The sequence below is a fragment of the Bacillus sp. EU55 genome (assembly GCF_038005925.1).
Taxonomy (GTDB): domain Bacteria; phylum Bacillota; class Bacilli; order Bacillales; family Bacillaceae; genus Bacillus; species Bacillus velezensis.
Window position 1 is genome coordinate 1770633 of sequence record NZ_JBBOUE010000001.1, and the last position, 115343, is coordinate 1885975.

Consider the following 115343-nt stretch of genomic DNA (forward strand, 5'->3'; position numbering starts at 1 on the left):
GGACTATGATTCTTTTGAAAAGCTCTTCGTCTCATTGGGTGCGGCTTTATGAGCCGTGCGGAAGCCGCAGTCGTTAAAGTGGGGATTGCGGATGTTCAAGTCGCGCGTTACCCGGATAAAATCCGGACCTCGGGACTCGGTTCATGCGTGGGGATGGTTTTATACGATAAAGACAAACAAACGGCAGGACTCGTTCACGTCATGCTGCCGGACTCCGGTTTATCAAAAACGGCGGAGCTCAACCGTGCAAAATACGCGGACACCGCCGTTAAGATGACGATTGATATGCTTTTGAAAGCCGGCTGCCGCAAGTTTGCCCTGAAGGCAAAACTCGCCGGGGGAGCGGAGATGTTTAAGTTTAAAATGACGAACGACCTGATGAAAATCGGTCCGAGGAATGTAGCGGCCATCAAAGAGCAGCTTTCATTGTATAACATTCCGGTCATCAGTGAAGATACGGGCGGCTCAAGCGGCCGGACGATTGAATTTGAGCCAAAGTCCTGCATGCTGCACATTCGAACTGTTAAACAAGGTGAAACAACGATTTAATAAAGGTATGAGGTAGGGGGATAACAATGCAATCCTTGAATTATGAAGATCAGGTGCTTTGGTCGCGCTGGAAAGAGTGGAAAGATCCTAAAGCCGGTGATGATTTAATGCGCCGTTACATGCCGCTGGTCACATATCATGTCGGCAGAATTTCCGTCGGACTGCCGAAATCGGTGCATAAAGACGATCTAATGAGCCTTGGTATGCTTGGTTTATATGATGCCCTAGAAAAATTTGACCCCGGCCGGGATTTAAAATTTGATACCTATGCCTCGTTTAGAATTCGCGGTGCAATCATCGACGGGCTGCGTAAAGAAGATTGGCTGCCCAGAACTTCACGGGAGAAGACAAAAAAAGTCGAAGCGGCGATCGAAAAACTTGAACAGCGCTACCTTCGGAATGTGACGCCTTCAGAGATCGCAGAAGAGCTGGGGATGACGGAGCAGGACGTAGTATCAACGATGAATGAAGGGTTTTTTGCCAATCTCTTATCCATTGATGAAAAGCTTCACGACCAGGATGACGGTGAGAATATTCAAGTGATGATCAGAGATGACAAAAATGTGCCGCCGGAAGAAAAAATCATGAAGGACGAGCTGATCGCTCAGCTTGCGGGCAAAATTCACGAGCTTTCTGAAAAAGAGCAGCTTGTCGTCAGTTTATTCTATAAAGAAGAACTGACTTTGACCGAAATCGGACAAGTCCTGAACCTTTCGACGTCGCGGATTTCACAGATTCATTCAAAGGCGCTGTTCAAATTAAAGCACCTGCTTGAAAAAGTAATTCAATAATGAACTCATGGTTAGCGAGTGAAAAACATGTCAACACTATTATGGCTTTTAAGCTTTGTGCTTCACGGCGTACTGCTTTATGCCGTCATTATTCTGTACACGAGGTTTTCAGCCCTCAAGGAGACGGAGCGCCAGCAGAAGAAGATTCTTGAAGAGACGGAAAACACCCTTGCAGCGTTTCTGCTTGAGCTGAAAGAAGAAAATGAAAGACTCGAAGACGCAAAAAGCCGTCAAGCGCCGGACGCAGAAGACGCCGAACCCCGGCCGGAACCGAAAGAAGAGCCTGATATTCCGGACCACATGGAAAAGCTCATCAGTGCAACGGAACGGGCTGAAAGTGACGAAAACAGCGGCGCGCATTCGTTTGAAGAACGTGTTTCAGCATTATATGAACAAGGGCTCACCCCCGCGGAAATCGCCAAACGGATGCAGAGCGGAAAGACAGAAATCGAGCTGTTTTTAAAATTTCGCGGCAAAGCTGTAAAGGATTCTTGATTGTCGCATAAAGCTGTGTTATATTATTTCTTGGTGTTAAATACACACGCTTAACGATTTATGCAGAGGGTGCTGCAAACGGCAGTTCTGCACAAAAATGACCTAAGCGGAGGAAAAAAACCATTTTATTAGGAGGAAATCACATGTCAGTTATTTCTATGAAACAATTGCTTGAAGCTGGTGTTCACTTCGGCCACCAAACACGCCGCTGGAACCCAAAAATGAAGCGTTACATTTTCACGGAGCGTAACGGAATCTACATCATTGACCTTCAAAAAACAGTGAAAAAAGTAGAGGAAGCTTACAACTTCACGAAAAACCTTGCTGCTGAAGGCGGAAAAATCCTTTTCGTCGGCACAAAAAAACAAGCTCAGGATTCTGTTAAAGAAGAAGCTGTACGCTCTGGCATGTACTATGTCAACCAACGCTGGTTGGGCGGTACACTGACAAACTTCGAAACAATCCAAAAACGCATTAAGCGTCTGAAAGACATCGAGAAAATGCAAGAAAACGGTACATTTGAAGTACTTCCGAAAAAAGAAGTTGTTCAATTGAAAAAAGAATTAGAGCGTCTTGAAAAATTCCTCGGCGGAATTAAAGACATGAAGGATCTTCCTGATGCATTATTCATCATCGATCCTCGCAAAGAGCGCATCGCTGTTGCGGAAGCTCGCAAATTGAACATTCCTATCATCGGAATCGTAGATACAAACTGTGATCCTGATGAAATTGATGTCGTAATCCCTGCAAACGATGACGCAATCCGCGCTGTCAAACTTCTTACTTCTAAAATGGCAGATGCTATTCTTGAAGCGAAGCAAGGCGAAGAAGAAGCGGAAGCTGCTGAAGAGACTGCACCTGAAACAGAAACGACAACTGCGTAACCTAATCAAAAGGTGATAGAAGGGACTGCCTTTTATCACCTTTTTTCAAGAAAAATGTATCTATACATATCTTGTTTACACATATAAGGAGGAATTCAAATGGCTATTACTGCACAGCAGGTAAAAGAACTGCGTCAAAAAACAGGCGCTGGTATGATGGACTGTAAAAAAGCATTGACTGAAACTGACGGAGATATGGACAAAGCAATCGACCTTCTGAGAGAAAAAGGAATTGCGAAAGCGGCTAAAAAAGCTGACCGTATCGCTGCTGAAGGTTCTACTCTTATTAAAACTGACGGCAACAAAGGCGTTATCTTAGAAGTAAACTCTGAAACTGATTTCGTTGCGAAAAACGAAGGCTTCAAAGAGCTTCTGAACACGCTTGCTGACCACCTTCTTGCAAACGCTCCTGCTGATCTTGAAGAAGCAATGGGTCAAAAGATGGAAAACGGTTCTACTGTTGAAGAATACATCACAAGCAACGTTGCTAAAATCGGAGAGAAAATCACTCTTCGCCGTTTTGCTGTTATTTCAAAAGAAGACAGCGAAGCGTTCGGTGCTTACCTTCACATGGGAGGCCGCATCGGCGTATTATCCGTTCTTAGCGGAACAACTGACGAAGATCTTGCAAAAGACATCGCGATGCATGTTGCAGCGGTAAATCCTCGTTACATTTCCCGCGACCAAGTGTCTGAAGAAGAAGCAAACCATGAGCGTCAGATCCTGACTCAGCAAGCTCTTCAAGAAGGCAAACCGGAAAACATCGTAGCTAAAATGGTTGAAGGCCGTCTGAACAAATTCTTCGAAGAAATTTGCTTATTAGACCAAGCTTTCGTTAAAAACCCAGACGAAAAAGTGAAACAAGTTGTGGCTGCGAAAAACGCATCTGTTAAAACTTACGTCCGCTACGAAGTTGGAGAAGGTATTGAAAAACGCCAAGAAAACTTTGCTGAAGAAGTTATGAACCAAGTGAAAAAATAATGGCGGAAAGCCTTGGCGAATCTTTCGCGGCTTTTCAGGCAGTATAGGGGACACTACTTGTGTTCCCTATTTTTAAAACTATATTTACAAACCTTTTTTTCTCTTGCATAATAGGAAACGGCAATGTTTACACTTGGAGGTTATTATGGAAAAACCAAAATACAATCGTATCGTTTTAAAGCTTAGCGGAGAAGCATTGGCAGGAGAGCAGGGAAACGGCATTAATCCGACTGTCATCCAATCCATCGCTAAACAGGTAAAAGAAATCGCTGAGCTTGACGTCGAAGTGGCCGTAGTCGTAGGCGGCGGCAACTTATGGCGCGGAAAAACAGGCAGTGACTTAGGAATGGACCGTGCGACGGCCGATTATATGGGCATGCTTGCTACTGTCATGAACTCACTTGCCCTGCAGGACAGCCTGGAAACGCTCGGAATTCAGTCCAGAGTGCAGACATCAATTGAAATGCGTCAGGTCGCTGAGCCTTACATCAGAAGAAAAGCCATCCGCCACCTGGAGAAAAAACGCGTTGTTATTTTTGCCGCGGGAACAGGAAACCCTTATTTCTCTACGGACACAACCGCAGCGCTGCGTGCCGCTGAAATCGAAGCGGACGTGATCTTAATGGCGAAAAATAATGTCGACGGTGTGTATAATGCTGATCCGAGAAAAGATGAGTCAGCCGTTAAATACGAAAAATTATCTTATCTCGATGTGTTAAAAGACGGGCTGGAAGTCATGGATTCTACGGCTTCTTCACTATGTATGGATAATGATATTCCGCTGATCGTCTTTTCTATTATGGAAGAAGGAAATATTAAGCGTGCCGTAATCGGCGAATCAATCGGAACGATCGTAAGGGGGAAATAACGTTGTCAAACGAAGTATTAACACAAACAAAAGAACGCATGGAAAAAGCGGTTGCCGCTTATTCACGTGAATTGGCGTCAGTCCGTGCAGGACGTGCCAACCCATCTCTATTGGATAAAGTGACAGTAGAATACTACGGTGCCCAAACACCTTTAAACCAGCTGTCTTCCATCAATGTGCCTGAAGCGCGTATGCTTGTTGTCACACCGTATGACAAAACGGCAATCGGCGATATTGAAAAAGCGATTCTGAAAGCTGATCTTGGCGTAACGCCGACAAGTGACGGCACAATTATCCGCATCGCGATCCCGGCTCTGACGGAAGAAAGACGTAAAGAACTTGTCAAAGTCGTGAAAAAATACGCGGAAGAAGCGAAAGTAGCAGTCCGTAATGTCCGCCGTGACAGCAACGATGACCTCAAAAAACTTGAGAAAAACGGAGACATTACAGAAGACGAGCTTCGTGCTTCCAGTGAAGACGTTCAAAAGCTGACAGATGAATATGTGTCAAAAATTGACAGCGTCACGAAGGACAAAGAAAAAGAAATCATGGAAGTTTAATGAAAAACTATGTACAATAGATAATGTGAAAAGACCCTCTCATGTTTACAGGGGGTTTTTTTGTTAATACTGTTGATTACATTGATCATCAGCAACGCAACCTTTTTGGGTGACGGAGGAATCTCATGCTCAACATACTCAAAAATTGGAAGAATCAGCAGAATGCGGCTTCCAACTTAGAACGGTATACAAAAGAAGACATACTGAAGGGTGAAATTCCCGCACACATTGCCATTATTATGGACGGAAACGGACGCTGGGCGAAGAAGCGCTCACTCCCTCGGATTGCAGGACATCATGAAGGAATGAAAGTGGTAAAAAGGGTGACAAAGCTCGCAAGTCAGCTCGGCGTTAAAGTTCTGACTCTTTATGCGTTTTCAACGGAGAACTGGAAGCGCCCGAAGATGGAAGTCGACTTTTTGATGAAGCTTCCGGAAGAGTTCCTGAATACGTATCTTCCTGAATTAATAGAGGAAAATGTACAGGTGAAAATTATCGGAGATGAATCCGCGCTCCCTTCTCATACGTACAGGGCGATTGAGAAGGCCGTAAAAGATACAGAACAAAATGACGGGCTGATTCTCAATTTCGCTTTGAACTACGGCGGACGCACGGAAATCGTCAATGCGGCAAAAGCACTGGCTGAACAGGTGAAAAGCGGCACGCTGAATATCGAAGACATTGATGAAGCGCTCTTTTCCGGGCATTTAATGACAGAATCAATCCAGGACCCGGAGCTGCTCATCAGAACGAGCGGAGAAATCAGATTGAGCAACTTTATGCTTTGGCAGGTGGCTTACAGTGAATTTGTTTTTACAGATGTCCTGTGGCCCGATTTTAAAGAAGATCACTTTCTGCAGGCAGTGGGAGAATTTCAGCAGCGGGGCCGGAGGTTTGGCGGAATTTAGAGGATGGTGGAAATGAAACAAAGATTGTTAACAGGTGTTCTGGCAGCGGCACTATTTTTATTTTTGGTTATTTTCGGAGGATTGCCGTTCACCGTATTTGTTTACGTGATGGGAAGTATAGCGCTTTTTGAGCTTTTGCGGATGAAAAAGCTCAGATTTTTTTCTTTTCCGGGTCTGATCAGCCTCTTGTTGTTATGGCTGTATATGATGCCGGACAAGTATCATTTTTTCGATGCGAAAATGGAAGTAACGATTTTCGCCGTATTGATTCTGCTCAGCTATACGGTGCTCGTGAAAAACACCTTTACGTTTGACGAAGTCGGGTTTATCGTTCTCGCGACGGTATATATCGGACTGTGTTTTCATTATTTTATTGAAATCAGAAACATTGAAACAAACGGGCTTTTGTATATCTTTTATGCCTGCGTTGTCATATGGTCAACGGACTCAGGCGCATATTTCGTCGGAAAGTCGCTCGGGAAGCGGAAGCTGTGGCCCGAAATCAGTCCTAACAAAACAGTGGAAGGGTTTCTCGGCGGTATTGTCATCGCCCTTATTTTTACGGCTGTTTTTCAGCTGTTTGCGCACCTTCCGATTTCATACCCGGTTCTTTTGGTCATCACGCTTGTTCTGTCTGTGTTCGGACAGATCGGGGATTTGGTTGAATCAGCGCTTAAGCGGCACTATGATGTGAAGGATTCGGGAAAAATCCTTCCCGGGCACGGCGGCATTTTAGATCGATTTGACAGCTTTTTGTTTGTCATGCCGTTCTTATACTTTCTGCTTGCGCTTTTTTCATGAGAAAGGCTAATATGAAAATAAGACCGGTCTGGACGCATAGAATGGGAGTGGCATTTTGAAGAATATTTGTCTTTTAGGAGCAACAGGATCAATAGGGGAGCAGACGTTAGACGTATTGCGCATGCATCAAGATCAGTTCCGTCTCGTCTCGATGACTTTCGGTAAAAACGCCGAGAAAGCGATCCCGTTGATCAGAACGTTTGAGCCGAAATATGTAGCAGTCGGCGACATGGATACATACCAAAAAGTGAAAGAAGCGTCTTTTTCTCATGAATGTCAAATCGGCATCGGAGAAGAAGGCCTGATTGAAGCGGCAGTCATGGACGAAGTGGATATCGTCGTCAATGCGCTGCTTGGAAGCGTCGGTTTAATCCCGACTTTGAAAGCGATTGAACAGAAAAAAACAATTGCGCTTGCAAATAAGGAAACTCTCGTCACTGCCGGGCATATAGTGAAAGGACACGCAAAACGATACGGTGTTCCTCTTCTTCCGGTCGACAGCGAACATTCCGCTATTTTTCAGGCGCTGCAAGGCGAACAGAGCAAAAATATCGAGCGCCTGATCATTACGGCATCCGGCGGCAGTTTCAGAGATAAAACGCGGCAGGAGCTTGAGTCTGTAACGATTGCCGACGCCCTTAACCACCCGAACTGGTCGATGGGCGCAAAAATTACGATTGACTCGGCTACAATGATGAATAAAGGACTTGAAGTTATTGAGGCGCATTGGCTGTTTGACATTCCGTATGAACAGATTGACGTTGTATTACATAAGGAGAGCATCATTCATTCGATGGTTGAATTTCACGACAGAAGCGTCATCGCCCAGCTCGGAAATCCGGACATGAGGGTGCCGATTCAATATGCGCTGACATATCCGGACCGGCTGCCTCTGCCTGAAACAAAAAGGCTTGAATTATGGGAGATCGGAAGCCTTCATTTTGCGAAAGCTGACTTTGAAAGGTTCCGCTGCTTACAATTTGCCTTTGAATCAGGTAAAATAGGGGGAACAATGCCGACGGTTTTAAATGCGGCCAACGAAGAAGCCGTTGCCGCTTTTCTTGCCGGCCGGATTTCATTCTTATCGATTGAGGACCTGATTGAAAAAGCATTGGACCGCCACAGCGTAATTCAGGATCCGAGTCTTGCGGATATCCAAGAAGTGGACAAAGACACCCGTGGATACGTTAATTCAATACTCACATAAGGTGGTATGTTCGTGAATACAGTTATCGCGTTTATTATTATTTTCGGAACGCTCGTTTTTTTCCATGAGCTCGGGCATTTATTGCTCGCCCAAAGAGCGGGAATCCTTTGCCGTGAATTTGCGATCGGCTTCGGCCCTAAAATCTTTTCATTTAAAAAGAATGAAACCGTGTATACGATCAGACTCCTTCCGGTCGGCGGGTTCGTCCGCATGGCCGGTGAAGACCCGGAGATGATCGAAGTCAAACCCGGTTATACCGTCGGGCTTCTTTTTAATAAAGATGACGAAGTGGAAAAAGTCATCATTAATCAAAAGGAAAAATATCCTGACGCTTTAATTATCGAGGTGGAGACGGCTGATCTTGAGCACGAAATGAAGATTACCGGGTACGAGCAGGGGAAAGAAGATGAACTGGCGGGCTTTACTGTCAGTCAGACCTCTTTTTTTATCGTAGACGGAGAAGAAGTGCAGATTGCGCCTTACAATCGACAATTCGGGTCTAAACCCGTATGGAAGCGGATTAAGGCGATTGCTGCCGGTCCGATAATGAACTTCATCTTAGCGTATGTCATTCTCGTCATGCTTGGATTCATTCAAGGCGTGCCTTCAAATCAGCCTGAGCTCGGGAAGCTGACAGACAATGGACGCGCAGCGGCTGCCGGTCTAAAAGAAGGCGACTATATCCAGAGCATTAACGGTGAAAAAATGAGGTCATGGACCGACATCGTGACAGCGGTAAAAGAAAATCCCGGAAAAAAAATCGATGTCGCCGTCAAACGGGACGGCAAATCGTTTCATATCTGGGTTACACCTGAAGCTGTAAAAGATGAAAATAAAAAAACAATCGGCCGCTTCGGCTCTTATGCGCCGACTGAAAAAGGCGCGCTTGCAGCGATCGCCTACGGCGCGACATCTACCGTTGATGTCACAAAAGCGATTCTGACCAATCTGGGCAAAATTGTGACAGGCCAGTTTAAGCTTGATATGCTTTCGGGTCCTGTCGGCATTTATGATATGACGGATCAAGTTGCAAAAACCGGCATCATCAACTTATTGCGGTTTGCGGCGTTTTTAAGCATCAACCTGGGAATCGTCAACCTGCTGCCGATACCGGCGCTTGACGGCGGGCGGCTGCTGTTTTTATTCATTGAAGCAATCCGCGGCAAGCCGATAAACCGTGACAAGGAAGCATTTGTCGTATTTATCGGCGTAGCTTTCTTAATGCTTCTTATGCTGGTTGTCACATGGAACGATATCCAGCGTTTATTCTTATAATTGACTAGTAAAAAATCAGAGGTGCGAAGACATGAGACAAAGTTTGACGCTTATTCCGACCCTGAGAGAAGTGCCGGCTGATGCTGAAGCAAAAAGCCATAAGCTTCTGCTGAGAGCGGGATTTATCAGACAAAATACGAGCGGGGTTTACAGCTACATGCCCCTGGCTTACAGGGTCATTCAAAACATTCAGAAGATCGTGCGTGAAGAAATGGAAAAAATCAACGCGGTGGAAATGCTGATGCCGGCCCTTCAGCAGGCTGAAACATGGCAGGAATCAGGCAGGTGGTATACGTACGGGCCTGAATTAATGCGTCTGAAAGACCGCCACGGCCGTGAATTTGCTTTAGGCGCGACACATGAAGAAGTCATTACTTCTCTCGTGCGCGATGAGGTGAAATCTTATAAGCGTCTGCCGCTCACTCTTTACCAGATCCAGTCTAAATTCAGAGATGAAAAACGCCCGCGTTTCGGGTTACTGCGCGGACGCGAATTCATCATGAAAGATGCGTATTCTTTCCATGCTTCTGAAGAAAGTCTGGAGGAAACATACCAAAACATGTACGGCGCATACAGCAGCATTTTCGCACGCTGTGAATTAAACGTCCGTCCCGTTATTGCCGACTCGGGCGCGATGGGCGGAAAAGATACGCATGAATTTATGGCTCTTTCTGAAATAGGGGAAGATACCATCGCTTATTCCGATGGATCCTCTTACGCAGCCAATACGGAAATGGCGGAAGTTGTCATGAACAGCGAGCCGTCAGATGAAACACCCGAGGCATTGGAGAAAATTGATACGCCGAATGTCAAAAGCATTGAAGAACTCGCTTCGTTCTTGCAGATCGAGCCGAGCGCCTGCATCAAATCAATGCTGTTTAAAGCTGATGACCGATTTGTTCTCGTGTTAGTAAGAGGCGATCATGAGGTCAATGACGTGAAAGTGAAAAACCTTCTGAACGCGGAAGTGGTTGAGCTTGCGTCTCATGAAGAAGTAGCGGAGAAACTTGGCACGGAGCCGGGATTTGCGGGGCCGATCGGCGCTGCCGGCGACATTGAGATTTATGCCGACCAAGCCGTGAAAGTCATGGTAAACGCTGTTAGCGGCGCGAATGAAAAAGACCGTCATTACCGAAACGTAAACATCGAACGTGACGCGTCAGTAAAAGCATATGCCGATCTTCGAATCATTCAGGAAGGCGATCCGTCACCTGACGGAAAAGGCACGATCCGTTTCGCTGAAGGGATTGAGGTCGGACAAGTCTTTAAACTCGGCACGCGTTACTCTGAAGCGATGAATGCGACATACCTTGATGAAAACGGGCGTGCGCAGCCGATGCTGATGGGATGTTACGGAATCGGCGTGTCCAGAACGCTTTCAGCCATCGCTGAACAGCATCACGACGAAAAAGGCTTGATCTGGCCGAAAAGCGTTGCTCCGTATGATCTTCATATTTTGGCGCTGAATATGAAAAACGAAGCGCAAAAAGAGCTTGCTGAACAGCTTTACGGCAAATTCCAGGCGGAAGGTTATGAGGTATTATACGATGACCGCGCTGAACGCGCAGGCGTGAAATTTGCTGATTCTGATCTGATCGGCCTTCCGATCCGCATCACTGTCGGAAAACGTGCCGACGAGGGCATCGTAGAAGTGAAAATCCGCAAAACCGGTGAATCTGCCGAAGTTTCAGTGGATGAGCTTTCTGAATTTATCAAGACGAAGTAATCACCATAACGAATCATACAAAATCATGTTAAAATAGAGAAAAAAGAAGGTACCTCATCACCTGCGGAGGTACCTTCACTTATGATGTTTTAAGGGAGGGATACTGTCTGAATGGAACAGTTATCAGTAAACAGAAGACAGTTTCAGATTCTTCTGCAGCAGCTTAATATGACAGATGATACCTTCATGACATACTTTGAAGACGGAGAGATTGATAAACTGACAATCCATAAAGCAGAAAAAGCCTGGCATTTCCAATTTCGCTTTAAGGCTCTTTTGCCGTATCAAATATATGATTCATTCATGATGAGGTTAACACAATCGTTTGCTCACATCGCACGTGTCACATCGTCTGTTCAGGTCATTGACCCTACAGTGACAGAGGAGCTTGTACAGGATTATTGGACACGCTGTATTGAAGAGCTTGAAGGAACCTCGCCGCCGATGGTGGCTCTTTTGAATCAGCAGAAGCCGAAGCTCAAGGGAAACAAGCTGATCGTGAAAACAAAAACAGATACAGAAGCATCTGCGCTCAAAAATAAATACAGCGCACTGATTCAGCACAGCTATCGCCAATTCGGCTTTCCGGAACTGCAGCTGGATACCGAAATTTTCGTATCTGACCAAGAAGTCCAGAAATTCCGCGAGCAAAAGCTTGCTGAAGATCAGGAGCGGGCGATGCAGGCGCTTATCGAGATGGAGAAGAAGGAAAAAGAGGGCGATGAGGATCAGGCACCGTCCGGACCGCTTGTCATCGGCTATCAAATTAAAGAGAACGAAGAAATCCGGACGCTTGACAGCATCATGGATGAAGAAAGAAGAATTACAGTGCAGGGGTTTGTGTTTGATGCTGAAACACGCGAGCTGAAAAGCGGACGCACGCTCTGCATTTTCAAAATCACGGACTATACAAACAGCATTTTAGTAAAAATGTTCGCCCGAGAAAAAGAAGACGCCGCTTTGATGAAAACGCTGAAAAAAGGCATGTGGGTGAAGGCGCGGGGAAGCATTCAAAACGATACATTCGTCAGAGACCTCGTCATGATTGCAAATGACGTGAATGAAATAAAAGCCAAAACCCGTGAAGACACCGCTCCTGAAGGCGAAAAACGGGTTGAGCTTCATCTGCATTCTCCGATGAGCCAAATGGATGCTGTAACGGGCATCGGAAAGCTTGTCGAACAGGCGAAAAAATGGGGACATGAAGCGATTGCGTTAACTGATCATGCCGTTGTGCAGTCTTTCCCGGATGCCTATTCCGCCGCGAAAAAACACGGCATTAAAATGATTTACGGAATGGAAGCCAATATCGTAGATGACGGCGTTCCGATCGCATACAATCCAGCTCACCGTCTCCTGGAAGAAGACACATACGTCGTCTTTGACGTTGAAACGACAGGTCTGTCCGCAGTGTATGACACCATCATTGAGCTTGCTGCAGTCAAAATAAGAGGCGGAGAAATCATCGATAAATTCGAAGCGTTCGCCAATCCGCACCATCCGCTGTCAGCAACGACGATAGAGCTTACCGGGATTACGGACGACATGGTCCGCGACGCTCCCGATGTCGTTGACGTCGTCCGGGATTTTAAAGAATGGATCGGCGATGACGTGCTTGTGGCTCATAACGCCAGCTTTGATATGGGATTTTTAAATGTGGCGTACAAGCGACTTTTGAAAACGGAAAAAGCGAAAAATCCGGTCATTGATACGCTGGAACTCGCGCGTTTCCTGTATCCTGAGTTTAAAAATCACCGCTTAAATACGTTATGTAAGAAGTTTGATATCGAATTAACCCAGCATCACCGAGCGGTTTTTGACGCTGAAGCAACGGGCTACCTGCTGTTGAAAATGCTCAAAGATGCCGCTGAAAAAGACATTTTTTATCATGATCAGCTGAATGAGAATATGGGACAATCCAATGCTTATCAGAGATCAAGGCCTTATCACGCTACATTGCTTGCCGTGAATGAGACCGGCCTTAAAAATCTGTTTAAGCTCGTGTCCATTTCTCATATTCAATATTTCTACAGAGTGCCGCGCATTCCGAGGTCGCAGCTTAATAAATACAGAGAAGGTCTGTTAATCGGCTCTGCCTGTGACAGGGGTGAGGTCTTTGAAGGCATGATGCAAAAATCTCCTGAAGAGGTTGAAGATATCGCATCCTTCTATGATTATCTTGAAGTGCAGCCGCCGGAAGTATACAGACACCTTCTGCAGCTTGAGCTCGTCCGGGATGAAAAAGCGCTGAAAGAAATCATCGCCAACATTACAAAGCTCGGAGAAAAATTGAATAAGCCGGTCGTGGCTACGGGAAATGTCCACTATTTAAACGATGAGGATAAAATTTACCGGAAGATCTTAATATCTTCCCAAGGCGGCGCCAACCCGTTAAACAGACACGAACTGCCTAAAGTGCACTTCAGAACGACAGATGAAATGCTGGAGGCTTTCTCCTTCCTCGGTGCGGAAAAAGCGAAAGAAATCGTGGTTGACAATACGCAGAAAGTCGCTTCGATGATCAATGAGATCAAACCGATCAAAGACGATCTGTACACGCCGAAAATTGACGGGGCTGATGAAGAAATCCGTGAAATGAGCTATCAGCGCGCCAGAAGCATTTACGGTGAAGAGCTTCCCGAAATTGTGGAAGCGAGAATAGAAAAAGAATTAAAAAGTATCATCGGTCATGGGTTCGCCGTTATTTATCTCATCTCTCATAAGCTTGTAAAACGGTCTCTGGATGACGGTTATCTCGTCGGCTCCCGGGGGTCCGTCGGTTCATCGCTTGTGGCGACCTTAACGGAAATCACTGAAGTGAACCCGCTCGCTCCGCACTACGTGTGCCCGAGCTGCCGATATTCCGAATTCTTTAATGACGGATCAGTCGGTTCCGGTTTTGACCTTCCGGATAAAAGCTGCCCGTCTTGCGGTACACCTTTGAAAAAGGACGGACATGATATCCCGTTTGAAACGTTCTTAGGCTTTAAAGGTGACAAAGTACCCGATATCGACTTGAACTTCTCAGGTGAGTATCAGCCCCATGCCCATAACTACACGAAAGTATTGTTCGGTGAAGATAACGTGTATCGCGCGGGAACGATCGGCACCGTCGCGGAAAAGACGGCTTACGGATATGTGAAAGGCTATGCGGGCGATCACAACCTACACATGCGCGGCGCGGAGATCGACCGTCTGGTTCAAGGCTGCACCGGCGTTAAGAGAACGACCGGCCAGCACCCGGGGGGGATTATCGTTGTCCCGGATTACATGGATATTTACGATTTTTCACCGATACAATTCCCGGCAGATGCGACGGGGTCTGAATGGAAAACGACTCATTTTGACTTCCACTCCATTCATGACAACCTGCTGAAGCTTGATATATTGGGGCACGATGATCCGACAGTCATCCGGATGCTCCAGGATTTAAGCGGAATTGATCCGAAGACGATTCCGACAGATGATCCGGAAGTTATGAAGATTTTCCAAGGCACAGAATCGCTCGGCGTCACTGAAGAGCAGATCGGCTGTAAAACGGGGACGCTCGGCATTCCTGAATTCGGGACGCGATTTGTGCGGCAGATGCTTGAGGATACGAAGCCGACGACGTTCTCCGAGCTTGTCCAGATTTCCGGGCTTTCTCACGGAACGGACGTATGGCTCGGCAATGCGCAGGAACTGATACACAACAATACGTGTGAACTTAGCGAAGTGATCGGCTGCCGTGATGACATTATGGTTTACTTGATCTATCAGGGCCTTGAGCCTTCACTGGCCTTTAAAATCATGGAATTCGTCCGTAAAGGCAAAGGCCTGACGCCGGAATGGGAAGAAGAAATGAAAAAGAACAATGTGCCGAACTGGTATATTGATTCATGCAAAAAAATCAAATACATGTTCCCGAAAGCCCACGCCGCCGCATACGTGCTGATGGCGGTGCGGATTGCATACTTTAAAGTGCATCACGCGCTTTTATATTATGCTGCGTATTTTACCGTCCGCGCAGATGACTTTGACATTGATACAATGATTAAAGGCTCGACCGCCATCAGAGCGGTGATGGATGATATCAGCTCTAAAGGGCTTGATGCTTCGCCGAAGGAGAAAAACCTCCTTACCGTGTTAGAGCTTGCGCTTGAAATGTGTGAGCGCGGCTATTCTTTCCAGAAGGTCGATCTATACCGTTCGAGCGCTTCGGAATTTATCATTGACGGCAACAGTCTCATCCCGCCGTTCAACTCAATTCCGGGACTCGGAACCAACGCCGCTCTCAATATTGTGAAAGCGCGGAAAGAAGGGGAGTTCCTTTCAAAAGAGGATCTTCAAAAACGAGGAAAAGTGTCAAAAACCATTTTAGAGTATTTAGACCGTCACGGCTGTCTTGAGTCGCTTCCGGACCAAAATCAGCTGTCTCTGTTTTAAGCTTTGTGCACAGCCTCCGAGCGGAGTTTGATTTGCATTAAATATATGGTTATGGTATAGTTTTATTGGAAATGCTAACGATTACCGAGGCAAAGAGTGGGGAAACCCGCTCTTTTGTATTGAACAGGCAATTTTGCCTCGACATGTCCATCGTTTTCTCAATGCCCCTGCTCTTTTGAAGCAGGGTTTTTATGCAGAGGAACGGCTGATATGATATCGACAGCACAAGGAGGAAAAACATGAGCAAAAAAGTGACTGATACCGTTCAAGAAATGGCTCAGCCCATACTGGATGACCTTCAGCTTGAACTCGTAGACATTGAATTTGTCAAAGAGGGTCAAAACTGGTTCCTTCGCGTGTTTATTGATTCCGAGAACGGTGTTGATATTGAGGAGTGCGCCAAAGTCAGCGAAGCGTTAAGCGAAAAGCTGGATGAGGCCGATCCGATCACCCAGAACTACTTTCTTGAAGTATCTTCTCCTGGAGCCGAGCGTCCATTAAAGAAAAAAGCCGACTTCGAAAAATCACTGGGCAAAAATGTGTACATGAAAACGTACGAACCGATTGACGGTTTAAAAGTGTTTGAAGGCAAATTGGCTGAATTCGATGGACAAACTGTTACAATAGAGATGACGGTCAAAACAAGAAAGAAACGGGTCAATATTCCGTATGAAAAAATAGCTAACGCAAGATTAGCTGTAACATTTTAATGAATGAAGTATTAGTGTTTAAGGGGGGAGACCGCTAACATGAGCAGTGAACTATTAGATGCTCTCACTATTCTTGAAAAAGAAAAAGGCATCAGTAAAGACATTATCATCGAAGCAATTGAAGCTGCCTTAATTTCCGCGTATAAGCGAAATTTTAACCAGGCGCAAAACGTACGGGTCGATCTGAACCGTGAGACGGGCACGATCCGCGTGTTCGCAAGAAAGGATGTCGTAGACGAGGTATACGATTCAAGACTTGAAATCTCGCTTGACGACGCCCAGCACATCCATCCGAACTACCTTGTCGGAGATGTCGTTGAAATAGAAGTAACGCCGAAAGACTTCGGCCGCATTGCTGCGCAGACGGCGAAACAAGTGGTGACGCAGCGTGTCCGTGAAGCTGAGCGCGGCGTGATTTACTCAGAATTTATCGATCGTGAAGAAGACATTATGACGGGAATTGTACAGCGCTTAGACAGCAAGTTTATTTACGTGTCTCTCGGCAAGATTGAAGCGCTGCTGCCCGTCAATGAACAAATGCCGAATGAGAGCTATAAACCGCACGATCGGATTAAAGTATTTATCACAAAAGTCGAAAAAACGACAAAAGGGCCGCAGATCTATGTATCAAGAACGCATCCTGGTCTGTTGAAGCGTCTTTTTGAAATCGAAGTGCCGGAAATTTATGACGGAACGGTCGAACTGAAATCCGTTGCCAGAGAAGCGGGCGACCGCTCTAAAATCTCCGTCCGCACTGATGATCCTGACGTTGATCCGGTCGGTTCATGCGTCGGTCCCAAAGGCCAGCGCGTGCAGGCGATCGTCAATGAACTGAAAGGCGAAAAAATTGATATCGTCAACTGGTCTGATGATCCGGTTGAATTTGTTGCCAATGCGCTCAGCCCGTCTAAAGTGCTGGATGTCATCGTCAGCGAAGAAGAAAAAGCCACGACTGTCATCGTTCCTGATTACCAGCTTTCTCTGGCAATCGGAAAAAGAGGGCAAAACGCCCGCTTAGCTGCGAAACTGACAGGCTGGAAAATCGATATCAAAAGTGAAACGGATGCAAGAGACCTTGGCATCTATCCGAGAGAGCATGAAGAAGATGACGATTTAGAGCCGCTCTTTATGGAGCATGAAACAGCCGAATCGGATGAATAAGAGGTGACTTTAGGTGAATAAGCGAAAAAAAATTCCTCTGCGCAAATGCGTGGTAACGGGGGAAATGAAGCCTAAAAAGGAACTGATCCGAATTGTCCGTTCTAAAGAAGGAGAGATTTCAGTCGATCCGACCGGAAAGAAGAACGGGCGGGGTGCCTATATCACCCTTGAGAAAGAATGCATCTTAGCTGCGAAAAAGAAAAACACATTGCAAAATCAATTTCAATCACAAATCGATGACCAGATTTTCGAAGAATTGCTGGAACTGGCGGAAAAGGTGAAAAAATAACATGTCTGGAATGGAATGGTTTCCCTTGCTGGGTCTGGCCAATCGAGCTCGTAAGGTCGTGTCGGGCGAGGACTTGGTTATAAAAGAAATTAGAAATGCGCGTGCAAAACTTGTTCTGCTGACAGAAGATGCATCTGCGAATACTGCAAAAAAAGTATCCGATAAATGCAATTATTATAAAGTGCCTTATAAAAAAGTCGAAAGCCGCGCGGATCTCGGCCGCTCTATCGGCAAGGAATCACGTGTCGTTGTCGCCGTCACTGACCAAGGTTTTGCGAATAAGCTGATCAGCTTGCTCGATTAATATTTTTGGGGGTGAACGAATGGCTAAAATGAGAGTTTACGAATATGCAAAAGCCATCAATGTTTCAAGCAAGGAAATTTTGACTGCGCTGAAAAACATGGATATAGTAGTAAATAACCATATGGCAATGCTTGAAGAAAAGACCATTAAGCAGCTTGATGCGAAATTTAAAAAAGGCGGCGCCGGCGTTACATCTCAGAAGCCTGCGGAAACGAACAAAAACAAGCCGCAAGGGATTAATCAGCAGCCTGCTGGGAATCAACCAAACAAAATTCGAGACGGAAAGAAGAATGACGTGCAGAATAATCAATTTAACAAAAACAAGAAGAATAACAACAACAAAAACAAAAACAAACGCAATCATAACAACAAAAATCAGTATCAGCAAAAACCGCTGAAGCCGAAAAAAGAGCTTCCTGAGAAAATTACGTTTTCCGGCTCTTTAACAGTCGGAGCTTTAGCCGAGGAACTGGGCAAAGAGCCGTCTGAACTCATTAAAAAACTGATGCTTCTGGGCGTAATGGCTACCATTAACCAGGAGCTTGACAAAGACACAATCGAACTGATCGCATCTGAATACGGTGTAGAAACAGAAGAAGTGATTGTGCTTGAAGAAACTGAGCTTGAAAAATATGAAGAGGCTGACAAAGAAGAAGATCTTCAAATCCGTCCGCCTGTCGTGACGATCATGGGCCACGTTGACCACGGGAAAACGACCCTTCTTGACAGCATCAGAAAAACAAAAGTTGTTGAAGGAGAAGCCGGCGGAATCACCCAGCATATCGGGGCTTACCAGATCGAAGAAAACGGCAAAAAAATCACGTTCTTAGATACTCCGGGACACGCGGCGTTTACAACAATGCGGGCGCGCGGTGCGGAAGTAACTGATATTACCATTTTAGTCGTAGCGGCCGATGACGGCGTTATGCCGCAGACAGTCGAAGCCATCAACCATGCGAAAGCGGCTGAGGTTCCGATTATCGTTGCCGTGAATAAAGTGGATAAAGAAAGCGCGAACCCTGACCGTGTCATGCAGGAGCTGACTGAATACGGACTCGTTCCTGAAGCATGGGGAGGAGAAACGATTTTCGTTCCTCTGTCCGCTCTTACAGGCAAGGGAATTGACGAGCTTGTCGAAATGATTCTGCTTGTCAGTGAAGTGGAAGAGCTGAAAGCCAATCCGAACCGTCAGGCAAAAGGAACGGTTATTGAAGCTGAGCTCGATAAAGGAAGAGGATCTGTCGCGACACTTCTCGTTCAAACGGGAACATTGAATGTCGGAGATCCGATCGTTGTCGGAAATACATTCGGCCGCGTGCGGGCCATGGTTAATGATCTCGGCCGCCGCGTGAAAACAGCCGGACCGTCCACACCTGTAGAAATCACGGGCTTAAACGATGTACCGCAGGCTGGCGATCAATTCCTCGTCTTTAAAGACGAAAAAACAGCCCGTTCTGTCGGTGAAGCACGCGCTTCCAAGCAACTGGAAGAACAGCGCAGCGACAAAGCGAAGCTGAGCCTCGATGATCTGTTTGAACAAATTAAACAAGGCGATGTCAAAGACATCAATTTAATCGTAAAAGCTGACGTTCAAGGTTCAGCCGAAGCGTTAACAGCCGCTCTTCAAAAAATTGAAGTAGAAGGCGTAAAAGTGAAAATCATTCACACAGGCGTCGGTGCGATTACGGAATCAGACATCATTCTCGCATCTGCTTCAAATGCAATCGTTATCGGGTTTAATGTGCGCCCAGACGGAAATGCTAAGAGCACGGCTGAAGCTGAAAATGTAGATATCCGTCTTCACCGTATCATTTACAAAGTCATCGAAGAAATTGAAGCGGCGATGAAAGGAATGCTTGATCCTGAATACGAAGAAAAAGTCATCGGCCAGGTTGAAGTGCGCCAAACATTCAAAGTGTCGAAAATCGGCACGATTGCCGGCGGATATGTAACAGACGGCCACATTACACGTGACAGCGGACTCCGCCTGATCCGTGACGGCGTGGTCATCTTCGAAGGGGAAGTAGACGTTTTGAAACGCTTCAAAGATGATGTGAAAGAAGTTTCACAAGGATATGAATGTGGTATTACAATTAAGAAATACAATGACATTCGCGAAGGCGACATCCTTGAAGCGTATGTCATGCAGGAAATCGAAAGAAAGTGATCGGATTTGCGGAATGTGAATGCATCATTTATGATGCGGGATCATTAAAGGAGAAACGAGCCGTTCTGAAGCGGATTATAACGAGGGTTCAGAATAAGTTCAACGTGTCGGCTGCAGAAATCGGCTATCAGGACACTTGGCAGCGGACCAGCTTCGGAATCGCCGTCGTCTCCTCCTCTCACGTTCAGGCGGAAAAGGAGATCCAGCGCGTACTCGCGTTTATTGACTCCTTTCCCGAAATAGAACGGACGATCACTAGAACAGAGTGGTTTTAACTTAGAGGTGATTGAATTGAGTATGAGAGCAAACCGTGTCGGCGAGCAGATGAAAAAAGAGCTCGGGGATATTATCAGCCGAAAGCTGAAAGACCCGAGAATCGGATTTCTCACTGTAACAGACGTACGTGTTTCAGGTGATTTACAAATAGCGAAGGTGTATATCTCCGTTCTCGGCGGAGAGAAAAAGAAAGAGGAGGCGCTGAAAGGGCTTGAGAAAGCGAAAGGATTTATCCGTTCCGAAATCGGCAGCCGAATCAGACTCCGCAAAACGCCTGAGCTTGAATTTGAATTTGATGAATCAATTGAGTACGGCAACCGTATTGAAACATTGATTCACGAACTGCATTCAGATAAACCGTCTGAATAACAAGGAAAGAGGATGGGCGAGTGTCGTCTGTCCTCTTTTCTGCGTTTTACGGGATACAATTGATAACAAAGGAGCGAAAGACAGATGGTTAACGGAGTTCTCCTTTTACATAAACCGGTCGGCATGACTTCTCACGACTGTGTAATGAAAATAAGAAAACTGTTAAAAACAAAGAAAGTCGGGCATACGGGAACGCTTGATCCGGAAGTGTCAGGCGTACTGCCGATCTGTGTCGGACGGGCTACAAAGATCGTTGAGTACGTCACCGACAAGTCAAAAACGTACGATGCTGAGATCACTCTCGGCTTCTCCACATCGACCGAAGACCAGACGGGAGAAACGGTCAGCGTAAAACCTGTCAAGGAGCCGCTGAAAGAAGCGGATATCAAAGCCGTTTTAGACGAACTGAAGGGACCGCAGGAGCAAGTGCCGCCGATGTATTCCGCTGTAAAGGTCAACGGAAAAAAGCTCTATGAATACGCCAGGGCGGGTATTGAAGTGGAGCGGCCGAAGCGGAATATCACGATTGAAGATATCGCGCTCACTTCCCCTGTCACTTATAACGAAGACACAGCATCATTCCGCTTTACAGTCACGTGCTCAAAGGGCACTTACGTCAGAACATTGGCGGTGACAATCGGTGAAAAACTCGGCTATCCCGCGCATATGTCGCATCTCATCCGCACCGCTTCCGGCGATTTCAGCCTTGATGAGTGTTTCACGTTTGAGGAACTTGAACAGCAGGTTTCAGACGGAACGGTTGCAGAGCATGCCGTGCCGATCGATAGAGCGCTCAATCATTTGCCGAAATGGGTCATAAGTGATACATTAGCTAAGAAAGCTGAAAACGGGTCAGTGTTTGACATCCCGGCGGAATTTTCTGCAATGACAGCTGACGCCCGTATAGCGGTCTGTACTGAAGACGGAGAATGTGTGGCCATTTATATGCCGCATCCTTCAAAAAAAGGACTGCTGAAACCGGCTAAAGTGCTCATGCAAAAAAGCGAACAATAAGAAAAAAGGTGACCGTTCTGTGAAGACGATACATATTTCTCATCCGCATCATTTACAAAAAGAAGAGCAGCCGGCGTCTGTCATGGCGCTCGGCTACTTTGACGGCGTTCATTTGGGACACCGGAAAGTAATCGGAACAGCCAGACAAATTGCCGAAGAAAAAGGCCTGTCGCTGGCCGTTATGACGTTTCATCCTCACCCTTCCCATGTGTTGGGCAGGGACAAAGAGCCAAAGGATCTGATTACGCCGCTTGAAGATAAAATCAGCCAGATCGGACGTTTAGGCGCTGATGTGCTGTATGTCGTAAAGTTTGATGAAGCGTTTGCGTCTCTTTCTCCAAAACAGTTTGCCGAGGAGTATATTTTAGGGTTAAACGCGCGGCACGCTGTGGGAGGCTTCGATTTTACGTACGGAAAATACGGAAAAGGTACGATGGAGACGCTGCCGGACGATTTAAACGGCAAGGCCGGATGCACGACTGTCGAGAAACAGACCGAGCAGGACAGAAAGATCAGCTCCACTTATATCCGGTCAGCGCTGCAGGATGGTGACGTTGAACTTGCGCACACTCTTCTCGGCCAGCCGTATTTTATCCGGGGCACTGTGATTCACGGAGATAAAAGAGGCCGCACCATCGGTTTTCCGACCGCGAATGTCGGCCTGCACAACAGTTATATCGTGCCGCCGACAGGCGTGTATGCAGTGAAAGCCGAAATAAAAGGCGAGGTGTATGAAGGCGTCTGCAACATCGGCTACAAACCGACCTTTTATGAAAAGCGTCCCGATCAGCCGTCAATTGAAGTTCATTTGTTTAATTTTCAGCAGGATGTATACGGAGAAGACGTTAAAATCGAGTGGTACAAACGAATCCGAAGCGAACGGAAGTTTAACGGCATCGATGAACTGACGGCTCAGATCGGGAAAGACAAACAAGAAGCGATCCGTTTTTTCAGCAAATAACGGAAAAAACATCAAAAGTACACAAATTTTCTTCTAAAAGATTTGCATATGGGCGCGATTTTTAGTATCATATGTTTCGTAGTCTTAAAACCATTGCTTGGCAATCCGAAGTCACCGACGGTTGCTAGGTAACTGGGGCTAATTATGATATGGAGGTGAAACAGGATGGCAATTACTCAAGAGCGTAAAAATCAACTCATCAGTGAGTTCAAAACACACGAATCTGATACTGGATCTCCAGAAGTTCAGATCGCTATCCTAACAGACTCAATTAACAACTTGAACGAGCATTTGCGTACTCACAAGAAAGATCACCACTCACGTCGCGGTCTTCTTAAAATGGTAGGTAAACGTCGTAATCTTCTTACGTATCTGCGTAATAAAGACGTAACTCGTTACCGTGAGTTAATTAACAAACTAGGCTTACGTCGATAATCGTAAAAAGCGGGAGGATTCCCGCTTTTTTATCGTATTAAAGCGAAAAAATAATGATAAAAAAACAATGAAATCCTTTTACATACTACTTTGACATTGATATGTTCAATTCATTTCGTTCATAATAGGAGTAATTGATTATTTCACACATTAAGAGAGGAGCTCGTAATCGAATGGGACAAGAGAAACATGTCTTTACCATAGATTGGGCCGGCAGACAGCTTACAGTAGAAGCCGGCCAGCTTGCCAAACAGGCAAACGGCGCTGTCATGGTCCGCTACGGCGATACCGCAGTGCTCAGCACAGCAACCGCATCAAAAGAACCGAAACCGCTAGATTTTTTCCCGCTTACCGTTAACTATGAAGAAAGATTATACGCAGTAGGTAAAATTCCGGGCGGTTTTATTAAAAGAGAAGGCCGTCCAAGTGAAAAGGCCGTTTTAGCCAGCCGTCTGATCGACCGTCCGATCCGCCCGCTTTTCGCAGACGGATTCCGTAACGAAGTACAAGTCATCAGCATTGTCATGAGTGTTGATCAGGACTGCTCATCTGAAATGGCTGCAATGTTCGGTTCATCACTCGCTCTTTGCGTTTCCGATATCCCGTTTGAAGGCCCGATCGCGGGTGTGACGGTAGGCCGCATTGACGGGAAATTCGTTATCAATCCGACGGTTGACCAGCTTGAAAAAAGTGATATCAACCTCATCGTTGCAGGCACAAAAGACGCCATCAACATGGTGGAAGCCGGAGCGGATGAAGTTCCTGAAGAAATCATGCTTGAGGCGATTATGTTCGGTCACGAAGAAATTAAGCGCCTGATCGCATTCCAAGAAGAAATCGTCGCAGCAGTCGGCAAAGAGAAAACAGAAATCGAACTGTATGAAATTGACGAAGAGCTCAGCGGAAAAGTGAAGAGCCTTGCGGAGCCGGATCTTCTCAGCGCCATTCAGGTTCACGAAAAACATGCTCGCGAAGACGCGATCAATGAAGTGAAAAATGCAGTTGTCGCGAAATTCGAAGAAGAAGAGCATGATGAAGATACGATTAAAAAAGTGAAACAGACACTGTCTAAACTCGTGAAAAACGAAGTGCGCCGTTTGATCACAGAAGAAAAAGTCCGTCCGGACGGCCGCGGCGTTGATCAAATCCGCCCGCTTTCTTCAGAAGTCGGCCTTCTGCCGAGAACGCATGGCTCCGGGCTGTTTACGAGAGGACAGACGCAGGCGCTCAGCGTTTGTACATTAGGCGCCCTTGGGGACGTTCAGATTCTTGACGGTTTAGGCGTGGAAGAATCAAAACGCTTTATGCATCATTATAACTTCCCGCAGTTCAGCGTAGGGGAGACAGGCCCGATGCGCGGACCGGGACGCCGTGAGATCGGTCACGGCGCTCTTGGAGAGCGTGCGCTTGAGCCGGTCATCCCGAATGAAAAAGACTTCCCGTATACGGTCCGCCTCGTATCCGAAGTGCTTGAATCAAACGGTTCCACTTCACAGGCCAGCATTTGCGCAAGTACGCTTGCCATGATGGACGCAGGTGTTCCGATTAAAGCCCCTGTTGCAGGTATTGCGATGGGACTTGTGAAATCAGGCGAGTACTATACGGTATTAACGGATATTCAAGGGATGGAAGACGCCCTCGGTGACATGGACTTTAAAGTAGCCGGCACGGAAAAAGGCGTGACAGCGCTGCAAATGGACATTAAAATTGAAGGCCTTTCAAGAGAAATTCTTGAAGAAGCGCTTCAGCAGGCGAAAAAAGGAAGAATGGAAATCTTGAACAGCATGCTCAGCACGCTTGGTGAATCAAGAAAAGAACTTTCTCAATATGCGCCGAAAATTTTAACGATGAACATTAATCCGGATAAAATCCGTGACGTTATCGGACCGAGCGGTAAACAAATCAACAAAATCATTGAAGATACCGGTGTTAAAATTGACATTGAACAAGACGGCACTATCTTTATTTCTTCTACTGATGAAAGCAGCAACCAAAAAGCGAAAAAAATCATCGAAGATCTTGTCAGAGAAGTCGAAGTCGGCCAGCTTTACCTCGGTAAAGTCAAACGGATTGAGAAATTCGGCGCTTTCGTTGAAATCTTCAGCGGAAAAGACGGTCTCGTTCACATCTCTGAACTAGCGCTCGAACGGGTCGGCAAGGTTGAGGATGTTGTGAAAATCGGTGACGAAATCCTTGTGAAGGTAACCGAAATTGACAAACAGGGACGAGTGAATCTGTCGCGTAAAGCAGTGCTGCGCGAAGAGAAAGAAAAAGAACAGGAACAACAACAATCTTAAATGAAAACCTAACAAGGAGCCTGGGAGACCCGGCTTCTTTATTTTGAGAAAGACAACAGACGGGTTCTACCTTGTCCTCCTCATACATAATGTGTGATGAGGGGGGAAGGACATGTTGAAAAAATTCGTGCCGTTTGCCGTTTTTTTATTTCTTTTTTTTGTTTCGTTTGAAATGTTAAAAAATCCGTATACAGTTGATTACATAGACGCAATGAAAAAAGACGCTGTAACTGTGTCAGCATCAAAAGATCCGCTCTATGAAGAACTACTGCAAAAAGCGTCAGAGTATGAAGTGAAGCCGCAAGACGCGCGGATTGATAAAATATGGAAGAGTATACCGGGATATAACGGTTTAAAAGTCAATGTGGAAAAATCCTATAAACAAATGAAAAAGGACGGAGAATTTCACGAAGACGGCCTTGTCTATGAGCAGGTAAAACCGAAAGTCCATCTTGATTCTCTCGCGCCCGAACCCATTTATAAAGGAAATCCCGACAAACCGATGGTCGCTTTCCTGATAAATGTCGCCTGGGGAAATGAATACGTGGAGCAAATGCTGCCTATTCTGAAGCAGCACCAGGTCAAAGCAACTTTCTTTCTTGAAGGGAAATGGCTGAAAAACAATCAGGAACTGGGGAAAAAAATAGCGGCAGACGGACATGAAATCGGAAATCATTCATACAATCACCCTGATATGAGCAAACTGACTTCAGGAAGCATTTCCGAACAGCTTGACAAAACCAATGCACAAATCAGCGAGACGCTCGGCATAAAGCCGAAATGGTTTGCGCCGCCAAGCGGCAGCTTCAGAAAAGCCGTGGTCGACCTTGCGGCGGAAAAAGGAATGGGCACCATCATGTGGACCGTGGACACCATTGACTGGCAAAAACCGTCTCCGGCTGTTTTACAAACAAGGGTGTTGAGCAAAATACATAATGGAGCCATGATTTTAATGCATCCGACTGATCCGACTGCGAAAAGCCTGGATACACTGATTGCAAAAATCAAAGAAAAAGGCTACGCGCTCGGCTCAGTGTCTGACTTAATGGATGAAAACAGGCTGATGAAGTAGCAGGCGGCAGTTTGCCTGTCTTTTGAATAGGAGGAACAGACTTGATAAAACGCTATACATGCCAAAACGGTGTAAGAGTTGTGCTTGAAAATAATCCAACGGTGCGGTCTGTGGCAATCGGCGTCTGGATCGGGACGGGATCACGCCATGAAACGCCGGATACAAACGGTATTTCGCACTTTCTTGAGCATATGTTTTTTAAAGGAACAAATACCAGGTCCGCACGGGAAATCGCAGAATCCTTCGATCGGATAGGCGGCCAAGTGAATGCCTTCACTTCAAAAGAATATACGTGCTATTACGCCAAAGTGCTGGATGAGCATGCAAACTACGCACTTGATGTGCTGGCTGATATGTTCTTTCATTCTGCTTTTGACGAAGATGAGCTCAAAAAAGAAAAGAACGTCGTATATGAAGAAATCAAAATGTATGAAGACGCGCCGGATGACATTGTCCACGATCTGCTGAGCAAAGCGACATACGGCAATCATTCGCTCGGCTACCCGATTCTCGGGACGGAAGAAACGCTTTCGTCATTTAACGGTGATTCTCTCAGACAGCATATGGATGACTTTTACACACCGGACCGCGTCGTCATTTCTGTCGCCGGAAATGTAACGGAACAATTCATTAAAGACGTGGAGAAATGGTTCGGTACATACGAAGCGAAGGGCAAAGCAAGCGGCATCAGCGAGCCTGAGTTTCATTATGAAAAGCTGACCAGAAAAAAAGACACCGAACAGGCGCATCTCTGTCTCGGTTTCAAAGGCCTGAAAGTCGGAGATCCGGACATTTACGATTTGATCGTCTTAAACAACGTGCTGGGCGGAAGCATGAGCAGCCGTCTTTTCCAGGATGTGCGCGAAGATAAAGGACTGGCCTATTCTGTATACAGCTATCACAGTTCCTATGAAGACAGCGGTATGCTGACGATTTACGGAGGCACCGGCGCGAATCAGCTCGGACTTCTGTCTGAAACCATTCAGGAAACGTTATCGGTTCTAAAACGTGACGGTATCACCCCGAAAGAGCTTGAAAACAGCAAAGAGCAAATGAAGGGGAGCTTAATGCTCAGCTTAGAGAGCACAAACAGCAAAATGAGCCGGAACGGGAAAAACGAACTCCTGCTCGGAAAGCATAAGACCATGGATGAAATTATCACTGAATTAAATGCGGTCAGCCTGGAAAGCGTCAACGGCCTCAGCCGCCGCTTATTTACGGATGATTACGCACTATCGCTCATCAGCCCGACCGGCAATATGCCGGCCTCGTCTTAATCGGAAAAGCAGTCTGCCTCTATACGGGGCAGGCATTTTTTTTTGCTCCGGGTCATATAGTACAAGGGGGTGGCTATCATGAGGCTCAGTGAACTTTCAGGTAAAGAAATTGTGGACATTAAACGGGCAGAGCGGCTCGGCGTGCTCGGCCAGACCGATTTGGAAATTAATGAACAGGACGGACAAATTACCGCGCTGTTGATACCGACGGTAAAATGGTTCGGATTGCGAAAACAAGGCCACGACATCCGCGTCCCCTGGAACCATATCCAAAAAATCGGGTCAGACATGATCATTTTAGACGTTCCGGGGGAGATCACGCCTCCCGAAGAGTAGATCTTATTCATTTTTTGCAAGCACCGGCTCATACAGCCGGTGCTTTTTTCATGAAAAAGAACGCTGTACATTCACGCCCTTTCTCTTTGCACATACGATGAAGAGGAGGATGACACTTAAAAGATCCAGTAACTGTAAAGAAGGTGAACGTTTCAGATGTTAACCGGATTGACAATTGCGATCATTGGCGGTGACGCAAGACAGCTTGAGATTATAAGAAAGCTGACAGAACAGCATGCCGATATTTATCTTGCAGGGTTTGACCAATTGGATGACGGTTTTACAGGAACCGTCAAATGCAAAATCGATGAGATTCCCTTTCAAAAAATAGACAGTATCATCCTGCCCGTATCGGCAACGACCGGAGAAGGCGTTGTTTCCACGGTTTTTTCAAATGAAGAAGTGGTATTAAAGCAGAGCTATCTTGAGCGGACACCGGAGCATTGCGTCATTTATTCAGGCATCTCCAACGCGTATCTTGAGGGGATCGCCAGCGAAGCCGGCCGCAAACTTGTGAAATTATTTGAACGGGACGATATCGCGATATTCAACTCGATTCCCACTGTTGAAGGAACAATCATGATGGCGATTCAGCATACGGATTATACCATTCACGGATCAAATGTCGCCGTTCTCGGCATGGGGCGCACCGGTATGACGATCGCCCGGACGTTTGCGGCGTTAGGGGCGAAGGTAAAAGTGGGCGCGCGGAGTTCGGCTCATTTGGCCCGTATAACGGAAATGGGGCTTTCTCCTTTTCAACTTGAAGAGCTTACTGAACATGTAAATGATATTGATATCTGCATTAACACCGTACCGAGCTTGATTCTGAATCAAAGCGTTTTATCGCGCATGACGCCGAAGACCTTGATTTTGGATTTAGCATCCCGTCCGGGCGGAACGGATTTCAAATATGCTGAAAAACAAGGCATTAAAGCGCTGCTTGCTCCGGGTCTTCCGGGAATTGTGGCCCCGAAAACAGCCGGACAGATTATTGCGAACGTATTGAGCAAGCTTTTGGCAGACTTAAAGAAAGAGGGGAAATAACCATGTCTCTGAAAGGGAAAAGAATCGGATTCGGATTAACCGGCTCGCATTGCACATATGAGGAAGTTTTTCCGCAAATAGAGGCGCTTATCAGTCAAGGAGCTGAAGTCCGGCCGGTTGTGACATCAACCGTTCAATCGACCGATACCCGCTTTGGGGAGGGGGGAGATTGGGTCAGAAAAATTGAAGAAGCAACAGGCTTTGAGGCGATTGATTCCATCGTAAAAGCGGAGCCTCTCGGGCCGAAACTTCCGCTCGACTGCATGGTCATCGCCCCTTTAACCGGAAATTCAATGAGCAAACTCGCAAATGCGATGACTGACAGCCCCGTCCTTATGGCTGCGAAAGCCACGATCCGCAACGGCCGCCCGGTCGTGCTCGGAATTTCGACAAACGACGGACTCGGTTTAAACGGAACGAACTTAATGAGGCTGATGTCCGCAAAAAACATATATTTCATCCCGTTCGGCCAGGACGACCACGTGAAAAAACCGACATCGCTCGTCGCCAGAATGGATCTCCTTCCGATTACGGTAGAAAAAGCTCTTTTGCACCAGCAGGTTCAGCCGGTGCTCGTACACCATCATGAATAAAAAATCATGATGACAGAAAATCATTCCGGAATAAAAAAATTCGATCAATCCGTGACTATTCTATGGTAAAATAAAACGTAAAATGCAAAGTCAATTCAACAAATGATGCTTAATTGGCGGAAGGAGTTTTACAGATGGGAAGAGGATTACACGTAGCAGTTGTCGGAGCGACGGGAGCCGTAGGACAGCAAATGCTGAAAACACTGGAAGACAGAAACTTTGAAATCGAAACACTCTCACTACTATCCTCAAAGCGTTCTGCTGGTACGAAAGTAACGTTTAAAGGCGAAGAATATACAGTGCAGGAAGCTGTTCCTGAAAGCTTCGAAGGCGTTCATATCGCGTTATTCAGCGCCGGCGGAAGCGTATCACAAAGCTTGGCGCCTGAGGCTGTAAAACGGGGAGCCATCGTGATTGACAATACCAGCGCATTCCGTATGGACGAAAATACACCGCTCGTGGTGCCTGAGGTGAACGAAGGTGATCTGCACAAACATAACGGCATTATCGCCAACCCTAACTGTTCAACGATTCAGATGGTGGCTGCGCTTGAACCGATCCGCAAAGCGTACGGTTTGAAAAAAGTCATTGTATCTACTTACCAAGCTGTGTCCGGGGCCGGCAATGAAGCGGCGAAAGAATTGTACAGCCAGACAAAGGCGATTTTAAACAATGAACCCGCAGAACCGTCTATTATGCCGGTTAAAGGTGACAAAAAGCATTATCAAATCGCATTTAACGCCATTCCGCAAATTGATAAATTCCAAGACAACGGCTATACGTTTGAGGAAATGAAAATGATTAATGAAACGAAAAAAATCATGCATATGCCGAAGCTGGAAGTGGCTGCGACATGTGTCAGACTGCCGATTGAAACAGGGCACTCAGAATCTGTTTACATTGAGCTTGACCGTGATGACGCAACCGTTGAAGATATCAAACAGCTTTTGAAAGAAGCTCCGGGTGTTACGCTTCAGGATGATCCGGCGGAGCAGCTTTACCCGATGCCTGCTGATTGCGTCGGCAAACGCGATGTATTTGTAGGAAGAATCCGGAAAGATTTGGACAGAGCAAACGGTTTTCATTTGTGGGTTGTTTCTGATAACCTGTTAAAAGGCGCCGCTTGGAACTCAGTCCAAATCGCGGAAAGCCTGCAAAAACTGAACCTCGTATAAAACAAACGTATTTTCTATAGGCGAATAGAAGAGAGTAAGGCTCTGCCTGCTCTCTTCTGTTACGTCAGACTAATTTGGAGTGAAAATAGTGAAGATCATTGTTCAAAAATTCGGCGGAACATCCGTAAAAGATGACAAAGGCCGCAAGCTTGCGCTAGCACACATTAAAGATGCCATCAGTGAAGGTTATAAAGTTGTCGTTGTCGTATCAGCGATGGGAAGAAAAGGAGACCCGTACGCGACAGATTCTTTAATCGGGCTCCTTTACGGCAGCCAGTCCGACATTTCTCCGAGAGAGCAGGATATGCTTCTGTCTTGCGGAGAAACGATTTCGTCCGTTGTTTTTTCCAGCATGCTGAAGGAAAACGGCATAAAAGCCGCAGCTTTAACAGGAGCCCAAGCCGGCTTTTTAACCAATGCCCAGCATACTGACGCCAAAATTATAGAAATGAAAACAGAGCGGCTTTTCGCTGCACTCGCCAGCCATGACGCTGTCGTTGTCGCAGGATTTCAGGGAGCGACTGAAAAAGGCGACACGACGACGATCGGCAGAGGAGGAAGCGATACTTCAGCAGCGGCGCTCGGCGCGGCGGTAGATGCTGAGTTTATCGACATTTTTACGGACGTGGAAGGCGTTATGACAGCCGATCCGAGAATCGTGGAAAATGCTAAGCCGCTTCCGAACGTCACATATACGGAAATCTGCAACCTTGCCTATCAAGGCGCGAAAGTCATTCATCCGCGCGCGGTGGAAATCGCCATGCAGGCAAAGGTGCCGATCCGCGTGCGCTCCACTTATTCAAAAGACAAAGGCACTTTGGTGACGTCCCATCATTCGTCTAACATCGGCAGCGATGTATTCGAACGGCTGATTACGGGGATCGCCCATGTGAAAGATGTGACGCAATTTAAGGTTCCCGCCAAAATGGGGCAATACAACGTTCAGACTGAAGTCTTTAAAGCAATGGCAAATGCCGGAATCAGCGTAGATTTCTTTAACATTACGCCGAGTGAAATCGTATATACCGTAGCCGGCAGTAAAACGGAAGCCGCGCGCAGCATCTTGGCTGAATTAGGGTATGAGCCGACAGTGACGGAGAGCTGTGCGAAAGTGTCAGCGGTCGGCGCCGGGATAATGGGTGTTCCGGGTGTCACGTCAAAAATCGTCTCCGCACTTTCTGATAAAGGCATTCCGATTCTGCAATCTGCCGACAGCCATACGACGATCTGGGTGCTCGTTCATGAAAAAGATATGGTAACGGCCGTAAATGCGCTGCATGAAGTGTTTGAACTTTCAAAGTAAATGTGATTGAATCATGATGAGGTGAAAAAAATGAATGTCGGAAATATATCTACAGCGATGATTACCCCCTTTGACAGTAAAGGGAATGTAGACTTTCAAAAACTGTCTACATTAATCGACTATTTGTTGAAAAACGGCACGGATTCTTTAGTCGTCGCAGGCACGACCGGCGAATCTCCGACACTTTCAACGGAAGAAAAAATTGCACTCTTTGAATTTACAGTCAAAGAAGTGAACGGACGCGTGCCTGTCATTGCGGGTACGGGAAGCAACAATACGAAAGACTCCATTAAACTGACAAAAAAAGCTGAAGAAGCCGGCGTCGATTGCGTTATGCTTGTCACGCCGTATTATAATAAGCCTTCCCAAGAGGGTATGTACCGTCATTTTAAAGCCATTGCGGAAGAAACGTCTCTTCCTGTGATGCTTTACAACGTGCCGGGCAGAACGGTCGCTTCGCTTGCGCCGGAAACGGCCATCAGACTTGCGGAGATTCCGAATATCTCTGCGATTAAAGAAGCGAGCGGCGATCTTGATGCCATTACGAAAATCATTGCCGAAACACCGGAAGATTTTTACGTCTATTCAGGTGATGACGGGTTAACGCTTCCTATTCTCGCAGTCGGCGGAAGAGGAGTCGTGTCAGTGGCCAGCCATATCGTAGGTTCTGACATGCAGCAGATGATTAAAAACTATACGAACGGGCAGACGGCAACCGCGGCGCTGATTCATCAGAAGCTTCTGCCGATCATGAAGGAGCTCTTTAAAGCGCCTAATCCGGCTCCGGTCAAAACGGCGCTACAGCTGAAAGGCCTTGATGTCGGATCTGTGCGTCTTCCTCTTATCCCGCTGAATGAAGATGAACGTCTGAGCCTGAGCAGCGTCATCAGCGAACTGTAAGAAAAAATTTATACAGTTAAAATACGCGGTCATTCTCATTTTTATCGTGAGTTTGACCGTTTTGTATACATATTGGTTTTCCCTAAACCTTCCGCTTCTTCTTGTTTTCTAAAATTGATATCAGTTATAATAGGAACAAGTGATGATGGACGGGTATGAGACTAGGAGGATACAGATTTTGAAAAAGAAAAATACAGAAAACGTCAGAATTATCGCCCTTGGCGGCGTCGGAGAAATTGGGAAGAACCTATATGTCATTGAAATTGACTCAGACATATTTGTAGTGGATGCAGGGCTGATGCACCCTGAAAATGAAATGCTCGGTATTGATGTCGTCATTCCGGATATTTCCTACTTAGTAGAACGGGCTGACCGCGTGAAGGCCATCTTTCTGACACACGGGCACGATGAAAACATCGGAGGCGTCTTTTATTTATTGAACAAGCTGTCGGTGCCGGTATACGGAACGAAGCTTACTCTTGCATTACTGAGAGAAAAACTCAAGCAGTACGGGCATAATCGAAAAGCTGATTTGCGTGAAGTTCACTCTAAATCAGTCATTACATTTGAATCAACGAAAGTATCGTTCTTTAAAACGATTCACAGTATTCCGGATTCAGTGGGAGTCAGCTTCAAAACATCACTTGGCTCTATTGTATGCACGGGAGACTTTAAATTTGACCAGACGCCTGCTTATCACCAATCATGTGATATTGGCGAAATTGCCAAAATCGGAAACAGCGGCGTGCTCGCCCTGCTTTCTGACAGCGCCAATGCGGAGCGCCCGGGGTATACTCCGTCAGAAGCATATGTAAGCGGTGAAATTTCCGATGCGATGAACAGTTCAGAAAACCGTGTCATCATTGCTGTATTCGCGTCTAATATCAACCGGATCCAGCAAGTGATACAGGCTGCCGTCCAGAACGGCCGCAAACTTGCAATCGCCGGAAAAAATCTGCAAAACGTGCTTCAGCTTGGGCGCAAGCTCGGCTATATTGAAGCCGAAGATGAAATGTTTATTCCTGTGCAGGATGTGAAAAAATATCCGAAGCGGGAAGTTGCAATTGTTACAGCCGGAAGCCATGGTGAGCCGCTGGCCGCTCTTACGCGGATGGCCAAGCAGGCGCACAAGCAGCTTAACATTGAAGAAGGAGACACCGTTGTCATTGCATCAACACCGATTCCGGGGCATGAATTGATATATTCCAAAACCGTCAACCTTCTTGCCCGCGCCGGCGCTCAAGTCATTTTCGCCCAAAAACGCGTGCATGTGTCGGGTCACGGTTCGCAGGAAGAATTGAAACTCATGCTTAATTTGCTGAAACCGAAATATTTAATTCCGGTTAACGGTGAATTCAGAATGCAAAAAGCGCATTCCAAAATCGCAGAAGAGATCGGCATGAAACGCAGCGACATTTTCTTGATTGAAAAAGGTGACGTCGTTGAATTCCGCGGACAGAATGTAAAAATCGGGGATAAAGTCACGTACGGAAACGTTCTGATTGACGGCCTCGGAGTCGGCGACATCGGCAACATCGTGCTGAGAGACCGCCGCTTATTATCACAAGACGGCATTCTCATCGTCGTGATTTCACTCGATAAGCAGAAAAAGAACCTCATATCAGGTCCTGAGATCATTACGCGCGGTTTCGTGTATGTCAGAGAATCAGAAGGTTTAATTGTACAAGCTACTGAGCTCGTCCGCTCTATCGTGACTGAAGCGACGGAAACATCTGCCGTAGAATGGTCCACGCTGAAACAAGCAATGCGTGATGCGCTGAATCAATTCCTTTATGAAAAAACAAAACGCAAGCCGATGATCATTCCGATCATTATGGAAGTATAATGTATACAAAGCCGGAGCGCATGATGCTCCGGCTTTGTTTTTGTTCATGTCCCGGATGGAAATCATCATCTTTGTTCATAATACAAAGAGACATTCGGAAAGGGTGAAAGATAAAATGGATCATCGTATGGAAAACACCGAAGAACAGCAGCCCGAAAAATCAGATGCGAAAGACAGCATTATGAGCAAAATTCAGCAGCTGGGAGAGACATCTCTGCCGCAAATGTCCCAAGATACCAATATTCACTGCCTGACGATCATCGGCCAAATTGAGGGGCACGTCCAGCTCCCGCCGCAAAATAAAACAACCAAATATGAACACGTCATTCCGCAAATCGTCGCGATTGAGCAAAATCCGAAAATCGAAGGACTTCTGATCATCTTAAACACCGTCGGAGGCGATGTGGAAGCGGGGCTTGCGATTGCGGAAATGCTCGCATCATTATCAAAACCGACCGTTTCAATCGTACTCGGCGGGGGCCACTCGATAGGTGTGCCGATCGCCGTGTCATGTGATCATAGTTTTATCGCGGAAACAGCGACTATGACCATTCACCCCGTTCGGCTTACAGGTCTGGTTATCGGGGTTCCGCAAACATTTGAATACTTGGACAAAATGCAGGAGCGGGTCGTCAACTTTGTGACCCATCATTCAAATATTTCCGAAGAAAAATTCAAAGAGCTGATGTTTTCAAAAGGAAACTTAACCAGGGACATCGGAACGAACGTAGTCGGAAAAGATGCGGCTGATTACGGATTAATTGATGCCGTGGGCGGCGTCGGACAGGCGATAAAAAAGCTGAATCAGCTGATTGAGGAACGAAAGGGCGAGGAAGGAAGGATGATTCAATGATCCTTTATACCGTCATGCCCCAAGAAGTCGTTTACGGTCAGGATATAGAGCAAAGCGTGCATGAACAGGTCGATTACGCCGGCGTGCCGCTGCTAGTTGAGATGAAGGGAAATGAAGCTGAAGTCGTACAGATTTTAAGTACGAACCCGATGGATTTTCTGAATCCGGACATCGCTCCGGGACAAAAAATCAAGCTGAAAATCTAACCGGCATTCAGTCCGTTTCTCGGGGGCAAAATATGCTATAATAGGGGAATCCTACAGAAAAATGCAGCCGGCAAAAGGCTGCTTTTCTTCATGATGTATGATTTTACATTTTTTAACGCAGTAAGGTGATGAGTGTGGCAAAGAAAAAACGGAAATCTAAAAAGAAACAAGAGAGTAAGCTCAATCTAAAATACGAACTAAGCGGACTGCTCTGTGTTGCAATCTCAATTATTGCTGTTTTGCAGCTCGGCGTTGTGGGACAGACATTTGTGTACTTGTTCCGTTTTTTTGCCGGAGAGTGGTTTATTTTATGCTTAATTGCGCTCTTCCTTCTCGGAATTTCGCTGTTTTGGAAAAAGAAGAGTCCAAGCCTTTTAACGAGAAGAAAGGCAGGGTTGTACTGTATTATCGCCAGTATATTGCTGCTGTCTCACGTGCAGCTCTTTAAAAATCTGTCTCATCACGGGTCGATTCGGTCGGCAAGTGTCATCGGCAACACGTGGGAGCTGTTTATGATTGACATGAAACAGCAGGCTGCTTCCCCTGATTTAGGCGGCGGCATGATCGGCGCGGTACTGTTTGCAGCTTCCCACTTTCTATTTGCATCAACGGGTTCACAAATCATGGCGATCGTGCTGATCTTAATGGGGCTGATTCTTGTAACGGGCCGTTCACTGCAGGAAACGCTCAAAAAGTGGACGAGCCCCGTCGGCCGGTTTATCCGCGGCCAGTGGCAGGCATTTCTTGAGGATATGAAAACGGTCAGAACGAATATGTCTTCGCCGAAAACAAAAACAAAATCGGGAAAAAAACAAAAACGGGTTCAAAAGAAAAAAGAAGAGCCTGAACCGGAGGAAGAGGATGAGGAAATCATTTCGCCGATCATCCATTCAGAGCCGATTATTTCAAGCTTTTCAGACCGTCAGGAAGAGCCCGCCGAACCGCTGATTCCGGAAAAAACGCAGGAGGCTGCACAAGCGGCAAAAGTTGAGCCTTCCGGCGGCGCTCAAGACAGTGGCGAAACGGCTGCGGCTCCGCCGATGACGTTTACAGAGCTTGAAAATAAAGATTATCAAATGCCTTCATTGGACATACTGGCTGACCCGAAACATACAGGCCAGCAGACCGATAAGAAAAACATTTATGAGAATGCAAGAAAACTCGAACGGACTTTTCAAAGCTTCGGCGTAAAGGCGAAAGTGACGCAGGTTCATCTCGGTCCGGCGGTCACAAAATATGAGGTGTATCCGGACGTCGGGGTCAAAGTAAGTAAAATCGTGAATCTGAGCGATGACCTCGCGCTCGCGCTTGCCGCGAAGGATATCCGGATCGAAGCGCCGATTCCGGGCAAATCGGCAATCGGCATCGAGGTGCCCAATGCTGAAGTTGCGATGGTTTCGTTAAAAGAAGTGCTTGAATCCAAGCTCAATGACAAGCCGGACGCGAAGCTTCTGATCGGCTTGGGACGAAATATTTCCGGGGAAGCCGTGCTTGCCGAACTGAACAAAATGCCCCACCTGCTCGTAGCGGGGGCAACGGGAAGCGGAAAAAGCGTCTGTGTCAACGGTATTATTACGAGCATTCTGATGAGGGCCAAACCGCATGAAGTGAAGATGATGATGATTGACCCGAAAATGGTTGAGCTGAATGTGTATAACGGCATTCCTCATCTGCTTGCGCCGGTAGTGACAGATCCGAAAAAGGCCTCGCAGGCTTTGAAAAAGGTCGTCAATGAGATGGAGCGACGCTATGAACTGTTCTCCCATACGGGTACGAGAAATATAGAAGGCTATAACGAACATATCAAGCGGTCAAATGCCGAAGAAGAAGTCAAGCAGCCTGAGCTGCCATACATCGTCGTCATCGTTGACGAGCTTGCCGATCTGATGATGGTCGCTTCTTCCGACGTGGAAGATTCTATTACGAGACTTTCACAGATGGCGCGGGCGGCGGGAATTCATTTGATTATCGCGACACAGCGGCCCTCAGTTGACGTTATTACCGGTGTTATTAAAGCCAACATCCCGTCAAGAATCGCCTTCAGTGTCTCATCTCAGACCGATTCACGGACGATTTTAGACATGGGCGGCGCTGAAAAGCTTCTGGGGCGCGGAGACATGCTGTTTCTGCCTGTAGGCGCAAATAAGCCGGTGCGTGTGCAAGGGGCATTTTTATCCGATGAAGAGGTTGAGCATGTCGTCGATCATGTCATTACGCAGCAAAAAGCGCAGTATCAAGAAGAGATGATTCCGGAAGAAGTTTCGGAAACACACAGTGAAGTAACGGATGATCTCTATGACGAAGCGGTCGATTTGATTATCGGCATGCAGACGGCATCAGTTTCCATGCTTCAAAGGCGGTTCAGAATCGGATATACGAGAGCTGCCCGTCTGATTGACGCAATGGAGGAACGGGGCGTCGTCGGGCCGTATGAAGGAAGCAAACCGAGGGAAGTACTATTATCTAAGGAACAATATGATGAGCTCTCTTCTTAAAAAGGAGAGAGTTTTCACTGAAAATGTTATCACCAAAATCATTCCTATTTATTTTTTTATCAAAACATGATATAGTTGTCCCAATTGTTCAATAATTTATGAAAGTGGTTTACGGAGGGGAAACATGTCTACAAAAGCTGACAATCGTCACTTGTATCTAAAAGTGATTGAGCGAATCAAAGAGGATATACAAAACGGAATTTACACCGAAAAGGAAAAGCTTCCTTCTGAATTTGAGCTTTCAAAATCAATGGGTGTCAGCCGGGCAACTCTGCGTGAAGCTTTGCGTATCCTTGAAGAGGAGCATGTGATTATCAGAAGGCACGGTGTGGGCACTTTCGTCCATACAAAACCGCTGTTTCTTTCAGGTATTGAACAGCTCAACAGCGTGACGAAAACGATTCAGCAGGCGAACATGGTGCCGGGTACGATTTTTTTGTCGTCTCAGGTCATCACGCCGTCTGATGAAGATATCGCTAGATTCCGGCTTGAGCCTGAGCAGGAGCTTTTTTATTTGGAACGCGTGAGAACGGCAAGCGGCACTCCGGTCGTTTACTGTTTAGATACGATTCCGATGCACATTCTGCCGAATTCTTTCTGTCATGAACAGGAGTCTATTTTTGATCTTTTGGAAAAAAACTCCGGGTCTGTGATCAGCTATGCCGTTGCTGATATCGAACCGATCGGATATCACGATACGATTTCACCGGTTTTGGAATGCGAGCCGGAGACGGCGCTTTTATTGCTGAAGCAAACCCACTATAATCAGAATGATGAACCTGTGCTGTATTCATTAAATTATTTCCGGGCTGATAAGTTCAGTTTTCATGTTGTAAGAAAACGTTTTTAAGACAGACGCGTCATGTGTCTGTTTTTTTATTTGCCGTTTCAGTACATACTTTGTTTTCTGCAAGGCACAATAAAACAGGAAACAACCAAGTATAGTGAATGGGTGAATAAGTTGAGTAAGAAGAAAAATGGAACGAAAAATATCATTGCTCTGGCTTCTGTACCGCTCGTGATGACACTCGGGAATTCCATGCTGATTCCTGTGCTTCCGATGATTGAAAAGAAGCTGTCCATATCGTCTTTTCAAGTATCGTTAATTATAACGGTCTATTCGATTGTGGCGATTATTTGTATTCCGATTGCCGGATATCTGTCCGATAAATTCGGAAGAAAAAAGGTTCTTCTGCCTTGTCTTCTCATAGCCGGTGCGGGCGGAGCGCTTGCCGCGATAGCTTCCACCGCGTTCAAGCATCCTTATCCCATTATCTTGGCGGGGCGGGTGCTGCAGGGAATCGGTTCGGCAGGGGCGGCTCCTGTAGTGATGCCGTTTATCGGTGATTTATTCAAAGGGGATGATGAGCGGATTACCGCGGGGCTCGGCGACATTGAGACGTCAAACACAGCCGGGAAAGTAATAAGCCCGATTCTCGGGTCGCTCTTGGCTGCATGGTTTTGGTTTATGCCGTTTTGGTTCATTCCGTTTTTTTCGCTCATCAGTTTTTTTCTCGTATTGTTTTTGGTGGCAAAGCCGGAGGAACAAAAAGAAGCGCCTTCTATTTCCGAATTTGTGAAAAATGTCGGCCGCATATTTAAGCGTGACGGACGCTGGCTCTTTACGGTTTTTATCATCGGCTGCGTGATTATGTTTTTGCTGTTCGGGGTTCTTTTTTATTTATCAGACTCACTGGAGAAGAAATACGGAATTGACGGTGTGGCTAAAGGAGCGCTTTTGGCAATCCCGCTTTTATTTCTATCCGTCAGTTCATATATATCAGGCAGGAAAATCGGAAAAGACCAAGGCAAAATGAAGTTTTGCATCGTTTTCGGAATGAGTGCCGTGACACTGTCGTTTATCGGCCTATGGTGGAATCACAGTTTTTATTTATTATTTATCTTTTTGTGTGTCAGCGGTATCGGTATCGGAATGGCATTGCCGGCTTTAGACGCTGTCATCACAGAAGACGTAGACAACGAGGAATCGGGAACCATCACCTCATTTTATAACAGCATGCGGTTTATCGGAGTAGCGGCGGGACCGCCGATCTTTGCTGCCCTGATGTCAAATGCAGGCTGGCTGATTTTTATTTTAGCCGCTTTTTGCGGCATTGTATCTGTATTTTTAGCGCTGTTAAATATCTCATCACAAGCAAAAGAAAAAAAGGAATCATTAAAGACGGTGTAATCTGCACTGTCTTTTTTTATTTTATTTTGAAGATTGACATGATACCGTCAAGTCGTTATTCTTTTTAATAGTTAAACATATTAACTATCGGAAGGAGGGGGAAAAGGTGCATGAAGAAAAAGTAAAGCAGCTGATTCAGCGTTATTCCGATGTATACCTGCACGTCTTAAAAAAAATTGACAGCATTATCGCTGAAAAAGTGAACAAAGAACTGACATTGGATCAATATTACATCCTCCGCTATATTATGCTCAATCCGGATTGCAAATCAATTGAACTGGCCGCAGTGTGCCACGTCAATAAAAGCGCCATTACATCTATGACGAACCGCCTGTATGAAAAAGGCTACATCAATAGAGAACGCAGCCAAAGCGACCGCCGGAGCATACTTTTAAATGTCACGGAAAAGGGGACGGAAGTATTTCACCGTGTGGAGCGGCGGATTGAGGAACTCGTCCGATCATATATTATGTATTTTGATGAAGACGAGGCGGAAATGTTCGTAAATACATATGAAAAATTATATCGATTGATGATGACTGAGGAGGATCAGCAGACATAATGAAAAACATTATCCGAGCCCGCTGGATCATCGCCGCGGTGTGGGTCGCCGCAACGGTGATATTTATGCTTACAGCGCCTGATATGGCTGAATTGACACGGGAGAAAGGGCAGATTTCCGTACCGGACGGATATTCCTCTTCTTACGCCCATGAATTGCTTGATGAAATGTCTGATTCCGATGCACCGTCTTCTTCTGCCGTCATCGTATTTCACGAAAAAGGCTTAATGACAGACAAAAAAAATCGTCTGGAAGAAGCCGTCAGCACTTTGTCTGAACATAAAAAAGCGCTTCAGATTAAAACGGTGACTTCATACTTCGGGGAGAAAAATGACGATATTAAAAAACAGCTGCTCTCAAAAGACAGACAAACGATGCTCGTTCAGCTGCAGCTTGATACATCCAAAAACGATATCATCGAAATAAAAAATAAAATTGATAAAGAGCTGAAACCGTACGGCGTATCATACGGCATTACAGGCCAATCGCTGATCGACGAAGATGTGTTAAAAAGCTCACAGGACGGCTTGAAAAAGACTGAATATATAACGGTCGCTTTTATCCTGATCGTGCTGATCCTTGTATTTCGGTCAGTGGTCGCTCCGTTCGTGCCGCTTTTATCAGTATTGATATCTTATTTAGTCAGCCAGTCGATTGTCGCATTTTTAGTCGATCAGCTGAATTTTCCGCTCTCAACTTTTACTCAGATTTTTATGGTTGCGATTATGTTCGGGATCGGCACAGACTACTGCATTCTGCTTCTCAGCAGATTTAAAGAAGAGCTGTCGCATGGCGCTGATATAAGAGAAGCGATCGTCGTCACCTACAAAACGGCCGGAAAGACGGTTTTGTACAGCGGCGGTGCGGTGCTGATCGGATTTGCCTGCATCGGATTTGCGACATTTAAGCTGTATCAGTCGGCAGCGGCCGTTGCGGTCGGTGTCGCGGTGCTGCTGCTTGCGCTCATGACGATCGTGCCGTTTTTTATGGCTGTTTTAGGAAAAAGCCTGTTTTGGCCTGTTAAGGGCGATATTTCGCATCCTCAAAGCAAAGCATGGGAATCGTCAGGGCGGTTTTCATTTAAAAGGCCGCTCATCAGTCTTGCAATCGTTGCGGTATTCACCGTCCCGCCTATCCTTCTTTACAAAGGGTCGCTGTCTTACAACAGTCTTGACGAAATCGGGGATAAATATGAATCCGTCCGCGCGTTTAATACGATTTCAGACGCATTCGGCCCGGGAGAACTTCTTCCGGCCACAGTCGTCATCAAAAATGATGAGACATTAAATACCGAAAAACACCTGATTGATATCGAAAAAATCAGCAGAGAACTTGAAAAAACAGAGGGTGTAAAAACGGTCAGAAGCGCCACGCGCCCCGCTGGAAACGGATTGAATCAATTATTTGTCACAAATCAGGCAAAGCAGCTTCAAGAAGGGCTTGATAAAGGCAATACAGGACTTGAAAAAATCACGGACGGATTAGGGCATGCCGCAAAGTCGTTAGCTGATTCACAGCCGCAGATCGAAGAGTCGGGCAAAAGCGTCAATCAGCTTATTGACGGAACATTGTCTCTGAAATCCGGGCTTTCTGATATAGGAGAAAACCTGAATAAACTGCAGGCTGGCGTGAACGAGAATAAAGCCGGCGTCGCCCAGATGAGAAAGCGGATTGAAGAGCAAAAACAAATGCTGACTTCACAGCTCAAACAAAACAGCGGTCTCGCTTCAGAAACGCAAAACGCTTTAAAATTGGTAAAAACCGTCCTGCCGATGAAAGATGAAGCCAGCAGACAGCTTGCCGATTTGAACAAGCAGCTTGCCCGGCTGCCGTTTGCAAAATTGGAAGCGTCAATACCGTCAGTCAAAACCGATCCCTCTTACCAAGAAATCAAATCGGCCTTTACGGGTGTACAGTCAGCCGTTTCCAAGGCAAACGCGGATGCAGAAGCGTTTTCTAAACAGGTCGACAGTCAAAAGGCTCATCTGCAGCAAGCGGAAAAACAATTTGCCCGACTGGCAGCCGCTCAGAAGAAGATTGACACTCAAATTAACGCAATGATCAACGGTCTGACCAGTATTGAAAACGGTCTGCAGCAAGTGTCAGACGGACAGGGGGCTCTCGCAGGACAAATGCCGCGCCTTGAATCGGCGGCAGGACAGCTCGCCGAGGGCCAGAAAAAAATGAAGAGCGGTCTCGGTGATTTTTCTTCCCGGCTCAGCGAACTTTCTTCCGGCCTTAACGACAGTGTAAAAGGGCTTAAGAAAGTATCAAGCGGCATGATGGGGGCGAATGATTACCTGGGTGAGCTTCACAAGGCGTCAGACAAAGAAATGACAGGCTGGTTTGTGCCGAAAGACGCGTTGACAAACAGTGATTTCACAAGCGTGTTTAATACGTACATGTCAGATGACAGAAAAACGACAGAATTGACCGTCGTTCTTGATAACAATCCTTACTCAAATACGGCCATTCAAGATATTCAAGCGATCAAAGCGAGCGTAAAAAGGGCCATTCCGAACACGGATCTGAAGAATGCTTCCTTCGGCGTTTCGGGAGTCTCCAGCATGAATGCCGATCTGAAGGAAGTATCGGATTCAGACTTCAAACGGACGGCCATGTTTATGCTGGCGGGAATTTTTCTGATTCTCATCGTGATGCTGCGCTCCCTCATTATGCCTGTTTATTTAGTGGCGTCGCTCGTACTGACGTATTTCGCATCCATCGGCGTGACGGAATACATCTTTACACACTTCTTCGGGTATCCGGGCGTAAACTGGGCCGTGCCGTTCTTCGGCTTTGTCATTTTGATGGCTCTTGGCGTGGATTATTCCATCTTTTTAATGGACCGCTTTAATGAGCTGAAAAAAGAAGGAACGGAACCCGCAATGATCAGCAGTATGAAAAATATGGGTTCCGTCATCATTTCTGCGGCCATTATTTTAGCGGGAACCTTTGCGGCCATGCTGCCGTCAGGCGTTCTTTCCTTATTACAGATTGCAACCGTGGTATTAACAGGCCTTCTCATGTACGCAATTGTCGTCCTTCCGTTTTTTGTACCGGTCATGGTGAAAATATTCGGAAGAGCCAACTGGTGGCCTTTCAATTTGAAAAAATAACGTTCAATGCCTCTGCCTGTTTTCGGGCAGAGGTTTTTTGTTTCCTTATAAATCCTCCAGTTGATATAATTACATCTGCGCACTCTTTTTTGCGAATGCTGAAATTTGGTCATAATACATACTATGAAAGAATGAACGAAGGAGGTTTCACATGACTTACGTAAATGAAATGAAGTCAAAGCACGGCGGGATCACCGCCCACATCGTAAAGACCGAGAAATTTAAAACCGTTTCGCTGACGTTTAAAATGCTGGCTCCTTTAACGAAAGAGCTCGTAACAAAAAGGGCGCTGTTTCCGCATGTGCTTCTGCGCGGAACAGAAAGCCGCCCGAAAACCGCTGATCTGCGGTCTTATTTTGATGAGCTGTACGGCACATCCGTTTCAGCTGATCTGACAAAAAAGGGAGAACGTCATGTCATTACGTTCAGACTTGAGATTCCTAATGAAAAGTATCTGAAGGACCGCACACCGTTATTGGAAAAAGGCCTTCAGCTTTTATCAGAGCTTGTCTTTTCGCCCGCTTTGGAAAACGGCGCCTTCCTGCCCCTTTATGTCACGCAGGAAAAACGGACGCTGAAACAGCGGATTCAAGCCGTATATGATGATAAGATGAGATATTCTAATCTGCGTCTCGTTCAGGAAATGTGCAAAAGCGAACCGTATGCGCTTCACGTCAACGGCGAGTTCGATGATGTTGAACACATTACACCGCAAGATTTGTATGAAGCCTATCAAAAAGCCATACGCGAAGATCAGCTGGACCTGTACGTCATCGGCGATGTTGATTCAGATCAGGTGAAAACGGCCGTTGATACGTATTTTAAAACGGAAGAACGGGAGCTGCAGCCTTTTGAAAGAAGCGCGGCGAATGAACAGCCCGATCCGAAGGAAGTCATTGATGAAGAGGACGTCAAGCAGGGCAAGCTGAATATCGGATTCCGGACCAATACGACATATACAGATCCGGATTATCCTGCATTGCAGGTGTTTAACGGGCTGTTCGGAGGTTTCTCTCATTCAAAGCTGTTTATAAATGTCCGTGAAAAAGCGAGCCTCGCCTATTATGCGGCCTCAAGGGTGGAAAGCTTCAAAGGGCTTTTGATGGTCATGTCGGGCATTGAGGTGAAAAATTACAAGCAGGCCGTCACCATCATTGAAGAACAGTTTCAGGCTATGCAAAACGGTGACTTTTCAGAAGATGATATCGCCCAAACGAAAGCCGTTATTAAAAATCAAGTATTAGAAACGATTGATACGGCATACGGTTTAGCGGAATTTCTGTATCAGCAGGCCTCAGCCCAAGTAGAGATACCGATCGAAAAATTCCTTGACAATATCGAGAAAGTGACAAAAGAGGACATTATCAATGTCGGAAAGAACATTAAGCTGGATACGACTTATTTCTTAAAAGGGACGGGGGGAGCATCTTGACTAAACCGATAAACTTCGAACAGCTTCAGGAAACGCTGTATCATGAAAAAATGGCAAACGGCCTTGATGCCTATGTGCTGCCGAAACAGGGCTTTAATAAAACATACGCTGTGTTTACGACAAAGTACGGTTCCATTGACAATCAATTCGTTCCTTTAAATAAGGAAGAAATGGTACACGTCCCTGACGGAATCGCGCATTTTCTGGAGCATAAACTGTTTGAAAAAGCGGACGGCGACGTGTTTCAGGACTTCAGTAAGCAAGGGGCGTCGGCAAATGCCTTTACATCATTTACACGAACCGCTTATCTGTTCTCCAGCACTTCTAATGTGGAGAAAAACCTGGAAACACTCATAGATTTTGTTCAGGACCCGTATTTCACGGAAAAATCAGTTGAAAAAGAAAAAGGCATCATCGGCCAGGAAATCAATATGTATGATGATAATCCGGATTGGCGGCTGTTTTTCGGCCTTATCGAAAATATGTATAAAGACCACCCCGTGAAAATTGACATTGCCGGGACGGTGGAGAGCATCTCTCATATTACGAAAGATCTGCTGTATGAGTGCTATGAAACGTTTTATCACCCGAGCAATATGCTGCTCTTTATCGTCGGTCCCGTAGATCCTGAAGCGGTCATCAGCCAGGTGCGGGAAAACCAGGAGAAAAAGCCGTTTACAGACCAGCCTGAAATCAAACGTGAAGAAGTTCAGGAGCAGGAAGCGGTTTTCCGCCGGGAGCAGGAATTAAAAATGAACGTGCAAGGCTCAAAATGTCTGGTCGGTTTAAAGGCGAAAGACCCTTATAAAACGGGGCAGGAGCTGTTGAAGCACGAGCTCAGCATGAACCTCATGCTTGAATGTCTCTTCGGAAAAAGCTCACCGCATTACGGTGACTTGTACGACAAAGGCTACATTGATGAGACCTTCAGCTTTGATTACACGGCTGAATACGGATTCGGTTTTGCCTCTGTCGGAGGAGATACACCGGAGCCGGATAAGCTCGCTGACGAATTAAAACACATGCTGCTTGATGCAGCATCAGCCGTGACTGCGGAAAAACTTGATCTTGCGAGAAAAAAGAAGATCGGGTCATTCTTAAAAGCGCTCAATTCGCCTGAATATATCGCCAACCAATTCACACGCTACGCCTTTTTAGATATGAGTCTGTTTGATGTCGTAACCGTACTGGAGCAGATTACGCTGGATGACGTAAAGCGGGTCATTGAAGAAGAAATATCAGAAGACAGGCTGACAGTCTGCAAAGTCGTGCCAAAATCATAACAAAAACATCCCTCACGCCCTGAGGGATGTTTTTCTGGGGAAAGAAGGAGTATTGATTGATGAAACAGACAGCGCTCGTAACCGGAGCAAGCGGCGGAATCGGACAAAGTATAAGTGAAGTCCTCGCAAAAAACGGATATGACGTCCTCTTGCATTATCATTCTAATAAGGAAGCCGCACACAGGCTTGCGGAAAGGCTGAGCACATCATTCGGCGTAAAAGCCTCCGTTATTCAGGCGGATCTGTCCTCACCGGATGGCGCGGAGACACTCAGCCGTTCCGTTAAGCAGCCTGTGGATGCTCTGGTATTAAACAGCGGCAAAAGTCATTTCGGCCTGATTACGGACGTTACGGATGACACGGCGCGGGAGATGGTGCAGCTGCATGTAACGAGTCCGTTTTTTTTGGCGCGTAATCTGATGCCCGGCATGATCCGGAAAAAAAGCGGGGGCATCGTCGCGATCGGTTCCGTCTGGGGAGAAACAGGCGCATCGTGCGAGGTATTATACAGCATGGTCAAGGGAGCGCAGCATTCGTTCGTCAAAGCGCTTGCCAAAGAGCTTGCTCCGAGCGGCGTCCGCGTGAATGCAGTCTCGCCGGGTGCCGTTGACACAAATATGCTTGATCAGTTCACGTCTGATGAAAAAGAAGCGTTGGCAGAGGAAATTCCCGCGGGCCGGCTGGCAAAGCCGGAGGAAATCGCCGAAGCGGCGGCCTTTTTATTATCGGACAAGGCTTCCTATATTACGGGGCATATATTATCCGTAAACGGCGGCTGGCACTGCTGAAAAAAATGTGTGTATAGTTTGCATCTGTACGGACAAAATAATTTTGTACAACAGATGAAATGGAGGAACCCAACATGTCAGTATTAGAAAACTGGGATAATTGGAAGAATTTCCTTGGCGACAGATTGAACTATGCGCAGGAAAAAGGGATGAGTGATGAAACGATCACTGACCTCGCTACAGAAATCGGCGGTTACCTTGCGAACGAAGTCGACTCGAAAAACCATCAGGAAAAAGTGCTTGCTGATCTTTGGAGCGTTGCTTCTGAAGATGAACAGCGCGCCATCGCAAATATGATGGTGAAGCTTGTTGAAAATAACAGCACTCATTAAGAGGGGGGATTTCTCCTCTCTTTTTTTATGTTTTCCTCTATAGAGCAACATTCTTCTTTCTAATTAGAGAAAAATGTTTTATGATAAAGGAAGGTAAAAATTTGCCACAATGGAGGGGGTATATCATTTGGCAAAGCTCGAATGGTATTTTGAATATGAAATTCAAGTGAACCGCCCCGGCCTGCTCGGGGATATTTCATCTCTTCTCGGGATGCTGTCAATTAATATTGTCACAATTAACGGTGTCGACCTTTCCAGAAGGGGAATGCTGCTCAGATGCCGGCATATAGATCAAATTAAACGATTGGAATCAATTTTAAAAACAATGGAGACCATTAAAGTAACGAAGCTGAGAGAACCGAGGCTTCGCGACCGTCTCGCAGTCCGCCACGGAAGATACATTCAGCGTGATGCCGATGACAAAAAAACCTTCCGTTTTGAAAGGGACGAGCTCGGTCTTCTGGTTGACTTTATGGCCGAGCTGTTTAAAAAAGAAGGACACAAACTGATCGGAATCCGGGGAATGCCGAGGGTCGGAAAAACGGAGTCCATCGTTGCGTCAAGCGTTTGTGCCAGCAAAAGATGGCTTTTCGTATCATCAACGCTGCTAAAACAAACGATCCGGAGCCAGCTGGTTGCCGATGAATACAGCACGGAAAACGTGTTTATCCTCGACGGCATCGTTTCGACAAGACGGGGATCTGAGCGCCATCTTCAGCTCGTCAGTGAAATTATGCGGCTTCCGGCGACAAAGGTCGTGGAGCACCCCGATATTTTTGTTCAAAATTCGGAGTATACGCTCGATGATTTCGATTATATTATCGAACTCAGAAATGATCCTGACGAAGTTATTACATATGAACATGCAGAAGAACCGCAAATATTTGATCAGACCGGTTTTTCAAGCTTTGATTTTTAATATTGGAAGGTGTTTGTTGTGACAGAATTAGCAATCCGGCTTAAAGAAGCCAGAGAGGAAAAAGGGATGTCATTGGATGAACTCCAGGCGGCGACGAAAATTCAGAAAAGATACTTAACCGCTCTGGAAGAAGGCAATTATGACGTCATTCCCGGCAATTTTTATGTGCGGGCGTTTATCAAGCAATACGCTGAAGCTGTCGGGCTTGATTCAGATCAGTTATTTGAAGAATATAAAAAAGACATCCCTAACACGTACCATGACGATGTGTCGGAAAAAATCTCCGGTCTCGCCATGCAAAGGGAGCTTCCTAAGTCCGCTTCAAAGGCGGCGGAATGGCTTCCGACCGTCCTTGTCGTCATCGGTGTCATTATCGTCATCGCGATCATTTATGCGATTATTCAGCTCGGAATGAGCAAATCCGGGCAGACAGACGGAGATAAAGCCGTCACCCAAAGTGAGAGCAAGTATGAGATTCCTAAGGATTCTGCGCTGAAAAACGACGGCAATACAAATGACGAAGCGCAATCTGACAGCAAAAAAGACAAAAAGGACACAAAAGCGTCAGAGCAGAAAAAGAAAGAAAAAAGCAGTGAAAAGACGGAGATCAAAGCGGCCGGAACGGAAGGCTCGGCTTCTTCATACAACGTCTCCGGGGCAGATAAGTATAAGCTTGAACTGATTGCTTCTGACAGCGCATGGATCCGCGTCCGTGATGACAGCGGCGGTTCTTTAAAAGAAGGAACGCTGCAAAAAGGCGAAACCTTTAAAAAAGACGTCACGGATCAAAAGCAGATTGAAATCCGCACGGGCTATGCCCCTAACCTGAAAATTAAAATCAACGGAGAGGTTCTGTCCTATGAACTCAATCCGCATGATGTGATGGCGCAGACCATCACAATCAAGATGAAAAAATAAAAGGGGAAAAAGTCATCTGAACGATTAAGATGACTTTTTCTTCACGTCCGAGTACATATTATTGGAGGGGCTTTATGTTTAACTTACCGAATAAAATCACACTGGCAAGAATCGCTTTAATTCCTGTATTTATGATTATCATGCTTGTTCCTTTTCAGTGGGGCAGCGTTCATATAGGGGATGAATCGATTCCGGTCGCGCATCTTACGGGAGCTGTTTTATTCATTATCGCATCAACGACTGACTGGGTGGATGGCTACTACGCCAGAAAACTGAACCTCGTGACAAACTTCGGGAAATTTTTAGATCCGCTGGCTGACAAACTGCTGGTATCCGCGGCATTAATTACGCTTGTGCAGTTTGACCTTGCGCCGGCGTGGATGGTCATCATCATCATCAGCCGCGAATTTGCCGTAACGGGATTAAGACTTGTGCTGGCGGGAACGGGGGAAGTTGTAGCCGCCAATATGCTGGGGAAAATTAAAACATGGGCTCAGATCATCGCTGTTGCCGCGCTTTTGCTGCATAATCTTCCGTTTGAGCTCGTTTCTTTCCCGTTCGGCGATATCGCTTTATGGGTGGCCGTGCTCTTCACAGTCATTTCCGGCTGGGAGTATTTTGCGAAGAACTGGGATGCGTTAAAAACATCTAACTAAGAAAGAAGGACTTAAAGATGGAAATAGCAAAAAAAGCAGAAATCATTGCAGTCGGCTCGGAGCTTCTGCTAGGCCAGATCGCCAATACGAACGCGCAGTTTATCAGTAAAGAGCTGGCGGAAATCGGTGTAAACGTGTTTTATCATACCGCTGTCGGTGACAATCCTGAGCGGCTTAAGCAAGTCATCCGCATTGCCGAAGAGCGCTCAGACCTGATTATTTTTTCAGGCGGCCTCGGACCGACCAAGGACGATTTGACGAAAGAAACCATTGCAAACACACTGGGGCGCCCGCTCGTTCTGAATGACGAAGCGTTCCGGTCGATCGAAGAATATTTCGCGAAAACAAAACGGACCATGTCGCCGAATAACCGCAAACAGGCGCTCGTCATTGAGGGCTCAGACGTTTTGGCGAATCATTTCGGCATGGCGCCGGGAATGCTTGCAGAGCACGGCTCAAGGCTTTATATGCTGCTTCCCGGGCCGCCGAGCGAGCTGCGTCCGATGTTTGAAAATGAAGCGAAGCCGCTGCTTCTTAAAAAGCTCGGTTCTAATGAGAAAATCGTTTCAACCGTGCTGCGGTTTTTCGGAATCGGTGAATCCCAGCTTGAAGCTGATTTAGAAGATATCATTGATGCGCAGACGAACCCGACGATTGCGCCGCTCGCTGCTGACGGCGAGGTCACGCTGCGTTTAACGGCGAAACATGCTGACGAAAAAGAAACAGAACGGCTTTTAAAAGAAACGGAAGCCGCCATTTTAGAACGTGTCGGTGAATTTTTCTACGGATATGATGATACGTCTCTGGTGAAGGAGCTTTCAAAAGCATGCAGACAAAACAAAATCACGATTTCTTCTGCCGAAAGCTTTACAGGCGGCCTGTTTTCAGAGTGGGTGACTGATTTAAGCGGTGCGTCTCAACTATTTGCAGGGGGTGTTGTCTGTTATTCCGACAGCGTGAAACAGCATGTGCTCGGCGTGAAAGCTGAGACGCTCGCAGAAAGCGGAGCGGTCAGCAAAGAGTGTGCGAAAGAGCTTGCAGCCGGTGTGAGAAAGCTGACCGGAAGCGATATCGGCATCAGCTTTACCGGGGTTGCGGGTCCCGACCCGCAGGAAGGGCATGCGCCGGGCCGCGTCTTTATCGGCATTTCGGCGGAAAGAAAAGAAGAGGTGCACGAATTTAACTTTGCCGGCTCAAGAACCGGAATCAGAAAGCGCGCCGCTAAATACGGCTGCCATCTCATTTTGAAAATGCTGGATCAAAAATAAAGTTTTAAAGAGGCGATTTCTCTGATTTTTAAGTTTTACAAGGGAAATTATGCTCTTTTGCAGAAAAGCGAACGCGGAAAAAATCCGAATATGCGTTCGCTTTTTTCTTGGCAAATGCCAGTAAACAAGGTATAGTATATGTAGTGGCAAGATAAAGGAGGAAAAAATAAATGAGTGATCGTCAGGCAGCCTTAGATATGGCTCTTAAGCAAATAGAAAAACAATTCGGCAAAGGTTCCATCATGAAGCTCGGAGAAAAAACAGATACAAGAATTTCAACGGTGCCAAGCGGTTCCCTTGCACTTGATACCGCTCTCGGAATAGGCGGATACCCGCGCGGACGGATTATTGAAGTATACGGACCTGAAAGCTCAGGTAAAACGACTGTAGCGCTTCACGCAATCGCTGAGGTTCAGGAAAAAGGCGGACAGGCAGCATTTATTGATGCTGAGCATGCTCTTGATCCTGTTTACGCGCAAAAGCTCGGTGTCAATATCGAAGAGCTTCTGCTTTCTCAGCCGGATACGGGAGAGCAGGCGCTAGAGATTGCTGAAGCGCTGGTGCGAAGCGGAGCTGTTGATATCGTAGTCGTTGACTCTGTTGCGGCGCTTGTTCCAAAAGCTGAAATTGAAGGTGACATGGGTGATTCACACGTCGGTTTACAGGCGCGTCTCATGTCTCAGGCGCTCCGTAAGCTTTCCGGCGCCATCAATAAATCTAAAACAATCGCAATCTTTATTAACCAGATTCGTGAAAAAGTCGGCGTTATGTTCGGAAATCCGGAGACGACACCGGGCGGCCGTGCGCTGAAATTCTATTCTTCCGTGCGCCTTGAAGTGCGCCGTGCCGAGCAATTAAAGCAGGGCAACGACGTCATGGGGAATAAAACGAGAATTAAAGTCGTCAAAAACAAAGTCGCTCCTCCGTTCCGTACGGCTGAAGTGGACATTATGTACGGTGAAGGAATCTCCAAAGAAGGGGAAATCATCGACCTTGGAACTGAACTGGATATCGTGCAAAAAAGCGGTTCGTGGTATTCTTATGAAGAAGAACGCCTCGGTCAGGGCCGTGAAAACGCCAAGCAGTTCTTAAAAGAAAATAAAGACATCATGCTGATGATTCAGGAACAAATCCGTGAATATTACGGTTTAGACAATAACGGTGTAACGGACAAAGCGGAAGAAGTTCAGGAAGAGATGGAATTAGAAGAATAAAAACACGATCAAAAGAGCGGAATAAGCAATTTCCGCTCTTTTTTTTGTGTGTTTCAAAAAACACTGGCTGTTTCGGAAAATTTTATCTGGAATGTTACAACTTTTTTCACCCTTCACTCGTCTAACATCATGGCGAAAGTTGAAATTATATCTGAGGAGGAAAAAAGATGACGAGCCCCCGCCGCACAAGAATAAATAAAAAAAGAAAGAAGAAGCTGATGAAAACGGGAGGGCTGTTTCTTTTTCTGCTGCTTGTTACTGTTTTTATTATGATCTGGACCGTCACGGCGCATCATCGGGAGAAGGAATCCGTTAAAAGCGCTCCCGCCGCTCAATCTGATACTTCAAAAGACCAGACTCAACAGAAAAAAGAAAAGACGCAAAAAGAGAAAACACCTAAATCAATCGATCACAATAAACAGATCAGCAATTACTTGCAACAGATCGGGTTCAGCGGCACAGCAATGATCGTAAAAGATGGAAAAGTTGTGCTGAAAAAAGGCTTTGGCTATGCGGACCGAAAACAAAAAATGAAAAACAATCCGGAGACATCATATTATATCGGTTCTTCACAAAAAGCGTTAATCGCGACGGCTGTCCTGCAGCTTGAAGAAAAAGGGCTGCTGCAGACGAGTGACCCCGTCAGTACATACTTGCCGAATTTTCCTAACGGCACGCGCATTACATTGAAAAACCTGCTCAATCATACGTCCGGCATAAACGGGCATATTGAGGGTCAGGGACCGATTTCTCCAATTGATTTAATCAAGGATATAGAATACCGCGGAATTAAACGGCAGCCCGGGGTTTGGGATTACAGGGATTCCAACTATTCAGTGCTTGCTTATATCGTATCTCAGGTCAGCGGGGAGTCTTATGAACAATATATAAAAGAACACGTGTTCAAACCGGCCGGAATGAAGCATGCCGGATTTTACAAAACATTTGCCAAAGCCAAATATCCTGCCGTCGGCTACAAAGTCGATGAGAGCGGCAGTCTTGTAACGCCGCACCTTCTGGACTTATCGCAGCTGTACGGGGCGGGCGACATGTATATGAGCGCTGAAGATCTCTATAAATTTGATAAAGCGATCGTAAACGGCACGCTCCTTTCAAAAGAAAGCTTCACAAAAATGTTTACAGCAGGAAGCAGTGCCGCTTACGGCATGGGGTTTTACATTGATCCGGGAAGCTATTCCAATCACGGTGTTATGCCCGGTTACAACATTTTAAACAGCTTCAGCCATTCGGCAAGCAAATATGTCATATTACTGTCAAACATTCAGAATAACGCCAAATTAGGACAGGTAAACAATAGAATTTACCAATTGCTTAACCAGGCGGACTGACAGAGCCGTCATTCACGAAAAGCGGATGAAGGTATGGTATGATATATACATGGGCGAAGATCCGAGCTGAAGGCGAATCGTTAAGCTGGCAAGCTTGACAAGTATTTCCGACACAATTACAATGAAGTTGTAACATTTGTTTTTTTAACATGATTGTTAAACCATTTAAACTTGACAAGGGCATGAGAGACTCATTCCCTGTGAAGGTTCTGTATGTTGAGAAAATCAGACAATGTACATGCCGGCACTTATTTAAGCAAAAACCAAGTTCATAGCAAGAGGAGGTGAAAGTATGACCCCAATGACGGTTCTCATCTCCATTTTGCTGACTCTGCTCGGTTTAGTTGTTGGCTACTATGTTCGTAAAACCATTGCCGAAGCAAAGATTGCGGGCGCACGCGGTGCTGCCGAGCAAATCCTTGAAGATGCAAAGCGTGATGCTGAAGCACTGAAAAAAGAAGCTCTGCTTGAAGCAAAGGACGAAATCCATACACTTCGAATAGATGCTGAACAGGAAGTTCGTGAAAGACGAAATGAGCTTCAAAAACAAGAAAACCGTTTACTTCAAAAAGAAGAAAATCTTGACCGTAAACATGAAGGAATTGATAAACGGGAAGCGATGTTGGAGAAGAAAGATCATTCTCTGAATGAACGACAACAACATATTGAAGAGATGGAAAGCAAAGTGGATGAGATGATTCGTATGCAGCAGTCAGAACTCGAACGCATTTCGAGCCTGACACGGGATGAAGCGAAACAAATCATTCTTGACCGGGTTGAAAATGAGCTTTCACATGACATCGCCATCATGACAAAAGAAACCGAAAACCGTGCGAAAGAAGAGGCAGATAAAAAGGCGAAAAACATTCTGTCGCTTGCTTTGCAGCGCTGTGCAGCAGATCATGTTGCCGAAACGACGGTATCGGTCGTCAATCTTCCGAATGATGAGATGAAAGGACGTATCATCGGCCGTGAAGGGCGTAACATTCGTACGCTTGAAACGCTTACAGGTATTGACCTGATTATTGATGACACACCTGAAGCAGTCATTCTTTCCGGATTTGATCCGATCAGACGAGAGACGGCAAGAATCGCTCTTGATAAACTCGTTCAGGATGGCCGTATTCACCCGGCGCGCATTGAAGAAATGGTTGAAAAATCCCGCCGTGAGGTTGATGACTATATCAGGGAAATGGGTGAGCAGACGACGTTTGAAGTCGGCGTTCACGGACTCCACCCGGATCTGATCAAGATCCTCGGCCGGTTGAAATTCCGTACAAGCTACGGGCAGAACGTACTGAAACATTCTATGGAAGTTGCGTTTTTAGCCGGTTTAATGGCTTCCGAGCTTGGAGAAGATGCAAAGCTTGCCAAGCGGGCCGGTCTTCTGCATGACATCGGAAAAGCAATTGACCATGAAGTGGAAGGAAGCCACGTGGAAATCGGAGTGGAGCTTGCGACCAAATATAAAGAGCATCCAGTCGTCATTAACAGTATTGCGTCACACCACGGAGACGAAGAGCCGACTTCCATTATCGCCGTTCTGGTCGCTGCCGCTGATGCACTGTCAGCCGCAAGACCGGGCGCGAGAAGTGAAACGCTCGAAAACTATATCCGCAGACTTGAAAAGCTTGAAGAAATCTCCGAGTCTTACGAAGGTGTTGAAAAATCATTTGCGATTCAGGCCGGCCGTGAAGTTCGCATCATGGTGAAGCCGGACTCCATTAATGATTTAGAAGCCCATCGTTTGGCACGTGATATCCGTAAACGAATTGAGGACGAGCTTGATTATCCGGGCCACATTAAAGTGACCGTAATCAGAGAAACTCGAGCCGTAGAGTATGCAAAATAAAGTGATGCTTAGCGCATCACTTTATTTTTTTGAGTCCCTGAAAAGGAAGGAATGGAATGTATGAGAATTTTATTTATCGGAGATGTTGTCGGTTCCCCGGGCCGCGACATGGTAAAAGAATATGTCCCGAAACTGAAAGCGAAACATAAACCGCATTTTACAATTATTAACGGAGAAAATGCAGCACACGGAAAAGGACTGACAGAAAAGATCTACCACAGCCTTATGGAAGCGGGAGCAGATGCCATTACAATGGGAAACCATACGTGGGATAAAAGAGAGATCTTCGACTTTATTGATGATGTGCCGCATCTTGTCCGGCCGGCGAATTTCCCGGAAGGTACGCCGGGCAAAGGCATTACTTATATTAAATCGAACGGAAAAGAGCTTGCCGTCATTAACTTACAGGGGCGGACGTTTCTTCCGCCGCTTGATGATCCGTTTGCTAAAGCGGATGAATTAATAGAAGAAGCGAAAAAGCGCACGCCGTACATTTTTATTGATTTTCACGCCGAAGCGACAAGCGAAAAAATTGCGATCGGCTGGTACACAGACGGAAGAGCCTCTGCCGTGGTAGGCACCCATACACACGTGCAAACGGCAGATAACCGCATTTTGCCGAAAGGAACGGCATATATTACTGATGTAGGCATGACGGGTCCGTACGACGGAATTCTCGGTATGGACAGAGAAACGGTCATCAAGCGGTTTAAAACCAATCTTCCTGTCCGGTTTACGGTGGCGGAAGGTAAAACTACGCTGAGCGGAGTGCTCATTGACATCGACGATCAAACGAAAAAGGCCGTAAATATCGAACGGATATTAATCAATGATGACCATATGTTCTTTGAATAGGTGATCATGTGTTTATTTTATAAAAATATTAAAAGGAAAAGCAGGAATATAGCAACTTCTTAGTGAATATAGTAAAAATGGAAGGTAGCCCGCTATTTTTGAAAAGCATTGTGGGGATGGCTTTTTGGATAGCAACATCTAATAATGATTGTTCTAATGAACACTCACTTATCCATTGTAAAACTAAGGGGGAGCAGAAATGGAAATCTTAAAAGTTTCAGCAAAATCAAGTCCGAATTCAGTAGCAGGCGCGCTTGCCGGTGTATTGAGGGAACGCGGAGCCGCCGAAATTCAAGCAATTGGGGCGGGTGCCTTAAATCAGGCTGTTAAAGCGGTTGCGATTGCCAGAGGCTTTGTCGCGCCAAGCGGCGTAGATTTGATTTGTATTCCGGCTTTTACAGATATACAGATTGACGGAGAAGAAAGAACGGCGATTAAGTTAATCGTCGAACCCCGTTAAAAACAAAAACATGACATTCTCAACCTGCTTGCGTAAGGCGAGCGGGTTGTTTTTATTGTTGTCATATTTTCTCACAATATTATATTGATAGTACGAAGAGATGATAAATGGCTTTATTCATATAATATTCAAAAAAATCACGCCCATTTTTCCGGACGGAAGCAGTTGTTTTCTTGGAGTGGACACTGGTATTTACCTCCTTTTTATCTCATGTTACAATCCAGTTATTACAGTGTTTTTTCGAGGAGGAGTGTACATGTTGGGAGGAAAGATGAAAGCTATCGTCAAAAATGAAAACGCTTTCGGAGCAACTCTGAAAGAAATTCCCATACCTTCCATAAATGAGAATGAAGTTCTTATTAAAGTACAGGCCGCATCTATATGCGGTACAGATGTGCATATTTATAATTGGGATCAATGGGCGCAGAAACGAATCAAAACACCTCAAGTATTCGGACATGAATTCAGCGGTATCGTAGCGGAAACGGGCAAGCACGTCACAAATGTCAAAATAGGCGACTATGTTTCGGCTGAAACCCACTTCGTCTGCGGTACTTGTGTCCCTTGTTTAACAGGAAAACATCATGTGTGCACCCATACAAAGATCCTCGGCGTAGATACAGCCGGTTCCTTCGCTGAATATGTCAAAGTGCCGGCTCGAAATGTTTGGAAAAATCCCGCTGATATGGACCCCGCCGTCGCTTCTGTTCAAGAGCCGCTTGGCAACGCGGTGCATACGGTGCTGGAAAGCAGCCGGCTTGCGGGCGGTTCCGCTGCAATTATCGGCTGCGGACCGATCGGGCTGATGGCGGTGGCGGTGGCTAAAGCGGCCGGTGCATCCCGTATTGCGGCCATTGATAAAAATGATTACAGGCTGGCTCTTGCGAAGAAATTGGGAGCCACGATCACCATTTCAGCTGATAAGGAAGATCCGCTTGAGGTGATCGACACTTTAACAGGCGGAGAAGGGATCGACCTTGTCTGCGAAATGTCAGGCCACCCGGCAGCTATAACACAAGGATTAAAGATGGCGGCCAACGGGGGAAGGTTCCACATGCTGAGTCTGCCGGAACGTCCGGTGACGGTTGACCTGACAAATGACGTGGTGTTTAAAGGACTTACCGTCCAAGGCATCACAGGCAGAAAAATGTTTGAAACATGGCGGCAGGTATCGCACCTGCTTGAATCCGGCCTTGTTGATCTGACGCCGGTGATCACGCATCAGTTTCCGCTTGAAGACTTTGAAAAAGGGTTTGACCTGATGAGAAAGGGCCAGTGCGGCAAAGTCATTTTGATTCCATAAGGGGAGGGTTCTATAATGAAAGAATTTGAATTTCTAAAAGCCGAGCTTGATAAAATGAAAGAAAATAAAACGTGGCAGCAAATGAAACAAATTGAAACGAAGCAGGGTCCGTCGGTGGAAGTCAAAGGGGAAAACGTGATACAGCTTTCATCGAACAATTATCTCGGTTTGACGTCGCATCCAAGGCTTGTCGAAGCGGCTAAACGCGCCGCGGAAGAATTCGGAGCGGGTACGGGGTCCGTCCGGACAATCGCCGGAACATTCACAATGCACAATGAGCTGGAGAAAAAATTGGCAAACTTTAAAAAAACAGAAGCGGCACTTGTTTTTCAATCGGGGTTCACAACGAATCAGGGCGTCTTATCAAGCATTCTTACAAAAGAAGATATCGTGATCTCTGACGAACTGAACCATGCTTCCATCATTGACGGGATCAGGCTGACGAAAGCAGATAAAAAGGTGTACCGCCATGTTGATATGGACGATTTGGAAAGGGTGCTGAAAAAATCAATGAATTACCGCATGCGCCTGATCGTCACTGACGGCGTATTCTCAATGGACGGCAACATCGCTCCTTTGCCTGACATCGTCAAACTTGCAGAGGCGTACGATGCCTTTGTGATGGTCGACGACGCGCATGCTTCCGGCGTACTCGGAAAAAACGGAAGGGGAACGGTTAATCACTTCGGGCTTGACGGAAGAGTCCACATACAGGTGGGCACATTAAGCAAAGCCATCGGAGTGCTTGGCGGTTACGCCGCAGGGTCGCAGGTTCTGATCGATTACCTGCGCCATAAAGGGCGTCCTTTCTTATTCAGCACTTCTCATCCGCCTGCGGTAACGGCCGCATGCATAGAAGCCATTGACGTCCTGCTGGAAGAGCCGGAGCATATGGAAAAGCTATGGGAGAACACGACGTATTTCAAAGACAAACTGGTTCAAATGGGGCTGACCCTCACAAAAAGCGAAACACCGATCGTGCCGATATTAATAGGGGAGGAAGAAAAAGCCCAGGCATTATCAGACCTTTTATTGACCCGCGGCGTCTTTGCACAAAGCATCGTGTATCCGACGGTCGCCCAAGGAAAAGCGAGAATCCGCACCATTATTACGGCGGAGCATACAAAAGAGGAGCTTGACCGGGCCCTGGAAGTAATCCGTTCAGCCGCAAAAGAGCTTCAGCTTGTGTAAGGGGGAAATGATTCCCTCTTTTTTATTTCTTATTGATTCTTATTCTCAATAAGGTGTACAATAATAGGCTGGCGGTTGTGCCAAACGCTTTTAACCAGTATACTTGAGGGTGGAAGTTTCGGTTGAAAGGAGACATTCGAACATGAATGAAAAGCAAAAGCAGGAAAGCGGACAAGTGAATCCGGCGGACAAAAAATCCGAAAAGGATTACAGCAAGTATTTTGAAGCCGTATATATTCCGCCTTCTTTAAAAGATGCGAAAAAACGGGGCAAAGAATCCGTTCAATATCATAACGATTTTAAAATCTCAGAAGAATTTAAAGGCCTCGGTGAAGGCAGAAAATTTTATATCCGCACGTACGGATGCCAAATGAACGAGCATGATACGGAAGTCATGGCGGGTATTTTTATGGCGCTCGGTTATGAAGCGACAAATTCGGTTGATGACGCGAACGTTATTTTATTAAACACTTGCGCTATCCGGGAAAACGCTGAAAACAAAGTGTTCGGCGAGCTCGGCCATTTAAAGGCGCTCAAAAAAAATAACCCGGACTTGATTCTCGGTGTCTGCGGCTGCATGTCACAGGAAGAATCAGTCGTAAACCGCATCCTTAAGAAGCACCCGTTTGTCGATATGATTTTCGGCACGCACAACATTCACCGTCTGCCGGAACTTTTATCAGAGGCATATTTATCAAAAGAGATGGTCATTGAAGTGTGGTCGAAGGAAGGGGATGTCATTGAGAACCTTCCGAAAGTCCGCAACGGAAAAATTAAAGGCTGGGTCAACATTATGTACGGCTGTGACAAGTTCTGCACATACTGCATCGTACCGTATACCCGCGGAAAAGAACGAAGCCGCCGTCCTGAGGAAATTATCCAGGAAGTCAGAAGACTTGCAAGCGAAGGCTATAAAGAAATCACGCTGCTCGGTCAAAACGTGAATGCGTACGGAAAAGATTTTGAGGATATGACGTACGGTCTCGGTGATTTAATGGACGAACTGCGTAAAATTGATATTCCGAGAATCCGATTCACGACGAGTCATCCGCGTGACTTTGATGATCATCTGATCGAAGTGCTCGCCAAAGGCGGCAACCTTCTTGACCATATCCATCTTCCGGTTCAATCAGGAAGCTCAGCGATGTTAAAAATGATGGCGCGCAAATATGACAGAGAACGCTATCTGGAGCTTGTCGGAAAAATTAAAGCGGCGATGCCGAACGCTTCACTGACGACCGATATTATTGTCGGTTTCCCGAATGAAACTGATGAACAGTTTGAAGAAACGCTTTCGTTATATCGAGAAGTGGAATTTGACAGCGCATATACGTTTATTTACTCTCCGCGTGAAGGCACGCCGGCAGCGAAGATGAAAGACAATGTTCCGATGAGGGTCAAGAAAGAACGTCTTCAGCGCCTCAATGATTTGGTGAAAGAAATTTCAGCCAAAAAAATGAAGGAATATGAAGGCAGGACTGTCGAAGTATTAGTTGAGGGAGAAAGCAAAAATAACCCTGACATTCTTGCCGGCTATACGGAAAAAAGCAAGCTCGTCAACTTCAAAGGGCCGAAAGACGCCATCGGCAAGATTGTACGCGTCAAAATCGAACAGGCGAAAACATGGTCGCTTGACGGTGTGATGGCAGGAGAAGCAATCGAGGTGAAATAATAATGACGCTTTACTCAAAGAAAGACATTGTACAGCAGGCTAGGAACCTTGCGAAAATGATTTCTGAAACAGAAGAAGTTGATTTTTTCAAACGCGCCGAGGCGCAGATTAACGAAAATGAAAAAGTCTCTGCGATTATTAATCAGATTAAAACCCTGCAAAAGCAAGCCGTTAACCTGAAGCACTACGAAAAGCTTGAAGCGCTGAAACAAGTGGAAAGTAAAATTGACGCCCTGCAGGAAGAGCTTGAAGGGATTCCGATCATTCAGGAATTCAGAGATTCCCAGATTGAGGTCAATGACCTTCTTCAGCTTGTCGCACATACGATCTCAAATCAGGTGACAAACGAAATCATTACATCTACCGGAGGCAACCTGCTGACGGGAGAAACCGGTTCAAAAGTAAAACATTCGAATAACAGCTGTTCTATTTAAACACGGGGCCTTCATCGGCCCGTGTTTTTTTGCTATTTGAGAACTAATTGTAATATGTACTAAATTTTCATTGACTCGCCGTTTTGTCCCATTTTACTGGAAAGTTTTATCATACTTAAAAGTAAAGTTTCTGGGCAGGGCTGCATACAATGAAACAGAAACTTTGTATTTTTATATTTTTATTATAAAAATGCACATGAGACAAATGCCCAGCATAAGATAACACGAAGAAGAACAAGGAGGCCTGCCGGAATGTCTGAATACAGGGAAATTATTACGAAAGCGGTAGTTGCGAAAGGAAGAAAATTCACCCAATGCACCAACACGATCTCACCTGGAGAAAAACCGTCAAGTATATTGGGCGGCTGGATTATCAACCACAAGTACGATGCCGAAAAGATCGGGAAGACTGTAGAAATTGAAGGGTATTATGATATAAACGTCTGGTACTCTTACGCCGATAATACAAAAACGGAAGTTGTAACCGAGAGAGTAAAGTATGTCGATGTGATTAAACTCAGATACAGAGACACAAATTACTTAGATGACGAACACGAAGTCATTGCCAAAGTGCTGCAGCAGCCGAATTGTCTTGAAGTCACCATTTCTCCTAACGGAAATAAAATCGTGGTTCAGGCAGAGAGAGAATTTTTAGCAGAAGTGGTCGGTGAAACGAAAGTCGTCGTCGAAGTCAATCCTGACTGGGAAGAAGACGATGATGATGATTGGGAAGACGATCTTGATGAAGAATTAGAGGACATTAACCCTGAATTTTTAGTCGGAGATCCTGAAGAATAAGTTGAGGCTAGGGGAGTTTAACACCCCAAGTCTCTTTTTTATATATAAAGATATCACTCTTTTGTTTATGTTATAATGGGATTCGGATAAGAGAAGATACATAGTGAGGGATTAAATGATGGCTAGTTACACGCCTATGATACAGCAATACTTGAAGATAAAGGCAGAGCACCAAGATGCCTTTTTATTTTTTCGGCTTGGTGACTTTTATGAAATGTTTTTTGAAGATGCAAAAAAAGCGTCACAAGAGCTTGAAATTACACTGACAAGCAGAGACGGAGGTTCGGCTGATAAAATTCCGATGTGCGGCGTGCCGTATCATTCCGCGGCGGCTTATATTGAACAGCTGATTAAAAAGGGCTATAAAGTGGCGATCTGTGAACAGACGGAAGATCCGAAGGCGGCTAAAGGCGTTGTGAAAAGAGAAGTCGTCCAGCTGATCACACCGGGAACCGTGATGGATGGAAAAGGCATCCATGAATCGGAAAACAACTTTATCGCTTCCGTTTCCGAATTCCGTGACGGATACGGTCTCGCTTTATCGGACTTAACGACCGGAGAAAACCTGGCCGTATTTATTGAGCGGATTGAAGATGTCATGTCAGAAATTTACTCAGTCGGCGCAAAGGAAATTGTCGTATCAAGCAAGTTTAACGAACATACAGCTGCTCAGCTGAAAGAACGGTGCGGCGCCACGATTTCCATCGAAGACGGGGAAATAACAGAACGCATTGAAATCGCAAAGCACTTGCCGGGCGAAGAGCTGACAGAGACGTTTATGCGTTTATATACGTATTTGCAGAAAACGCAAAAACGGAGCCTGGATCATCTGCAGCCGGTTCAAGTATATGAATTGGAAGAAGCGATGAAAATTGACCTGTATTCAAAACGGAATCTTGAGCTGACGGAAACGATCCGTTCGAAAAGCAAAAAAGGGTCATTGCTTTGGCTTTTAGACGAGACGAAAACAGCAATGGGCGGCCGGCTTCTCAAACAATGGATTGACCGCCCGCTGATCAGGGCATCCCAAATCGAAGAACGCCAGGAAATGGTCGAGACGCTGATCAATCATCTGTTTGAGCGTGAAGATCTGCGCGAGCGCCTGAAGGAAGTATACGATTTAGAACGTCTGGCGGGCCGGGTCGCATTCGGAAACGTCAACGCAAGGGATTTAATCCAGCTGAAAGAATCTTTAAAACAAGTGCCGAGCATCAAAGAGCTTGTAGGGTCTCTTAACCATAAAAAAGCAAAAGAACGCGCCGGCTTGATTGATCCGTGCGGAGATTTGCTTGACCTGTTAGAAGAAGCCCTTCATGAAAACCCGCCGTTATCGTTAAAAGAAGGCAACTTAATTAAAGACGGCTATCATCAGAAGCTCGATGAGTACCGTGACGCCAGCAAAAACGGTAAAGACTGGATTGCCAGACTGGAGCAGCAGGAACGCGCTTATACGGGCATCCGTTCATTAAAGGTCGGTTTCAATAAAGTGTTCGGCTATTATATTGAAGTCACAAAAGCAAACCTTCATCTGCTTGAAGACGGACGGTATGAGCGGAAGCAGACCCTCACAAACGCCGAACGGTACATTACGCCGGAATTGAAGGAAAAAGAAGCGCTTATTTTAGAAGCGGAAAACAACATCTGCGAGCTGGAATATGAGCTTTTTGCCGGACTGCGTGAAAAGGTGAAACAATTTATTCCGCGTCTGCAGCGTCTTGCCAAACAAATGAGTGAGCTGGACGCACTGCAATGCTTTGCTACGATCAGTGAAAACAGGCATTACACAAAGCCCGTCTTTTCTGATAATGAAGTAAAAGTCATTGAAGGGAGACACCCCGTCGTTGAAAAGGTGATGGACAGTCAAGAATACGTCCCGAACAACTGCCTGATGGGCGATTCGCGGGAAATGCTCCTGATTACGGGTCCGAATATGTCAGGTAAAAGCACGTACATGAGACAGATCGCACTTCTATCGATCATGGCCCAGATCGGCTGTTTTGTGCCCGCAAAAGAAGCGGTTCTGCCGATTTTTGATCAAATCTTCACGAGAATCGGGGCAGCGGATGATTTGATTTCCGGACAAAGCACCTTTATGGTGGAAATGCTGGAAGCGAAAAACGCGATTGTGAACGCCACAAAAGACAGCCTGATCCTGTTTGATGAAATCGGCCGCGGGACATCAACGTACGACGGAATGGCGCTGGCACAGGCGATTATTGAATATGTTCACGATCATATCGGCGCTAAAACACTGTTCAGCACGCATTATCATGAGCTGACGGTGCTTGAAGATAAGCTTCCTCAGCTGAAAAACGTTCATGTGCGCGCAGAGGAATATAACGGAACGGTCGTGTTTCTCCATCAAATCAAAGAAGGAGCCGCAGATAAAAGTTACGGCATTCATGTCGCCCAGCTTGCCGAGCTCCCGGACGATCTGATCAGCCGCGCGCAGGAGATTTTGAAACAGCTTGAGCAGACGGGAGATAAACCGGAGCTTCCGGCGGTATCTGAGAAAAAGTCCGCCGTCAGAGAAGAACCGGCACAGCTGTCCTTTTTTGCTGACGGTGAAAAAGAACAGAAGGCACCGGCTGTTTCTAATAAAGAAAAACAAGTGCTTGAAGCCTTTAAGTCAATCAATATTCTCGATATGACGCCGCTTGAAGCGATGAACGAAATGTACAAGCTGCAAAAAAAATTAAAATAGAAAGAGGTGACGGACTTGGCAAAAGTCATCCAGCTGTCAGATGAACTTTCAAATAAAATAGCGGCCGGCGAGGTGGTCGAACGGCCTGCCTCAGTCGTTAAAGAATTGGTGGAAAACGCCATCGACGCAAACAGCACAGTCATTGAAATCGACATAGAGGAAGCGGGGCTTTCGTCGATTCGGGTGCTCGATAACGGCGAAGGGATGGAAACCGATGATTGCAAGCGGGCTTTCCGCCGCCACGCGACCAGTAAAATCAAAGATGAAAACGACCTGTTCCGGGTGAGAACACTCGGTTTCCGCGGAGAAGCTTTGCCAAGTATCGCATCTGTTTCTCATCTGGAAATCAAAACGAGCATCGGCGAGGGAGCGGGAACCCATCTCATTCTTCAGGGCGGGAATATCATTTCTGAGCAGAAATCCTCCAGCAGAAAAGGAACGGAAATTATCGTTACCAACCTGTTTTTCAATACACCCGCCAGATTGAAATATATGAAAACCGTGCATACGGAGCTCGGCAATATTACGGATGTTGTCAACCGGATCGCTCTTGCGCATCCGGAAGTATCGATCCGTCTCCGCCATCAGGGGAAAAGTCTGCTGCAGACAAACGGTAACGGGGATGTGCGCCATGTGCTGGCCGCAATTTACGGGACGGCGGTTGCGAAAAAAATGATACCGCTCCATGTCAGCTCGCTTGATTTTGAAGTCAAGGGCTACATTGCGCTTCCGGAAATCACGCGTGCATCCAGAAACTACATGTCATCTGTCATTAACGGAAGATACATTAAGAATTTCCCGCTTGTAAAAGCGGTGCATGAGGGCTATCACACACTACTGCCGATCGGCCGCCATCCGATTACGTTTATCGAAATTACGATGGACCCGATTTTGGTCGATGTCAATGTCCATCCGTCGAAGCTTGAAGTCCGCCTCAGCAAAGAGACGGAGCTGCATGAGCTGATCCGTGACGGGATAAAGGAAGTGTTTCAAAAGCAGCGGCTTATTCCGAGCGCCCAGCTCCCGAAAAAATCCGCGCCGGCACCGGCCAAAAACGAACAGCAATTTATGACATTCGAGGAAAGCGCGCCTGAGCGGAAACTTCCTGAAAAAACGCCGGAGCCGTCTTACTCACCAATGAAGCTGAGTTCGGTCGTAAAAGAGCCTGAGCCGGTAATAATAGAAGAAGAGATCCTCCCGAATGAAGCGGATCACGATGTGCCGCCGGAGATCGGCATGCCCGAAACGGAAGCGCCTGTTTCCGATACTCCGGAACCGGAAGCTGTCTCTGAAGAAATACGGGAGGAAAGAGTTCCGGTGATGTATCCGATCGGCCAAATGCACGGGACATATATTTTAGCCCAAAACGAAAACGGCTTGTATATCATTGACCAGCATGCGGCCCAAGAACGGATTAAATACGAATATTTCCGGGAGAAAGTCGGGCAGGTCGAGCCTGAAGTGCAGGATATGATCGTGCCGCTCACCTTTCATTACGCAGCAAATGAAGCGCTGATCATTGACCAGCATCAGCATGAGCTTGAAAGCGTCGGAGTATTTTTAGAAGCATTCGGCACGAACAGCTACATCGTCCGCTGCCATCCGGCCTGGTTTCCAAAAGGGGAAGAAGCTGAACTGATTGAAGAAATCATTCAGCAGGTGCTTGACGCCAAACAGATCGATATTAAGAAACTGCGGGAGGAAGCGGCCATTATGATGAGCTGCAAAGGCTCAATCAAAGCGAACCGCCATTTGCGAAACGACGAAATCAAAGCGCTCTTGGACGACCTGCGCCGAACGACAGACCCGTTCACATGCCCGCACGGCCGGCCGATCATTATTCACCACAGTACGTATGAGATGGAGAAGATGTTTAAGCGTGTGATGTAGAAGGATTCTGTGAGGGATTTATCTCTCGTGCCCACATTTTGCCCACTGATTTTAGCTGTTTAGGTATTCATCAAACTGATTAATGCTTTTTTGATTGTGATTCTGCATGATATGGATATAGACATCAGCGGTCATTTTCACATCGGTATGACCGAGTCGTTCTTACAAAATTTGATATCTGAACGAAAGCAAAAGCATTTTACCGGCTGGACTTTGCACTTCGCGCGGAAGTCTATAAGGACGGGGGCGCGCCGGACCCGGAATGCTTTTTCTATATCAAACGGTTTCTAAAAGAACAGAGCGAGCGGAATCACATGCTATTTGTTACCGGGATAAACTCAGGCCTTCGCATATCAGATATACTGGAACTGAGGGTAAGAGACGCCAAACGTTCGTATTTCAATCTTATAGAGAAGAAAACCAAAAAGAAAAAGAGAATTGACATGACGCCGGGACTTTAAAGAGAATTAAAGGCGTATATCGAGGGGAAAGAAGATCACGAATATCTTTTCAAAAGCCGCGAAGGGATCAACAAGCCCATTTCCCGGTTTTCAAAGCAAACAAAAGATTTGGCTATGCTGCAGAAGATTTTCAACCACTCTGACTAGCGGACAACCCTTCGATACATTGGAATCAATCAGGATGCCATGAACAACGCCATGAAGAAATTTAAAATATAAGCAGGCTCATCTCATAAACAAGATGAGTCTTTTTTTCTGCATATTTTTATTGATTCCCTTCAAAAAGCATACGTGGAATTCATTTTAGGGATATTGCTTGAAAACAAGGGTGCCAAGGGCTGACGGCACTTCGGGCAGTTGCACAGTATATAACATATGGGTAATTCGTGGATTGTGTGGATATGTTATACTATACAAAAAAAGGGAGAGTTATATTATGGCATTAAATGGCGAATGGCTTAGTGTTAATAGAATGTCACCGTACAAATATCAATGTGCCCACTGTGATGCGGTAGTTGGTCCGGATTCAGGTTATTTATGTGATCGAAAAAATCCTGGACGGTCTATACGGTCTACTTTGGCCAGAATTTTTATATGCTCTAATTGCAACAGACCTACATATTTTGAATCGCTTAATGCTGTTAGTAGGACTCAAATTCCTTCACCACGATATGGGAATAAAATAGAGCATCTTCCAGAAGAAATTGAAAAAGTCTACACAGAAATAAGAGATTGTATGTCTCATCAATTACATACGGCAGGTGTATTGTTAGCTAGGAAGCTGTTAATGAATATAGCTGTTGATTCAGGTGCAAAAGAGGGAGAAAGTTTTGTAACCTATGTAAATTTTCTTGAGAGTGAAGGCATTATTCCTAAAGACGGTAAGGATTGGGTTGATGCTATTAGACAAGCGGGTAACATTGCAACTCATAAAATTCCATCAATAGATCAAAAATTAGCAGAAGAAATTGTAACGTTTTTAGAATTTTTATTAAGAATAAAGTATGAAATGCCTGGGAGAATGGCAAAAAACTAATTTTGGCACAAACTTGGCAGGATAAAGGCACAGCATTTTGTTTTAGATAAGGTATTATGGTAATAGGTAATAAATCAAGGGAGCGGGACTGCTGATGAGCGGGGTCGCTTTTTTATGTTTTCTTTAAACTGCTTCCGGTAAATCGTTCGACAAATTTCGTGAATGGTTCCTTTACCACTCTTTTTTACCGATAATATTGATAAAGTGGTAAAGGAGTGTAGAAATTGGATAAAGAAATAATGGTAGCGATTATTGGGGGAATTGTGACAATAATCGTTGGAGTAATAACAGCGATTGCTGGGTACAAAGGCGGTATTAAGGGTGCTCAACTACAGATTGAAAAAGACCAAGAAAAAATAAATACAGAACGGGATGCTTATAGAAGAAAGAGACAAGCCGAGTACAATCAGGAAATCAGCTATAGAAGAGGAGTAATTGAAAGAATCATCTCGCATGAAATCCAAGATAATTTTATGAAAATTAAAAGCGACTTTCTCGAAGAAGAAATACTTTACAGCGGTGATAGTTGGAGTGCTATATCCTACTATTTTAATACAGAATTACGGTTTGCAGAATTCGATAAGGTGAAATATGATTTGATTAAATTTCAAAGTGAAAAAGTGTCTGAAGTAATGGATATTTATGACGCTTTTAAGATTATTGTTAGAAGAAAACAGCTTGTGAATTTTAAGAGTGAAGAAATTCATAAAGTAAGAAAAGCTTATCTTATGTGTAAGAAAAACTATTGTTAGCATCCTTCGGGGTGCTTTTATGTTCTCTGTAAACTGCGGAAACTGCGTTCGGTAAATCTCAGGATAGACAATTGGCGTGAGTCGGCTTGAGTGCGGGGGCAGTTTAGAAAGAATATGCCAAGCGCTTTCTCAATCGGGAGGGCGCTTTTTCTATTGGAGGGATTAACCATGTCCGAAGACAATTTATACGTTGATCAATTTAAAGGGTGGCGCACTGAACAAGAGTTTCTTTTAAAATAGATTAATTATAACATTGAAATCAGTCAAAGGAAAATCGAATTGAACGAGAAACAAAAGCAGTTGCACCTGCAACGCGTGAATATAGATGGGGGAAGAATTTAAATCAAATTGGAATTTGGTGAGATAACAATGTGCAAGTCAAAGGGGACTAGTAATTAGCCCCCTTACATTTAGTTCTTCCTGTGGCTTTTTCTATTTTTGATTAAACTGAAAACCACTAAGAGAACCACACCGACAGCAACAATATAAAATGAAATTTCTGCTGCTGCGGTATTAATATTCTTAAGAAGAAGGATAAGCCCTATTAAAACTATAGGAATGATGTAAGTTAGAATTCTTATAGCTTTTGGACTCGGTTCAGCGTATCTTTCATTTTCCATAATTACCTCCCGTCTAAAGTTTAACACAGGTTAAATTTGATAATCACCAACAATAGTCCCGTTTAAAGAGGAAACATAAGAGTTTAAGTAATCCATCAAGCGGGGTACGTGCCATTTGGTCCAGAAGATGCTTTATCTCTAGCATAAAAGATTACTCAGGGGAGAATGCTCCGGCTGTTCCAAGAAAGTGAAGAAACAACATCTTGTGTGTGAATTACGTCGTATTTTTCTAATTTTGAATTGTGTGTTAATGCCAACACATAAGCATAACATTGAAATTCGGTGTAAGGAGCTAAGGTATTCTGATATATTTTGAGGAAGCCGTATGGGTTTAGTTTAGCTTGAAGAAAAGGATTGAAATAAGAATCAAGATTGAATGTCATTTAAAGACTGAGTATCCTCTCAGGCTGCTTCGAGACAATTCTTTTCAAAACAAAAACTCGATTTGTTTTTCTTTCTTTTTATCCGAAAATTATACCATTCTTCATTTTCTGAATAAAATCTCCTAAAGTATTCATGTAAATGAATATTTTTATTTCCTTATATATTACGATAACAAATTTTAAAAAACTTCGGCTGGTTCTTTTGGTTGATTTGAACAGTTTTTTATCTTTACCGGAAAATCCATGGAAAAACGTGGTGTCATCTGGTAAAGTGGTTACAGTCGGCTGGGCGGCGGCAGCAGTCTGCCCGGATCTTTTAAATGGGAATGGTGACAATGGATCATACATATGAAGTGCATCAAATCAAAACTTATCACCAGATGTGGTCCAACTATTGTTATATTATCGCAGACCGCTCAAAAAAATCTGCGATAGCGGTGGACCCGTCCTGGGAAATCGATAAAATAACCGATAAACTGCATGAATTGGATGTTGATTTATCAGCTATTTTATTAACACATTCGCATTATGACCATGTAAACTTGGCGGAGCCGCTTCAGCAAATCTATCATTCTGATATATATATGTCGTCGGCGGAAATCGATTTCTATCAATTCCGGTGCAGAAACTTAATAGCGCTTGAAGACGGCCAAACCTTTGCGGCCGGAGGGTTTATCATCAGAAGTATACTGACCCCGGGACATACGGCCGGGGGAATGTGCTATTTGCTATCTGATCATCTTTTTACCGGTGACACCGTGTTTACAGAAGGGTGCGGTATATGTGAGGACAGGGGCAGCTCAGCTGAAGATATGTTTCACAGTATACAGAGGATCAAAGCCTCCATTCCGCCGCATGTGCGTGTGTATCCGGGGCACTCCTTCGGGGAGAAGCCGGGTCAAAAAATGGAGAGTCTTTTGAAAAACAATATTTACTTTCAGATTGAAAAAAAAGAACATTTCGTGAATTTTCGCAACAGAAAAAATCAAAAAGGGCTGTTTCATTTTAAGTAATGTGTAATTTAGTTCTATCTAACTAGCTTTCCTTTTGAGGCAAGGAACTTCTGAAATGGAATGGTAGTTATTACTAGATTTCTGGTGATGAATGGCTGAGTAACGGGAGTTTGCGGAAGAGAACGCCGGGCAGGCCGGATGGGACATTCTGCTTACGCCTGTTCCGAAAGCCCTGAGTCCGCCTTCCGACAGGGAAAAATAGGCATTATTCAGGAGTTCGCATAGGATAAATTAACTTGACATGGTATTTTTGTGAAGTTACTATCAACTTGAACATGCTTCTTATCTGAATCCGAGAAAGGATGGCTGAGAAAATGATCACATACTTATTCCCCGGACAAGGTTCTCAAAAGCAGGGAATGGGGAGCTCATTGTTTGATGAATTTAAAGACTTAACGGAGCAGGCTGATGAAACACTCGGATATTCCATGAAACGGCTTTGTCTTGAGAATCCGTATTCCAATCTTCACAAGACGCAGTTCACTCAGCCTGCTTTATATGTTGTAAACGCGTTAAGCTATTTGAAAAAAATCCAAGACAATGACATAAAGCCGGATTATGTGGCCGGCCACAGTTTGGGAGAATATAATGCGCTGTTTGCAGCAGGTGCTTTTGATTTTATTACCGGCCTGCAGCTTGTCCGTAAAAGAGGCGAATTAATGAGTATGGCCACTGACGGAAAAATGGCCGCCGTTATGGGGTTAACTGCAGCTCAAGTGTCAGACGCCCTTCAAACGCACGGATTACATACGATTGATATTGCCAATATGAATTCTCCTCACCAAGTTGTCATATCCGGACGCAAAGAAGACATTGAAAGAGCCAAAACCGTATTCGAAGGATTAAAAGACGTTACGATGTTTCATCCGTTAAACGTAAGCGGCGCTTTTCACTCGAGGTATATGAGTGAAGCAAAACAAGAGTTCGAAAAATTTTTACAGTCATTTCATTTTTCTGCTATATCAATTCCCGTCATTTCTAATGTGCATGCCAGACCTTATGAGCAAGACGGAATCCACTCCGTTCTGGCCGATCAGATCGACCATTCAGTGCGATGGAACGACAGCATCCGCTATCTGCTGGACAAAGGGCGGATGGAATTTGAAGAAATCGGCCCGGGTCATGTGCTGACAGGGCTTATTCACCGCATCAAAAAAGAAACTGAAGCTTCACCCGCCATGTAGCGGAACGCAAGTCAAAATTCTTATCTCACACAATAGTGCCAGCCATACAACATCACGACCACTTCACCTGCACACGACATCACGAAAAACTCACAAATCAATATTTTAAAAAAATAAGCAGCAAAAAGGAGAACAAATGAACCAGCCAATTGTTTTCATGTTTTCTGGACAGGGTTCCCAATACTATCAAATGGGGAAAGAGCTGTTTGCACATAACGCCGCTTTTCGGCAGAAAATGCTTGACTTGGACGATTTTGCAGTCAGCCGTTTCGGTTACTCTGTCCTTAAAGAGATGTATCATACAGGCAATCGTCTGTCTGATCCATTTGACCGCCTTCTTTTCAGCCATCCTGCCATTTTTATGGCTGAGTACGCACTTGCATATGCTTTGGAGAAAAGAGGCATACGTCCCGATTATGTGATCGGAGCAAGCCTCGGAGAGTATGCAGCGGCCGCTGTGTCGGGCGTGCTGAGCGCCGAGGATGCTTTAGATTGCGTGCTGGAACAGGCCCGAATCGTTACGGAAACTTGCCGTAACGGCAGCATGCTTGCGATACTGGGTGATCCGGCTTTATATCAAGATGATCCGCTGCTCGGCGAACATAGTGAATTGGCATCTGTAAACTATCATTCTCACTTTGTCATCTCGGGAGAGCGGGAACATATCAAAAGGATCATGGACGATCTGAGAGAAAAGCAGATTCCTCATCAGCTATTGCCGGTATCTTACGGGTTTCACTCAGCGCTGGTTGATCAGGCGGAACAGCCGTACAAGCGCTTTTTAGCTCAGAAATCAATCCGGACTCCATTTATACCGTACATCTCCAGTGCGACCGGAGAGGCTGAGACCGATATACAAGCGGACTTTTTCTGGGATATCGTAAGAAAGCCGATTCGATTCCGCGAAGCGCTTCAATTCGCAGACAGCCGCCAAAAAGGATTGTATATCGATGCCGGGCCTTCCGGAACATTGGCCGCATTTGCCAAACAGATTCTTCCGGCAGGATCGGCTGAACGCATCCGTGCCATTATGACGCCGTTTCATAAAGAACAAACACATTTGCAGCAAATAGAAGACAGCATTTTATCACCGCCCGGAAGGAGACTGTAAGATGATCAGCTTTGTTTTTCCAGGCCAAGGCTCGCAAAAAATCGGGATGGGAGAGGACCTGTTCGGCCGCTATCCTGAATTAACAGCAAAGGCCGATCACATTCTCGGATATTCCATTCAGGAGCTGTGCCGGGACGGAGAACGTCTCAATCAGACTCAATTCACTCAGCCGGCGCTCTATGTCGTCAATGCCCTCAGTTATCTGAAAAAAACAGAAGAAACCGGCTTGAAACCGGATTTTACCGCCGGACACAGTTTAGGCGAATATAACGCGTTATACGCTTCGGGAGCCTTTGATTTTGAAGAAGGCTTACAGCTGGTCAAAAAAAGGGGCGAACTGATGAGCCGCGCAAAAGGAGGCGGCATGGCAGCGGTGATCGGCCTGACTCACGAGCAGGTGACGGATGTTTTAAGAGAAAATCACTTGGATATGATTGATATCGCCAACATGAACACACCGCAGCAAATTGTCATTTCCGGATATAAAGAAGATATTGAAAAAGCCGCATCCGTTTTTGAAGCCGTAAACGGCGTAAAAATGGTTCACCGCTTAAATGTCAGCGGCGCCTTTCATTCCAGATACATGCTGGAAGCGAAGGAGGAGTTTTCACGGTTTATTGAATCTTTCCGTTTTAAGCCGCTGTCCATTCCAGTCATTTCAAATGTGACGGCAAGACCCTATGAGCAGAGAGAGCTGAAAGAGACACTCACCGGACAAATAACGGGATCGGTGAACTGGACTGACAGCATCCGTTTCTTAATGGGAAGAAAGAACATGAGCTTTGAGGAAATCGGTCCCGGAAAAGTGCTGACGGGGCTGGTTCAAAGAATTACGGCTGAAGCGGAGCCGATAACAGATGAAATCAAAGTCCCGGCTGAGGCTGAAAAAAGCTCAATTACGGCGGCGTCTTTAGGAAATGAAGAGTTTAAGCGCGATTATCAATTGAAATACGCCTACTTGGCCGGCGGCATGTACCGCGGAATTTCTTCGAAGGAAATGGTCGTCAAACTGGCCGAAAAAGGAATGATGGGCTTTTTCGGAACGGGCGGTTTGAACATCGCGCACGTCGAGGACGCCATTTTGTCAATTCAGCATGAGCTTCGTAACGGCGGTTCCTTCGGCATAAATGTTGTACATAACATGAAGCATACAGATTCAGAAGAAAAAATGATTGATCTTTTACTGAAGCATGGGGTTCAGAACTTGGAAGCATCAGCGTTTTTAACGGTTACTCCCGCTTTAGTAAGGTTTCGTGCTAAGGGGTTAAAACGCGGTGCCGGCGGACAAATAATAGCGCGTCAGCGGATTATCGCCAAGCTGTCCCGTCCGGAAGTAGCGGAAGCGTTTCTCAGCCCGGCGCCTGATCACATTCTGCAGAAACTTGCAGCCGAAAACAAAATTACCGCTGAAGAAGCAAGTCTGATGAGAGAAATACCCGTTGCGCATGACATCTGCGTAGAGGCTGATTCAGGCGGCCACACTGACGGCGGAGTTGCTTACAGTCTCATGCCGGCGATCATCCGTTTACGAGATGACATGATGAAAAAATACCGATACGGCAAAACCGTCCGCATCGGAGCCGCGGGGGGAATCGGAACGCCTGAGGCTGCCATGGCCGCATTTATGCTCGGCGCTGATTTTATTGTGACCGGATCTATTAACCAATGCACCGTTGAAGCAGCGACGAGCGGCCTCGTAAAGGACCTCCTGCAGCAGATGAATGTACAGGATACGGCCTACGCGCCGGCCGGCGATATGTTTGAATCAGGCAGCAAGGTGCAGGTATTAAAGAAAGGGCTGTTCTTTCCGACCCGCGCCTCTAAGCTGTATGAACTGTATCAGCGTCACCGCTCAATTGAAGAAATTGATGAAAAGACACTCAGACAAATAGAAGAGAAGTATTTTAAGGCAAGTGTAAGCAGTATTTATGACAAAGTGAAGGCTCATTATTCGAATGAAGACATTTCAAAAGCCGAACGGAATCCGAAACAGAAAATGGCGCTCATATTCAAATGGTATTTCAGGCAAAGTTCTGCTTCGGCGATTAAAGGAGACCCGGATGCCAAGGTAGACTTCCAGATTCATTGCGGCCCGGCATTAGGCGCCTTTAATCAATGGGTGAAAGGTACGGAGCTGGAGTCCTGGAAAAACCGCCATGCCGATGATATCGGCCTGCGGCTTATGGAAGAGACGGCCTCGCTTTTGAATCAGAAGTTAGGTTCATTTTTGCAAACGTGTTGACAAGACGAAATGATAGATTGAAAACATGGAATATTCATAAAAAATGAAACAGGGAGGAACTGACAATGAGTAAAGAAAAAATCTTTGAATTGCTGCAGAACACAATCTACGAGGTTTTGCCTGATTTAGAAGGCGAACAGCTTTCACAGGAAGACCGGTTAGTTGATCTGGGGGCGGATTCAGTGGACCGCGCCGAAATTATCACGATGATGCTTGAAGAATTATCACTGCAGATCCCGCGTGTTGAGCTGACGGGAGTGTCAAACATCGGCGAATTGGCGGCAAAGCTTTATGAAAAGGTACAGGCTGTCTGATAAAACGGTGAAATAATCGGAAACTCAAAATTCATATTGGAGGCGAAGTTCATGGCGGCTGCCGGAATAGAAGCGATAAATGTGTTTGGCGGGACAGCATACCTTGATGTCATGCAGCTGGCGGAGTACAGAAACTTAGACCCTGCCAGATTTGAAAATTTACTGATGAAAGAAAAAGCGGTGGCGCTTCCGTACGAAGACCCCGTTACATTCGGCGTTAACGCGGCAAAGCCGATTATCGACCGATTGACAGAGGCTGAAAAAGACAGAATCGAGCTGCTGATTACCTGCTCGGAGTCCGGCATCGACTTCGGAAAATCACTCAGTACATATATTCATGATTACTTAGGCCTCAACCGGAACTGCCGTTTATTTGAACTGAAACAAGCCTGTTATTCAGGAACGGCGGGTTTGCAGATGGCGCTTAACTTTATTTTGTCGCAGACATCCCCCGGAGCGAAGGCGCTTGTCGTCGCGATGGATATTTCCCGGTTTTTAATTGCCGAAGGCGGTGATGCGTTAAGTGAGGATTGGTCTTACGCCGAACCCAGCGCCGGAGCGGGTGCCGTCGCCTTATTGATCGGTGAAAATCCAATTGTATTTCAGGCGGATGCGGGCGCTAACGGCTACTACGGCTATGAGGTGATGGATACATGCCGTCCGATCCCGGACAGTGAAGCCGGTGACGCCGATTTGTCATTGATGTCTTACCTCGATTGCTGTGAACAGACATTTCGCGAGTACAAAAACCGTGTGCCGGGCGCTGACTACAAAGAGACGTTTCACTATCTAGCCTTCCATACACCGTTTGGCGGCATGGTCAAAGGGGCCCACCGGACGATGATGCGCAAGCTTGCAAAAGCGAAAAACGCTGAAATCGAACAGGATTTTCAAACCAGAGTAGAGCCGGGGCTCCGCTACTGCCAAAGAGTCGGAAACATTATGGGAGCAGCCTCTTTACTGGCTCTTGCAAGCACGATTGACCAAGGGGCATTTGACACTTCTAAGCGGATCGGCTGTTTCTCCTACGGCTCCGGATGCTGTTCAGAATTTTACAGCGGCGTTGTGACGCCTGAAGGACAAACGCGGCAGCATTCTTTCAAAATAGAAGAGCACCTGAACAACAGATACAGGCTGTCCATGGAAGAGTATGAAGAACTGTTTAAAGGCAGCGGTCTGGTGAAGTTCGGAACCAGGAATGTCAAATTGGATATGAATATGGTGCCGAACATTTTAGACCATCATACAGGAAGCCCTCGTTTGTATTTGGAAGAAATCACGGAATTTCATCGGAAATACAGGTGGATATCGTGACCTATGAAACGATCAACGTCCGTTTTCAGCAAAATGTCTGCTTCATCACCTTTGATCGGCCTGAAGCCAACAATACGATTAATGAGTGTTTAGTGGAGGAATGCCTGCACGTTCTTTCTGAATGTGAAGACTCCGTGACCTCCGTAGTGCTTGAAGGGCAGCCGGAGGTATTTTGTTTCGGGGCGGATTTTGATGAGATGTACCGGAAAATGAGGCAGGGAATGCAGCATGCGGAATCGCAGGAGCCGCTTTACCGTTTGTGGCTGGCATTAAAATCCGGGCCGTACATCACAATCGCCCGCGTCCGCGGAAAAGTAAATGCGGGAGGTGTAGGTTTTGCCGCCGCGTGCGATATCGTCATTGCAGAGGAGAGTGCTTCGTTCAGTTTATCTGAACTGTTATTCGGACTTTATCCGGCCTGCGTTCTGCCGTTTTTAATTCAAAGAATCGGATTTCAAAAGGCGCATTATATGACGATTATGACAAAGCCCGTGCCGGCACGCCAGGCGCTTGAATGGGGACTTTGTGACGTATGCGTCCCGGACTCAGCAACAGAGCTGAGAAAGCATTTGCTGCGTCTTCGCCCTCTGTCGAAAAAAGCAGTCATCCGCTATAAACAATACATGGATTCCTTAAACGACCTTGTTCATCGTTCAAAATCCATTGCTCTAGCCGAAAATCAAGCGATGTTTTCAGATCCGGATAACCAATCAGCCATCTTCCGTTATGCAGAAACGGGGCGGCTTCCTTGGGAAACGGAGAACAGTTAGGAGGATATCATGCCGAACGCCGCAGTTGAACTGCTCGAAATTGAACCGGATATTATCCAAGTGACAATGCAGGATAAAGCCCATAAAAACGCCTTCTCCAAAGAACTGACGGATGGATTGATGGAAGCGTTCACCCGTATAAAAAAATCGTCAGTCTATAAAGCTGTGATTTTAACAGGATACGGCCATTACTTTGCTTCCGGAGGCACACAGGAAGGCCTGCTCAGGATTCAGCAGGGCATCACGAAGTTTACGGAAGACCGCATGTACTCTTTGGCGCTGGAATGTGATATCCCCGTCATTTCCGCCATGCAGGGCCACGGAATCGGAGGCGGGTTTGTCATGGGGCTTTTCAGTGATTTTGTCATTTTAAGCAAAGAAAGCGTGTATACCGCAAACTTTATGAAATACGGTTTCACCCCCGGAATGGGCGCTACCTTTATCGTTCCGGAGAAGCTTGGGGCAAGCCTCGGCCATGAAATGCTGTTAAACGGCGGCCACTACCGCGGCGGTGACCTGGAGAAAAGAGGGGTGCCTTTTCCGGTGCTTCCGCGGCAGGAAGTACTAGACTATGCGCAGGAATTGGCCCGTGAGCTTGCGGAAAAACCGAGAAACTCTTTAATTACATTGAAAAGGCACTTGGTGACGCCGTTTCGCGAGCAGCTTCCGGCCGTCATTGAGAAGGAGTTAATCATGCACGATGAGACGTTTCATGATGATGAAGTGAAAAAACGAATCACGACGATGTACGGAGTATAAGACATACATCTTACATACAGATGAAATGGAGGCAGCTCTATGAAAAGTGATATGAAGGCAAGCGGGTTACTCAAGCCATCTGTCAGCTATGGAAAATCATTGCGGCTTTCAGCGGATCAGCCGATGACGATTCCTGAAGTCCTGCACAAAACCGCCGCGGCAGCGGGAGATCAAAAGGGCATCACATATATTCAGCCTGACGGCACCAAAGTGTACCAGACTTACAGCGGCCTGAAAAAGATCGCTCTTTCGATTGTGAAAGGGCTCCGCCAATCAGGAGTGAAGGCTCAGGATGAAGTCATATTACAGCTCAGTGACAATTCCCAGCTGATTCCTGCTTTTTGGGGCTGTGTTTTTTTAGGAGCGATCCCGGTTCCGCTTGCGGCCGCTCCGGCTTATACAGAAATGAACAGCGGGACGCAAAAACTGAAAGATGCCTGGATGCTGTTGAATCAGCCGTATGTCATCACAAGCCGTGACGTGCTGCCGGAGATGACTGAATGGGCGGAGGAGCAGGAGCTTTCCGGGTTTTGCGCTTTGGCGGCAGAAGATCTCAGTGCGCATGAAATGGACACGGACTGTCATCATCCCCGTCCGGAAGATTTGGCGATGCTGCTTTTGACCTCGGGAAGCACGGGCACGCCGAAAGCCGTGATGCTCAGCCATGAAAACATCGTCTGCATGGTCAAAGGAAATATTCAGATGCAGGGCTATACAAGTGAGGATGTCACGTTTAACTGGATGCCTTTTGACCATGTCGGCGGCATCGGAATGCTTCATCTGCGTGATGTTTATCTCGGATGTGAGGAAATCAACATACCGAGCGAATCCATTTTGATGGACCCTTTAAAATGGCTCGACCTGATTGATCATTACCGCGCTTCGGTCACGTGGGCCCCCAATTTTGCCTTTGGGCTGCTTGCCGATTTTGCAGAAGAGATTCAAACGCGGAAATGGGACTTATCTTCCATGCGTTACATGCTGAACGGCGGGGAGGCCGCGGTTGCGAAAGTCGGACGCAGAATTATGGAGCTTTTAGAGCCGCACGGTCTGCCGGCTAATGCCATCCGTCCCGCATGGGGAATGTCCGAAACGTCTTCGGGCGTTATTTTCTCAGATGAGTTTACACTGGAAAACACGAGTGACGACGATCGTTTCGTCGAGATCGGTCTGCCGATTCCGGGATTTAATATGAGAATTACGGATGACCGCAATCAAGTGGTGGAAGAAGGAGAAATCGGCCGCTTCCAAGTGTCCGGTCTGACTGTAACGAGCGGATATTATGAGCGCCCGGACTTAAATGAGAGTGTCTTTACAGAAGACGGCTGGTTTGAAACGGGAGATCTCGGATTTCTGCGTGAAGGCCGCCTGACGATAACGGGGCGCACGAAAGATGCCATCATTATCAACGGTGTGAATTATTACAGCCATGCCATTGAATCAGCCGTTGAGGAATTGCCGGAAATTGAAACGTCTTATACAGCGGCATGCGCCGTCCGGCCGAATCAAAGCACGACAGATGAGCTGGCGATTTTCTTTGTGACATCTGTTCCGTTGGATGAGAACCGCATAACGAAGCTTCTTCATCACATTCACCAGCACGTGACACAGAGAATCGGCGTTACCCCTGATTATCTGCTTCCGGTCGCAAAAGAAGACATTCCTAAGACGGCGATCGGGAAAATCCAGCGCACTCAGCTGAAACATTCATTCGAACAAGGGCAATTTGATTCTTTACATAATAACAGACAAGAAGTCGGCAATTCAGACACGGCTTCTGCAGAGAAAGAAATTGAACGGGATTTTATCCGTTTTCTGAAAGAGGAACTTTCCATCGCGGATGAGCTCGTTGATCCAAATACGCCGTTTCAAAGTCTTGGCGTCAATTCCATCAAGATGATGAAACTCGCCAGATCAATTGAAAAAACATATCACATCCGGCTGACGGCAAGAGAGCTGCACAAAAACCCGACGATTGGCGCTTTAGCGGCTTATACTGCTGAAAAAGCGGCAAACATGTCAGCGGAGCATCATTCCCAAAAAGCCGAACCGCCGGCAGAACGGGATAGACGGCAAACGGCGCCAGCGCTTTCAGAAGTCCAAAAAGGGCTGTGGACATTGCAAAAATTGTCGCCTGAAACGACTGCATACCATGTCCCGCTCTGTTTCCGATTCACATCCGGAATCGACAAAGAGAAACTGAAACAGGCGTTTCAGTTCGTATTAAAGCAGCATCCGATGCTCAAAAGCGCGGTGAATGAAACAGACGGCGGGTTTTATTTCAGAGAAGCGGCAAATCCTTTTGTATTCTCGGAAGAAGATATTTCTGACGTCAATGAATCACAAATATCCGCTCTGATACGGAAAAAAGTGAAAGAGCCGTTTGTCAAAGAAGGCGGGCCTTTGCTGCGCGTGCAGCTGCTTTCAAAATCCGTCGAGGAACATTATCTTTTGACGGTCATTCATCACATCGTGTTTGACGGCATTTCATCCATTACATTTATTCACAGTCTGCTGGATCATTATCAGGCGCTGCTGGAGGGAAAAGAAGAGTTTACGGCCGCCGCTCCCGACATTCATCCCGATTTCGCAACTTGGGAAAAGCGGTATTTAGCGGGTGAAGAAAGCAAAACTGCCCGCGCTTACTGGATGAAACAGCTCGAGGGCGATCTGCCTGACCTTCAGCTTCCGCCGATGCGCACGGACAGCAGTGTTCCGGAGTTTACAGAAGATACGCTGACACGCCGTCTTCCCGAACGGCTGCTGAATAATATAACGGCGTTTGCCGCATCCCGTTCGATTCATTTGTCTACCGTCATGCTGAGCTGTTACATGGTGCTTTTAAGCAAATATACGGATAAGGAAGATATTGTGACAGGCATGCCTGCAATGGTCAGACCCGAAGAACGCTTTGACGGAGTGGTCGGCCATTTCCTCAACATGCTTCCTATACGGAGCAGAGCCGGACGAAAAGAAACATTTGCTGACTTTGTTCAAAAGGTGCAAGATGCCGTTCTGGACGGACTGGATCACTCCTTTTATCCGTTTCCGAAAATGGTACGTGATGTGCATGCGAAACCCCTGCAGAACGGTTCGCCTGTTTTCAGCAATGCCTTTTTCTATCAGAACTTTCTGCAGCATTCGAGCTATCAATCGATGCTTGATGAATACAAGGAATTCTCCTGTGAGTTTGTAAAAGACATTCATCAGGAGGGGGAATATGATCTTGTATTTGAAATGTGGGAAGAAGCATCAGGTATGGATCTTACGATTAAATACAGCACCGAATTATTCGACGAAGCAGGGGCGGCCAGGCTTTTCAGCCATTTTGTACAGGCTGCTGAAGCTTTGACGGCGAATCCGGATATGCCGCTTGAGAACGTTTCTCTCATGACAAAAAGAGAGGAGCACATGATTCTTAAGACTTGGAATGAGACAAGCCGTGAATATCCGGATGCCTGCTTCCATGAATTATTCGAACGTCAGGCGGCAGAAACGCCGGACGCTTGTGCGGTCGTGTATGAACAGCAAAAGCTGACGTACCGTGAGCTTGATGAAAAAAGCACGAAGCTGGCGCTCTATTTGCAGGCGCACGGTGCAGGCCCTGATGATCTCATCGGCATTTATACAGACCGTTCATTGCATATGGCTGTCGGCCTTCTCGGCATTTTAAAAGCCGGGGGAGCGTATGTGCCGCTTGATCCTTCTTATCCCGCTGACAGATTGGAATATATGATCACCGACAGCAGGATTTCAATGTGCCTGACGACAGCTGATTTAGAGCACTCTTTGAACTGGGGAGGCGTGCAGACAACTGCCATTGACCGCGATTGGTCTCATATTGAAAGTACAGCCGCGGAAAGAACGTCGCTGAAGCGGTTAGTGACACCTGACGATCTGGCGTATGTCATTTACACGTCGGGCAGCACGGGCAAACCGAAAGGCGTGATGATTCCGCACCGGGCGCTGACCAACTTCTTACTCTCGATGGCGAATGAACCGGGGCTTTCGTCCGAAGACAAACTGCTTGCCGTCACGACATATTGCTTTGACATCGCGGCACTGGAGCTGTACCTTCCTTTAATCAAAGGAGCGGAGTGCAACATCTGTAAGACAGAAGTCACAAAAGACGCACGAAAGCTGAAAGAGCTGATTCAAGAGTACAAACCGACGATCATGCAGGCGACGCCGTTTACGTGGAAAATGCTCTTTCATTCCGGATGGTCAAATGAAGAAAAAGTGAAAATCCTTTGCGGCGGAGAGGCGCTCAGCGAACAATTGAAGCAGCAGTTTCTAGATACGAAAAGTGAGGCTTGGAATATGTTCGGGCCGACAGAGACGACAATCTGGTCCGCGGTGCAGCGTATCACGGAAAATGAGAGTGCGCTTACGATCGGACGCCCGATCGCCAATACCCGCGTGTATATTATGGATTCCGGTCTCAACCCTGTTTTAGAAGGGGTGCCGGGAGAACTTTGTATTGCGGGAGACGGATTGGCAAGAGGGTATTTCAACAAGCCTGAGCTGACAGATAAAGCTTTCGTCAGCCACCGGCTCGAACTGGGATCAAAGCTTTATAAAACAGGCGATATGGCGCGTTTTCTTCCCGGCGGCCGCATTGAATACATGGGACGGATGGACACCCAAGTCAAAATCCGCGGCTACCGGATTGAACCCGGAGATATTGAGAGCCGGCTGAATGCCCATCCGGCCGTACAGGAAAGCGTAGTGGTTGTGAACAATCACTCCGGAAATGAGAAGCTTTGCGCGTTTTATATCCTGAAAAACGGAGAGCCGCTTCCATCTGCAAAGGAATTGCGCAATCATTTGAAACAAGCGCTGCCGTCCTATATGACGCCAGCTTCGTTTATCCGTCTTGAAGAGCTGCCGCTCACACCGAACGGAAAAGTGGACCGCAAGCTTCTTGCTGCCCGCGACCTGACGGAAAAGCAGCCGGACACACAAACATTTTCATCATCTCATATCCAGCAGGCGGTGCTGGCGATTTGGCAGGATGTATTGAATAGCAAAGATATAGAGCTTGATGACCGCTTTTTTGATGCGGGGGGAGATTCGCTTCTTGCCGTGACTGTCACTGAGCGGATGACGCAGGAACTGGATTGTGAATTCAGTGTAACGGAGCTGTTTGAATACGCGACGGTAAAAGACATCAGCCGGTACATCATAGAACAAAAACCGAAAGAAGCCGTTTTGGCTCCTGTGCCGCAAAAGAAAGTGAATACAGAATACCGGGAACACCCAGCGGGAGAATTTCCCGATTATTATGAGGACAGCCTTGCGGTTATCGGTATATCCTGTGAGTTTCCGGGAGCGAAAGATCATTATGAATTTTGGAATAACATCAAAGAAGGCAAAGAAAGCATCACCTTCTTTTCAAAAGAGGAGCTCCGCCGATTCGGTATTTCTGAAGAACTGGCTGATCATCCCGGCTTCGTTCCGGCTAAATCAGTTTTAGAGGGGAAAGAAATGTTTGATCCCGGTTTCTTCGGCTTTTCACCGAAAGATGCGGAATATATGGACCCTCAGCTGAGAATGCTTTTGCTCCATTCATGGAAGGCAATCGAGGATGCGGGATATATCTCCAAAGAAATTCCGGAAACAAGCGTGTATATGTCTGCCAGCACGAACTCTTACCGCAGCCTGCTGCCGGAGGAGACGACAGCACAGCTGGAAACGCCGGATGGCTACGTGTCATGGGTGCTTGCCCAAAGCGGTACGATTCCGACGATGATTTCTCATAAACTCGGGTTGAAAGGGCCGAGCTATTTTGTCCATGCCAACTGCTCATCTTCGTTAATCGGCCTGCATTCGGCTTTTCAAAGCCTGCAGTCCGGCGAAGCCAAGTACGCCCTTGTCGGCGGTGCGACCCATCATACGGAATCAAGCGCCGGATATGTTCATCAGCCGGGGCTGAATTTTTCGAGCGACGGGCATATTAAAGCGTTTGACGCGGCTGCTGACGGAATGATCGGCGGTGAAGGGGCCGGTGCCGTGCTCTTGAAAAAAGCGTCTGATGCCGTTAAGGACGGCGACCATATTTATGCGCTGCTGCGCGGAATCGGCGTCAATAACGACGGAGCGGATAAGGTCGGATTTTATGCGCCGAGCGTCAAAGGACAGGCTGAGGTCATTCAGAAGGTCATTGATCAGACGGGCATCCATCCCGAAACGATCGCGTACGTCGAAGCTCACGGCACAGGAACAAAACTCGGCGATCCGATCGAACTGTCCGCACTTCAATCGGTGTACGGCCGATATACAGATAAAAAACAATACTGCGGCATCGGTTCAGTCAAAACAAATCTCGGGCATTTGGATACAGCGGCCGGAATGGCGGGCTGCATCAAGGTTGTCATGAGCTTATATCATCAGGAAATCGCGCCGAGCATCAATTACAAAGAGCCGAACCCGAATCTTCATTTAGAAGACTCTCCGTTTTACGTAGCGGAAGAAAAGAAAGAGTTAACCCGTGAGAACAGAGCGCACCGCATGGCTTTAAGCTCTTTCGGTCTTGGCGGAACAAACACACACGCGATTTTTGAACAATATCCGGATGCATCCGAAGCAGCAGACGCTGCAGGTCCGTTCATCATTCCGTTGTCTGCCAGAAAAAAAGATCGCCTGAAGGAGTACGCAAAACAGCTGCTGGCTTTTCTGGAAAGAAAAACGGACGCCGACCTCGCTGATCTTGCCTACACGTTCCAAGTCGGAAGGGAAGCGATGGAAGAGCGCGCGGCCTTTATCACAAGCGGCACTGCGGAGCTGAAGCGGCAGCTTGCCGATTTTATCAATGATAATCCGGCTGTAACAGGCTGCTTCAGAGGAGAAAAACAGCAGGCGAAAGATATTGCCTGGCTTTCTGATGATGATGACAGCGCTGAACTCATTGAGAAATGGCTTGCGAAAGGAAAAGGACCGAAGCTCTGTGAAATGTGGAGTAAAGGCGTCGCCATTAATTGGCACAAGCTTTACAAAGACAAGCATCCAAAACGAATCAGCGTGCCGGTCTACCCGTTTGCAAAGGAGCCGTACTGGCCGAAAAAAGCAGAAAAGAACACATCTGCCGCACACACCGGAGTCTCAGTTTTACACCCGCTCGTGCAGCAAAATACGTCAGATTTAACCCTTCAGAAGTTCAGCTCACGGTTTACAGGCTCAGAATTTTTCCTGAAGGATCATGTGGTCAGGGAAAAAGCGGTGCTGCCGGGAGCGGCATATTTGGAAATGTCTTATGAAGCGGTAAAACGGGCGCTTGGCGGCTTATTAAAGGATCGAGACAGAATAACGCTCCATCATACGGTCTGGATGAAACCGATCGTCGTTCACGAACAAGAGCGCCAAGTCCATATTGCGCTGTTCCCTGAAGAGGACGGCATCATCTCATATGATATTTACAGCGTCAACGCTGACGGCGAAGAAGTGCTGCACAGCCAAGGACGGGCCGAAATCATTAAGGCTGAACGAGATCCTGAGGCCGACCTTTCTGCCATACAAAACAGATGCAAAGCGGATATTCTTGATCCGGCGGCCTTTTATCGGGAAGGCAGGAGCAGGGGGATGTTCCACGGAAAAGCCTTCCAAGGCATTAAGTCCGCCTTTATCGGCGAGAAAGAAGTGCTTTCGGACATACAGCTTCCGGATTCTGTTTCTCACACGAACGGACAATTTACGCTTCATCCGAGCATCATTGATTCAGCTATTCAGACGGCGACGATCTGCATTATGCAGGAGTTTTCCGGACAAAAGCTGATTCTGCCGTTTGCGTTGGAATATCTTGAAGTCATCAAAGCATGCACGCCGGCTATGCGGGCGCATGCACGCTTCAGCGAAGGATATCAAACCGGTGATTCCGTGCAGAAAGCCGACATTGACCTGTTCGACGAAACAGGAGCGCTTTGCGTGAAGGTGAGAGGATTCTCTACGAGAGTGCTTGAAGGCGATGCAGAATCGGCTCAGCCGCCATCAGGATCGGAAAAGGTCTTGTTTGCATCGGTCTGGAAAGAAGCCGCCGCATCCGAGAAAGCTGCTGTCCGTGCTGATGAGCATTTGATCATACTTTGTGAAGATGCCTGCCGTATAAAAGATGAAGCGGCATCCGGCCTGAAAGACGCCGAACTGCTGATTGCAGAAGGTGAGGGTGAAACAGCCGCTGAACGCTTCCAAAGCTACGCGCAGACAATCGCCGAACACATCCGGCTGATCATCAGCGAAAAAAGGCAGGGCCGCATTCTGATTCAGACCGTTATCTCAGCAGACGGCAGCCAGCATTTGTTTGCGGGGTTAACAGGTTTGTTAAAAACAGCCGAGCTGGAATACGGAAAACTGGACTGTCAGCTCATCGAAATGGAATCAATCGGCGAAATGCCGGCTGTCGCTCAAAAACTGAAAAACGACAGTCATCGGCTGCATGATAAACATATCTGTTATATAGGAGAAAAACGGTATGTGAAGGCTTGGGAGGAAATGCATCCCGCAGGGGGCGGCATCGTCTGGAAGGACGAAGGTGTATATCTGATTACCGGAGGCGCAGGAAGCCTGGGCTTGATGTTTGCAAAAGAAATCGCAGGTCGCGTAAAACACCCGAAAATCATTCTGACGGGCCGCTCAAATCTGGCAGAAGCCAAACAGCGTGAGCTTGCTATGCTTCAGCACTCAGGCGCAAATGTCGTCTACAAAAAGCTGAATGCGGCGGACCGGCGGGAAAATGAAGCGCTGATCAAAGAGATTACGGCGAAATTCGGAAAGCTTAACGGAATTATTCACGCTGCGGGAGTGATACAAGACCGCTTCCTGCTGCAAAAAACGAAGGAAGAGTTCAGGAAAGTGCTTGATCCGAAAGTCATCGGAACCGCTTATTTAGATGAAGCCAGCAAAGACTGCAATCTTGACTTTTTCGTATTGTTCTCCAGTGTTTCCGGCGTTCTCGGCAATGTCGGGCAGGCTGATTATGCCGCCGGCAACGCGTTTATGGATGCATACGCCGCTTACAGGCAATCCCTTACGGAGAATGGCCTTCGGCACGGAAAAACGGTCGCCTTTAACTGGACGCTGTGGAAAGATGGCGGTATGCAGGCGGGAGACGAGACGGAGAGAATGATGAAAAAAGCTTTCGGCATGGTTCCGCTTCAAAAGGCGTCAGGCCTGGCTGCTTTTTATGAAGGAATGGCTCAGGAAAAGCCGCAGCTTTTAGCAGCTGAAGGACACGCAGCAAAATTAAAACAGTCCTTCCTATCCGTTTCTGAAACTGAAAAGCCGCAGGTGGAGAAAATAGAGCCTGTATCCGCCGTTTCGGGAGACAAATGGCACGGTGCGCTTATCCGATTGGTCAGTTCAATTTTAAAAGTCGGCCAAGACGAGATTGATATTGATACGGAACTGAGTGAATACGGTTTTGATTCGGTATCCTTTACCGTCTTTACGAATCAATTAAATGAAGCGTATCAGCTGGAACTGGCGCCGACGATCTTCTTCGAACACGGGACGATCCGCAGTTTAGCAGAGTATTTGACGGATGAGGCAGAAGCCGGCCTTCCTTCTCAGCCGGAAGAAAAACAAGATGCAGAAGAATCTCTTCAAACGCTTCAGACCGCTTTGACAGCCATGGTAAGCGGCATTTTAAAAGTAGACCGTGAGGACATTGAGACAGATACGGAATTGAGTGAATACGGTTTTGATTCCGTATCGTTTACCGTCTTTACGAATCAATTAAATGAAGCGTATCAGCTGGAGCTGGCGCCGACGATTTTCTTTGAGTACGGAACGATCAGCGGTCTCGCCGGATATTTGGCAAAAGAGCATCCGGGCCGTTTCGGCGAAAAGAAGAAAGAGTCTCCGAAAAAAGAGCAGCCAAAAGCCCAAAAATCGAAAATGCAGCGGAAAAAGCGCTTCGCAACGGTAATGAACGCTGCGGCAGGGACACAAGAGCCGCGCCGCTTGGATACGGTTGCGATTGTCGGAATCAGCGGCCGATTCCCGGGCGCGAAGGATATAGAGGAATTTTGGCGCAATTTGAAAGAAGGAAAGGATTCGATCACAACCATTCCGAAAGAACGCTGGGATTGGCAAGCGTTTGATGGCGACCCGAATCTTGAAGGGAACAAAACGAATATCAAGTGGGGCGGCTTTATCGACGGAATAGCTGAATTTGATCCGCTGTTCTTTGGGATTTCACCGCGGGAAGCCCAATATTTAGATCCGCAGCAGCGGCTGTTATTGACTTATGCATGGCGGGCGATAGAAGATGCGGGCTGTAAGCCGGAAAGCCTTTCCGGCACAAATACGGGCGTCTTTATCGGCACCGGAAATACCGGTTATAAAGATTTGTTCACAAGGGTAGGTCTAGCGCCGGAAGGACATGCGGCGACAGGCAGCATGATTCCTTCCATAGGTCCGAACCGTTTGAGCTATTTGTTAAATCTTCACGGGCCGAGCGAGCCGATTGAAACGGCATGTTCAAGCTCGCTTGTGGCGATTCACCGGGCGGTATCCGCTATAGAAAACGGAGAATGCGACATGGCGATTGCCGGGGGAATCAATACGATTCTGACGGAAGAAGCGCATATAAGCTACAGCAAAGCAGGCATGCTCAGCAAAGACGGAAAATGCAAAACCTTCTCCAAAGATGCCAACGGGTATGTCAGAGGAGAAGGCGCGGGAATTCTGATGCTGAAGAAACTGACAGATGCAGAACGTGACGGCAATCCGATTTACGGCGTGATCCGCGGTACGGCTGAAAACCACGGCGGCCGGGCGAATACGTTAACCTCGCCGAATCCGAAACTGCAGGCTGATTTATTGGTGAAAGCATACCGGAAAGCGGGAGTGGACCCGAGCACCGTTACGTATATTGAAGCGCACGGTACAGGAACGGAATTGGGCGACCCGATTGAAATAAACGGTTTGAAAGCGGCGTTTCACGAGCTGGCGAAAACAAATCAAGAGCCTGAAGTCTCCGGTCACCGCTGCGGCATCGGTTCGGTCAAAAGCAATATCGGCCATTTAGAGCTTGCAGCGGGAGTATCAGGCGTGATGAAAGTGCTTTTGCAAATGAAACATAAAACGCTGGTGAAAAGCCTGCATTGCGAGACGATCAATCCGTACATTCAGCTCGATGACAGTCCTTTCTACATCGTGCGGGAAAATCAGGAATGGACGGCAGCAAAAGATAGAAACGGAAATGCCATTCCGCGCCGGGCCGGGGTCAGCTCATTTGGCATCGGCGGGGTCAACGCCCATATCGTCATTGAAGAGTATGTCCCGAAAGCAGCCGCTCAGCCTGAGCACAGCCCGGAAAATCCGGCAATCATCCTTTTGTCCGCCAAATCCAAAGAAAAACTGTTTGAACAGGCGCAGCAGCTGCAAAAAGCGATCCGTCAAACGCCGTATGCAGATCAAGACTTGTCGGGCGTCGCTTATACGCTGCAAACCGGAAGGGACGAAATGGAAGAGCGCTTGGCCATTCTTGCAGCGACGATGGTGGAATTGGAAACAAAGCTGGAAGCATTTACGAAAAATGAGAAAAACATCGCTGGGCTCTATACCGGCCAGTCTCACCGCAATAAAGATACGTTTGCCTTGTTCACGGCAGATGAAGATATGGACATCGTCATTGACGCCTGGATTAAAAAAGGCAAATTCGCCAAGCTGGCAGAGGTATGGGTGAAAGGCGGCGTGTTGAATTGGAACCGGCTGTATGAAAAGGGTACGCCGCGTTTACTCAGTCTTCCGTCTTATCCGTTCGCAAAAGACACGTATTGGGTGCCTGAGAATCCTGACAAAAAGAAGGTCCATACAGAGGATCGGATGAAACGTATTTTGACGAAACAATGGGAACCGAGCCCGCTCGAACTGCGTGAACCGTGCGCACGTTTCGTTGCGATTTTGACAGGCGGGGACACGATCAATCTCGCAGAAGAGATCGCAGCGCATATGCCGAATCACCGTATCATCACCGCATCAGACCTTACCGGTGAATATGACTGGCAGGCGTTTGACGGAGTCATCGACCTCCTCGGCGCAGCGAAAGAAGATTCTCAAGACATGGTCGGAATCAAATGGCTTCAGCAATTGATTGAGCATGGGCATAAAGAAGGGATGACACTGCTTTGTGTCACGAAAGACCTTGAGTCATTAAATAAAGAGGCCAATCAAACAACAGGAGCAAAACGGGCCGGTCTGTACAGAATGCTGGCATGCGAGTACGGTCACCTGTCTTCAAGGCATCTCGACCTTGAAGGAGCGCTTTCGGATGACAAACTGGCGAAGCAGATTGCCGATGAGTTTCATGCCCGCACTGATGACGCGGAAGTTTGCCGGAGGGACGGCTTGCGCTACCGCGCTGTATTAAGCGGCTCAGAAAATATGAATATGCAAGGCGAGAGAATTGATTTTCCGGACAACCATGTGCTTCTGATCACCGGAGGGACGAGGGGGATCGGTCTTTTATGCGCACGCCATTTTGCCGAACATTACGGAGTGAAAAAACTGGTGCTTACAGGCCGCGAGACCCTTCCGCCGCGAAGTGAGTGGACGGGCGGACTGAATGGGGTGACGGCTTCTGTAAAAGCGAAAATTGAAGCTGTTCTCGACTTGGAATCCAAAGGTGTACAAGTGAAGGTTTTGTCAGTCCCGTTAGCTGATGAAGCCGGGCTGAGACAGGAACTGAGTCAGATAAAACAGACGCTCGGACCTATCGGCGGCGTGATTCACTGCGCGGGTGTGACCGATAAAGAGACGCTCGCATTCATCAGAAAAACCGATGAAGACATACAGCGCGTGCTCGAGCCGAAAGTAGACGGGCTTCAGGCGTTATACAGTGTGCTCAGCGAAGAGCCGCTGAAGTTTTTCGTCTTGTTCTCTTCCGTGTCAGCTGCGATACCGGCACTTTCGGCAGGACAGGCCGACTATGCCATGGCCAATGCGTATATGGACTATTTTGCAAACTCATACAAAGAGCAGCTGCCGATCGTAAGCATTCAGTGGCCGAACTGGAAAGAAACCGGAATGGGCGAGGTAACGAACAAAGCTTATAAAGAGAGCGGGCTATACAGCATCACGAATGCAGAAGGACTACAGCTCCTTGACGGCATACTTCTTGAATCAGCAAGGGGCCCGGTGCTGCCGGCCGTTCTGAATCCTAAGCTGTGGAAGCCGGAGCGATTCCTGCGGCGGAGCAGGCAGGATCAGCCAATGAGTCCGGCTATGGTAAAACCGGCGGAAAAAACCGCTTATACTGCCGCAGACAACGCTCAATTAACAAGGAAAACAGAAGAATGGCTGAAAGAATTATTTTCTGAAGAGCTGCGGATTGACCAGGACCAGCTTGAGACAGACGTATTATTCCAGGATTACGGAGTGGATTCCATTATTCTTGCTCAGCTTCTGCAGCGGATCAATCGGAATCTCTCGGCATCGCTTGACCCGTCCATTCTGTATGAATATCCGACGATTCAATCTTTCGCAAATTGGCTTCTCGAAGGATATACAGAAGTTTTGTCAGAACGGTTTGATTTGGCGGCGGAGCCTGTTAAGAAGAAGCCGGCTGAGCCGGTGATTGAAACACGAGCCGTTAAGGTGCAAGAAGAGGCGGCCGGAAAACAGATTCACCGGGAAGATATCGCGGTCGTCGGCATGTCCTGCCGGTTTCCGGGGGCGGCTTCCTTAGAGGCGTACTGGTCGCTTTTGGCTGAAGGCCGTTCGGCTATCGGTCCTGTTCCGGCTGAGCGATGGGGGTTGAAGACGCCTTATTACGCGGGGATGCTTGATGGAATTCATCAATTTGATCCAGACTTCTTTTTACTGGCTGAAGAAGATGTAAAGGCAATGGACCCTCAAGCTTTGGCCGCTCTGGAAGAATGCCTTAACCTGTGGTATCACGCTGGCTATACGCCGGATGAGATAAAGGGAGAAGCAATAGGTGTGTATCTCGGCGGACGCAGCCGTCACAGACCGGGTGAAGAGAAACTGCTGGATGCGAAAAACCCGATCGTCGCGCTGGGCCAGAATTATTTGGCCGCAAATCTCTCTCAATATTTTGATATGCGCGGCCCGAGTGTTGTCCTCGATACGGCTTGTTCTTCTGCTTTAGTCGGCATGAATATGGCCGTGCAGGCTCTTGTAACAGGAGAAATAAAAGCGGCCGTCGTCGGCGGGGTGAGCCTGTTTGAATCAGAAGAAACCCATAAATTATTTGAACAGCGCGGCATATTAAGTAAAGCGCAGTCGTTCCATGTATTTGACGAACGCGCCGATGGAGTCGTGCTGGGCGAGGGTGTCGGAATGGTTCTTTTAAAAACCGTGTCGCAGGCGATTGAAGACGGAGATTCTATTTATGCCGTAGTGAAGGCGGCATCCGTCAATAATGACGGAAGAACGGCAGGCCCGGCTACGCCGAGTCTGGAAGCGCAAAAATCCGTCATGAAGACGGCTCTTGAAAAAAGCGGAAAACAGCCGGAAGACATCACTCATATTGAAGCGAACGGTTCAGGCACGGTCGTGACAGATCTGTTAGAACTGAAGGCCATTCAATCCGTCTACCGTTCAAAAGACGCCGGCCCGCTCGGAATCGGATCTGTGAAACCGAACATCGGGCACCCGCTTTGCGCGGAAGGAATTGCAAGTTTCATAAAAGTTGTTCTCATGCTGAAAGAAAAGAGCTTTATTCCGTTTTTATCAGGTGAGCACGAAAATACACATTTTGATAGAGAAAAGGCCAATATTCAGTTCAGCCGCACTCTGGCAGACTGGCCGTCACCAATACCGGCGGCAGGAATTAACTGCTTTGCCGACGGCGGAACAAACGCCCACGTCATTGTGGAAGCGTGGCAGGAAGACGAAGGGCGCCGAATCAAGCGCCATCCTTTAACACCGCCTGCATTAAATAAGCGGCTGATTTCGCCGGACAGCAAAGAAGAAACGAACGAAAAAGCTGCGGCAAACATCTGGGATACCTATGAAGTGGAGGTTTAACGTGAAGAACTTCAATAAGCAAATCACTTTATCGCTGAAAAATCCGTTTATTTTACATCATGACGTTTACGGACAAAAAGTCCTTCCGGGATTGGCTTATATTGATATGTTTTATCAGATTTTCAAAGAGCGCGGCTATTCATACGACGGGCTTCAGCTGCGCCATTTATCCATATATCAGCCGCTTATTGCGAAAGAAGACAGCGCCGTCAAGCTTACGGTTGAATGTACAAAGGTAAAAGAAGGGCGCTGGAAACTTACCGCAAAAGGGGCTGAGGTCAGCGGCGGACGAGTCCAGCCGGAAGAACGCATTTACGTCAAAGCGGAAATGCACGAGACGGCACCCGCAGTTTTCAGTGACACGCTTGATCTTGACTCTGTCAAACGCGAGGCGGAACGCACCATTGATTTAAATGAGCTGTATGCACAATGCAGAAGCCAGGAATTGGTTCACAGCGGATATATGAAAGCAGAAGGAGAAGTGTTTGAGGAGCGGGACGGCGTCACCTTTGATGTATCGCTCGGAAAAGACGCGATGGGACAGGCCGGAGGGTTTTTGTTCCATCCGACTCTTCTTGACGGAAGCGGCGTCGGCGCAAACCTATTGATCTCATCGCTGTTAAATGGGGAAAAGAGGCTGTTTCTGCCTCTTTTCTACGAATCTTTTACAGCTTCCGAACCTTTGCAGGCCGGCTGCATCACGAGAATCAAACGTTCGTCGCTTCGGCAGGAAAAGGAGCTTATTTACATTACACTGGAGTTTTTTAACGCATCCGGCCGGAAAGTAGCCGAGCTGAAAGATTTCACAAGCAAGCTCGTGCGGGATGCCGAGCTGATCAATACAGACCGAAAGACTGCTGAGAAGTCTCCTGAAAAAGCCGGTTTACCGGAAGTTGCGGCATCGCTTGAAGGCGGACACCCGCATGAGGAAGCAGAGCGGTATGTCATGAATCTGATGGCGGAAAAAATCGGTAAGCCGCTTGAACAGATTGATTCTCAAGTCGGCTACTATGAAATGGGGCTGACATCGTCCGGACTGCTTGACGTCGTCGAAACGATCAGCGAAAAAATCGGCGAAACCCTTTCTCCGACTTTGCTGTTTGAATATACGACGGCAGCAGAGTTGGCGGCTTTCCTGACTGAGCAGTACGGGAGCCATTTCAGCGCGTCTCCGGCAAAAATGGAGAAGCCGGTTGAGACGCAAACAGAAAAAAGGCGGAAAAGCAGTGTGCCGCAAGATGAAGATATCGCCATTATCGGCATGGCCGGCCGCTACCCGCAGGCCGAAAATATTCATGAATTCTGGGAAAACCTGAAAGAAGGAAAAAACTGTGTCACCGAAATTCCGGAGTCTCGATGGGACTGGCGCCGGTTTGAAAATGTAAAGTCGCCTTCCGGAAAGAGCATTTCAAAATGGGGCGGATTTATTGATGATCCGGATTGCTTTGATCCCCAATTTTTCCGGATTACGCCGCGGGAAGCTGAAACAATGGACCCTCAGGAACGGCTGTTTTTACAAACATGCTGGGAAACGATTGAGGATGCCGGATATACGCCGAAGTCGCTCGCAGAGGCGCGCGGACGGAATAAGAGACAGCGCGTCGGCGTCTTCGCAGGGGTGATGCATAAGGATTATACGTTGGTCGGGGCTGAAGCTTCTTCTGAAGATCATGTATTCCCGCTTTCTCTTAATTATGCGCAAATCGCAAACAGAGTTTCATATTTTTGCAATTTTCACGGGCCGAGCATGGCGGTCGATACGGTCTGTTCATCTTCGCTGACTGCGGTTCATCTTGCTGCGGAAAGCATTCGGCGCGGGGAATGTGAATCGGCGGTTGCCGGAGGCGTCAACTTGTCGCTGCATCCGAATAAATATCTGACATACGGTTTATGGGACATGTTTTCAACAGACGGGGTTTGTCATACATTCGGGAAAGACGGAGACGGCTATGTACCGGCTGAAGGAATCGGTGCCGTTTTATTAAAACCGCTGCGGGAGGCGGTAAAAGACGGAGACCGGATTTATGCGGTGATAAAGGGCAGTGCCGTCAACCACGTGGGGACAGTGAGCGGAATTTCCGTGCCGAGTCCTGTCGCGCAGGCTGATTTGATTGAAGAATGCCTGGACAAAGCGGGCATCGATCCGCGCACGGTCAGTTATATTGAGGCGCACGGGACGGGAACTTCTCTCGGCGATCCGATTGAGGTTCAAGGCCTTGTCAAGGCGTTCCGCCAGTACACACAGGACAAACAGTTCTGTTCGATCGGATCAGTGAAGTCCAATATCGGCCATGCGGAATCGGCGGCGGGCATCAGCGGCTTAAGCAAGGTTGCCCTGCAGCTTCACCATAAAACTTTGGTGCCGTCTCTTCATTCCGAGGAGCTGAATCCGTATTTAGATTTTGAACAATCACCGTTTTACGTCCAGCATCATACCGAAGAGTGGCAGCAGCCTTCAGTGAAGGAAAACGGAAACGAAACCGTATATCCCCGGCGTGCAGGCATCAGTTCTTTCGGGGCGACAGGTTCAAACGTGCATCTCATTCTGGAGGAATTTATCCCTGAAGAATCACACGGAACAGCGTATGAACCGGCAGGAGAACAGACATTCATTTTCCCGGTTTCGGCCCGAAATGAAGAACGGCTTAAAGAGTATGTTGCGAAGCTGTCTGCATTTATTCATCCCGGCCTGCCGCTTGAGGATGCGGCATATACACTTCAGATCGGCCGTGAACAGATGGAGGAGCGGGTTGCGTTCACCGCTCAGAATATGACACAGCTCAAAGAGCGGCTGGAAGGCTTTCTGGCAGGTAAAACGGTCAGCGGGTGCTGGCGGAACCGAGCTGATAAAACGAAACAAGCAGAGCTTGCTCCGGACTTGATACATAAATGGCTTTCTTCCGGAAGTCTGGAGATGATTGCTGAGAATTGGGCCGGCGGAGGAACAATGGATTGGAATCTCTTATACGGAGAAAACAAACCGAATCGGGTCAGCCTGCCGACATATCCGTTTGAAAAAACACGGTATTGGGTGCCGAAGGCGGAGAAAAAAGATTCGTTACCGCAAAAAAATGCAGGCATGCTGCACCCGCTCCTGCATGAAAATGTATCAAACATGTCAGGCGTCCGTTTCCGCTCTGCGTTTAGCGGCGGAGAATTTTTCCTGAAAGATCACGTCGTCAAAAACGAGCGGACGTTACCGGGCGCGGCTTATCTGGAAATGGTCCGGGCGGCCGTTGAACACGCGGCAGAAACGAAGGAAGAAGGAACAGTCCGTCTGAAACATGTCGTATGGGTACGTCCGTTTACAGCGGCGGATGAGTCCGCAGAACTGTATCTCCGACTTTATGACGAAGAAAATGGAGAGATGGGATTTACGGTTTACAGTGAATCGGCTTCCTCGGAACAAGAGCCCGTTCTCTATGCGCAAGGAAGCGCGGCGTTTGTCCGAGCGGGCGAACCGGCCAAAATCGAGATTGACAAATTAAGAGAGTCACGCCGTCTGATCACACCTGACGCTTGCTATCAGGCATACAAACAGATGGGGATTGAATACGGGGATGCTCACAAAGCGGTCACGGAAATCTATGCAAAAGACAGCAGAGTGCTCGCAAAGCTCTCACTCCCGTCATCTATTTCTCATACAAAAGATCAGTTTGTCCTCCATCCGAGCCTTTTGGATGCGGCCTTCCACGCGACAATCGGGTTAATGCTTGACAGAGACGGGACTGACATACGGCCGATGCTGCCGTTTGCTCTCGAACAGATTGATGTGTTGAAAAGCTGTAAAAGTGATATGTGGGTATCCATTGCGTACAGCGGCGAAAGCAAGCCTGAAGATGCCGTGCAGAAGCTGGATATTGATTTGTGTGACGAACAAGGCAATGTATGTGTGAAAATGACTGGTTATTCCGCACGGGAAATTGAAACGGATAAAACAGATACACTATTTTTTGAACACGTATGGGAAGAGAAGGCCGCTGTACATGAAAAAGCGCCGATCCATTTCAAAGCCCGTCACGTGATGATATCTGACCGGTTTACGGATCAAATGAACAGCATACAGACAGACTTCAGCTGTCATGTGCTCCGTGATCAGCATAAGAGTGAAGACGAACGGTTTGAAGCTTGTGCGCTTCAGGCGTTCGAAGAAGTGAAGAAAATCCTCGCTTCAAATTCCGGCGGGCGCGAGCTCATTCAGATTGTCGTGCCTCAAGAAGCGGATACGCAGCTCCTTTGCGGCTTAACGGGGCTTTTGAAAACAGCGGCGCTTGAAAACCCGAACCTGACCGGCCAGCTGATTGAAGCGGAGCCGGACGTCAAGGCAGACACGCTGTCCCGATATGTAAAAGAATGCAGCGCTCATCCTGATGACAAGCATATTCGCTATGAAAACGGCAAGCGCTATACGGCACAATGGCAGGAAACAGGGCTGGAACAGTTCGGCGCCGAAAAGCCGTGGAAGGATAAAGGTGTTTATCTGATCACAGGCGGTGCTGGCGGACTCGGATTTTTATTCGCCAAAGAAATCGCCCGGCATGCAAAAGACGCCGTTCTTATTTTAACGGGGCGTTCTCTGTTGGATAACCGTAAAAAAGCCCAGCTTCAAGAACTGTCCGATCTCGGCGCGCAAGCCGTGTACAAACAAACGGACATGACGGAAAAACAAGAAGTTCAATCGCTCACAGCGGACATCTGTCGGCAGTACGGCGGATTAAACGGTATCATACACAGCGCCGGAACGATAAAAGACAACTATATTCTGAAAAAGCACAAAGATGAAATCCGTGATGTACTGGCGCCGAAAGTCTCCGGACTGGTTCATCTGGATGAAGCGGCAAAGGACATTGAGCTGGATTTTCTGATTCTTTTCTCTTCCGGAGCCGGAAGCGCCGGAAGCGCGGGTCAGGCTGATTATGCGATGGCCAATGCGTTTATGAACGCCTTCAGTGAAAAAAGAAATCGTAAAAAAGCCCGAAATGAACGCTATGGACACACCCTTTCAATCTGCTGGCCGCTTTGGAAAGACGGCGGCATGACGGTTGATGCTGAAACGGAAGCCATGCTGACAAAAGAAAGCGGCATGGTCCCTATGCAAACAGAAAACGGCATTCAGGCTTTGTACCGCGGGTGGACGGCAAACACATCCCAAGTCATGGTGACGGAAGGCTACGCCGCAAAAATCCGGGCGTTTCTGAAAAAATCAGCGGATCAGCCGGATAAGGGCAGCGAAACGGAAGAAACGGCAGGTCTTACAGCGGGCGGAGAGAACATGCTTGCAGAAAAAACGGAGCATTTCTTGAAACAAGTGCTTTCGGAAGTGACCAAACTTCCTGTCGGCAAAATTGACGCCAAGGCGCCTATGGAAGATTACGGTATTGATTCGATTATGATTATGCATTTGACGGGCCGGCTGGAAAAGAGCTTCGGTTCATTGTCAAAAACATTGTTTTTCGAATATCAGAATATCGAATCGCTGGCGCAGTATTTTATGAAAGCACACCGGGACACGCTGCTGGAAGTGACCGAGATGAAAACAGAAGAAACCCCTGCAGCCAAACCGGCGCTGTCTGAGAAAGCGAAAGTAAAGCCCGTTTTCAAACGGAATGAAGGCAAAAAAGGCTTTGCGCAAGTCCGTCCAGACACGCGGAAAAATCCAGTGACGGAGCGTGAAGATATCGCGATTATCGGTATGTCAGGACGATATCCGCAGGCCGAAAATCTTCAGGAATTTTGGAAGAACTTGAGTGAAGGCACTGACTGCATAACTGAAATTCCAAACGATCGCTGGGATCACAGTCTTTATTACGACGCTGATAAAGATAAAGAAGGCAAGACGTACGGAAAATGGGGAGGATTTTTGAAAGACGTGGACAAATTTGATCCGCAGTTCTTCTCTATTTCGCCCCGGGATGCAAAATTGATGGACCCGCAGGAGCGGTTATTCCTGCAGTGTGTCTACGAAACGATGGAAGATGCCGGTTACACGCGCAAAAAGCTCACGGAAAAATCGGGTGATTTGCTTGGCGCCAATGTCGGTGTTTACGTCGGCGTCATGTATGAGGAATATCAGCTTTACGGAGCAGAAGAACAGGCGCGCGGAAAATCGCTTGCGCTGACCGGAAATCCGTCATCAATTGCGAACAGGGCTTCCTATGTATTCGGTTTTAACGGCCCGAGCATGGCTCTGGATACGATGTGCTCTTCTTCTTTAACAGCCATTCATCTGGCATGCCAAAGCTTGCGGAACGGGGAATGCGAGGCAGCATTTGCCGGGGGCGTCAATGTATCCGTTCATCCGAATAAATATTTGATGCTCGGCCAGAACAGATTTTTATCAAGCAAAGGCAGATGTGAAAGTTTCGGAGAAGGCGGGGACGGTTATGTGCCCGGTGAAGGAGTGGGCGCCGTACTCCTTAAGCCGCTTTCTAAAGCGAAAGCGGACGGTGATCATATTTACGGCCTGATCAAAGGAACGGCCGTGAACCATGATGGAAAAACAAACGGGTATTCCGTACCGAATCCGAACGCCCAAGCCGCGGTGATCAAACAGGCGTTAAAAGACGCGGGAACCGATCCGAGGGCGGTCAGCTACATCGAAGCCCACGGCACCGGGACTTCACTCGGCGATCCGATTGAAATCACGGGTCTGACAAAAGTCTTTTCAGAACAAACACAAGATAAACAATTTTGTGCCATCGGCTCAGCGAAATCCAATATCGGGCACTGTGAAAGCGCGGCGGGCATCGCGGGTCTGACGAAGGTGCTCCTGCAAATGAAACATAAGCAGCTTGCACCGTCACTGCATTCCCGGACGCTTAACCCGAATATTGATTTTCTCGCTACGCCGTTTAAAGTGCAGCAGACGCTTGAAGAGTGGAAAAGACCGGTCATAAATGATAAGGAATTGCCGAGAACCGCGGGACTTTCCTCATTCGGAGCCGGCGGCGTCAACGCTCATATCGTCATCGAAGAATATTCCGCTGATGAGGATAAGGAGACGGCTTTTGCCGCGCCTCATCCGTCGATGATCGTCCTTTCCGCGAAAAATGAGCAACGGCTTCAAAAACGGGCGGAACGTCTTCTTGATGCGCTGCGGAGCGGGCGTTACCGGGAAGCGGATCTGAGCCGGATCGCATATACGCTTCAAATCGGCCGTGAACCGATGGAAGAGCGTCTCGGAATGATTGTCAGCAATTTGCGCGAGCTTGAAGAGAAGCTTGACGAATTTACGGGCGGCAAGGAGTCAATTGACCAGCTCTACCGCGGACAAGTCAAACAGAATAAAGACACGATGGCGCTGTTTGCGGCTGATGAGGACATGGAAAAAACCATTGAGGCATGGCTTGAAAAAGGCAAAGCCGCAAAGGTATTAGAGCTTTGGGTGAAGGGCCTTCCGCTGAATTGGGATAAGCTGTATCAAATGGGCAGACCGCAAAAAATCAGTCTCCCGGCCTACCCGTTTGCAAAAGACCGTTATTGGATCGACACATCAGCAGATTCAGCTGTCAAAAAACCGGCCGAAACACAGTCTGCGCCGATCGCACCGGCGGCCGCCCCGGAACCGGTCATTGAAGTAACAACTCTTCACGAGGAGACTGTCAAAGAAAAACCGTCAAACATTACACTGCAGACTTTGAGCGGCGCGAAACCGAAAAGAACCGTACAGCCCGCTTCCCGTCCGGCGGTTTCCGCTGAAAAAGTAAGTGCCGTATTGACCGAAAGTTTGGCAGACGTTTTATATATGGATGCCGACGATATCGACGCAGACGACACATTTATTGATATCGGCATGGATTCAATTTCCGGCCTTGAATGGATAAAGTCTGTTAATAAAGCATACGGCACGTCCCTTACGGTGACGAAAGTATATGATTATCCGACAATCCGCCAGTTTGCGGCTTTCTTGCAAAAAGAGCTCGGGACAGAACCGATCCTTGAGGAAGCAACCGAACCGCAGAAAACAGAGGCCGTAAAAAAACCGTCAAACATCATGCTGCAGCCTTTAAACGCTCATAAGCAGCATGTGACACAAGCAGAAGCGGATATTCTGGAGGCGATGTCTGAAACGGCAGCTTCCGCCGAACCGGAAGAACCGATTGAAGCGGTGCATGACGAGTTATCAAAAGCACTGGCTGATGTATTGTACATGGAGCGGCATGAAGTAGATATTGATGAGGCCTTTATTGACTTGGGTATGGATTCGATTACCGGTCTTGAATGGATAAAGGCCGTCAATAAACGGTACGGCACGGACTGTAACGTAACGAAAGTGTATGATTATCCGACAATCCGTCAATTTGCCGATTTTCTGCGTACGCAGCCGTCTGTCCGCGGCAGAAAAAAACAGGCGGTTCCCGTACGTCCAAAGCCGCTTACGCAGCAACATGCCCTGCAGGAGAAAACACCTGCCGAGCCTGAGAGATTAATGGTTCAAAAGGAACCTGAACCGGTGCAGGCCAAACGGGAGCCTAAAGACGAGATAGCGGACGCGATAGCCATCGTCGGCATGTCGGGCAAGTACCCGGATGCGCCGGACCTAAAGACGTATTGGGACAACTTAGCCCGTGCGAAAAATGCCATTCGCGACATCCCGCTTTCCCGCTGGGATGTAAACAAATACTATGATCCGGCCTTAAACAAGAAGGGCAAAGTATACTGCAGATCAATCGGTATGCTTGACGGCATTGAAGAGTTTGATCCGCTGTTCTTTAATATATCTCCGTCTGAAGCGGAACTTATGGACCCGCAGCACCGGATATTTTTACAGGAAGGTTTTAAAGCCTTTGAAGATGCGGGTTACAGCTCAAAAGAATTAAACGGGAAAAATTGCGGCGTTTATTTGGGGATTATGAACAATGAATACGGCATGATGTTAAACAAACATCAGACAGGAGGAAGCGCGACGGGCAACAGTTTCAGCATCGCGGCGGCCCGCCTGCCTTATTATCTCAATTTGAAAGGGCCGGCCATTCCGATTGATACGGCATGTTCTTCATCTCTCGTCGGGACTCATTTGGCGCGTCAGGCGCTGTTGAATCATGAAATTGACATGGCGCTTGTCGGCGGTGTGACCTTGTATTTAACGCCTGAATCATACATCAGCATGTGTGAAGCCGGAATGCTGTCTCCTGACGGCCAATGTAAAGCATTTGATAACAGTGCGAACGGATTTGTGCCTGGCGAAGGCGCGGGGGCGCTCGTTTTGAAGAGGCTGAAAGATGCGGAAGCCGATCAAGACCATATTTACGGAGTCATTATCGGATCTGGAATTAACCAGGACGGAAAAACCAACGGCATTACCGCACCAAGCGCGAAAAGCCAAATGGAATTAGAGCGCCAAGTGTATGAAGCACACAACATCCACCCTGAGAGCATCACCTACGCGGAAATGCACGGCACCGGCACAAAGCAGGGGGATCCGATTGAATTAGAAGCCCTGTCTTCTGTATTTAAGGAAAAAACGGATCGCAAACAATTTTGCGCCATCGGTTCGGTTAAATCGAATATTGGGCATACGTCGGCGGCGGCAGGTGTAGCAAGCGTCCAGAAGGTTCTGCTGTCGATGAAGCATCAGCAGCTTGTGCCGACCCTTCATTTCAGCACGCCGAATGAACATTTTGATTTCAATGACTCGCCTTTATTTGTCAATACCGAACTCAAACCTTGGGAAACAGGCGGAGCACCGCGGCGGGCCTGTGTCAGCTCATTCGGCTACAGCGGCACAAACGCTCATCTCGTTATCGAAGAGTATCAGCCGAAAGACAGGGGAAGCCGTAAGTCTGATGAGACAAACATTTTTGTGCTGTCGGCGAAAAAAGCGCCCCAGGTAAAAACCTATGCCGAGTCTGTGATCGAATTTGCAAAAGCCAATCAGAATATCAATCTTTCAGATATGGCGTACACGCTTCAAACCGGGCGTGATGCGATGGATTACCGTCTTGCGGTTACAGCCGGTTCGAGAGAAGAACTGATCAGCCGTTTAACCGATTTTGTAAACGGAAATACGGGTGAAGGGATATATGAAGCCCATATCAAAACGGCTAAAAAAGAAATTAAAGCATTTGAAACGGACGATGACCTGAAGCAGCTTGTGAGGTCATGGTTCAATAAGAAAAAATACGCCAAAATAGCGGAATTGTGGGCTAAAGGGCTTCAGATGGACTGGGACAGACTCTATCAAGGCGAAAAACCCCGCAGAATCAGTCTGCCGGCTTACCCATTTGCGAAGGAGCCGTACTGGCTGCCTGAGCCGAAAGCCGTACCGCAGGAAACAGAAGACCGGCGCAAGGCTGTGCTTTTAGAAAAGCAATGGGTTCCGTGTGAGATCGATTCGGCCGGTGAGAAAAGCGGCAGGATGGTCATGATTCTGGCTGATGAAAGAACAGCGGAGCTAGCCGAAGAGACTGCGAAGCATTTCACTGACTCGTTCATTCTCCCGGTCGATTCTGCTGATACTGCAGCTGGCGATTGGAATCACATAGATGGCGCAATCGATCTGACGGGATGCGGAGACGAAGACCCTTCATTGAAAGGGATCAGCCGGCTCCAGACTCTGATTGATACAAGCCGCCGGCAAGCGCGGCCGCTGACGCTGCTATATGTAACAAAAGGATTGGAGCCATTTCAGCAGAAAACGATTCATCTTGCAGGAGCGGCAAAAAGCGGCCTGTACAGAATGCTTCAAAATGAGTATCAAAACGTGACGTCCAGACACATGGATGCCGATACAGATACGGATCAGCAGACGCTTGCCAAACAGATTGCAGATGAATTTTCGGCGGACAGCACAGAACCGGAAATCTGCCGCCGAAACGGACAGAGATACCGTGCTTTATTCAGGGAGATTCCAAGCGGGAAGCGAGCAGAACATAAGCCCGCACCGTTTCCTGAAGACCATGTGCTTTTCATTACCGGAGGGACGAGGGGACTGGGTCTCTTATGCGCCCGCCATTTCACAGAAAAACACGGCGTGAAAAAAGTAGTGCTGACAGGCAGGGAGCCGATTCCTCCCCGCCATGAACGGTCAGCCGTTAATACAAGGCTGAAAGAGAAGATACGGGCGATTGAAGAGCTCGAAGCAAAAGGAGTGCAAGTGGCGGTGATCAGTCTGAAATTGTCTGATCATGATGCGGCGGCAGCGGAAATTGAAACGATCCGGCGCACGATGGGACCGATAGGCGGCGTCATTCACTGTGCGGGATCGGTTAATTCAGTAAATCCGGCGTTTATCAGAAAGACTGCCGACGATATACAAGAAGTGCTGGAACCGAAAGTCGCCGGGCTTCAAACATTAAGCAGCCTTTTCACAAATGATCCTTTGCAATTTTTTGTCTTATTTTCTTCAGTATCTGCAGTCGTTCCGGCGCTCGCGGCGGGACAGTCGGATTATGCGATGGCAAATGCGTACATGGATTATTTCGCGGCGGCTCATCAGCATCAATATCCGTTAGTCAGCATTCAATGGCCGAACTGGAAGGAAACCGGATTGGGTGAAGTCCGCACAGAAAGCCTGAAGCAGACCGGGCTGCTGGGACTGTCCAACGCGGAAGGGCTTGACTTGCTTGACCGCATTTTATCTGAAAACATCCGCCCGTCCGTTCTGCCGGCTATCGTTGATCGGAGCGAATGGCATCCTGACAGGCTGCTCTGTCTAGAGAAAACACAAAAAGCCGTAATAACCGGCAAAGCCGCGGAAAAACATTCAGACAGAGAACTGCTTCTTGATACGAAGGCGTGGCTTGTGAAATTGTTTTCCGATGAGCTGAAAATCGCTCCGGAAGAACTGGAAACAGACGAACCGTTTCAGGATTACGGGGTTGATTCGATCATTTTAGCGCAGCTTTTACAGCAAATGAATCAAGCGCTCAAAGAGGACTTAGACCCATCTGTTTTATATGAACATCCGACGATTGACGCGTTTGCCGAATGGCTTGTATCCAATGGGCAGCCGCTGCTTGCAGAAAGAGAGGAACCTGATACAGAAATCTTGGTTCCGGCTGCCGTACAAACGGTTCACACTGAACAAAAGCGTGATGCCGTAACTGAAGACATTGCCGTCGTCGGAATGAGCTGCCGTTTTCCGGGAGCGGAATCGTTAGACCAATATTGGGACTTGCTGAGAAGCGGCAGGTCCGCAATCGGCTCCGTCCCGGCGGAACGTTTCGGATATGCAAATCAATACGTTGCGGGATTGATTGACAATATGGATCACTTTGATTCCGAATTCTTTTTCATTCCGGAAAACGACGCGAAAGCGATGGACCCTCAGGCGTTGGCGGTGTTGGAAGAGAGCTTGAAACTTTGGTGCCATGCCGGCTATACCCGTGAAGAAATCAAGGGCATAGAAGCCGGTGTGTATATCGGAGGCCGCAGCCAGCATCAGCCTGATCCTGAAAGTCTTGCGAATACCCGCAACCCGATCGTTGCGGGCGGGCAGAATTATTTAGCGGCAAACGTTTCGCAATTTTTTGATCTGCGCGGGCCGAGCATCGTGCTTGATACGGCTTGTTCATCGGCTTTGACAGGAATGAACATGGCCGTTCAGGCACTGAGAAGCGGCGATATCAAAGCGGCGGTAGTTGGCGGCGTCAGCCTGCTGAACACGGATGCGGCGCACCGGATGTTCCAAGAGCGCGGACTGTTAAACGAAAAACCGGCATTTCACGTATTTGACAAGCGTTCAGGCGGAGTTGTCCTCGGTGAAGGCGTCGGCATGGTGCTGTTAAAAACAGTAAGCCAGGCGCAAAAAGACGGCGACACGATACACGCAGTCATTAAGGCCGCCGCCATGAACAATGACGGCAGAACGGCAGGCCCTTCAGCCCCTAATATGCAGGCGCAAAAAGACGTTATGCAAAGCGCGCTTTTCAAAAGCGGCAAAAAGCCGGAAGACATCACTTATATCGAAGCAAACGGATCGGGTTCCGCGGTGACTGATTTGCTTGAGCTGAAGGCGATTCAATCCGTATACCGCTCAGGTCGGCATGTTCCGCTCGGCATCGGGTCAATTAAGCCGAACATCGGGCATCCGCTTTGCGCAGAAGGCATCGCAAGCTTCATTAAAGTCGTATTAATGCTGAAGCATAAACAAACGGTTCCGTTTCTCTCAGGAGACGAACCGATGCCGCATTTTGATATAACAAAGACAGATTTTCACTTTCATAAAACAGCCGGCGAATGGGATGCAGCCAGACCGTCAGCAGCCATCAACTGCTTTGCCGACGGCGGAACAAACGCCCACGTCATTCTGGAAGCTTGGGAAGAAAAAGATACCCGAATGAAAAGAAAGCCGCTGCCGGTACCGTCATTAAGACGTAAGGCTCTGGTAAAAGAGCCTGACGCACCGGCGGAGAAACAAGAGCTTCCTGCGAAAAAAATGTTCTGGAAAGCATTTAAATGAGAGAGGAGTGGGAAGGAATGATATCGGAAAAAATCAATATCTCACTGGATCATCCCATCATGAAGGGCCATATGGTCTTTGGTGAAGCGGTATTGCCCGGTCTTGCTTATATCGATTTGATTTATCAGGTTTTTCAGGAACACGGTTATGTATACAATGAGCTTGAATTGAAGCACGTTACGATTTATCAGCCTTTAACCGTCAGTGAAACGGCTGCAATCATTCTGACCATTCAATGTTCTGAAAGCGGAGATGGAAAGTGGCTCATCTCCCTTTCGGGGCAGAAACAGCAAGGTGATGAGCTGTCAGACAATATACAATATGCGACGGCTGAAATGGTGAAAAGAGACGCTGTGACATTTGACGAAACCATTGATTTCGGCGATGTAAAGCAGTCAGGCAGATCTCTGAATCTTGATGACATGTATAACCGCTGCCTGGATCATGACTTGGTTCATTCCGGCATGATGAAATCGAACGGACGATTGTACGAAACAGAAGGCGGCATGCTGGCTGAGCTTTCTTGCGAAAAAGGAAAGGATTTCTTTTTATTCCATCCGGCCCTTTTGGATGCGAGCGGAATCGGGGCGAGCGGTTTGCTTTCTGATACAAACCGGCTTCATCTGCCTTTATATTATGAATCGTTCACGGCCGCCGACAGGCTGCAATCAGAGTGCACGGCGCGTATCGCCGCTTCCGGCGTCCGTCAGGAAAAAGAACTCACAACGATGACAATCGAGTACTTTAGCCGATCCGGACAAAAGGTGGCGGAGCTTAAAAACATTACGGGAAAAGCGGTTCGGCTCGAAGAAGACGCGAATACAGCCGAACAGAATCAACAGGCTGCAACTGAGCCGGAAAGCACAGATGAAAAAGACATCATTCTGTTTTTAAAGAAGCTTTTGGCTGATAAGCTTGGTCAGCCTTGGGAGACGCTGGACGTTCTTGCCGGCTACTATGAGCTTGGGCTGGATTCATCTTCTTTGCTTGAGATTGTACAGGATATCAGTAAAAAGACGGGTGCGGACCTCGCGCCCACTCTTCTCTTTGAATATACAAATATAAAAGAACTCGCAGCCTTTTTGAAAAAGACCGTTTCATTTGAATGTGCGGAACGTGCAGCCGAACCATCACGGTTTGAAGCTGAAGCACCGGACGCGCCAGAACATCATAAAAACACCGGAGACATCGCGATTATCGGAATGGCCGGCCGCTATCCGAAAGCGAAAAGTGTGGCGGAGTTTTGGGATAACCTGAAGGCAGGCGCGGATTGCATCACTGAAGTTCCGAAGTCCCGCTGGGATTGGAAAACATATCAAAACGTAACGTCCCCGTCAGGAAAAACAGTATCAAAATGGGGCGGTTTCATTGACGATGCCGACTGCTTCGATCCGCAGTTTTTCAGAATCTCACCGCGTGAGGCGGAAATGATGGACCCGCAGGAGCGTCTGTTTTTAGAAACATGCTGGGAAACGATTGAAGATGCGGGGTATACGTCTGAAACGCTGGGGAATAAAGGAGAGAAACAGCATCCGATCGGCGTATTTGCAGGGGTGATGCATAAAGATTATTCCTTAATCGGCGCAGAACAATTATCTGAGACTGATCCGTTTCCGGTTTCACTGAATTATGCGCAGATCGCCAACAGAGTGTCCTATTATTGTGACTTCCACGGGCCGAGCATCGCGGTGGATACCGTTTGTTCCTCATCATTGACCGCCGTTCATCTGGCCATTGAAAGCATCCGCCGCGGCGAATGTGAAGCCGCGCTTGCGGGAGGGGTGAACTTGTCGCTGCACCCGGCGAAATATCTCAGCTACGGGAGCGTGGGCATGCACTCAAGTGACGGCCGCTGCCGTACATTCGGCGAGGGCGGGGACGGCTACGTTTCCGGAGAAGGAGTCGGTGCGGTCTTGCTCAAGCCGCTTGAAAAAGCCGAACAAGACGGCGACCGCATTTACGCGGTCATTAAAGGAAGCGCCGTTAACCACGTCGGGAAAGTAAGCGGAATTACCGTCCCGAGTCCTGCTGCACAGGCAGAAGTCATTAAGGCCTGTCTGAAAAAAGCAGGTATCAGCCCGCGGACCGTCAGCTATGTGGAAGCCCATGGCACGGGTACCTCGTTAGGAGACCCGATTGAAATTGAAGGTCTGTCAAAAGCGTTCAGCCAAGGGACGCAGGATCAGCAATTTTGTTCCATCGGTTCGGTCAAATCAAATATCGGCCACGCAGAATCAGCGGCGGGAATCAGCGGGTTAACAAAAGCGGCGCTGCAGCTTCATCACAAAACGCTTGTCAAATCACTGCATTCTGCGGAATTAAATCCTTACCTGAAATTTGAGGGATCTCCTTTTTACGTACAGCAGCAGACTGCTCCGTGGAAGCAGCCGGCAGCCGAAGAAAACGGTAAAGTCACACATTATCCGCGCCGGGCCGGACTCAGTTCCTTCGGTGCATCAGGTTCGAATGCCCATATCATTTTAGAAGAATACATTCAGCCTGAACAAAAAGCGCCAGCACCTGAGAACGAGGCAGCAAAACTCATCCCGCTGTCAGCAAGAAATAAAGACAGGCTTCTGGCCTATGCGGAAAAACTAGCCCGATCGCTTTCAGAAAAGACGGTGCTGTCTGAACTGGCTTATACTCTTCAGACAGGACGTGAAGCAATGGAGGAGAGAGCTGTCTTCCTTGTAAATGACACCCGCGATTTGAAAGAAAAGCTGAATGATTTCGTAAAAGGAAACGAAAACATCCCCGGTCTTTGGCGCGGACAAGCCGAGCTGCCGGAACTGAGCGAACCCGCTCCTGAGACGGATGATCCGAGACGGCTTGCCGAGTTATGGGCAGAAGGGAAAATAATAGATTGGAATAAGCTGTACGGTTCATATAAACCGCGTAAAACAAGCGTTCCGACGTATCCGTTTGCAAAAGAACGCTATTGGATTCCACAGCAGAAAAAACAGGAGAAAAGCCCGTCAGGCACAGTGCTGCATCCGCTTTTACAAGAAAATACGTCAGATTTTTCGCAGCAGCGCTTCACGTCTCTTTTTACGGGAGATGAATTTTTCCTATCTGACCATGTCGTCAACGGACAAAAAATACTGCCGGGTGTCGCCTATTTGGAAATGGCCGCAGAGGCGGTCAAAAAGGCCGCTGCCGTGACGGAAAAAGGCCATAGCGTCACACTCAGACAGGTTGTTTGGGTCCGTCCGGTCATGATTGAAGATAAACCGAAAGAAATACATATTGTCCTTTACCCAGAAGATAATGGTGAGATTACCTATGAAATATACAGTGAGGCAGAAAACGGCGAGGAACCGGTTATTCACAGCCAGGGTGAAGCGGTCATTACCGAACAGGGCAGCGCCCAGATAGATATCGAGTCTGTCAAAGCTTCCTGCAATTTAGGAATCGTGACTGCGGAAGAATGTTACGGTGCTTTTGAGAAGATCGGTCTGGATTACGGAGAGGCATACAGGGGCGTACAGCAGTTGCTGCTTGGAGAAGACCGATTATTGGCCCTTATTTCACTCCCGGCTGCCGTACATGACAAAAAAGAACAGTATACGCTTCACCCGAGTATGATGGACGCCGCTTTTCACGCTTCCGTCGGTCTGCTTGTCCGCTCAATACATGACGATGCAGACAGCCACGAGCTTTCTTTGCCGTTTGCGATGCAGGAAGTGGAAGTGTTCGGGCCGTGCCCTGAACATATCTGGTCATATATCCGGTACACAGAAGGCAGCAAAGCAGATGACAGCGTAAGAAAATTTGACATTGATATGTGTGATGATGCCGGTACGGTTTATGTCCGGATGAAAGGCGCGTCCGTCCGGGCGCTTGACACAAGCCAAACAGCGGGCGGAGAAACCTCGGAGGCGCCTGTCGGCCATACGATGCTGATTCCGGCTTGGGAGCCTGTTGCGCTTGAAAAAGCCGGGGAAGCAGCGGTGGATAAGCAGACGGCAGTATTCGGCGGAACGGATTCGAGACATACGCGCATAAAAGAACATCTGCCGAACGCTTCCTATTATCCGATCAGAAGCACGGATGATATCGCATCTCTTACGCACATGCTTGAAGGACAAAAAGAACTGGAGCAAATCATTTGGCTTGCTCCGCAGGCTGAGAGTGCTGACAGCCTCAAGGAACAGGAAAGGAACGTTCTTCATGTGTTCAAGCTGATGAAAGCATTACTTGCCTTAGGGTACGGAGAAAAACGTTTGGACTGGTGCATCGTCACAGCAAATGCCCAGCCGTTTTCGGATCAAGACAGCGCCGACCCGTCACAAGCCGCAGTCAGCGGACTTGCCGGAACAATGGCGAAAGAATATCCGCATTGGCATATCCGCATGATTGACACAGAAACGGACGGCAGCTGGCCGATCGAAGAGGCGCTCAGTCTTTCTGCCGGAAAAAACGGTCAAATTTGGGCGTACCGCAATCAGCAGCTGTTTGAGCGGCAGCTGATACCGCTTGACAATATGCCGAAAAACGGCACGCTGTACCAAACAGGCGGGGTTTATGCCGTGATCGGAGGCGCCGGATATCTTGGCGAGGCATGGAGTGAATACATGATCCGCCGCTACAAAGCACGCATCATTTGGATCGGAAGAAGCACACTGAATGATTCCATACAGGCGAAACTCGACCGGCTCAGCGCATTCGGTCCGGCGCCTGAATATGTTTCCGCCGATGCCGCCGACAGTTCTTCCTTAGAGCGGGCTTATCAGTTCATAAAAGAGCGCCACACAAAAATGAACGGAATCATCCACTCGGCAATGGATCTGTCTGAGCAAAGCTTAAATAATATGAAGACAGAAGAGTTCAAATCGGTGCTGCGGGCAAAAGCCGATGTAAGTGTGTCCATGGCGGAGGTATTTGGACGGGAGCCGCTTGACTTTGCGCTCTTCTTCTCCTCGCTTGTGGCATTTATCCATAACGTGAAACAAAGCCATTATGCCGCAGGATGCGCTTTCAGTGACGCATTTGCGAAGGAACTTGATCAGACATGGAATTGTCCGGTCAAAGTGATGAACTGGGGCTATTGGGGCAACAGCGAAGCGGCTGAAGACGGTGATTTTATTCAGCTGATGGATCAGATCGGATTGGGATTGATCGAACCGGACGCTGCAATGGAGGCGCTTGAAACCCTTATGACGCTGCCGATTGATCAGGCGGCCTTCATTCATACGACAAAACCGGTCGCAGTCGAAGGGATGAATGAAAGAGAAAAGATTTCCGTTTATCCGCCTCAGCCGCTTGTCTTTTCACAACAGCCGAAGGTCGCTCCGCCCGGCGCACGTCTTGTTAGAGAGGCTGACCATCAGGAGCTCGATGATTTTCTGTATCAGCTTTTGATCGCCCAGCTTAAAGAAGCAGACTTGCTGACGCCGCAAAGCCTTAAAGCGTATGAGCCCGAACACGAATACTTTAAAAAATGGCTCAATCAAACGATCGCTTTCCTTCTGGAACATGGCTATCTGGAAGGGAATGCGGATTCATATAAACTGTCGGCGCGAGCCGAAAACACAACCGCCTCGCTATGGCAAAAATGGGAGCGGGAAAAAGAGGAATGGCTCAATAACGCCGATACAAAAGCGATGACTGTTTTAGCCGAGACGATGCTTAAAGCACTGCCGGACATTCTGCGCGAAGACGTGCCGGCGACAGACATCATGTTCCCTCACTCTTCAATGGAACTTGTTGAAGGAATTTATAAGCACAATCAAGTCGCGGATTACTTTAACAGCGCCCTGTCAGATACATTAACGGCTTATGTGAAAGAAAACATCAGTAAACATTCAAAAGCCGAGATCCGCATACTGGAAATCGGAGCGGGCACAGGCGGCACAAGCGCAGGCATATTTGAAAAGCTTAGGCCGTATCAAAACCATATAAAAGAATACTGTTACACCGATGTATCGAAAGCTTTTCTCGTGCATGCGGAGACGGAATACGGCAAACGGAATCCTTATCTGACGTATAAGCTTTTTAACGCAGAAGCGCCGCTTGCCGGCCAGGACATAGAGCCGGGCGCATACGACATCGTCGTTGCGGCCAATGTGCTCCACGCGACGAAAGACATCCGCCAGACGCTGAGAAACGCCAAAGCCGTTTTAAAAGACAACGGTTTGCTGCTCTTAAATGAAATGGCGGGAAACAGCTTGTTCCCGCATATTACTTTCGGACTGCTTGAAGGCTGGTGGCTGCATGAAGATTCTGCCCTTCGTATTCCGGGGTGCCCGGGCTTGTATCCGGAAAGCTGGAAGCGCGTGTTAGAAAGTGAAGGCTGGCATTCTGTCTTCTTCCCGGCAGAAGCGGCACATGAATTAAGCCATCAGATTATAGCGGCAAAAAGCAACGGCATTGTTCGCCAAAAAACGCTTAAAGCAGGGGCCGGAAAACGGACCTCTCCGCCAAAAGCAGCACATGCGCCGGAACTTCAGGCGCAAACAACGGTGCAAAAAGGCGACACGTCTTTAACAGAAAAAAGCACCGAGTACTTGAAAACGTTAATCGGAGAAACATTAAAAATTCCGCCGGCTCAAATTGATCCGAAAGCGCCGCTTGAAAAATACGGAATTGATTCTATCGTCGTCGTACAGCTGACAAACGCGTTACGAAATGTATTGGACCAAGTCAGCAGCACTTTATTTTTTGAATATCAGACGATTGAGGCGCTCGTCGCTCACTTAATCAAAACGAAAAAAGACGCGATGATCAAACTGACGGGACAAACGCCTGTTCAGGAAGAACGGAAGGCATCACCAGCACCGCAGGCTGTACAGCCTGCTAAGCCGCTTCGCACTGACTGGCGGCGGAGGGAAAAACGGGCAGCCAAAGAGACCGTCCGGCAAAGTTCGGTTCGCGACGTGGCCATCATCGGTGTTTCAGGACGCTACCCGCAGGCAAAAACAGCGGCTGAGCTTTGGGCTAATATTAAAAAAGGAAAAAACTGCATAGAAGAAATCCCGCGGGAACGCTGGAACTGGCAGGATTACTACGATGAAGAGAAAGGTAAAGAAGGCTCTATTTATACGAAATGGGGCGGCTTCATTGAGGATATGGACAAGTTTGATCCGCTGTTCTTTCAGATTTCTCCTTTGGAAGCGGAGCGAATGGACCCTCAGGAGCGATTATTTTTAGAAACGGCGTATGCGAGTATCGAGGATGCCGGCTATACGCCTGACAACCTGTGCCAAAGCAGAAAAATCGGTGTTTTTGCCGGCGCGATGAACAAAAACT

Annotated in this window: 75 protein-coding genes and 1 pseudogene (2 of these 76 cut by a window edge); 75 read left to right on the forward strand and 1 reads right to left on the reverse strand. The window is 47.3% G+C overall.

Annotated elements, in window-relative coordinates; all coding sequences use genetic code 11:
- From cheC to NYE50_RS09470, 64 genes and pseudogenes are all read left to right on the forward strand, one after another.
- On the forward strand, positions 1–52 hold the end of the coding sequence (cheC, locus tag NYE50_RS09155) for a CheY-P phosphatase CheC (protein WP_014417781.1). Its footprint begins 578 nt before the window's first position; 52 of the gene's 630 nt are visible here — the last part of the coding sequence; its start codon lies beyond the left edge, outside the window; it ends in the stop codon at positions 50–52.
- Positions 49–549 (forward strand): chemoreceptor glutamine deamidase CheD, encoded by a 501-nt coding sequence (cheD, locus tag NYE50_RS09160; RefSeq protein ID WP_159354164.1) that lies wholly within the window; start codon positions 49–51, stop codon positions 547–549. The genes cheC and cheD overlap by 4 nt, the downstream gene beginning before the upstream one ends.
- A 26-nt stretch (positions 550–575) precedes the next feature.
- Complete coding sequence (sigD, locus tag NYE50_RS09165; RefSeq protein WP_003154217.1) at positions 576–1340, forward strand: RNA polymerase sigma-28 factor SigD; 765 nt, start codon at positions 576–578, stop codon at positions 1338–1340.
- Between the two features lie 27 nt (positions 1341–1367).
- Positions 1368–1835, forward strand: a complete 468-nt coding sequence (locus tag NYE50_RS09170) for a DUF6115 domain-containing protein (protein ID WP_022553339.1) — start codon at positions 1368–1370, stop codon at positions 1833–1835.
- A gap of 143 nt (positions 1836–1978) precedes the next feature.
- Positions 1979–2719, forward strand: a complete 741-nt coding sequence (rpsB, locus tag NYE50_RS09175) for a 30S ribosomal protein S2 (protein WP_003154215.1) — start codon at positions 1979–1981, stop codon at positions 2717–2719.
- Positions 2720–2818: 99 nt separating this feature from the next.
- Entirely contained in the window at positions 2819–3700 is an 882-nt protein-coding gene (gene tsf, locus NYE50_RS09180) for a translation elongation factor Ts (protein WP_007611455.1), read from the forward strand.
- A gap of 145 nt (positions 3701–3845) precedes the next feature.
- Positions 3846–4568 (forward strand): UMP kinase, encoded by a 723-nt coding sequence (pyrH, locus tag NYE50_RS09185; protein ID WP_003154213.1) that lies wholly within the window; start codon positions 3846–3848, stop codon positions 4566–4568.
- A gap of 2 nt (positions 4569–4570) precedes the next feature.
- Complete coding sequence (gene frr / locus NYE50_RS09190; protein ID WP_003154212.1) at positions 4571–5128, forward strand: ribosome recycling factor; 558 nt, start codon at positions 4571–4573, stop codon at positions 5126–5128.
- Between the two features lie 125 nt (positions 5129–5253).
- The gene (locus tag NYE50_RS09195) at positions 5254–6036 is read left to right on the forward strand and encodes an isoprenyl transferase (RefSeq protein ID WP_007611457.1); all 783 of its coding nucleotides are present in this window, start codon (positions 5254–5256) and stop codon (positions 6034–6036) included.
- A 3-nt stretch (positions 6037–6039) separates the two neighbouring features.
- Entirely contained in the window at positions 6040–6837 is a 798-nt protein-coding gene (locus tag NYE50_RS09200) for a phosphatidate cytidylyltransferase (RefSeq protein WP_007409796.1), read from the forward strand.
- A gap of 55 nt (positions 6838–6892) precedes the next feature.
- On the forward strand, positions 6893–8044 hold the full coding sequence (dxr, locus tag NYE50_RS09205; protein WP_159354165.1) for a 1-deoxy-D-xylulose-5-phosphate reductoisomerase: 1152 nt from the start codon (positions 6893–6895) through the stop codon (positions 8042–8044).
- A gap of 6 nt (positions 8045–8050) precedes the next feature.
- On the forward strand, positions 8051–9319 hold the full coding sequence (gene rseP, locus NYE50_RS09210) for an RIP metalloprotease RseP (protein WP_159354166.1): 1269 nt from the start codon (positions 8051–8053) through the stop codon (positions 9317–9319).
- 31 nt (positions 9320–9350) lie between these two features.
- Positions 9351–11045, forward strand: coding sequence for a proline--tRNA ligase (proS, locus tag NYE50_RS09215; protein ID WP_007611460.1), 1695 nt, complete (start codon positions 9351–9353; stop codon positions 11043–11045).
- Between the two features lie 111 nt (positions 11046–11156).
- Positions 11157–15470, forward strand: a complete 4314-nt coding sequence (locus NYE50_RS09220) for a PolC-type DNA polymerase III (RefSeq protein WP_159354167.1) — start codon at positions 11157–11159, stop codon at positions 15468–15470.
- Positions 15471–15709: 239 nt separating this feature from the next.
- A complete protein-coding gene (gene rimP / locus NYE50_RS09225) occupies positions 15710–16180 on the forward strand; it encodes a ribosome maturation factor RimP (protein WP_007409801.1) in 471 nt (156 codons plus the stop codon).
- 39 nt (positions 16181–16219) lie between these two features.
- Entirely contained in the window at positions 16220–17341 is a 1122-nt protein-coding gene (gene nusA, locus NYE50_RS09230; protein ID WP_021493679.1) for a transcription termination factor NusA, read from the forward strand.
- Between the two features lie 13 nt (positions 17342–17354).
- Complete coding sequence (gene rulR, locus NYE50_RS09235) at positions 17355–17630, forward strand: glucose-induced regulator RulR (protein WP_003154193.1); 276 nt, start codon at positions 17355–17357, stop codon at positions 17628–17630.
- Between the two features lies 1 nt (position 17631).
- Positions 17632–17934, forward strand: coding sequence for a YlxQ family RNA-binding protein (locus tag NYE50_RS09240; protein WP_003154192.1), 303 nt, complete (start codon positions 17632–17634; stop codon positions 17932–17934).
- A gap of 19 nt (positions 17935–17953) precedes the next feature.
- Entirely contained in the window at positions 17954–20101 is a 2148-nt protein-coding gene (gene infB / locus NYE50_RS09245; RefSeq protein WP_014417788.1) for a translation initiation factor IF-2, read from the forward strand.
- On the forward strand, positions 20098–20376 hold the full coding sequence (locus tag NYE50_RS09250) for a DUF503 domain-containing protein (RefSeq protein WP_003154188.1): 279 nt from the start codon (positions 20098–20100) through the stop codon (positions 20374–20376). The genes infB and NYE50_RS09250 overlap by 4 nt, the downstream gene beginning before the upstream one ends.
- Before the next feature lie 16 nt (positions 20377–20392).
- A complete protein-coding gene (gene rbfA / locus NYE50_RS09255; protein WP_003154185.1) occupies positions 20393–20746 on the forward strand; it encodes a 30S ribosome-binding factor RbfA in 354 nt (117 codons plus the stop codon).
- Between the two features lie 84 nt (positions 20747–20830).
- Positions 20831–21760: a tRNA pseudouridine(55) synthase TruB gene (gene truB / locus NYE50_RS09260; protein WP_012117567.1), complete on the forward strand. Its 930-nt coding sequence runs from the start codon at positions 20831–20833 to the stop codon at positions 21758–21760.
- Between the two features lie 19 nt (positions 21761–21779).
- On the forward strand, positions 21780–22721 hold the full coding sequence (gene ribF / locus NYE50_RS09265; RefSeq protein WP_007611467.1) for a bifunctional riboflavin kinase/FAD synthetase: 942 nt from the start codon (positions 21780–21782) through the stop codon (positions 22719–22721).
- Between the two features lie 165 nt (positions 22722–22886).
- Positions 22887–23156, forward strand: coding sequence for a 30S ribosomal protein S15 (gene rpsO, locus NYE50_RS09270; RefSeq protein WP_003154182.1), 270 nt, complete (start codon positions 22887–22889; stop codon positions 23154–23156).
- 173 nt (positions 23157–23329) lie between these two features.
- Complete coding sequence (gene pnp, locus NYE50_RS09275) at positions 23330–25453, forward strand: polyribonucleotide nucleotidyltransferase (RefSeq protein ID WP_159354168.1); 2124 nt, start codon at positions 23330–23332, stop codon at positions 25451–25453.
- Positions 25454–25565: 112 nt separating this feature from the next.
- Complete coding sequence (locus NYE50_RS09280; protein ID WP_012117569.1) at positions 25566–26525, forward strand: polysaccharide deacetylase family protein; 960 nt, start codon at positions 25566–25568, stop codon at positions 26523–26525.
- A gap of 41 nt (positions 26526–26566) precedes the next feature.
- Positions 26567–27802, forward strand: coding sequence for a M16 family metallopeptidase (locus NYE50_RS09285; RefSeq protein WP_012117570.1), 1236 nt, complete (start codon positions 26567–26569; stop codon positions 27800–27802).
- Positions 27803–27880: 78 nt separating this feature from the next.
- On the forward strand, positions 27881–28138 hold the full coding sequence (locus NYE50_RS09290) for a YlmC/YmxH family sporulation protein (RefSeq protein WP_003154176.1): 258 nt from the start codon (positions 27881–27883) through the stop codon (positions 28136–28138).
- Between the two features lie 156 nt (positions 28139–28294).
- A complete protein-coding gene (gene dpaA, locus NYE50_RS09295) occupies positions 28295–29185 on the forward strand; it encodes a dipicolinic acid synthetase subunit A (RefSeq protein ID WP_007409808.1) in 891 nt (296 codons plus the stop codon).
- Positions 29186–29187: 2 nt separating this feature from the next.
- Positions 29188–29778 carry a dipicolinate synthase subunit B gene (gene dpaB / locus NYE50_RS09300; protein ID WP_007409809.1) on the forward strand — a complete coding sequence of 197 codons (591 nt, stop codon included), beginning with the start codon at positions 29188–29190 and terminating at the stop codon, positions 29776–29778.
- A 134-nt stretch (positions 29779–29912) separates the two neighbouring features.
- On the forward strand, positions 29913–30953 hold the full coding sequence (gene asd / locus NYE50_RS09305) for an aspartate-semialdehyde dehydrogenase (RefSeq protein WP_159354169.1): 1041 nt from the start codon (positions 29913–29915) through the stop codon (positions 30951–30953).
- An 88-nt stretch (positions 30954–31041) separates the two neighbouring features.
- The gene (dapG, locus tag NYE50_RS09310) at positions 31042–32256 is read left to right on the forward strand and encodes an aspartate kinase (RefSeq protein ID WP_003154168.1); all 1215 of its coding nucleotides are present in this window, start codon (positions 31042–31044) and stop codon (positions 32254–32256) included.
- A gap of 30 nt (positions 32257–32286) precedes the next feature.
- Complete coding sequence (gene dapA / locus NYE50_RS09315; protein WP_003154166.1) at positions 32287–33156, forward strand: 4-hydroxy-tetrahydrodipicolinate synthase; 870 nt, start codon at positions 32287–32289, stop codon at positions 33154–33156.
- A 178-nt stretch (positions 33157–33334) separates the two neighbouring features.
- On the forward strand, positions 33335–35002 hold the full coding sequence (gene rnjB / locus NYE50_RS09320) for a ribonuclease J2 (protein ID WP_159354170.1): 1668 nt from the start codon (positions 33335–33337) through the stop codon (positions 35000–35002).
- Between the two features lie 115 nt (positions 35003–35117).
- A complete protein-coding gene (locus NYE50_RS09325) occupies positions 35118–35855 on the forward strand; it encodes a ClpP family protease (RefSeq protein WP_003154162.1) in 738 nt (245 codons plus the stop codon).
- Positions 35852–36061, forward strand: a complete 210-nt coding sequence (locus tag NYE50_RS09330; RefSeq protein WP_003154161.1) for a YlzJ-like family protein — start codon at positions 35852–35854, stop codon at positions 36059–36061. Before NYE50_RS09325 ends, NYE50_RS09330 begins: the two co-directional genes overlap by 4 nt.
- 134 nt (positions 36062–36195) lie before the next feature.
- Positions 36196–38556, forward strand: a complete 2361-nt coding sequence (locus NYE50_RS09335; RefSeq protein WP_159354171.1) for an FtsK/SpoIIIE family DNA translocase — start codon at positions 36196–36198, stop codon at positions 38554–38556.
- A 124-nt stretch (positions 38557–38680) separates the two neighbouring features.
- Positions 38681–39406, forward strand: a complete 726-nt coding sequence (locus NYE50_RS09340) for a GntR family transcriptional regulator (RefSeq protein WP_007409813.1) — start codon at positions 38681–38683, stop codon at positions 39404–39406.
- 111 nt (positions 39407–39517) lie between these two features.
- Positions 39518–40747, forward strand: a complete 1230-nt coding sequence (locus NYE50_RS09345) for an MFS transporter (protein WP_159354172.1) — start codon at positions 39518–39520, stop codon at positions 40745–40747.
- A gap of 106 nt (positions 40748–40853) precedes the next feature.
- Entirely contained in the window at positions 40854–41309 is a 456-nt protein-coding gene (locus NYE50_RS09350; protein ID WP_003154157.1) for a MarR family winged helix-turn-helix transcriptional regulator, read from the forward strand.
- Positions 41309–44428 (forward strand): MMPL family transporter, encoded by a 3120-nt coding sequence (locus NYE50_RS09355; RefSeq protein ID WP_039251481.1) that lies wholly within the window; start codon positions 41309–41311, stop codon positions 44426–44428. Before NYE50_RS09350 ends, NYE50_RS09355 begins: the two co-directional genes overlap by 1 nt.
- Before the next feature lie 151 nt (positions 44429–44579).
- Positions 44580–45860: an EF-P 5-aminopentanol modification-associated protein YfmF gene (yfmF, locus tag NYE50_RS09360; RefSeq protein ID WP_159354174.1), complete on the forward strand. Its 1281-nt coding sequence runs from the start codon at positions 44580–44582 to the stop codon at positions 45858–45860.
- Positions 45857–47143, forward strand: coding sequence for an EF-P 5-aminopentanol modification-associated protein YfmH (yfmH, locus tag NYE50_RS09365; protein ID WP_159354175.1), 1287 nt, complete (start codon positions 45857–45859; stop codon positions 47141–47143). The genes yfmF and yfmH overlap by 4 nt, the downstream gene beginning before the upstream one ends.
- 59 nt (positions 47144–47202) lie before the next feature.
- Positions 47203–47931 (forward strand): elongation factor P 5-aminopentanone reductase, encoded by a 729-nt coding sequence (ymfI, locus tag NYE50_RS09370; RefSeq protein ID WP_039251477.1) that lies wholly within the window; start codon positions 47203–47205, stop codon positions 47929–47931.
- A 74-nt stretch (positions 47932–48005) separates the two neighbouring features.
- A complete protein-coding gene (locus NYE50_RS09375; RefSeq protein ID WP_003154150.1) occupies positions 48006–48263 on the forward strand; it encodes a DUF3243 domain-containing protein in 258 nt (85 codons plus the stop codon).
- Positions 48264–48390: 127 nt separating this feature from the next.
- Positions 48391–49182, forward strand: a complete 792-nt coding sequence (locus NYE50_RS09380) for a DUF3388 domain-containing protein (RefSeq protein ID WP_007409819.1) — start codon at positions 48391–48393, stop codon at positions 49180–49182.
- An 18-nt stretch (positions 49183–49200) separates the two neighbouring features.
- The gene (locus NYE50_RS09385) at positions 49201–50100 is read left to right on the forward strand and encodes a helix-turn-helix domain-containing protein (protein WP_014417801.1); all 900 of its coding nucleotides are present in this window, start codon (positions 49201–49203) and stop codon (positions 50098–50100) included.
- Positions 50101–50174: 74 nt separating this feature from the next.
- Positions 50175–50756 carry a CDP-diacylglycerol--glycerol-3-phosphate 3-phosphatidyltransferase gene (pgsA, locus tag NYE50_RS09390; RefSeq protein WP_007611521.1) on the forward strand — a complete coding sequence of 194 codons (582 nt, stop codon included), beginning with the start codon at positions 50175–50177 and terminating at the stop codon, positions 50754–50756.
- A gap of 17 nt (positions 50757–50773) precedes the next feature.
- Positions 50774–52024 carry a competence/damage-inducible protein A gene (locus NYE50_RS09395; RefSeq protein WP_159354176.1) on the forward strand — a complete coding sequence of 417 codons (1251 nt, stop codon included), beginning with the start codon at positions 50774–50776 and terminating at the stop codon, positions 52022–52024.
- Between the two features lie 170 nt (positions 52025–52194).
- Positions 52195–53238: a recombinase RecA gene (gene recA, locus NYE50_RS09400; RefSeq protein WP_003154145.1), complete on the forward strand. Its 1044-nt coding sequence runs from the start codon at positions 52195–52197 to the stop codon at positions 53236–53238.
- A 167-nt stretch (positions 53239–53405) separates the two neighbouring features.
- Complete coding sequence (locus tag NYE50_RS09405; RefSeq protein WP_159354177.1) at positions 53406–54587, forward strand: serine hydrolase domain-containing protein; 1182 nt, start codon at positions 53406–53408, stop codon at positions 54585–54587.
- 292 nt (positions 54588–54879) lie between these two features.
- Positions 54880–56439 carry a ribonuclease Y gene (gene rny, locus NYE50_RS09410; protein WP_003154140.1) on the forward strand — a complete coding sequence of 520 codons (1560 nt, stop codon included), beginning with the start codon at positions 54880–54882 and terminating at the stop codon, positions 56437–56439.
- Positions 56440–56499: 60 nt separating this feature from the next.
- The gene (locus NYE50_RS09415; RefSeq protein WP_003154137.1) at positions 56500–57294 is read left to right on the forward strand and encodes a TIGR00282 family metallophosphoesterase; all 795 of its coding nucleotides are present in this window, start codon (positions 56500–56502) and stop codon (positions 57292–57294) included.
- A 199-nt stretch (positions 57295–57493) separates the two neighbouring features.
- Positions 57494–57754 (forward strand): stage V sporulation protein SpoVS, encoded by a 261-nt coding sequence (gene spoVS, locus NYE50_RS09420; RefSeq protein WP_003154135.1) that lies wholly within the window; start codon positions 57494–57496, stop codon positions 57752–57754.
- Between the two features lie 256 nt (positions 57755–58010).
- On the forward strand, positions 58011–59057 hold the full coding sequence (tdh, locus tag NYE50_RS09425) for an L-threonine 3-dehydrogenase (protein WP_159354178.1): 1047 nt from the start codon (positions 58011–58013) through the stop codon (positions 59055–59057).
- A gap of 12 nt (positions 59058–59069) precedes the next feature.
- Positions 59070–60248 (forward strand): glycine C-acetyltransferase, encoded by a 1179-nt coding sequence (locus NYE50_RS09430; RefSeq protein WP_159354707.1) that lies wholly within the window; start codon positions 59070–59072, stop codon positions 60246–60248.
- 142 nt (positions 60249–60390) lie between these two features.
- On the forward strand, positions 60391–61920 hold the full coding sequence (gene miaB, locus NYE50_RS09435) for a tRNA (N6-isopentenyl adenosine(37)-C2)-methylthiotransferase MiaB (protein WP_003154116.1): 1530 nt from the start codon (positions 60391–60393) through the stop codon (positions 61918–61920).
- Between the two features lie 2 nt (positions 61921–61922).
- Positions 61923–62354 (forward strand): RicAFT regulatory complex protein RicA family protein, encoded by a 432-nt coding sequence (locus NYE50_RS09440; RefSeq protein WP_003154113.1) that lies wholly within the window; start codon positions 61923–61925, stop codon positions 62352–62354.
- A gap of 252 nt (positions 62355–62606) precedes the next feature.
- Complete coding sequence (gene cotE / locus NYE50_RS09445) at positions 62607–63152, forward strand: outer spore coat protein CotE (RefSeq protein WP_003154111.1); 546 nt, start codon at positions 62607–62609, stop codon at positions 63150–63152.
- Positions 63153–63270: 118 nt separating this feature from the next.
- Positions 63271–65856: a DNA mismatch repair protein MutS gene (mutS, locus tag NYE50_RS09450; RefSeq protein ID WP_007409829.1), complete on the forward strand. Its 2586-nt coding sequence runs from the start codon at positions 63271–63273 to the stop codon at positions 65854–65856.
- 15 nt (positions 65857–65871) lie between these two features.
- Positions 65872–67746, forward strand: a complete 1875-nt coding sequence (gene mutL / locus NYE50_RS09455) for a DNA mismatch repair endonuclease MutL (protein WP_053573449.1) — start codon at positions 65872–65874, stop codon at positions 67744–67746.
- A gap of 206 nt (positions 67747–67952) precedes the next feature.
- Positions 67953–68426 (forward strand): annotated as a pseudogene (locus tag NYE50_RS09460) (tyrosine-type recombinase/integrase).
- Positions 68427–68643: 217 nt separating this feature from the next.
- A complete protein-coding gene (locus NYE50_RS09465; protein WP_159354179.1) occupies positions 68644–69243 on the forward strand; it encodes a DUF4145 domain-containing protein in 600 nt (199 codons plus the stop codon).
- A gap of 224 nt (positions 69244–69467) precedes the next feature.
- Positions 69468–69995, forward strand: a complete 528-nt coding sequence (locus NYE50_RS09470; protein WP_159354180.1) for a hypothetical protein — start codon at positions 69468–69470, stop codon at positions 69993–69995.
- 410 nt (positions 69996–70405) lie between these two features.
- Here the strand turns inward: NYE50_RS09470 and NYE50_RS09475 are convergent, their stop codons facing one another.
- Positions 70406–70615, reverse strand: a complete 210-nt coding sequence (locus NYE50_RS09475) for a hypothetical protein (RefSeq protein WP_159354181.1) — start codon at positions 70613–70615, stop codon at positions 70406–70408.
- 718 nt (positions 70616–71333) lie between these two features.
- Here NYE50_RS09475 and NYE50_RS09480 point away from each other — a divergent pair.
- From NYE50_RS09480 to NYE50_RS09530, 11 genes are all read left to right on the forward strand, one after another.
- Complete coding sequence (locus NYE50_RS09480; protein ID WP_003154103.1) at positions 71334–72011, forward strand: MBL fold metallo-hydrolase; 678 nt, start codon at positions 71334–71336, stop codon at positions 72009–72011.
- Between the two features lie 314 nt (positions 72012–72325).
- The gene (gene fabD, locus NYE50_RS09485) at positions 72326–73195 is read left to right on the forward strand and encodes an ACP S-malonyltransferase (RefSeq protein ID WP_103526894.1); all 870 of its coding nucleotides are present in this window, start codon (positions 72326–72328) and stop codon (positions 73193–73195) included.
- Positions 73196–73331: 136 nt separating this feature from the next.
- The gene (locus NYE50_RS09490; protein ID WP_159354182.1) at positions 73332–74306 is read left to right on the forward strand and encodes an acyltransferase domain-containing protein; all 975 of its coding nucleotides are present in this window, start codon (positions 73332–73334) and stop codon (positions 74304–74306) included.
- A gap of 1 nt (position 74307) precedes the next feature.
- The gene (gene fabD, locus NYE50_RS09495) at positions 74308–76548 is read left to right on the forward strand and encodes an ACP S-malonyltransferase (RefSeq protein WP_159354183.1); all 2241 of its coding nucleotides are present in this window, start codon (positions 74308–74310) and stop codon (positions 76546–76548) included.
- Between the two features lie 65 nt (positions 76549–76613).
- Positions 76614–76862: an acyl carrier protein gene (locus NYE50_RS09500; RefSeq protein WP_014417817.1), complete on the forward strand. Its 249-nt coding sequence runs from the start codon at positions 76614–76616 to the stop codon at positions 76860–76862.
- A 51-nt stretch (positions 76863–76913) separates the two neighbouring features.
- A complete protein-coding gene (locus NYE50_RS09505) occupies positions 76914–78176 on the forward strand; it encodes a hydroxymethylglutaryl-CoA synthase family protein (protein ID WP_159354184.1) in 1263 nt (420 codons plus the stop codon).
- Positions 78173–78946 carry an enoyl-CoA hydratase/isomerase gene (locus NYE50_RS09510; protein WP_044801447.1) on the forward strand — a complete coding sequence of 258 codons (774 nt, stop codon included), beginning with the start codon at positions 78173–78175 and terminating at the stop codon, positions 78944–78946. Before NYE50_RS09505 ends, NYE50_RS09510 begins: the two co-directional genes overlap by 4 nt.
- Positions 78947–78955: 9 nt before the next feature.
- The gene (locus tag NYE50_RS09515; RefSeq protein WP_003154094.1) at positions 78956–79705 is read left to right on the forward strand and encodes a polyketide synthase; all 750 of its coding nucleotides are present in this window, start codon (positions 78956–78958) and stop codon (positions 79703–79705) included.
- A gap of 39 nt (positions 79706–79744) precedes the next feature.
- Positions 79745–94693 (forward strand): non-ribosomal peptide synthetase, encoded by a 14949-nt coding sequence (locus NYE50_RS09520; RefSeq protein WP_224988043.1) that lies wholly within the window; start codon positions 79745–79747, stop codon positions 94691–94693.
- 1 nt (position 94694) lies between these two features.
- Positions 94695–108095 carry a type I polyketide synthase gene (locus NYE50_RS09525; protein ID WP_318248540.1) on the forward strand — a complete coding sequence of 4467 codons (13401 nt, stop codon included), beginning with the start codon at positions 94695–94697 and terminating at the stop codon, positions 108093–108095.
- Between the two features lie 17 nt (positions 108096–108112).
- Positions 108113–115343 carry the 5' portion of a type I polyketide synthase gene (locus NYE50_RS09530; protein ID WP_159354187.1) on the forward strand. 3305 nt of this gene lie beyond the right edge of the window, so only the first 7231 of its 10536 coding nucleotides appear in the window; its start codon is at positions 108113–108115; its stop codon lies off the right edge, out of view.

Excerpts from the sequence above, each read along its gene's own strand:
- cheD (WP_159354164.1), top strand. The coding sequence starts at position 49 with ATGAGCCGTGCGGAAGCCGCAGTCGTTAAAGTGGGGATTGCGGATGTT.
- sigD (WP_003154217.1), top strand. The coding sequence starts at position 576 with ATGCAATCCTTGAATTATGAAGATCAGGTGCTTTGGTCGCGCTGGAAA.
- NYE50_RS09170 (WP_022553339.1), top strand. The coding sequence starts at position 1,368 with ATGTCAACACTATTATGGCTTTTAAGCTTTGTGCTTCACGGCGTACTG.
- rpsB (WP_003154215.1), top strand. The coding sequence starts at position 1,979 with ATGTCAGTTATTTCTATGAAACAATTGCTTGAAGCTGGTGTTCACTTC.
- tsf (WP_007611455.1), top strand. The coding sequence starts at position 2,819 with ATGGCTATTACTGCACAGCAGGTAAAAGAACTGCGTCAAAAAACAGGC.
- pyrH (WP_003154213.1), top strand. The coding sequence starts at position 3,846 with ATGGAAAAACCAAAATACAATCGTATCGTTTTAAAGCTTAGCGGAGAA.
- NYE50_RS09195 (WP_007611457.1), top strand. The coding sequence starts at position 5,254 with ATGCTCAACATACTCAAAAATTGGAAGAATCAGCAGAATGCGGCTTCC.
- NYE50_RS09200 (WP_007409796.1), top strand. The coding sequence starts at position 6,040 with ATGGTGGAAATGAAACAAAGATTGTTAACAGGTGTTCTGGCAGCGGCA.
- rseP (WP_159354166.1), top strand. The coding sequence starts at position 8,051 with ATGTTCGTGAATACAGTTATCGCGTTTATTATTATTTTCGGAACGCTC.
- proS (WP_007611460.1), top strand. The coding sequence starts at position 9,351 with ATGAGACAAAGTTTGACGCTTATTCCGACCCTGAGAGAAGTGCCGGCT.
- NYE50_RS09220 (WP_159354167.1), top strand. The coding sequence starts at position 11,157 with ATGGAACAGTTATCAGTAAACAGAAGACAGTTTCAGATTCTTCTGCAG.
- rimP (WP_007409801.1), top strand. The coding sequence starts at position 15,710 with ATGAGCAAAAAAGTGACTGATACCGTTCAAGAAATGGCTCAGCCCATA.
- nusA (WP_021493679.1), top strand. The coding sequence starts at position 16,220 with ATGAGCAGTGAACTATTAGATGCTCTCACTATTCTTGAAAAAGAAAAA.
- NYE50_RS09240 (WP_003154192.1), top strand. The coding sequence starts at position 17,632 with ATGTCTGGAATGGAATGGTTTCCCTTGCTGGGTCTGGCCAATCGAGCT.
- infB (WP_014417788.1), top strand. The coding sequence starts at position 17,954 with ATGGCTAAAATGAGAGTTTACGAATATGCAAAAGCCATCAATGTTTCA.
- truB (WP_012117567.1), top strand. The coding sequence starts at position 20,831 with ATGGTTAACGGAGTTCTCCTTTTACATAAACCGGTCGGCATGACTTCT.
- rpsO (WP_003154182.1), top strand. The coding sequence starts at position 22,887 with ATGGCAATTACTCAAGAGCGTAAAAATCAACTCATCAGTGAGTTCAAA.
- pnp (WP_159354168.1), top strand. The coding sequence starts at position 23,330 with ATGGGACAAGAGAAACATGTCTTTACCATAGATTGGGCCGGCAGACAG.
- NYE50_RS09280 (WP_012117569.1), top strand. The coding sequence starts at position 25,566 with ATGTTGAAAAAATTCGTGCCGTTTGCCGTTTTTTTATTTCTTTTTTTT.
- NYE50_RS09290 (WP_003154176.1), top strand. The coding sequence starts at position 27,881 with ATGAGGCTCAGTGAACTTTCAGGTAAAGAAATTGTGGACATTAAACGG.
- dpaA (WP_007409808.1), top strand. The coding sequence starts at position 28,295 with ATGTTAACCGGATTGACAATTGCGATCATTGGCGGTGACGCAAGACAG.
- dpaB (WP_007409809.1), top strand. The coding sequence starts at position 29,188 with ATGTCTCTGAAAGGGAAAAGAATCGGATTCGGATTAACCGGCTCGCAT.
- asd (WP_159354169.1), top strand. The coding sequence starts at position 29,913 with ATGGGAAGAGGATTACACGTAGCAGTTGTCGGAGCGACGGGAGCCGTA.
- dapA (WP_003154166.1), top strand. The coding sequence starts at position 32,287 with ATGAATGTCGGAAATATATCTACAGCGATGATTACCCCCTTTGACAGT.
- NYE50_RS09325 (WP_003154162.1), top strand. The coding sequence starts at position 35,118 with ATGGATCATCGTATGGAAAACACCGAAGAACAGCAGCCCGAAAAATCA.
- NYE50_RS09330 (WP_003154161.1), top strand. The coding sequence starts at position 35,852 with ATGATCCTTTATACCGTCATGCCCCAAGAAGTCGTTTACGGTCAGGAT.
- NYE50_RS09340 (WP_007409813.1), top strand. The coding sequence starts at position 38,681 with ATGTCTACAAAAGCTGACAATCGTCACTTGTATCTAAAAGTGATTGAG.
- NYE50_RS09355 (WP_039251481.1), top strand. The coding sequence starts at position 41,309 with ATGAAAAACATTATCCGAGCCCGCTGGATCATCGCCGCGGTGTGGGTC.
- yfmF (WP_159354174.1), top strand. The coding sequence starts at position 44,580 with ATGACTTACGTAAATGAAATGAAGTCAAAGCACGGCGGGATCACCGCC.
- ymfI (WP_039251477.1), top strand. The coding sequence starts at position 47,203 with ATGAAACAGACAGCGCTCGTAACCGGAGCAAGCGGCGGAATCGGACAA.
- NYE50_RS09375 (WP_003154150.1), top strand. The coding sequence starts at position 48,006 with ATGTCAGTATTAGAAAACTGGGATAATTGGAAGAATTTCCTTGGCGAC.
- pgsA (WP_007611521.1), top strand. The coding sequence starts at position 50,175 with ATGTTTAACTTACCGAATAAAATCACACTGGCAAGAATCGCTTTAATT.
- NYE50_RS09395 (WP_159354176.1), top strand. The coding sequence starts at position 50,774 with ATGGAAATAGCAAAAAAAGCAGAAATCATTGCAGTCGGCTCGGAGCTT.
- recA (WP_003154145.1), top strand. The coding sequence starts at position 52,195 with ATGAGTGATCGTCAGGCAGCCTTAGATATGGCTCTTAAGCAAATAGAA.
- NYE50_RS09405 (WP_159354177.1), top strand. The coding sequence starts at position 53,406 with ATGACGAGCCCCCGCCGCACAAGAATAAATAAAAAAAGAAAGAAGAAG.
- rny (WP_003154140.1), top strand. The coding sequence starts at position 54,880 with ATGACCCCAATGACGGTTCTCATCTCCATTTTGCTGACTCTGCTCGGT.
- NYE50_RS09415 (WP_003154137.1), top strand. The coding sequence starts at position 56,500 with ATGAGAATTTTATTTATCGGAGATGTTGTCGGTTCCCCGGGCCGCGAC.
- spoVS (WP_003154135.1), top strand. The coding sequence starts at position 57,494 with ATGGAAATCTTAAAAGTTTCAGCAAAATCAAGTCCGAATTCAGTAGCA.
- tdh (WP_159354178.1), top strand. The coding sequence starts at position 58,011 with ATGTTGGGAGGAAAGATGAAAGCTATCGTCAAAAATGAAAACGCTTTC.
- miaB (WP_003154116.1), top strand. The coding sequence starts at position 60,391 with ATGAATGAAAAGCAAAAGCAGGAAAGCGGACAAGTGAATCCGGCGGAC.
- NYE50_RS09440 (WP_003154113.1), top strand. The coding sequence starts at position 61,923 with ATGACGCTTTACTCAAAGAAAGACATTGTACAGCAGGCTAGGAACCTT.
- cotE (WP_003154111.1), top strand. The coding sequence starts at position 62,607 with ATGTCTGAATACAGGGAAATTATTACGAAAGCGGTAGTTGCGAAAGGA.
- mutS (WP_007409829.1), top strand. The coding sequence starts at position 63,271 with ATGGCTAGTTACACGCCTATGATACAGCAATACTTGAAGATAAAGGCA.
- NYE50_RS09465 (WP_159354179.1), top strand. The coding sequence starts at position 68,644 with ATGGCATTAAATGGCGAATGGCTTAGTGTTAATAGAATGTCACCGTAC.
- NYE50_RS09475 (WP_159354181.1), bottom strand. The coding sequence starts at position 70,615 with ATGGAAAATGAAAGATACGCTGAACCGAGTCCAAAAGCTATAAGAATT.
- NYE50_RS09480 (WP_003154103.1), top strand. The coding sequence starts at position 71,334 with ATGGATCATACATATGAAGTGCATCAAATCAAAACTTATCACCAGATG.
- fabD (WP_103526894.1), top strand. The coding sequence starts at position 72,326 with ATGATCACATACTTATTCCCCGGACAAGGTTCTCAAAAGCAGGGAATG.
- NYE50_RS09490 (WP_159354182.1), top strand. The coding sequence starts at position 73,332 with ATGAACCAGCCAATTGTTTTCATGTTTTCTGGACAGGGTTCCCAATAC.
- fabD (WP_159354183.1), top strand. The coding sequence starts at position 74,308 with ATGATCAGCTTTGTTTTTCCAGGCCAAGGCTCGCAAAAAATCGGGATG.
- NYE50_RS09500 (WP_014417817.1), top strand. The coding sequence starts at position 76,614 with ATGAGTAAAGAAAAAATCTTTGAATTGCTGCAGAACACAATCTACGAG.
- NYE50_RS09505 (WP_159354184.1), top strand. The coding sequence starts at position 76,914 with ATGGCGGCTGCCGGAATAGAAGCGATAAATGTGTTTGGCGGGACAGCA.
- NYE50_RS09515 (WP_003154094.1), top strand. The coding sequence starts at position 78,956 with ATGCCGAACGCCGCAGTTGAACTGCTCGAAATTGAACCGGATATTATC.
- NYE50_RS09520 (WP_224988043.1), top strand. The coding sequence starts at position 79,745 with ATGAAAAGTGATATGAAGGCAAGCGGGTTACTCAAGCCATCTGTCAGC.